Raw genomic sequence first — 111568 nt, forward strand, 5'->3', positions numbered from 1 at the left:
AGAGTTGGTCATGGCCAAATGCGATCGCCGGCCGCTCGATCAGACCATTGAGGCGGCTCAGCACGAACTTTGGATCCAGGAACACGACGACATAGTCGAATGCTGATCCGACCGACCATTCCCCCTCGATCTCGGTGCCAGCGGGAAACAGCGCGAGATTTGCCGCCTCGGAGAACTCGTATTCGACGGGCCGGCCGTTGATTTTGGCTTGCAATCGCGAGCAGCCGTTGCGAAACCAGAACAAGGTCAGCTCGGGCTGACGGAAGTGCCAGTTCATACGCGGCCGAGAGGTTCGGCTGAGCAGCTCGACCCTGATCGGCTTTGACCTCGCGATGACCGAAGACACAAGCTCTCCGCCAACCTGGCGCACAAACCGCTCCGGACGCGCTTCCTCCATGGACATCTCCTCCGCGTTTGGCACGGATGGTCGGTTCCAAAACAGAATTGACGATCGGGCGACGGAAATCCAGCCCTTTATCGGCTGATCGCCGAAATGTTAGCGGGGACAATGCTGGAGTGAGCACGCGATGACCGGCGGCCGATCCTCACACGCCGATGACTTTGGCCATCGTCGCCAGCGTGACGCCGGACGCGGCGAGGCGCTCGCGCAAGCGCTGCGCCATCGCCACCGCACCCGGCGTGTCGCCATGGACGCAGACGCTGTCGATCCGGGTCGGCAGGCGCGTGCCGGACAGGCAGGTGATGGCGCGGTCCTCGATCATGCGAATGACGCGCTCCGCCGCGATCTCGGCATCATGGATCACCGCGCCGGCGAGGCGGCGCGACACCAGATTGCCGTTGTCGGCATAGGCGCGATCGGCATAGATCTCGCGCACCAGCGGCAGGCCGAGCTTTTCTCCTGCCCGCTCGGTCTCCTGCCCCGGCATCACGACGAAGATCAGATTGCGGTCGACGGTGTGGATCGCCCGAGCCACCGCCTCGGCAAGATCGCGGTCCTCGGCAGCGATGTTGCCGAGCGCGCCATGTGTCTTGACGTGACGGATGGGGTGACCGACGTCGGCGGCCAGCGCCATCATCGCACCGATCTGGTAAAGCATGATCTTCTCGATATCGGCCGGACGTTCGCCCTGGATCGGGCGGCGGCCGAACCCCCAGAGATCGAGGAAGCCGGGATGCGCACCGGCCTGAACGCCGTTGGCCTTCGCCTCCGTGAGCGTGCGATGCATCACGAGGGGATCGCCGGCGTGAAAGCCGCAGGCGATATTGGCCGACGTCACGGTCCGCAACATCTCCGCATCATCGCCGAGCGTGTAGACACCGAAGCCTTCACCCATGTCGCAGTTCATGTCGATCAGCGCCATCGTCTTCCCTCTCTTGATAGTACTGGTCCGATATACACATCGCGCCCACTGCATGCCACGAGGAATTTTGGCGCGGGGATTGCAGAGAGGGTCTTGCACGAGAGAGAGTCTCGCACGAGAGATGGTCTCTCACGAGAGAGGCTCTCGCGCGATCGCGTCTACGTATCGCGGCACTATTGGAAGATGAGCGCACCGGATGAATGAAGCTCTCTATGCGCAGCCGCGCTTTCGCAGGTCAGGCGATGCCGCATTGACCATCGAACTCGGCGACGGCATCGATGCAACGGTGAACGCCCGGGTCGTCGATCTCGACCAGGCGCTGACCGCACGCGCGCTGCCCGGCGTGGTGGAGATCGTGCCGACCTATCGCACCGTGCTGGTCTGCTTCGACCCGACCGTGGTGACACGGCGCGAGATCGAAGCCGAAGTGATGGCGCTGTGGCCACCGGCACCGACCGGCCAGCTGCGCCATCGCTGGACGGTTCCCGTCACCTATGGCGGCGAATACGGGATGGATCTTGACTGGGTCGCGCAACGCCTCGACACCACGACGGACGATATCGTCGCGCGGCACGGCGCGGCGGAATACCGCGTTTACATGATCGGCTTCATGCCCGGGCTGACCTATCTCGGCGGGCTCGATCCCCTGCTCCACATCGATCGGCGTCCCTCGCCGCGGTTGACGACACCGCCCGGCAGCGTCTCGGTCGGAGGCCAGCAGGCCGCGATCTCACCGCCGATCGCAGCGCCGAGCGGCTGGCACATGCTGGGACGCACGCCGGTGCGCTCCTACGATCCCCGTCGCGAGCGCGCGCCGTTTTTGTTCGGTGCCGGCGACCTCATCCGATTCCGACCGATCGCGGCCGCCGAATTCGCCGCGCTCGAGCGCGCCGCTGAGGCCGGCGAAATCATCGCCGACAAAGAAGAGCTGCGGACGTGAGCGGCACGATGTCGGCACATCTCGAAGTCATCGCGCCCGGTCTCGCCACGACCATCCAGGACCTCGGCCGTCACGGCTGGCAGCGGTTCGGCATCTCCGCGTCCGGCGCGATGGATACGGTCGCGCTGGCAACCGCCAACGCGCTGGTCGGCAATCCGGCGAATACCGCGGCGCTCGAGATCACGCTGACCGGCCCGGTACTGGCCTGCACCGGCGGCGACATCCGCTTCGCGTTGGCCGGTACCGACTTCGCCATGACGATCGACGGCCGGGAGGTCGCCGCGCACGAGACCCACGATTTGAAAGCAGGCCAGCGTCTGTCGATCGGCTCGGCGCGCGACGGGGCGCGCGGCATTCTCGCGGTCAGCGGCGGCTTTGCGATCAAGCCGATGCTCGGCAGCGTCGCGACGCATGCGCGCAGCCAGCTCGGCGGCCTCAACGGCGGGCCGCTGCGCAACGGCGATCTGTTGCCGCTGGCAACGCCGGGCCTGCTGGACCAGCCGCATCGGATGCTGTCGCCTGCGCATCGTATCCGGCATGACGGCCCGATCCGCGTGCTGCTCGGTCCGCAGGACGATGCGTTCAGCGCCGAGGGCATCACGACATTCCTGACCTCCGACTATGAGGTGACCACGCTGTCCGATCGGATGGGCTACCGGCTCGATGGGCCGCCGGTGGCCCATGCCGGCGCCGTCGGCATCGTGTCCGACGGCATCGTGTTCGGCAGCATCCAGATTCCGGGCAACGGCCAGCCGATCATCCTGCTCGCGGACCGCCAGACCACCGGCGGCTATCCGAAGATCGCAACCGTCATCTCGGCGGACTTTCCGCGGCTGGCCCAGCTTCGCCCCGGCGAACGCATTCGCTTCCAGGCGATCGAGGAAGACGCCGCTATCGCGCTCGCGCGCGAATTGCGGCGGCGGCTCGATCGCATTGCCGATGCATTGATCGAGATCCATCGCAATGTCGAGCCGACCTCAGAGCACCTGCTCGCCAGCAATCTGATCAGCGGCATGATCTCCGCGCTCGAGTAACACCGACCACACCAACCACGACAGGAATCCCAGTCATGACCTTGCTCAACGAAACCGCGAAGGGCGTCTATGTGATCGCGGTGACGCCGTTCACCGACACCGGGGCGCTCGACCTCGACAGCGCCGACCGCATGGTCGATTTCTATCTCGAGAAAGGCGCGACCGGCCTCACCCTGCTCGGCATGATGGGCGAGGCGCCAAAACTCACCGCCGCGGAATCCCGCACGCTCGTCCGCCGCGTGCTGGCGCGCACCGCAGGGCGCGTGCCGGTCGTGGTCGGTGTTTCCGCGCCGGGCTTCGCCGCCATGACCGAGCTCAGCCGCGCGGTGATGGACGACGGCGCCGCCGGCGTCATGGTCGCCCCGCCATCGTCGCTGCGCACCGACGACCAGATCGTCGGCTATTACGACATGGTGGCCGAGGCGATCGCCGGCGCGCCGCTGGTTCTGCAGGATTTCCCGCTGTCGACACAGGTCCAGTTCACGCCGAAGGTGATTCTGGCGATCGCCGAGCGGCTGTCCAACATGGTGATGCTCAAGCACGAGGATTGGCCCGGCCTTGCCAAGCTGTCGGCGTTGCGCACGGCGAGCGATGCCGGCCGCGCCCGGCGGATCTCGATCCTGGTCGGCAATGGCGGCGTGTTCCTGCCGGAGGAGCTCAGCCGCGGCGCCGACGGCGCGATGACCGGCTTCGCCTATCCGGAGATGATGGTCGATGTCTGGCGCGCTCATGCCGCCGGCAACATCGAGCGCGCCCATGATCTGTTCGATGCCTATCTGCCACTGGCGCGTTACGAGCAGCAGCCCGGCCCGGGCCTTGCGATCCGCAAATATGTGCTGGCCAAGCGCGGCGTGATCGCTTCATCCACCCTGCGCAAGCCGGGCGCCGCACTCGCACCGGCCGACATTGCCGATGTCGAGCGCCTGATCACGCGTCAGACGCGGCGCCTCGCGGAGCTTGGTTGAGCAGGCGGCGGCGTCAGCCCGCGACGCGCAGCGCGGTCACCGCGACGCAGGCATTGCCGAACGGAATCAGCACCACCTGCGCGCCGTTCGACAGTGCCACCGTCGGGAGCTCGCCGAGCGCGCCGGTCTGCCCGTTGAGCTTGGCGAGCTCGGCGGCCACCGTCGAGCAGTTCTCGGTCCGCGGCGTCACCCGCACCAGATTGCCTTCGCAGGATGATCCGACCGGAGCGGCAAACACGATGCCGGCGGCCTGCTGAACGGCGGTGCCCTGCGGGACCTGATTTCCCTGCGGGGCTTGGTTCGGTGCGAGCGCGACCAGCGACTGCACCGAATGCGAATTGCCGGCCTTGGCGTCCCACTGCGACTGCGCGGTGTAATTGGAGTTCATCGCAAGACCGCGGCCGAGCACTCCGAACAGATTGGCGCAGGTCACGATGTTGGCCTGCCGCGCCTGATCGTCGAACACGGTCGGTTGCTGACGCGGCTGCTGCGGCGGAACGGATGCTGCCGCGGCCGAAGGCGTCTGCGCCTCCTGCGGACGCTTGTGCGACTGCGGCTTCGCAGCCGCGGCGGGCTTCTTGGCCGGCGCCGGCGCGGCCGGCTGCAAAGGTATCGGCTGGGTCTGCTGCGCATAGACCACGACGCCGGCGGCACCGAGCGCGGCCACCACGACCGCAACAAAGATCAAACCAAGGGTGCGCCGCATCGACCATCCGTCCTTTTCACTTCGCGTGTCAGTCTCGAGCCGGATCCCGGAATTCCACATCCGCATCTCCGACCCCACGTCATTTCAATTTCGCCAGCACGCCGGACAGTCCGTCGAGCGGCGCCTCCAGCATGACCGGCCCGGTCTGCGGAAGCTGATAGGACACCAGGCACGGCGTCGCCGCGCGGATATGCCGCCGCAGCACATTGCCGATCGCGATCGTTGCGAAGCAGAAATTGGTATCGCAGCGATCGGTCTGCGCGACGATGCGATCCGGACTGTCGCCCATCGCGAGCTCGATCTGCGCGCCGACACCGGCGGCCGCGGGAATCCGCATCGCCATCAGCGGCTTGCCGTCGGCGGTCGCAATCAGCGACCAATTGAAGGCGACCGCACCCTGCGAATTGACGATCGACTGCGTGACGTTGCAGACCCGGCGCTTCGATCTGAGGCTCTCGTCGCAGATCAACGTCCAGTTCTTGAACGGCTGGATCATCCGCCTGAACTCGCCGAGCGTCTCGCCTTCCGGGACCACGACATCAGACGGCTTCACGGCATAGACGGGCGGCGACGCGGGCTGCGCACCCGCACTCGCCGCCGTCACGAGCCAGACCACCCAGGCCAGACACGCCAGCCGCCTCTTCGACGTCAGGGTCAATTGAGCGTCAGGCTCATGCCGGCGCTGACGCCCCAGTCGCTGCCGGCGGTGGTCGCCGCCAGGTTGCTGCGCAGCCGGCTGTTCTCGCTGGTGTAGCCGATGCCGAAGGCGAGCGCGCCCTGGCTGCGCCAGACGCCGCCGCCGGCCGATGCGCTGATCTTGCCAGGCCGGTCGTCATAGCGCAGCGATGCGGCGGCCATGCCGATCGCGGCCGCACGCCAGGCGTCCTGCCGCACTTCGCCGATCTGGCCGTTGAGCTGCTGGAACGCACTGTTGAGCTGGTTGACGTTGACCGCATCAGTGCCGGCGACGCCGGCCGCGACATTGCTGATGGTCACCGGTCCGCCATTGCCGCTGTTCAACGTCACCTTGTTGGTGGTGTTGCCGGAGGCATCGGTGTCGTAGCGGATCGAGGTGGACGCAACCGCTTGCAGCTGGCTGACATTGACCGCGTCGGTCGCGGCCGAGCCGGCGGCGACATTGGTGACGCGGCGCTCGGCCCCGGACGAGCCGACCGACACTTCGCCGGTCGCAACCCCCGCGACGCTCTTGCCGACGACGGGCGTATAGGCCGCATCGCTCAGATTGGCCGTGGTGGTGGAGTTGGCGCCGAGCGCCAGCGAGTTGGCCGAAGTCGCCTTGGCGCCGGCGCCGATCGCGACCGAATTGTCGGCCGACGCGGCCGAGCCGTTGCCCATCGAGATCGCATTGGCGCCGCTCGCGACCGATTGCGGTCCGATCGCGACGCTCTCCGATCCGGTTGCGATGGAATCCGCCGCGGTCGAATTGGCGTGGAAATATTTGATGCCGCCGCTGCCGGTCGAGATGTTGTTGACCGTGGTGTAGAGAGCGGCGAGCGAGGTGTTGGTGGCCCAGAGCTGCGAGCCGTTGATCGCATCCGTCGAGGTCGAATTGATCTGGCCCGCGGCGACATTGGTGATGGTGCGCTCGGCACCGGCGCTGCCGACGCTGACGGTCGAGGTCGGCGCGGTACCGGCAAAGTCGTAGGTAGTGCCGGCGATCGTGGTGCTCTTGGTCGCGACCACGGTCGAGGTGGTTGAATTGGCACCGAGCGCGACGTCGCCGGCCTGCGCCGTCGCCTTGGCGTTCGGACCGAGCGCGACGCTGGTCGGGTTGGTGGTCTGGGATCCCGCGCCGATCGAGACTGACTGGATACCGTTGGCCGTCGCATTGGTGCCGAACGCGATCGAATCGGCGAAATTGGACACCGAATTCTGGCCGATCGCGATGCCGCCGGGCGCGGTCTGCGCCACGGTCGCGCCATTGCCCATGCCGATGCCGTTGTCGCCGTTGACCACGGTCTGCGGTCCGACCGCGACCGAATCGGTACCGACTGCGAGTGAGTCGGCGAGCGTCGAGTTGGCGTGGAAGTATTTCGTCGTCGTGGTCGCGAATGACGACAGCGCACCAGTCAGCTGCCGCACGGTCACGGCGTCGCTCGACTGGGTGCCGTCGGCCACATTGGTGATCTGCCGATAGCTCGTCGCATTACCGACCGACACCGCACCGAGCAGCGTCAGATCGGTGGTGTTGTAGGGGATGATGGTGCCGCCGATGATGCCGGACGCCGGCGCCAGCGCGCGGTTGGAGACCGACCCCGAGCCGATCGCGACGCCGCCATCCACCGTGGCCTGGGTGTTGAAGCCGAGCGCGGTGGAATTCGTGGCGGTCGCCGACGCGGCGACGCCGGCCGCCATCGAGTTGGTCCCGGTGGCGCCGTTGTTGGCGTAGTTGGCCTGCTGGGTGCCGCCGTCGTTGACGCTATAATAGTGTGAGAGACCGTTGGTGACGACGGTCGAGAGGCTGTCGATCGCCTGCGTCGCGGCGAACAGCTGGGAGCCGTTGATCGCATCGGTCGAGGTGTTGCTGACCCGTCCTGCAGCGACATTGGTGATGGTGCGCTCGTTGCCGACCGAGCCAACGCTGACCGTTGAGGTCGGGGTCACGCCGGCGAAAGTGTAGCTCGTCCCGGCTATCGTCATGCTGCCGGTCCCGACCGCGGCAGCGGTGACGCTGCCGGAGCCGAGCGCGACCGCATTTGCGTTCGCGGCGTTGGCATTGGCGCCGAGCGCGAGCCCATTCGCGGCACCGGCACTCGAATTGACACCGAGAGAGGTCGCCTGAACATCGGAAGCCGCCGCATTCTGGCCGATCGCGGTGCTGGACGTGGCCGAGGCCTGGGCATTGGGGCCGACCGCAGTGCTGAACTGGCCCGTCGCCTTGGAGATATAGCCCAAGGCGACAGAGTCGAGCGCCGACGCGCTCGAGGCAAAGCCGACCGCGACGGCATTGTCGGCACCGGTGGCCGAGGAATTGCCGACGGCAATGGCATTGGTGCCGGTCGCGGTCGCCAGCGGACCGACCGCGATCGAGTCGGTCCCCACAGCGGAGGAATCGGCCAGCGTCGAATTGGCGTGGAAATACTTGATGCCGCCGGTGCCGATGTTGTTGACGGTGGTGGCCAGGCTATCGACCGCCTGGTTGGTGGCGAACAGCTGCGAGCCGTTGATCGCGTCGGTCGACGAGTTGCTGAGCCGTCCCGCGGCGACATTGGTGATGGTGCGCTCGGCGCCGACCGCACCGATGCTGACCGTCGAGGCCGGCGTGGTGCCGGCAAAGGTATAGGCTTTTCCGGCGATGGTGACGCCGCTGGTAGCGACCGCGGCGGCGGTCACGCTGCCGGAGCCGAGCGCGACATCGCCGGCGCTTGTCGCCGCCGTCGCGCCGTTACCCAATGCGACGTTGCCCACGAGACCGGCGGCGCCCGCGGTCGAGCCGTTGCCGAGCGCCACGGAGCCCTGCCCGATCGCCTTGTTGTTGTTGCCGATCGCGACCGCGCCGTTGGCCTGGTTGGCCGCGGTGGCGCTGGCCGTGCCGTCACTGTTGGCGATGTTGTTCGCGCCGCCGGTGAAGGCGCCGGTGCCGCTGGCATAGCTGGGATCGCCGATCGCCACGGCGCCGTTGCCGAAGGCAACGTTGTTCGCGCCGATCGAAACGGCCTGCCCGCCGGCCGCGGTCGCGTTGGTGCCGACCGCGACGGCATTGGTCGAACTGGCCGCGGCATTGGTGCCGAGCGCAATCGCGCTGACGGCGCTGGCAGCCGCCTGCCCGCCGATCGCGATGGCGTTGTCGGCCGATGCATTGGCTCCGGCGGTGGCGTTGCCGCCGAGCGCCAGCGATCCGGCGCCGGAGGCGGTCACCCGCGTCGCGGTGGTTGTCCCGCCCGAGCCAAGCGCGGTCGAAAACGTGCCGGTTGCTTGCGACTGGGTGCCGACCGCGGTCGCTTGCTCCTGCGTCGCAGTGGCCTGGGTGCCGACCGCGATCGCATTGAGGTGATCGCCGACGGCGCTGGTGCCGAACACGACCGAGTTGACGCCCGACGCGGTCGAATTGTTGCCGAACACCAGCGCGCCGTTGGCCGAAGCGGTCGAGCTCACGCCAAGCGCGGCCGAGTTGTTGCTGGAAGCCTGGTTCTGGAAGCCGACCGCCACCGAATTGACCGCGCTGGCGTTGCTGCCCGTGCCAAGGGCGGTCGCACCTCCTCCGGATGCCTGAGTCTGCATGCCGAGCGCGACCGAGTTCGTGCCACTGGCGACGGATGACCAGCCTCCGGCAAACGCAGAGTTGGCACTCGCAGTGGAGCTGACGCCGACCGCGGTGGAGTTACCTCCGGTGGCGCTGGCGAAGGTGCCGAGTGCACTGTCGCCGGCTTTGGTCGCATTTGCATTGACGCCGAGTGCGATCGAATTGATGCCGCCCGAAACGGTGCCGGCGCCCAGCGCCATCGCGCCGTCGCCGGTGGCGCTCGCGTTTCGGCTCAGCGCCACCGAATATTGTCCCGAAGCGCTGGCGAGATAGCCTTGGGCGACCGCATACACATTGCTGGCGCTCGCTCCATTTCCAATCGCCGTGGACTGATCCCCCGTCGCGCTCGCGGAGGTGCCGAACGCGCTCGATCCGGTCCCGCTCGCGGTGGCCGTGGTGCCGACGGCGGTCGACCATGGTCCGGTCGAGTTGGTGCCGGTGCCAATCGCAATCGCCTCGAAGCTGAACCCGGCGGGAGCGGTGCCGCTGGCATTCGCGGCGGCGCCGATCGCGATCGGAGAACCCTGGCCCGTCGCGTTCGCCTTGGCGTTCGCGCCCATCGCCACCGCGGAGCCTGACGAGGACGTCGCGGATGCATTGGTGCCGACCGCGGTTGCACCGCCGCCGGAGGCCACGCTTCCGGTTCCGGCATTGTAGTTCTGGGCGCTGGCGGCCGAGGTGGCGGCGATCATGATCGCGAGCGCACCGAGCGATGCGGCGACCGTCGATGCAACGCCGCCGGCGCCCAGCGGCCCGAGCCCCAGACGGTCGCGCTTCACCCCGAGCGTCCGATGCGCCTCACGCAGCACGGCCAGCAGCCGGCGCCGCAGCGAGCGGCTGCCCGCATCGCGCGACGCGATCCAGCAACGGACGAAGCCGCTGCGGCCCTGCGTCTTCAGAGATGTGGTTGAATTGCGTGCGACAGCCATGGTGCGCCCCTTTCGCGACATCTGGTCCAGACGCCGGAGGCGACGCGCCATGAACCGGTCCGACGCGTTGGCCCCGAGGCCACACACGCGGAGAGATGAAGACGATCGCACGATGCGCGATGAACTTCCGGTCCTGGCCGACGATGTGTCGAACTCATCGAGCGCATCTTGCCACCCCGCGCTCGCTCGACTGCCCCATCAATGTGCCCCGAGTCGTCATATGAAAAAGGATAGACACATATTTGACAACGTCACTCAGCAGGCCGTCCAAATAACGCGCAGATCGTCTCACAAGTTGAATGATTGACTCATTTCACCGTGAGTTGTTTTGCACATCTTCAACCGATAGTTGATCGACGACGCACTCGTTCGCGCATTTCGCGCGGGCTGACGCCGAACTCGCGGCGAAACGCGCGCGTGAAATCCGACGCCAGCTTGAAGCCGTTGCGATAGGCGATCTCCTGCACCTGCCTGTCGTTGAACGCGACGAGTTCGGCGTGCGCGGCGCGCAACCGCTTGCGCAGGATATAGCCGGCGACACCGCCGACGCTCTCGAATGCACGGTAGAGGGCGGAGCGCGAGATGCGCAATTGCTGCGCGATGCGATCCGGCGTGAGATCGAAGTCGCCGAGATGCGTCTCTATATATAGGCGCGCACGCTCGAACAGCACCGACTCGATCGCGCCGCGCGCCTGCTCCAGCCGGTCCACCGAAAGCTGAATGCATGCGGCAATCATCTGCGCCGTCGCGCGACCCGCCTGTCGCAATTCCTCCGAGGACATCAGGACCAGGCGGGTTTCCAGTCTGTCGAGATAGTCGGTCAGCAGCTCGATCAGATTGCCCGACAACAGGGTGTTGCAGACCTCATTGAGTTGGTCGGCCACATCGACGAACGCCCGGCGCGGCAGCGCGAGCACCAGCCCGTCATAGCCGGTGATGCTGCCGCGAAAATCATCGTCGAGCGAGATCAGGAACATCGCGCCCGGCCCGCCGTGAATCCGCCGCTCCGCGGTTTCGAAGCGGGCCTCGCCGGAGCGCACGCGGAACAGCCACCAGATATCGACCGGCGTGCCCTGCGATGGCTCGGCGGCGCGCGCGAATGTTTGATCGGCAAACCGCCCGGACGTGAAGACGACATCGGCCATGTTGCAGGTCAGGTATTCCACCTCGAACCCCTGCGCGGGGCTGTGGCCGTCCGGTGGCGCGACGTCGATCAGCGAGGCCATCCGCGTCTTCCAGACCTCGAGCTGCTCCGACGGCGGATAAAGCCGTGTCGTGAACAGCCGCGGCACCGCCGGGGCAATATCCCTGATGTTCCGAGGTTCGCGCGGTAACGGAACTTGCTCCAGGAGCTTCGTTGCGCTCACTGGCGGGTTGTCGTCTTGTTGCATGTACTTTCGTCCCCCGCTGTTGCAAACGACGAACGTCGTCTCAACGGAGGCGCATTCCCAAGGTTGCGTCGCCGGCCGCTGGCGGGCAGGCGAATGTCAGGCGGACAGAGAGGCAGCATTTTCTGGATGCGGACATCATCCGCTTAGGCCGGCCGCTCCTGATAGGGCCGACGGTTCCTGCGGCAGTCGTGCTCACACATGGCATTCATCATTGTCGCGTCATTGACGAATCCGGCCCGGCAGCTCCGTCACCGAGTCGGCTTGACTGATCTAGAGAACAATCTGCGCAAGAACCAGAGGTGCGACAACGCACGCCGTGCAGAAACCCAAGATTGCTTTCGCAGCGATGCGATCCGGCAACGCATGAGCGAAGACTCTTCGGAAAATTTTCTCGATTGCGCCGGGACGAAACGGATGCCGCGATATTGCAGCGACCTAAGCACGGTACATGACACATCGATAATCCGGCGGATCGGTTCTCGTCCGCCCGCGCCTGCGGACGCTTGCCTATTCATGCGGCAATCCACCACGGTGCAGTGTGAATGCGATCGGGATGCGATCGACACGAACGGCGCACGCGAGCTGCACGAGGCACACGTGTCACCGCACGTTGCGGCATTCTCAGCGCAACGTCGAGGTGACGAACGTCATGATGCTCATCGGATGCTGCGACCAACATGACGAATTCGCCGATAGATCGCGGCGCCGCGTCGTCATCGACGGAGACCGGTTCTGAAGTCAGGCTGCGCCCGACGATGCGTTGCCTTGCCCGATCTGGTCGAGCCAGGCCGCAAAGCGCGGATGCCTCGCGAACCGGCCTTGCACGTCAGCCAGCTCTTGCTGGAAGACGGGCAGCAAGAGCACCCTCTCGATATCGGGCTCCCTGATCTTCCAGATCCCCGCCGGAACGAAACCGTGCACCTTGAGCTCATAGAGCTCAAAGATCGAGAAGATGACTCCATGGACGATGCGGCGCTCCTCCGGCGTCAACTCGATGGCGCCGGCGGCGCCCTCGTCGCGGAACGCCGCGGTTGGCAGGCGGCGGCGGTCACGAGAGGAGCCGTCTGCGACCGGTGTTCCCCGCCCTTCTATTGCCTGAGACGCGACGGTCGTCGAGATGCGCATTGCTGCTTTTCCGTACGGAGCGGCTTCCCGTCGGCGAAGCGTGACATGACCGGCTCCAGGGTGCCTGCCGGGCCGGTATCCGCTGCACGACTTCTCCAGCGCGGGCGGGGTTCCGAACAGCAACCAATGCCACCCTGCCCCGTTGATCGGCTGGGCAGTCACGTTGGAGGAGGATCTCATGCGGAAGACAGCACTCGTTCTTGCGACGGTCGGCGGACTCGGGGTCAGCGCGGTCGCGGCCCCGGCACCCGCCGAAGCACGCGGTGGATTCGGCCCGGCGCTCGCAGGTGGCCTGATCGCCAGCGCGGTGGTCGGCGGCATCGCCTCATCGGCCTACGGTTGGGGCCCCGGTTACGGCTATGGTTATGGCTACCCGGGCTACGGTTACGGCTACGCGCCCGCCTACTATGGGCCCGGCTACGGCTCCTACACCTATGATGACGATTACGGCTACGCGCCATATCGTTGGGGCGGCGGATACACCACGACATATTATAGCGGATACAGGCCGGCCTATTACGGCTACCGCTATCGTCACGTGGTGCGGCCGGCATACGCCTATTATCGCGGCGGCTACCCGCGCTGGCATCATCGCTGGCATCACTGGTGAGATCGATTGGAAGCCTGCCGAATTGACCGCGCGCGTTACCCATGCGCGGTCAATTCGCGCGATCACGCTGATGGCACCGCCGACGGTGACATCGCTACAGCGTTGTGAGCCTGCTCGACATCCGCGCCGGCCATCTCGCGCCCGGAACCATTGCGCTATCGATCACTCGATGAACCGCAGTTCCAAAATAGCGATGCATCGGAACCTCGGTACTTGTACCGTCGACGAAAGTCGCAACAAATGGACCACGCGCCCGTCGTAGATTTGTAACCATCTTGCAAATCGTTATCGCGCATAAGTCGCGAACGCCCTTCACGCAACTTTTTGCAAACTCCAGACTGCCTACCGTCGCCGGATATTTTAATGGTGATTGGGGACTGGAAATGCGCGGACTGCGGCCGAATACTTCAATACCGCTCGGGGCCGCGATCAGGGAACAGCGTTCGGGCGCTGAGAATGACATCGTCGCTCCTTCGGCTGGAACAAGCTCGGAAGTTGAGCGCCTGCGCGGCGTCATTGCGCGCCTCATGCACACGGCGGCTCATGATCAATTGACCGGGCTGCCGACGCGCAGCCTCCTGCTCGAACGGCTGGATCGTGAACTCGCGCGCAAGGCCGATGACGCTGCACGGGTCGCGGTTCTGTTCGTCGATCTCGACAACTTCAAGCTGGTCAATGATTCACTCGGTCATAGCAGCGGCGACAAGGTGTTGTCCGAAATGGCGCGGCGCATCCTCGGCTGTCTTGGACCGGAAGATACCGCGAGCCGGTTCGGCGGCGACGAGATGGTCGTGCTGCATCCGCGTGCGTCGGCCGCCTCCGGAGCAGAGCTCGGCCGGCGGATTCTTGCCGCCTTCGCCGAGCCGATCCTGCTCTCCGGCAAGGAAGTCGTGGTGTCGGCAAGCGTCGGGCTCGCGCATTGCAAGCCCGGCACGAAGTCCGCCGAACAATTGCTGCGCGAGGCGGACACTGCGCTCTACGCGGCAAAAGTCCGTGGCCGAGCGCGATTGGCGGAGTTCAACGACGAGCTGCATGCCCGCGCCGAGAAGCGCGTTCAAATCGAGTCCGATCTGCGCGCGGCGCTGCGGGAATCGCAGCTGTTCGTCGAGTATCAGCCGCAGGTCCGCTTGAAAGATGGGTGCGTCGTCGGCGTCGAGGCGCTGGTGCGCTGGCGACATCCCGAACGCGGCATCATCTCGCCCGCCGACTTCATTCCGGTCGCCGAGGAATGCGGGCTGATCGTCAAGATCGGCCGGCAGGTGCTGCAGGAATCCTGCCGCCAGCTCGCCGAGTGGACCAGGTTGATGCCGAGCTGCCCGCTGGCCATGACTGTGAACGTATCGCCGCGCGAGCTTGCGGAGCCGACCTTCATCCAGGAGCTGCGCCAGGTTCTCGCCGACACCAATGTCGATCCGACCGCCCTGTGCCTCGAGATCACCGAAAGCGTCATGATGAGCGCCCCGGACGAGGTCGTCCAGATCCTCGATCAAATCCGGCAGCTTGGTGTGTTCGTCGCGATCGACGATTTCGGCACCGAACACTCATCGCTCTCGCGGCTGCGCGACATGCCGGCCGAAGTCCTGAAGATCGACCGCAGCTTCATCGATGGTCTGAGCAGCGAACCTGGCGATACCGCGATCGTATCGTCGATCCTGAGCCTCGCCTACGCGATGGGCAAACACACCATCGCCGAGGGCGTCGAAAGAAGCGAGCAGGCCGCAATGCTGCTGCGCATGGGTTGCGACGTCGCTCAGGGCTATTTTTTCTCGCGGCCCGTTGCCGCCGAACAGATCGCACCGATGCTGACCAAGGCGCTCTGGCATCCGAGTTCAGGACGCGCGCTGCACGCCGCGCAGCCCGTGGAAGGACCGGTGCGGCGCGGCCATCACTACTTCATCGACGAATTCCTCGATCACATCGGCGCTCCGATGGGCACCAAGGCAACGGTCTCGCGATGATGTACCTCGTCATTGGTCTCAGCAATCTGGCGATCGGATTGGCCTACGCGGGCCTCGGGGTCTTGTCAGCCTGGGAAACGGTCAGCCTGCATCGTTACCGGGGCTGGTCCCGCTTCGGCATCGGATTTTCGATGATGGCTGCAAGCTGCGGCCCGCATCATCTGGTGCACGGCTTCCAGGTGCTGCAGGGCGAAAGCGTGTCCTGGTCGATGCTCGCCGTCACCCTGCTTGGGCTGCCGGCAGGACTCACCTTTGTGTTCCTGCGGTTCGAGACGATATTGGGCGGCCAGGGCGAACGACTGATCGTGCTCTCGCCGCATCGCGTAATGTTGCTGGTCAGCGGCTTCGCCATTACGGCAGGCTGGTTGGCGGCCTGGGCGATGGCCCAGCCCGGTGCCAACGTCCCGTTCGTTTGCACGTCGGCCGATCTCGCCGCGCGCGTGACTGCCCCGAGCAGCTGGATCGACGTTGCCTCGGCCACGTTCTTTGCCAATGTGTTCGTGACCGTGACCTACGGCCTGGTCGGCTGGTATCTGGCTGACCATCAGGTGCGCCGCTATCTGGCGACCGGTGTCTGGTCGCTGTCGGGGACTGCGCTGGCGGGGGTATTCTTCAGCTGCGGCTTGATCCATCTGATCGATGCCACGACGCACGGCAGCGGCTCGATGCTGGTCTTCGACCTGATCGGCATTCCCGCCTCGGTCTATTTCCTGTGGGTCGTCGAGCAGCTGCACAGCGACTCGGTGCTGGACTGGAACCGGCGTCCGCTGGTCGGCGCCGCGGCCGCGCCCGCGCGACCTTCACCCTGGAGCGGCAGAAACCTGCAGCACTGACCGGCCTTTCCAACGAGCCGGACGTCGTCGCCTCCTTTGGGTGATGATCAGTCGTTTGCGCTTGGTTCAGTGCGATGCGAGTCGTCCGGAGGCGTCATCACCACGACGAACAGCATGTTGATCAGCACCCAAATCGAAACCAGGCTCAGAGCGGTGTGCACAGCGAATCCAATGGCGCGGGAGACGTCGGTCAATCGACGAGGTGCCAAGGGAGTATCAGCACCAAAGCCGAAATGCGACGCGTAGTACTCCGGGGGCGTGCTTCTACGGGGCCTCTCGGGATAGCGGGCCAGCTCCATGAGGAGCGGCACTGCAAGTCCGCCGGCAGATTGTTGGTGCAGGGCTAACGCGAAAGGCAAACACCTTATTCATTTTGCGTCGATTGCCATGCCCCAAATAGGTCATGCAGCGATCGATAATCACGCTCTGCAACGACTGGGCCCATGCGCCGCGCGTGGGTTGTTAGAGCACCACTACACGGTAGCGTGCGGATGCGGTCCATTCGCGTGGTGCCGCATTCAAGGGCGCTGCTGATCACAGCGCCAAAAATTCCAAGTGAAAACTCGACCCCAGCGCGTCCTGCTCTGGGGTCTTTCTTTTGAGCGCCTGAGCCTTCCGCGAACCGAGTGTGCCTGCGTCACGCCCCGATTGGTCGCGAGGCCCAGGAGATTGCGCAGCATTCAAACATGAGGCTTCCCGGCCTTGTCACCGAGTGCGCTGTCGGTTGCGCGGCCTTCAGCCATTGTCTCGACAGCCTCGACAACGCGCCCACGCATCGTTCGGTCCTTGATCGAGCGAAATGCCCGCAGCAGCCGGAAAATCTCCGCCGCGTCTCGGGCGAGCTGCTCCTTCGTCAAACCGAATCCCCGTGATCAGTCGCGCGGAGTGCTCATTCGCATCCCGCTGCAAAATGCCGCCGGCGGTCCTGGAAATTAAGGCATGGCCGAGCGCAAGAGCCCGCTGCGCGAACGGCTTAGATCACGCCCGCGATAAGCAGGGCGTTGTTGATGACGGGCGTGGAGCAGAACGCCGCGACAAGAGCGATATTGAACACGTTCTTGCTGCGCCAGAGCAGCGCCATGATGACAAACGTCAGTCCCAGCTTGGGGATCATCCACCAGACTCCGAACCAGGTCTGAGTCATGTGCATGAACGGATTCGCTTCACCGAACCCGAGTTCCAAAATCTTGTTGGTGGTCGCCAGATCGGCGCAGCCGAACACGAGCACGAGAAGTACGAGCAATGCCTTCACTAAATTCATTTCAGCCTCTCGGGACGGACCGCGGACTGCTAAAGACCCCTGTTTGAGGCCAATTCCTTAATTCTTGGTTCCGTCAGCAGACTGCAACGGGGAATGGTGCGGCAGGTTCCAGGCTGTATCCTCATCCTCAAATGTCGTCGCCCGGCTCGACCGGGCGGTCCAGTACGCCGCGGCCTCTCGGCTCAAGCCCTGCTGCCTCTGGAATACTGGATCGCCCGCTTTCGCGGGCGATGACATCGCGTGCTTGGCTGTTTGACGGGTTGAATGAGAAACCACGACTTCGTCGTTCCGAAGCGTGGCTTGCCGAGCCGGAGCTCGCGGCCAGGGGCCCGCCTTCGCCCGTTGGGCTTTGGCGTGGCATCCTTCTCTCGCTGCGCGATAGGACCAGTTTGTTTGCGGCGATAGTCTGTCTTCGCTTTCGCAAGCTCGGGCTACGCCGGACACGCTTCGACCTGAAGGTCTCCGCGTGGCTGCGCCACGCGAAGCCCGTCAGGGCGAAGCGTGGTGGGTGCGACAGGGATCGAACCTGTGACCCCTACCATGTCAAGGTAGTGCTCTCCCGCTGAGCTACGCACCCAAAGCCATGTTTGGATCGGGTCCCTATAACGGACGCCGGCGGGGCAGGCAAGGACGCAAAGTGAAGGTTTTTTGGCGAATCAGGCCGCCAACAACTTATTCACTTCGCTAACCAATTCCCTGAGGTGCACGGGCTTGGCCAGCACCTTGGCGTTTTTCGGCGCCTCCGAATCGGAATTGAGGGCCACCGCGGCGAAGCCGGTGATGAACATGATCTTGATGTCGGGGTCGAGTTCCGAGGCCCGGCGGGCCAACTCAATGCCGTCCATCTCGGGCATCACGATGTCGGTGAGCAGCATTTCGAACGGCTCCTCGCGCAGCCGCTGGTAGGCCGACATGCCGTTGTCATGCGGCGAGACCTTGAAACCCGCGTTTTCGAGCGCCTTGACCAGGAAGCGGCGCATATCGGTATCGTCTTCGGCGAGGAGAATTTTCGGCATGGCAGGAATCGTCGAATCCGGCTGGAGGATCAGTCCGAACAGTAAGCCCGACAGACGGTAAATTTCGGGTGAAATTTGCGTCAAGTCCGAGGCGTCGGGCACCGACTATTTGTGGACCGAACCGCGCGTCGAAGCAACCTGGTGCGGCATTTGCTGCCTTTCAGACGCGTTCCAGCGGATACCGCACTCTTTTCACTTGGCAGAATGATCGTGATTACCGACAATGCCCGCCCATAAATCTCCGCTTTTCCGGCAGAATCAATTCTTGCGGGGCGAGGCGGACGCAAGGGACGGCGCCAAGGGAATGAGCGAATTTGCTGGCGAGTTGTCGCCCCCGTTCGAGATCGTTGAGCCGCAGGCCTGGCGCGCGCCGATCATCTTCAATTCCCCGCATTCAGGCTCGGTCTATCCGGCCGAGTTCCTCGAGGCGTCGCGAATCGACGTGACGTCGTTGCGCCGCTCCGAAGACAGCTTCATGGACGAGCTGATCGCGGGCTTGAGCGATCGCGGCTTTCCGATCGTCCGGGTCAACTTCCCGCGCTCCTATGTCGACGTGAACCGCGAGCCCTACGAGCTCGACCCGCGGATGTTCACCGGGCGGCTGCCGAGCTTTGCCAACACGCGCTCGATGCGGGTGGCCGGCGGGCTGGGCACCATCCCGCGGGTGGTCGGCGACGGCCAGGAGATCTATCGCGAGCGGCTCGAAGTCGACGAAGCGCTGCGGCGGATCGAGCTGCTCTACAAGCCTTATCACCGCGCACTGCGCCGGCTGATCAACAAGGCGCATCAGGCCTTCGGCGCCGTGGTCCTGGTCGACTGCCATTCGATGCCGTCGGTCGGCGTCTCGCGCGACGAGCCGCGGCGGCCCGACGTCGTAATCGGCGACCGCTACGGCACGAGCTGCGCGCCGCTGCTGCCCGATCTGGTCGAGGAGATCATGGGTTCGCTCGGCCATTCGATCGGCCGCAACAAGCCCTATGCCGGCGGCTTCATCACCGAGCATTACGGGAACCCGGCGAGCGGCCTGCACACCGTGCAGATCGAGCTCAACCGCGCGGTCTATATGGATGAGCGCCGCCGCGAGCGCGGACCGCGCTTCGCCCAGATGGCGGCCGACTTTGCAACGCTTGCGGATGCGCTCGCGAAAATTCCGTTCGGGGATCTCGGCCCGTTCCAGGCGGCGGCGGAGTAGAGGGTCGTTCGTCGAGCCGTTGTGCCGATGAAGTCATGAACTCGGAATTCAAATTGGCGATGCGACAAGCGCCGAATTAGATTCTCAATTCACTTGCGAAACCTTGGCTCAAGAAAAAGGCCGGGCCCAAGAAAAAAGGGCCGCTTGAATGAACAAGCGGCCCAAGTCTAGGGAGGAAACGCCCAAGGAGGGCAGCGATAGCGCGAGGCGCTACCGCACCGCAACAATATGCGGCCGCGCTGCACAAAACGCAAGAACTTTCGAAACATTTCCTTGGAAAGGTTGGAAGCTCTGACAGATCTGCAACAGGCCAGCAGGAGCGGATTTCCGTATGTAGGATCAATATCTTACGAGGGAAGTCTTGGGCGACCAGCGCGCGGCGCATAGCTTGTATACCAGAACTCGCAACTTCGTGATCCATCCTGGGGCCGGCGAGACTTTCGAATCCGAAGCCAAATCGAAAGTCGAAGCAAGGTCATCAGGCTGGGATAACACTCCGTTAATCGTGCGCGCCGCATTGGATTGAGCTAGGCAAGAGTGGGATTCGAACTTCTATCGCCTCGTTTGCGCATTTCAGGGACATGCCGTGACGGTCATCGACTTTACCGCCTTCATCGGCCGCCTCGCGACCGCATCCGGCGAAACCATCCTGCCGTTCTTCCGCACGTCGCTCTCGGTCGACAACAAGAGCTCGAACGATTTCGATCCGGTCACCGAGGCTGATCGCGCCGCGGAAGCGGTGATGCGGCGGCTAATCAAGGCGAACTTCCCCCAGCACGGCATCGTCGGCGAGGAATTCGGCAATGAGGGCGAGGACGCAGACTATGTCTGGGTGCTCGATCCGATCGACGGCACCAAATCCTTCATCGCCGGCTTTCCGATCTGGGGCACACTGATCGCGCTACTGCACAAAGGTACGCCGGTATTCGGCATGATGCACCAGCCCTATATCGGCGAGCGCTTCTCGGGCGACAACGGTTCGGCGAATTATTCCGGGCCGTCGGGCGAACGGCGGCTTTCGGTGCGGCGCTGCACGTCGCTGAAGGAAGCGACTGTGTTCACCACCAGTCCGCTGCTGATGAATCCGGATGACCGCGAACGCTTCGGCCGCGTCGAGAATGCGGCGCGGCTATCGCGCTATGGCGGCGACTGCTACTCCTATTGCATGCTCGCGGCCGGCCATCTCGACCTCGTGATCGAGACCGGCCTGAAGCCCTACGACATCGCCGGACTGATCCCGATCGTCACCGGCGCCGGCGGCGTCGTCACCACCTGGGACGGCAAGCCGGCGCAAGGCGGCGGCCGCATCATCGCCGCCGGTGACCCGCGCGTGCACGAAGCCGCGATGAAGCTGCTCAACGCCTAAGTTCTCTTGGCCTGATTCTCGAGTTGCCGCGCAATTGATCTGCGCCCATCCTGACGGCAACGAGAAAAGCCAGGGATGGGCGATATGACGATGCGCGGCAGGCTGATGGCAGCCTTCTTCCTCCTTCTCGTGCCCGTCACGGCCAGTGCCCAGGAGTTCCCGAGCAAGCCGATCCGACTGATCGTGCCGTTCCCGCCGGGCGGGCCGAACGACATCATTGCGCGGGTGATCGGGCAGAAGATGTCGGAACTGGTGAAGCAGCCGATCATCGTCGACAACCGCGCCGGCCAGGGCGGCGTGCTCGGCACCGACGCCGCCGCGAAGTCCGCCCCCGATGGCTACACGGTTGCGATCGCGAGCGCCGGGGCGCTGGCGATCAGTCCGAGCATGGAGAAGGTCGCCTACGACACGCTGAAGGATCTCGCGCCGGTGACGCTGGTTGCGACCGTGCCGGAGATGCTGGTGGTCGCCACCGACGTGCCGGCGAAGAACATGAGCGAGCTGGTCGCCCTCGCCAAGGCACAGCCGGGCAAGCTCAACTTCGCCTCCTCCGGCCCCGGCAGCCTGCCTCATCTGGCCTGCGAATTGTTCAAGCTGACGGCGAAGATCGACATCGTGCACGTGCCGTATCGCGGCGCTGCGCCGGCGGTGAACGATCTCTTGGGTCAGCAGGTGCAGATGACTTTTCTGGACCTGCCGGTGATCCTGCCGCAGATCAAGGCGGGCACGCTGCGGCCCATCGCGCTCGGCGGCCGCGAGCGCGCCCCGACTGCACCCGACGTGCCGACCACGGCGGAAGCCGGCATGCCCGACCTGATCATCGAGAACTGGTACGGCATGGTCGCGCCAGCGGCGACGCCGCCGGCGATCGTTGCGAAACTGAACAGCATTGCCACCGAGGCGATGGCCGACCCGGCGGTCAAAGCAAAGCTCGCCGAGCAAGGCCTGACACTGGTCGGCGACACGCCGGAGCATTTCCGCGACTTCATCGCCGCCGACATCAAGAAATGGGCGAAGGTGATCCAGGACGCCGGCGTCGTGACCACGAAGTAGCTAAGACTCGCCCGCAGCGATTTTGGAGAACCGCGCACAACTTTCCCGCGAATCGTGCACATCGATTTAACCGATGTGTCAGGAATGCCGCCTAGCTTCCCTTTCGCGGCCGGGGGTGGCCAAGAGCATTTCCGTAGCACTTCCGTTTGGAGTTCATGATGGCGCTGCTGACCGATCGGCTCGATCCCACGGCGCTAGCCGCGGAGCTTGACCAGAAGGGCTTCGTCTGCATCGAGAATGCGATCGATCCGGCCTGGATCGATCGCGCGCAGGGCTACGTCCACGACCTGGTCGAGCAAAAGGGCAAGCGCTATTTCGCGCTGAACTGGCTGTCGCGCAACGAGGGCACGCCGCCGCAGGAACTGACCAGCGATCCACAGATGCGCCGGCTCCTCACGAGGCTCGCGCAAATCGGCTGCCCGAAGGCGAAGCTGGACGAGGAAATCTATACCGGCCTGCGCGTCGTCGCCGGTCGCACGGGCGACGAGCGATCGCTGCTCTACCACTACGACAAGCATGTGATCACGGCGCTGGCGCCTATCCTGATCCCGGAAGGGCCGAAGCGGCGCGCCGGCGAGCTGATCGTGTTTCCGAACCGCCGTGGCTATCGCCGGTTCACCCTCTTCAACATCGTCGAGAAGGCGATCACGCAGAGCAATTGGTACCGCAATCGCGTCACGCGCGAGCTGGCGGCGGGCCACCTGCCGAACATCAAATATCTGAAGCCCGGCAACCTCTACCTGTTCTGGGGCTACCGGACCTATCATGCCAATTTCCCGGTCGCCAACGACATGGTCCGGGCGACAATGCTGCTCCATTACGGCGATCCGCATCCGGGTAGCCTGATCCTCAAGGCCAACACGGTGCGGCAAAACCGCGACGAGCGCCGCATCGCGCAGGAAGCCTCGTAAGATTCTCAGCGCTGCGCTTCGGCCCGCAAATATTCCACGAGCTGCTTGGCGGCGCGCGGCAGCGCCTTGAAGCTGCGCGCGCAGATCGTCAACCGGCGGTTGGCCCAGCCATCGCGGATCCGGATCGTCGTGATCGGCATCGAAGCCGCGCAGCGCCGCGCCGCGGTTTCCGGGATCACCGCGATGCCGACATCGGCGGCGACCATCTGGCAAATGGCGTCGAAGCCGCGCAGGCGGGCGCGGAAACGCAGCCGCGCGCCGAGCTTGGCCGCATGCCGGGAAATATGCACCTGCAGCGCCGAGGTCGCCGTCAGCCCGACGAAATCGCGCCCGACCACTTCCTGGAAATCGATCTGGCGGCGGCTGCCGAGATCGCTGCGCCGCGACGCCACCAGCATCAGACGATCCTCGCTGAACAGGAAGCGTTCGACGCTATCGGGCAGCGCGTGCTCGGCGGCAAAGCCGAGATCGGCGGCGCCGCTGGCGATCGCGGTCGCGATATCGGTGCTCTCGCGCTCCTCGACATCGACGCTGATATCGGGATGCTCGTGCAGGAACGCCGCGAGCGCCCGCGGCAGATGCTCCGACAGGCCCGAAGTGTTGGCGAGCAGCAGCACATTGGCGCGGACGCCGCTGGCATAGGCGGCAAGGTCGCTCTGCAGCGCCTCGACATTGTGGATCACGATACGGGCGTGGCCGAGCAGGCTCTCGCCCGCAGCGGTCAATTCGACGCCGCGGCGGCCACGCTTGAGCAGCGCGACGCCGAGCGCCTCCTCGAGACCCTTGATCCGCTCGCTGGCCGAGGCCAGCGCCATGTTCGCACGCACCGCACCCTGGGTGATGCTGTGCGCATCGGACACCGCGATGAACAATTGCAAGTCGATCAAGTCGAACCGCATGGCATTTCCCGCCCCACACCTTCGGGCTGCCCGAAGGCTAACTCCGTAACCTCCAGATTGTGCCGATCGCGCCGATCGGTCAATGTGCAGCCATGGTCGACCATCTCCTGATCTTCATCGCCTTCGCCTTTCTGCTCGCCGGTTTCGTCAAGGGCACACTCGGTCTCGGTCTGCCGACGGTCGCGATGGGACTGTTGGCAACCACGATGGCGCCGGGACAGGCGATCGCGATCGCGATCGTGCCGGCGATCGTCACCAATATCTGGCAGACCTTCGTCGGCCCCTATCTGCGCGACATCCTCAAACGGCTGTGGCCGCTGATGCTCGGCACCGTCGTCGGCATCTGGATCAATGCCGGGCTGTTGACCGGGCCTTACGCGGCCTACGGCACCGTGGTGCTCGGCGTGCTGCTGGTGATCTACGCGATCGTTGGCCTCAGCAGGTTCAACTTCAAGGTCAGGCGGCGCGACGAGAAATGGATCGGCGGCATCGTCGGCGTCGTCACCGGGCTGATCTCGGCGGCGACCGGCGTACAGGTCATCCCCTCGATGCCGTTCATGCAGGCGATCGGCATGGAGAGGGACGAGCTGGTGCAGGCGCTTGGCGTCTTCTTCACCACCGCAACGATCGCACTCGCCTTCAACCTCACGGCCTCGGGCCTGCTGACGGCGGCCACCGCGCTACCGGGTGCGGTCGCGATGGCGGCGTCGTTCATCGGCATGTTCATCGGCCAGGCGGTCCGCACGCGGATGCAGCCTGAGGTGTTCCGGCGCTGGTTCCTGATCTCGATGATCCTGCTCGGCATCTATCTCGCCGGCAGCGCGCTGCTCAAGATCCACGGCTAAAGCATGATCCGGAGAAGTGTGAAGCGGTTTTCCGAAGAGGCCATGCGCCAGTGATGGCTAGCGCGCCTCCAGCATGGCGACGCGAATGCCGAGATAGATGAAGAGCGCGCCGAGCGAACGGTTGATCCACGCGATTACGCCGGCCGACTGCCGGATGCGGCCGGCGGCCCTCGCCGCAAAGGCCGCGAGACCGAAGCACCACAGCGTGCCGCCGGTGATGAAGATCAGCCCGAGCACCAGGAAGGCGAGCGTCTTGTGGGCTGAGTCCGCCGCCACGAATTGCGGCAGGAACGCCAGGAAGAACAGCGCGACCTTGGGGTTGAGGATGTTGGTCAGCGCCCCCTGCCAGAACACCCGCGAGATCGAGGTCTCGCCGCCCTGCCCGGTGATGTCAGCGATCGGCTTGGCGCGCGACAGCAGCATCTGCAGGCCGGTCAGGACCAGATAGGCCGCCCCGATCAGCTTGACCGCCAGGAACGCGGTCGACGACGCCATCAGCAGCGCCGAGAGCCCGATCGCCGCGCCCAGCACGTGGACCAGGCAGCCGCAACTGATACCGATCGCGGCAGCCGCGCCGCCCCGCCACCCGAGTTGAATCGTGCGCCCAATGATATAGGCGGTATCCGGACCCGGCGTGATGTTGAGCAGCAGCCCGGACAGGACGAAGAGCCAGAGTTCGTGAATTCCCAGCATGCCTGCGTTAACCTATGTAAGTAGCGGTCCGGAAAGGGCGATCGGCCTTCTGCACTGTCCCGGCGACACACGAATTCAGTAGAGAAACGGTGGTACGATCCGTTGGTCGCATGCCAATTCCTGCTACTATGCATTATAGGTGCCCGTAAACCGAGCTTCCGCCGGGCCCGGCCTGTCTTGTAAGTATCGGATTCGGTCACCTCGGCTAAGTGGCCATTCCAGGACACAGGAGACATGGAAAGACGGCTCGCTGCCATTCTTTGCGCCGACATCGCCGGCTATTCCCGCATGATGGGTGCCGACGAGGCGGGGACGCATGCCTCGTTCAAGGCGCATCGCAGCGCGATCTACCCGATCATCCTCAACCATGGCGGCCGGATCGTCAAAAACACCGGCGACGGCTTCCTGCTGGAATTTCCGAGCATCATCGGCGCGATCGAGGCCGCCGTCGCGATGCAAACGCTGATGGCCGAGCGCAACGAGCATCTGCCGGCCGACCGCGCCATGCACTTCCGGATGGGCGTCCACATGGGCGACGTCATGGCCGACGAGGACGAGGTCTTCGGCGACGACGTCAACATCGCCGTCCGTCTCGAGACGGTTGCAAAGCCCGGCGGTATCGCAGTTTCGGACAAGGCCCGCACCGAATCGGGGCGGCGGCTTGCCGTCATCCTGGTGGATGCCGGCCCGCACCGCTTCAAGAACATCGCCGAACCGATCCATGTCTGGACCTGGGCGCCGGCCGGATCCGATCTGCAGGAAAAGACCCCGGACGACGGCCCGCATCTGCCGGGCCAATACCGGACCGCGATCGTCGGCGTACTGCCGTTCGACAATCTCAGCGGCGGCGCCGACGAATATTTCTCGGACGGCCTGACCGAGGATCTGATCCACGCGCTGTCGCTGCAATCCTTCTATCGGGTGCTGAGCCGCAACTCGACCTTCGCCTACAAGGGCAAGAACGTCTCGACCCGCCTGATCGCACGCGAGATCGACGCCACCTATCTGATCCAGGGTTCGGTGCGTCGCGCCGGCAACAAGATCCGCGTCTCCGCCGAACTGATCGCGCCCGAGAAGGGCGAGCAGTTGTGGACCGGCCGCTACGATCGCGACATGGGTGATCTGTTCGCGATGCAGGACGAGATCACCGCCAATCTCTCTGCAGCTGTTGCCCAGGAGATCTACCGCGCCGAGGCTTCGGCACCGGCGCGCTCGCCCAACGCCGAAATCACGGCATGGGATCGCTTCCTGAAGGGTTTGTCGCACTACTACCACCAGACCAAGGACGATTGCGAAACCGCGATCGCGCTGTTCAAAGAGGCGATCCAGCTCGATCCCGCGCTGTCGATCGCGCGCGCCTATCTGGCGCTGATCCAGATCCAGAGCGTCCAGTTCGGCTGGATTCCGAGCACGCGCGAATTATGGGCCTCGTCGGTCAGCCTGGCCGAGAGCAGCGTCCGGCTCGACCCGCGCTCCTCATTCGCGTTTTCGCTGCTGGCCTATCTGCACGCGATGCAGGGCCACTACGAAGCCGCGATGGACGCGATCAAGCGGGCGATCGAGCTCAACCCCTACGACATGGGTGCGCGCGGCGTGCTCGGCATTTGCCACATGGTGATCGGCGACCACCGCAAGGCGGTCGATCTGTTCTCGACGGCGGTCCAGCGCGGCAACAGCGACCCGCGCTACCAGTGGGCGGCGCTGAACGCGTTCAGCCATTACCTGCTCGGGCAATATGACGCCTCGCTGTCGTGGTCGCGCGAGGGGCTCTATCTCAACCCGAACCATCTGCAATGCCTTGCGGTGCGCGCCGCAGCGCTTGCCCAGCTCGGACGTAAGGACGAAGCCGGCCAGGCCGCGGAGGCGCTGCTCGCCAACTATCCCGACCTGACCGTCAAACGCCATCTGCGCAATTTCCACTGGAAGAACCCGGACGATATCGCGCTTTATCGCGACGGCCTCTTGAAAGCCGGCATCCCCTTCGGCAAACTCGTTCTGGTTGCATCCGGATCGAAATTCGCCGTCGACTCCTGAGCGAGTTCATTCACCGGTAATGGATGCTTTTTAAGCTGAAGCTTTTCAGGATGTGGTTTGATGTCCGATCCAGCTGCAAGCGCGGCACCCGCCCCGCAAGTTTCCCCTGACAATCCCTGCCCGTTCCTGCGCGCGCTGGTCGCCGGCAACTATGTCGGCGGCCATCTCGTGCCGCTGCCGAAGCTGACCGAAACCATCGACCGCGCCACCGGCAAGACCGGCCTTCCGGCGCTCAGTGCCGGCGCCAAGATCTTCATGGTCGCGCAGATGGCCAATGGCATCGGCCCGTTCAGCCAGATGCGCAGCCTGTTGCAGGGCGCCATCCTCGACGAGTTGCGCAACGGCCCGCTCGACAAGCACGGCGCCGGGTCGCGCATCCTCGACCAGCACGCGGTGGTGCATGAGGACGAGATCGCGCGGCTCGCGACCTTCGGCAGCGATTACAAGTCACCCGACGGCAGCGTCGAGCGTGGATTGTCGGCCGCCGAGATCAAGACCTTCATGGCGGCGAACTTCCAGCGCGCCAAGGATGAGCATCCGCCGTCCTACGGCATCCTGCGCTGCTACTATCCGCTCTTGATGCTCGGCGAGTGGCCGGTGCTGCTCGACATCATGGGCAAGGGCGAAGGCAACGACCGCTATCTCAGCGTGGCCGAGGTCAGGACCCTGTTCGTGGAGAAGCGCTTTCCCGACCGGATCGTCGCCCTGCTCAACGGCTGAGCCGTCGTAAGCAACTGCTTCACTTGAACAGCGGTGTGCCCGGCACGAAGGCGTCGAACGCCGCCCAGAATTGCCCGCGGTAGCGATCCTGCTCTTGCAGGATCTCGTGTTTGGCGCCGGCAATCACGAGATGCGAGCCGGCGCGCAGATGATAGGCGAACTCCTCGATCGCCGCCGTCGACACCACCTCGTCGTTGCTCGCAGCCAGCATCAGGATCGGCTGGCGGATTTCCGACGGATAGGACATGCCGCGGAAGGTGCGCATCGCGGTGAATGCGGTGTCGGCCCAGGCGATCGTCGGCGCCGCGATGCCGAGCGTCGGATCCTCTTCCAGGATCGCGGCGTTGCGGGCGTGGCGCACCGGATCGCTGGTCACGGGATTGCCGATGAACGGCGCGAGGCCGACCAGTTCATCGTTGCCGCCCGGCACGTAGCGGCCGCCCTGCCCGGCCAACCGCATAAGCCTGAGCAGCGTACTCGGCAACAACGACACGCGGCCGCGCGGCAAGTCGATCATCGGCGCCGACAGCACCATGCGGTCGAACCAGCGCTTGCCGGCATGCGCCACGCGCAGCATCACCGCGCCGCCCATCGAATGCGCCAGCGCGAAATAGGGCGGCGGGCAATCCGGCAGCACCACCTGCTGCACGAAGGTCTCGACGTCGACCTCGTAGTCGGCGAAGTCGCGCACATAACCCTTGCGCGGATCGCGCAGCCGCCGCGACGAGTGGCCCTGCCCGCGCCAGTCGATCATCGCCACCGCAAAGCCGCGGTCGCGCAGGTCACGCACCGTCTCGAAATACTTCTCGATCATCTCGCCGCGCCCGGCGAACACGCAGACCGTGCCCTTGCGACCGGGCGGCGGCGCCCAGCGCGCAAAGCGCAGCTCGGCTCCATCAGGTGTCTTGATGGTGCCACTGACAACGTCGTCCGGAACCGGGTTGGCGGGGATCGAGACGAGCGTCATGCAGGAGACCGGAGTGCTGAGACAGGGTGGAGATCAAGGACGCCGGCGCCAAAAAATGCGACGCGGTTTCCGCCTCTTGAACGCGACGTGACCCCTCCCATATCACCGGAGTGCAGGCCGCTACCAGTGTTTCGGACCCGAAACATCAGGCTGCACACATCTAAGCCCGGCCCGATGGCGGGCGGGTAATTGAAACAGTCGCTCACTGGAGGACTAATTCTATGCGTAGCTACGACCTCACTCCGTTCTATCGTTCCACCGTCGGCTTCGACCGCCTCTTCAACCTGCTCGATCAGGTGACCTCGGACGGCAGCCCCGGCTATCCCCCCTACAACATCGAGCGCACCGGCGAGAATGCTTACCGGATCAGCGTTGCGGTCTCAGGCTTCTCGCAGGCCGAGCTTTCGATCGTCGCGAAGGAGAACACGCTGACGATCAAGGGCGAGAAAACCGCCAACGAAAACTCCGGCAACGCCTCCGAAGTGCTCTATCGCGGCATCGCCTCCCGCGCCTTCGAGCGCGTCTTCCAGCTTGCCGACTTCGTGCAGGTGAAGAACGCCTCGCTCGAGAACGGCCTGCTCCATGTCGATCTGGTTCGCGAGATTCCCGAGGCCAAGAAGCCCCGCAGCATTCCGATCGGCAGCGGCGAGAAGGCCCCGCAGGTCGTCGACGGCTCGGCCAAGGCCGCCGCCTAAGCAACACCTCCCGCGTCAGCAGATATTGGCTGCACGCGAAAACGCCCCGGGAAACCGGGGCGTTTTTGTTGCCGGTTAAGCGCTATTCCAACCCCTTACTCCAACCCCTGCACCTTCGGCATTTCCTGGGTCGGCAGGATCGCGGGCGGGGGCGCTGCCGGGGATGCAGCTGCCTGACCGACGGTCGGGACCTCGGCCCGCGGGGCGGCCTGCTGCGCCGCCGCCTGGGTCTCGGCCGGCTTCGATGGTGCCGCCGCCTGCTCGGCCGGCGCGGGTGCGGCTGCCTCGGCGGGCGCCGGCTGCGGCGCGGCGGTCTGCGGGACGGCGGCCTGGGCGGCTGGCGCGGGAGCCTGGGCCTTGGCCGAGAGCGGGCTCCGCTTTGGCACCGGCACGCGGCTCGCGACATGGGGGATCGGGAGCGGTGGCCGCGGCACCCTCGCCTGGATCGGCCGCGGCATCGGGCCGACCGGGCCGTAGGTCGCGCTCATCTCCTCCTCGTAATTGTCGCCGAGCCGATAGGCCGGGGTGAAGCGGATGATGTGCCCGTCGCGGGCGTCGATCACCAGCCGGCCGTCATCGCCGCCCTGGTCGATCACCGAGATGGTGTAGACGAAGCCCCGCTGCTGGGGCGCACCGAGCGGCAGATAGCCGTTCTCGCGCAGCACGGTGTAGACCTCGACCGGCGGCAGCAGGCTCGGGACCCGGCCATAGCGCGGCGGCGGCGGAACTTCAGGCATGGCGGCGTAGGGCTCGCCCATGTCGGAGACCCTGACCAGCAACGGGCTGCCGATCCGGGCGGATGTCGCCAGCTGGGCCTGAGCCGAGGCTGCGCTGAGCGCGAGGGCGGCGGCTGCAACCGAACCTGTGAACAACTTCATCGCCGTAACTCCTGTCTGCCCCGCCCGGAGCGTTTCCGCTCTCTTGCCGGCTTGCCCGGGAGCAAAATTTCGGTTTGAAATTCGGCGGTCCTTGGTCGCTGCTTGGGCCAGATCACGGCGTGTTTGCTTCGAATCGGGGGCGCCAGGTGGCTGCCGAGCCCTCCGATCCGAGCATGCAAGCGGGGACTTCCTCGCGCTTGTGTGATAGACAAAAATTTGGCAAGGTCGAGGTTAGGACAGCAAGGCTGTCTCAATTTCGAGGCCATCCCGGCATGGGGATTGCAACGAGAACCTTCGTAAGGAGGGTCTCGGCGCCCCGGGCTCCGAGAATGGTGCAGGCAGGGTCGTCCCTCAGGGGACGTTGAAACGCCCGTCGTCTGAATTTAGGAAAATGCGGCTCGCGGCGGACGAGCGGTGGCCCGGTGGGTGCCGCAACGTCCAAGGTGCGCCAAATAGGGTGAGGCCCCTTACGAAAGGGAGAGGACACATGAGCGGGTCGGAATTCGAGCGCGAAATCATCGTGGCAGGTACGCTGTCGGCGACCGCGGACTCGAAAGCCGCCGAACCCGCGCGTGATGCGTCTTTTGGGCCGCACACCCCCGAACTGCACACCTGGCGTCCTGAAGCCGAGGGCCTGTACGACCTCAGCCTGGAAAAGGATTCCTGCGGCGTCGGCTTCATCGCCAACATCAAGGGCCAGAAGTCGCATCAGATCGTCTCCGACGCGCTGAGCATCCTGTGCAACCTCGAGCATCGCGGCGCCGTCGGCGCCGACCCGCGCGCCGGTGACGGCGCCGGCATCCTGGTGCAGATCCCGCACACCTTCTTCGCGCGCAAGACCGCAGAGCTCGGCTTCAAGCTGCCGCAGCCCGGCGAATACGCCATCGGCGCGCTGTTCATGCCGCGCGATGCGGCGTGGCGCAACGTGATCAAGAGCATCATCGCCGACGAGATCAAGAACGAGGGCTTCAAGCTGCTCGGCTGGCGCGACGTGCCGTCAGACAATTCCTCGCTCGGCGTCACCGTGAAGCCGACCGAGCCCTACCACATGCAGGTCTTCATCGGCCGCAATGGCGCCGCCAAGACCGAGGACGATTTCGAGCGCCGGCTCTACATCCTGCGCAAGTCGATCTCGCAGGCGATCTATCAGCGTCGCGACCGCGGCATGGCGGGCTATTACCCGTGCTCGCTGTCGTGCCGCACCGTGATCTACAAGGGCATGTTCCTCGCCGACCAGCTCGGCAAGTACTATCCCGACCTGCATGAAGCCGACTTCGACAGCGCGCTGGCGCTGGTGCATCAACGCTTCTCGACCAACACCTTCCCGACCTGGTCGCTGGCGCATCCCTACCGGATGATCGCCCACAACGGCGAAATCAACACGCTGCGCGGCAACGTCAACTGGATGGCGGCGCGGCAGGCCTCGGTGCATTCGGAAGCTTACGGCAAGGACATCAGCCGCCTGTGGCCGATCTCCTATGAAGGCCAGAGCGACACCGCCTGCTTCGACAACGCGCTCGAATTCCTGGTGCAGGGCGGCTACTCGCTGCCGCACGCTGTGATGATGATGATTCCGGAAGCGTGGGCCGGCAATCCGCTGATGGATGAGCAGCGCCGCGCCTTCTACGAATATCACGCCGCGCTGATGGAGCCGTGGGACGGCCCCGCCGCGATCGCCTTCACCGACGGCCGCAAGATCGGCGCCACGCTCGACCGCAACGGCCTGCGGCCGGCGCGCTACCTCGTCACCAAGGACGACCGCATCGTGATGGCGTCCGAAATGGGCGTGCTGAAGATTCCGGAGGACCAGATCGTCACCAAGTGGCGGCTGCAGCCCGGCAAGATGCTGCTCGTCGATCTCGAGCAGGGCCGCCTGATTCCCGACGACGAGATCAAGGCTGATCTGGCCAAGAGCCATCCCTACAGCGACTGGCTGCATCGCACCCAGATCCAGCTCGAGGAGCTGCCGGATGCGCCGGCCAAGGGCGTGCGCTCCAACCTGCCGCTCTTGGATCGCCAGCAGGCGTTCGGCTACAGCCAGGAAGACATCAACATCCTGATGACGCCGATGGCGTCCACCGGCGAGGAAGCCGCCGGCTCGATGGGCAACGACACGCCGATCTCGGCGCTGTCGGACAAGCCGAAGCAGCTGTTCACCTACTTCAAGCAGAACTTCGCCCAAGTGACGAACCCGCCGATCGATCCGATCCGCGAGGAAATCGTGATGAGCCTGGTCTCGATCATCGGGCCGCGGCCGAACCTGTTCGACCTGCAGGGCGTCGCCTCGACCAAGCGCCTCGAAGTGCGGCAGCCGATCCTGACCGACGCCGATCTCGAGAAGATCCGCTCGATCTCCGACGTCGCCGAGACCCACTTCAAGTCGCGTACGCTCGACACCACCTTCCACGCCGGCTTCGGCGCGGCGGGCATGGAGCAGGTGCTCGACGAGCTCTGCGCGCGCGCCGAGGGCGCGGTGCGCGAGGGCATCAACATCATCATCCTGTCGGACCGCATGACCGGCACCGATCGGATCCCGATCCCGTCGCTCCTGGCCTGCGCCGCCGTGCATCATCATTTGATCCGCACCGGCCTGCGTACTTCGGTCGGCCTGGTGGTCGAATCCGGTGAGCCGCGCGAAGTGCATCACTTCGCGTGCCTCGCCGGCTACGGCGCCGAAGCGATCAACCCCTATCTCGCGTTTGAGACCATCCTCGCGATGAAGGACCGGCTTCCCGGCGCGCTCGACGACTACGAGATCGTCAAGCGCTACATCAAGTCGATCGGCAAGGGCCTGCTCAAGGTGATGTCCAAGATGGGCATCTCGACCTACCAGTCCTATTGCGGCGCGCAGATCTTCGACGCGGTCGGCCTCAAGGCGGATTTCGTCGCCAAGTATTTCGCCGGCACCCACACTCGCATCGAGGGCGTCGGCCTCGGCGAGATCGCCGAGGAGACCGTGCGGCGCCACAACGACGCGTTCGGTGAGGGCCAGATCTACAAGAGCGCGCTCGATGTCGGCGGCGAGTATGCCTACCGCACCCGCGGCGAGGACCATGCCTGGACCGCGGAATCGGTCTCGACCCTGCAGCATGCCGTCCGCGGCAACTCGCTGGAGCGCTACCGTGCGTTCGCCAAGATCCTCAACGAGCAGTCCGAGCGTCTGTTGACGCTGCGCGGCCTGTTCCGGATCAAGAGCGCCGAGGACGACAAGCGCAAGCCGGTCAAGCTCGAGGACGTCGAGCCGGCCAAGGAACTGGTCAAGCGGTTCTCGACCGGCGCGATGTCGTTCGGCTCGATCTCGCGCGAGGCGCACACCACGCTCGCGATCGCGATGAACCGGATCGGCGGCAAGTCGAACACCGGCGAAGGCGGCGAGGAATCCGACCGCTTCAAGCCGTTGCCCAACGGCGACAGCATGCGCTCGGCGATCAAGCAGGTCGCCTCGGGCCGGTTCGGCGTGACGACGGAATACCTCGTCAACTCCGACATGATGCAGATCAAGATGGCGCAGGGTGCCAAGCCCGGCGAAGGCGGCCAGTTGCCCGGCCACAAGGTCGACGCGACGATCGCGCGCGTGCGGCACTCGACGCCGGGCGTCGGCCTGATCTCGCCGCCGCCGCATCACGACATCTACTCGATCGAAGACCTCGCCCAGCTGATCTACGACCTGAAGAACGTCAATCCCGACGGCCAGGTCTCGGTGAAGCTGGTGTCCGAGGTCGGCGTCGGCACGGTTGCCGCCGGCGTCGCCAAGGCGCGCGCCGACCATGTGACCATCGCGGGCTTCGAGGGCGGCACCGGTGCCTCGCCCCTGACCTCGATCAAGCATGCCGGCTCGCCGTGGGAGATCGGTCTGGCCGAAACCCATCAGACGCTGGTGCGCCAGCGGCTGCGCAGCCGTATCGCGGTGCAGGTCGACGGCGGTTTCCGCACCGGCCGTGACGTCGTGATCGGTGCGTTGCTCGGGGCCGACGAGTTCGGCTTCGCCACCGCGCCGCTGATCGCGGCGGGCTGCATCATGATGCGCAAGTGCCACCTCAACACTTGCCCGGTCGGCGTCGCGACCCAGGATCCGGTGCTGCGCAAGCGCTTCACCGGCCAGCCCGAGCACGTCATCAACTACTTCTTCTTCGTCGCCGAGGAAGTCCGCGAGATCATGGCGCAGCTCGGCTACAAGAAGTTCGACGACATGGTCGGCCAGGTCCAGATGCTGGACCAGACCGCTTTGGTCTCGCACTGGAAGGCCAAGGGCCTCGACTTCTCCAAGCTGTTCGTGCGGCAGAAGGAGGAAAAGGGCCAGACGATCTATCACTCGGAAAACCAGGACCATCACCTGGATGCCGTGCTCGACCGCAGGCTGATCGCGCAGGCGCAGGCCGCGCTCGATCGTGGTGCGCCGGTCAAGATCGAGGAAGAGATCAACAACACCGACCGTTCCGCCGGCGCGATGCTGTCGGGCGCGGTGGCCAAGATCTACGGCCATGCCGGCCTGCCGCTCGACACCATCCATGTCGGCCTGAAGGGCACCGCCGGACAGGCGTTCGGCGCCTGGCTCGCCAAGGGCGTCACCTTCGAGCTCGAGGGTGAAGGCAACGACTATGTCGGCAAGGGCCTCTCGGGCGGCTGCATCATCGTCAAGCCGCCGAAGATCTCCGGCATCGTGCCGGAAGAGTCGATCATCGTCGGCAACACCGTGATGTACGGCGCGATCGCGGGCGAGTGCTACTTCCGCGGCATCGCCGGTGAGCGCTTCGCGGTGCGCAACTCCGGCGCGGTCGCAGTCGTCGAAGGCGCCGGCGATCATTGCTGCGAATACATGACCGGCGGCATCGTGGTGGTGCTCGGCAAGACCGGGCGCAACTTCGCGGCCGGCATGTCCGGCGGCATCGCCTATGTGCTGGACGAGACCGGCGACTTCAACAAGCTCTGCAACCTGTCGATGGTCGAGCTGGAGCCGGTGCTGTCGGAAGAGATGATCAACGCCGATACCTACCATCACTCCGGCGATCTCGAGGCGCATGGCCGGGTCGACGTGTTCCAGAACCTGCTCGACTCCGACGTGGAGCGACTGCATGTGCTGATCACCCGTCACGCCAAGCTGACCGGTTCGAAGAAGGCGGCGGAGATCCTCGCCAACTGGAAGACCTGGCTGCCCAAGTTCCGCAAAGTGATGCCGGTGGAGTACCGCCGCGCGCTGAAGGAAATGAAGGCCAACGCCGACGCCGAGCCGAAAATCGCGATCGGCGCGTAATATCACCAGGCGTCATTCCGGGGCGCGCGAAGCGCGAACCCGGAGTCTCGCCAAGCACCTTCGAGAGTCCGGGTCTGCGCCTCACGGCGCATCCCGGAATGACCAACACCACGAACGCATGATGCAGGGGCATCGGGTTTAAATGGGCAAGATCACAGGTTTCCTCGAGATCGAGCGGCATGACCGCAAGTACGAGCCGGTCGCCGATCGGCTCAAGAACTTCAAGGAATTCGTCGTTCCGCTAAGCGAGAAGGACACCCGCGACCAGGCGGCGCGCTGCATGAATTGCGGCATCCCCTACTGCCACGGCACCGGCTCGACCGTGCCGGGCACGCCGGGCTGCCCGGTCAACAACCAGATCCCCGATTTCAACGACCTCGTCTATCAGGGCAACTGGGAAGAGGCCTCGCGCAATCTGCACTCGACCAACAACTTCCCCGAATTCACCGGCCGGATCTGCCCGGCGCCGTGCGAGGCGTCCTGCACGCTGAACATCGACGACAACCCGGTCACCATCAAGACCATCGAATGCGCGATCGTCGACCGCGCCTGGGACAATGGCTGGCTGAAGCCGGAGATTGCGGCCGAGAAGACCGGCAAGAAGGTCGCCGTGATCGGCTCCGGTCCCGCCGGCATGGCGGCGGCCCAGCAGCTCGCGCGCGCCGGCCACGAAGTGCATGTCTACGAGAAGTTCGCCAAGGCCGGCGGCCTGCTGCGCTACGGTATTCCCGACTTCAAGATGGAGAAGGACGTCATCGACCGCCGCGTGGCGCAGATGGAAGCCGAAGGCGTCACCTTCCACTACGGCAAGGCCGTCGGCGGAAGCACCCCCGGCGCGATCGATCCGCAGGAGCTCGCCAAGCAGTACGACGCGGTGGCGCTGACCGGCGGTGCGGAAGCCCCGCGCGACCTGCCGATCCCGGGCCGCGATCTTTCCGGCATCCACTTCGCGATGGACTTCCTGCCGCAGCAGAATCGCCGCGTCTCCGGTGAATCGCTGAACGGCGCCGTCGACATCCTCGCCGGCGGCAAGCATGTCGTCGTGATCGGCGGCGGCGACACCGGTTCGGACTGCATCGGCACCTCGTTCCGGCAGGGCGCCAAGTCGGTGACCCAGCTCGAGATCATGCCGGCGCCGCCCGAGCACGAGAACAAGGGCGTGACCTGGCCGAACTGGCCGCTGAAGATGCGGACTTCGTCGAGCCAGGCCGAAGGCGCGGCGCGCGAATTCGCCGTGCTGACGACCAAGTTCGAAGGCAAGGATGGCAAGGTCAGCAAGCTGCATTGCGTCAAGGTCGACGACAAGTTCAAGCCGCTGCCCGGCACCGAGTTCACGCTCGACGCCGAGCTGGTGCTGCTGGCGATGGGCTTCGTCCATCCCGTGCACGAGGGCCTACTCAAGACCTTGGGCGTCGACCTCGACCAGCGCGGCAATGTCCGCGCCTCGCTGCACGACTACCAGACCTCCCGCGCAAAGATCTTCTCCGCCGGCGACATGCGCCGCGGCCAGTCGCTCGTGGTCTGGGCGATCCGCGAAGGCCGCCAGTGCGCGCGCTCGATCGATACGTTCCTGATGGGGAAGACCGACCTGCCGGGGTAAGTACCCCGGCGGTCACGCCGAACTGGATCCCACAAACTCGACTGTCATCGCCCGCGAAAGCGGGCGATCTGTTTTTCGACAGGCATCTACTTCTTCTTCCAGGTTTGCGTCCGACAGAACACGCTCATCGCGCAGCCGGTCAGTTCCAGCGAAGAGCCGACGAGCTTGGCCGTACCTGAATAGGTCTTGTCGTCCTGCGGATCTGTGATCGTGCCCGCATACTTTCCGTCACCTGCTGGCTTCATCGAACCGATGGTTTTGCCGGCATACTTGCCGGTCTTCAGCGTGATCGTGCCGCCGGAGATCACAGCAGTGTCGCCGCGCGCGGTAATCCAGGCGCCATCGATAGGCTCGGCATGAGCAGCGCTTGCAGTCATCACCAGCGCTGCGACAGCCAGAGAGAGTTTGCGCATAATCCGGGTTCCTTCCAATGGATGAGGGCGTCATTCTCGTCGTGCGGGCCTCTCGCACGAACTCCGCCATATTGCCTGAGAACGCCCGTGAGGCGGCGAGGCCATGTCGTCTAGTTCTGCACCCGCACGCCCAGCATCACGACCGTCGATGCCGAGCTCTGTCCGGCGAGGTTCGAATCCAGCCAGTCGCGGCGCACGGTGCCCTTGATCCAGAGGCTGCGGGTCATCTTGTAGATCAGGTCGGCGGACACCGAATAGATCGTGTCGTTGCGGTTGTCGCCCTGGTACTCGAGCGTGCCGTAGGTGAACTTGCCGATGCCGGTCAGCCAGCGGCGGAAGTCGTGGTCGACCTCGATGGTGTAGGTGCGCGACAGCACGCCCGAGGTGCCGGGCAGCGTGGTCTCGCCGATCTGGGTGTCGGAATAGAATTTCGCCGTGGTCAGCGGGGTCGCGGTCCAGGTCAGCGAGGCCGTGGTGAGCAGGCCCTCGAGCCGGTTGAGCCTTGTGTCGGCATAGTCGCGCATCGCGTAGCCGATCGAGACTTCGCCGAACAGCATCCGCGTGAACTCGAACGAGGTACCGGCCTTGACATAGCCGCCCGATGAATCGCGCGCGTAGCCGGCGCGGTCGAGATAGAGATCGTGGACGCGGCTGTCGCCCTGCACTTCGACGAACGGCTTCACGGCCGGATTGAGCTCATAGCTCACGCGGCCGATGCCGCCATATTGCGAGAAGTTGCGGTCGTCGTTCGACGACGAGGTGCCGTCGGTCAGCTTCGACCATTGATAGTCGGTGCGGTCGACGGTGGCGCCGAGCGAGACCTGCATGCGGTTGAAATGCTGGTCGATGCCGAAGGTGCCGCCGACCGTGCTGTAGAGCGGATATTTGGCGAGGCCGGCCTGCACGTTCGGGCTGCCGGGATTGTCGGTCGAGACCAGCAGGCGGGCCTGCGCCGTCAGATGCGTGTCCCTCGACACATCGAGACGGCCGTCAATATGGCCGGTGAAGTTTGGACGGTCGACGTCGAGCGGCGCCGACAGCGGCGTGCCGTCGATCGGCGTGAGCTGCGAGCCGTAACCTGTGAACGAGCCGCGCAGGTCGGCGACGACAGCGTGACGCTCCCAGTCCGACATCGCGACGAATTCCGGCGCGACCATGTAGAACGCCTTGCCTTGCGGCGAATTCAGGCGGCCCGGATTGGTGTCGTAGCCCGCCATCACCTCGACCGCGGTCTTGACCATGAACGAGCCGGCGTAATCGCCGACCGCGCCGAACGGATCGTCGTCGAGCTTGAGCCGCCTGCGCGGCGGCTGACCGACGATGGTGCCGGCCATCGCCGGCGGCAGCGGCGCCTTGGCGGCAGCCTCCGACGGCGGGATCGACAGCCGCAACTGCCCGGCCGCGTTCAGCGGCGGCGGCGTCGGCACCGGCGAGCCCGGTCCCGGCGGCGGCTTCGGCTTGGCCTGGCCCGGATAATATTTCGGCTTCAGGCGTTTGCGGTTGAGCGAGTCATAGCCCGACGTCGCCGCGCCGTTCGCAGGAGGCAGACCATAGGTCGGGACTTGCCCGAGGCGCTCTGTGGTCGACGTCGAAGACGACGAACGCCGGGTGGGGTCGGCATCCGGCAGCTTCAGGCCGTTGAGCGGGTCCATGGCGTCGAGCTGGGTCCGGCGCAGCGGTGAATCCTGGGTGATCACCTGACTCTGCCGGTTCGGGCTGAACAAATCCGGCGTCACGGTCTGGGCGGTGGCGAGGCCGCTGGTCGCAGTCAGCAAAAGAGCGGTTAGCAAAAGGCACGGCAAAACCACGCGAACGAGGCGTCCGCGCCGATTTGGGCCGCTTGCTGGCCGCCGCACCACGATGGAAATACCCCAACGAATTCATGCACTTGACGTACGCACTCCACCGGGAGGCGGAAAACGTCGTTAATGGAGTTAAAACAATTATGGTTAATGAGCCGTTGAGGATCGGCGCTCGCGCGTCGCATCGCGGAATCGAACGTGCTAAGGGAGACGCCCGGGTGCAAAACCCCTCCCCTGGAATCCGAAATGGCCAAACCGAAACCGCTGATGACCAAATCATCCGGCCACGATGATGGCGCCGTTCAGTCGGCGCTCCGCACCCTCGATGCCGAAGCCAGCGGCGTCGCTGCGCTCTCCGCGGCACTCAAGTCGGACCTCGGCGCGGCGTTCACGGCGGCGGCCGAACTGATCCGCAAGGCCAAGGGACGGCTGATCGTGACCGGGCTCGGCAAATCAGGCCATATCGGCCGCAAGATCGCCGCGACCTTCGCCTCGACCGGCACGCCGGCGTTCTTCGTGCACTCGGCGGAAGCAAGCCATGGCGATCTCGGCATGATCACCGCCGACGACGTGATGCTGGCGCTGTCCTGGTCCGGCGAGCAGGCGGAGATGCGCAACCTGATCGCTTATGCCGCTCGCTTCGGCATTCCGCTGATCGCGATGACCGCCGACAAGGATTCGACGCTCAGCAAGGCCGCCGACGTGCAGCTGACGCTGCCGAAGGCCCGCGAGGCCTGCCCGCACAATCTGGCGCCGACCACGTCCTCGCTGATGATGCTGGCGCTCGGCGACGCGCTGGCGATCGCGCTGCTCGAAGGCCGCGGCTTCACCTCGACCGATTTCAGCGTGCTGCATCCGGGCGGTAAGCTCGGCGCGCTGCTGAAATACGCCCGCGACCTGATGCATAGCGGCGACGCGCTGCCGCTGAAGCCGCTCGGCACCAAGATGTCGGACGCGCTGGTCGAGATGACCTCCAAGGGCTTCGGCTGCGTCGGCATCGTCGACCGCAACGGCCATCTCGTCGGCATCGTTACCGACGGCGATCTGCGCCGGCAGCTGACGCGCCTCGACCTGCTGACCCTGTCAGTCGACGAGGTGATGACCAAGACGCCGAAAACAATCAGCCGCGACACCCTGGCGGGCGAAGCGCTGGAGCTGCTCAACGCCTCCAAGATCACGACGCTGATCGTGACCGATGCGAAGAAGCCGGTCGGCATCATCCATCTGCACGATCTGCTGCGCGCGGGCGTAGCGTAGGCCCGTGTTCGTAGGGTGGGCAAAGCGAAGCGTGCCCACCATCGCGAGCAGTGCAAGAACGGTGGGCACGCTGCGCTTTGCCCACCCTACGCCTATTGCGGAAATCTTGCCGCGGTCGCCTCGAGCGGCAGGGCCAGCGCATTTGCGAGAGTGGAGACCGTGCGGTAGAAGCCGCACAGCAGGATGATCTCCAGGATCTGATCCTCGTCGTAATGCGCCGACAGCGCGGCGAACTCGGCGTCATCGAGCGTCGCGTGGGCATGCAGCGCATCGACCGCCGCGATCATCGCCTGTTCCGGCTTTGACCAGCAATCGGCGTCGGCCGCACCACGCACGGTGGCGTGGACCTGCGTCTCCGACAATCCGGCGGCGGCGCCGAACGCCGTGACGTGCACGCCCCATTCATATTCGCATCTGTTCAGTGCACAGGTGCGGTCGATCACGATCTCCCGCTCTCGCAGCGACAGCGGCCCGCGGTCGAGCAGGCTGCCGCCGCGGAATTTCTCCCAGGCGCGCGGATGGCCCGCCATCATGCGGAACAGCAGCAGCGGCGGCTTGCCGCGCATGATGCGGTCGAAATGCTGTTGAACGTCCGCCGCATAGGGCGGATCGAGCGGCGCGATGCGTGACATGGCCTGATCTCTTTGCTACATTTAATGTAGCAACACGCTACAATATCTGTAGCGAACGATGCAAGCGGGATTCGAAAGGGATTTGCGACATGCCGAAGCAGGGCCTAGTCACCAAGCCAGGCGTCCGCGGCTCGCGGTCCGGCCGCCCGATTATGGCGCTGCTCGATCTACTCGGACGGCGCTGGACCTTGCGCATCCTCTGGGAGCTGCGCGACGGTGCGCTGACCTCGCGCGCGCTGCGCACCGCCTGCGACGAGGCCTCGCCAACGATCCTGCAGACGCGATTGACCGAGCTGCGCGAGGCAGGATTCGTCGAATTAACGGAAGACGGTTACGGCCTGACCGCACTCGGAAGGGAGCTATTTGCGACCTTCACGCCGCTCAACCGCTTCGCCGAGCGCTGGAGCAAGCGTTGATTCCTCCCTCCTCCCCGTTCTTACCGGGAGAGGGTTGGGGCGAGGGGCTCCATCCGCGAACGAGCCGAGCATTGGGACCTGTACCCCCTCACCCGCCGCGTAAGAGCGCGGCGACCTCTCCCCGCAAGCGGGGAGAGGTGAAGCGAAGAGCGCCGGCTAGACCGCCGCCACCGTCAGGCTGGCACCGTCGGCGCGGACCACCTTGACCCGGCTGCCGGCCGGCGCATCGGGGCCGGCGACGCGCCACACCGTGTCGTCGATCCGCACCGTGCCTGATCCATCGATGATCGGCTTCTCCAGCGTGAACTCGCGGCCGACCAGGGCTTCGTTGCGGCGGTTGAGGAACGGGTTGCTCTTGCTCGCCGCGGTCGCGCCTTTGGCAAAATGCCGCCATGCCGGCACCGCCAGCGCGGCGAACACCGCGAACATCAAAAGCTGCGTCTGCCAGGACGGCGTAAAGACGAACGACAGCAGGCCGACCAGCAGCGCCGCGAGCCCGAGCCAGAACAGGAATACCCCGGGCGCCGCGAGCTCCAGCGCCATCAGGATGACGCCGAAGATCAGCCAGTTCCAGGTACCCAATGTCGAAAACATCTCGGCCATGACGTGACCTCTACCATTGCGGACGTGACGCCGTCACGCCCTCACCGCTGGGTCGGCACCGGCGGTGGCGGCGTCGGACCGGCCGGCGGCACCGAGCCGCCGCGGCGCGCGGCTGCCGCAGCGGATGCGGCGCTCTCGCCGAAGGTGGCCTTGGCGATCTCGCCGATACCGGCGAGCGAGCCCAAGATGCTGGTCGCCTCGATCGGCAGCATCAGCACCTTCTGGTTCGGTGAATCGGCCAGTTGCCCGAACGCCTTGATGTACTTGTCGGCGATGAAATAGTTCAGTGCCGCGACGTCGCCCTTGGCAATCGATTCAGAGACCATCTGCGTCGCCTTGGCCTCGGCCTCCGCGGACCGCTCGCGCGCCTCGGCGTCGCGGAAGGCAGCCTCCTTGCGGCCTTCGGCCTGCAGGATCTGGCCCTGCTTGGCGCCCTCGGCGCGCAGGATCTCCGACTGCCGCTGGCCTTCCGCCTGCAGGATGTCGGCACGCTTGACGCGCTCCGCCTTCATCTGCCGGCCCATCGCCTCGACGAGGTCGGCCGGCGGCACGATGTCCTTGATCTCGATGCGGTTGACCTTGACGCCCCAGGGCGACACCGCGGCGTCGACCACGCGCAGCAGCCGCTCATTGATCTCGTCGCGATGCGACAGCACCTGGTCGAGATCCATCGAGCCCATCACCGAGCGGATGTTGGTCATGGTCAGGACGGTGATCGCCTGGTTGAGATTGGCGACCTCGTAGCTCGCCTTTGCCGCATCGAACACCTGGTAGAAAGCGACGCCATCCACCGTCACGGTGGCGTTGTCCTTGGTGATTACCTCCTGCTCGGGGATGTCGATCACCTGCTCCATCATGTTGATCTTGCGCCCGATGCGATCGAAATAGGGAACGATCAGATTGAGGCCGGGCGACAGCGTGCGGGTGTATTTGCCGAACCGCTCGATGGTCCAGTCGTAACCCTGCGGGACCGTCTTGATCCCGGCGAACAGCGTGATGATGACGAGAAGAACGAACGCGATCGCGAAAACGTCGAAGCCAGTCATAAAGCCCTCCAAGGCCCGCGCGATGCCGGCGAGACCGTCGCACGGTCGTGCATTGGTCGGCAGGACCGCTCCGCCGGTTCAGCCGGCCGTTGTTCTACCTAGCACATAGAAAGCGATTGTCGGACTGCCAGATGCGGGACGGATGCAGGAACGCCCATGTCCGGTGTCACGGATCGTTAACAATCAGGTCCAGCCTCGTTGGATCCAGCCTAGTTAAATCCAGCCTTGGAGCTCGCGCAGCACGAGCTGGCGGATCACGTCCATGCCGCCGTCGCTGTCGTTGAGACAGGGGATGGCCGCAAACTGCTCCCCACCATTGTGCCGGAAGATCTCGGCGTTCTCCTGCGCGATCTCCTCCAGCGTCTCCAGGCAATCGGCGGAGAAGCCGGGCGTGACCACGGCCATTCGCCGCACGCCGTCCCTGGCCAGCTTCTCGACCGTCTTGTCGGTATAAGGCTGCAGCCACTCGGCATTGCCGAAGCGCGACTGGAAGGTGAGGATCAGCCTTGAGGTATCCAGCCCGAGCCGCTTGCGCAGCGCGTTGGTGGTGGCAATGCACTGCGCCTGATAGGGATCGCCCTTGTCGACATATGCTTTCGGCATGCCGTGGAATGAGGCCAGGATCACCTCGGGCTGGAACGTCAGTGTCGCAAGATGGTCATTGATCGAGACCGCCAGCGCCTCGATGTAATCGGGATCGTCGTAGTAAGGCGGCGTCACCCGCAGGATCGGCTGTGCGCGCATGGCGGCCAGCACGCGAAACGCTTCGTCACAGACGGTCGCCGACGTTGCCGCGGAATATTGCGGATAGAGCGGCACCACCAGCAGCCGGCCGCAGCCCTGCGCCGCCAGCGCCTCGATCCGCTCCTTGATCGAGGGATTGCCGTAGCGCATCGCCCAGTCGACCACGACGTGATCGTGATCGGCGATCGCCTCCGCCAGCTTGTCGGCCTGCGACCGCGTGATGGTCTTCAGCGGCGACTCGTTCTTCTCGGTGTTCCAGATCTTCAGATAGTCGCGCGCCTTGCGGGCCGGGCGGACGCGCAGGATGATGCCATTGAGGATCAGTTTCCAGACGAGGCCCTGGTCCTCGATCACCCGCGGATCGGACAGGAATTCCCTGAGATAGACCCGCACGCCCGCGGCATCCGCCGTATCCGGCGTGCCGAGATTGACCAGCAGCACCCCGACGCGTTCTGGCTTCGGCGCCGCGGCGGGCTTCGCGCTCTCGAACGGGATCACCGTGCTCATGATGGTCTTGCGCTTGGTCCTTCGCCTGGGGGCTTTGGGCTTCGCGCGTTGCTCCAACCTTGTCAAGCCGAGTGCGGGTTAGCTACGTTCCGCTCCGTGAATGAGGGGGAACCATGACGATCGCCGAATGGTGCGTCTTTGGGACGCTGATGCTCTCGCTGCTGACGGTCGTATCGGTGAAATGGATCGGCTTCCGCGGTTTCGACAATTCAAGACCGCGCGATCCAGACTTCTACGACGACCCGATCCGCTCGCGGGCCCTCGGCGCCCATCAGAACGGCCTCGAGGCGTTCCCGTTCTTCGCCTTCGCCGTTCTGCTCGCCGAATTCCGCGTCGGCCCGCTGCGGCTGATCGACGAGCTCGCGGTGCTGTTCCTGATCGTGCGGATCGCCTACGTCTTCACCTATATCGGCAACCGCCCGACCCTGCGCTCGATCCTCTGGAGCATCGGCTTTGCGATCAACATCGCGATCTTCTTCCTGCCGGCGATACGGGGGTATCTGACGCGGTGAGCCCTGTCATCCGTCATCCCCGCGCAAAGGCTTCGCCTTTGCGCGGGGATGACGGATGACTTAGAGTTAGGACCTCACAGACACGTCGCCCGTTCGGCCGCGACATAGCCGAACAGCAGCCCGAGCCCGAACAGCAGCACGAGACCCGCGGCGGCGAATTCGAGGCCGCGCATGATCAGCATGCCGCCGCCGTCACGCGCCGCGCTCAGCCGTTCGGCGACGCCGCGCGCGGAGACGGCGACCAGCGCGATCGCCGCCACCGTGATAGCGGTGCCGAGCCCCATCACGAAGGTCGCGGCGATGCCGGCCCAGAACAGGCCCTGCGCCAATGCGAACACCAGCACCAGGATGGCGCCCGAGCACGGCCGGATCCCGACCGTGAGGATTGCGCCGAGACCGCGTCGCCAGCCGCCGGGCCCTTCAAGCTCGGCCGGGGTCGGCCCGTGCGAATGGCCGCAATGCTCGTCATGGACGTGGCTCGCGTCATGCCCGTGATCGTGGCCATGGTGATGATCGTGATCGTCATGCGCGTGATGATGATGGTGATCATGGCCGTGGTCGTGGTGGTCGTGACCATGATGATCGTGGTCGTGATGCTGCGCGCCGGCCAGCGCCAGCGCCGGACGCGGCACCTGCAGCGCGCGGACAAAGCCGCCACCCTTGACCCAGACCAGCCGGGCACCGAATGCCGCGATCAGCGCGTAGCTTGCGATCTCGATCGCCTTCTCTGCCCCGCACATCGTCTTCGCGGTCGCATTGAGCAGCCAGGCGCAGATCCCGACGATCAGAACGGCGACCAGCGACTGCATCAGTGCCGAGGCGAACGACAGCACGATGCCCCGCCGCGCCGTCTCCCGATTGGCAACCATGTAGGATGAGATCACCGCCTTGCCGTGGCCGGGACCGGCGGCATGGAAAATCCCGTAGGCGAACGAGATCGCGAGCAGCGTCCAGACCGCCGAGCCGTCGGATTTCGCAGCACGGATGGTCTGCGACATCTCGCGATAGAACTCCGACTGCTTTGCCAATAGCCAGCCGACCAGCCCGCCTTGCGGCTCGGCTGCGCGCGGCGCGCCGAACGGATTTTGCGCCAGCAGCGCATGGACCGTGCCGTCGAGCAGTGCGAATGCCGCCAGCAGGGCGGCCGATACGGCGAGGCCGCGCATCGCGCGTGAGACGATCGGCGTCATGGGCAATCCACCGTGATCTTGTTGGCGAACATCATGCCGAAATTGCCGTTGCCGCCGTCGAGGAAGTTCTGCTCGCCGAGCTTCTGCGCGGTGGCGGTGCCGTCACTGTTCGGCCGCTCGAACTGCATCTTGCAGTCGGCGGCGGCGCCGACCAGCTTGACCGGCTCCTTCTCGGCGAACTGGAAGTCGATGAAATAGGTCGGGTCGAACACTTCGAGCGAGAGCTGTTTGGCCTTGAACGGCGTCTTCACCGGCAGAGTGAAGTGCAGCGTCAGCGCCGAATCCTTGTATTCGAGGAAGTAGTCGACCGGCTCGGTGAACTTCTGCTTCTTGCCGTCGCCCTTGGCAAAGGTGAAGTAAGCGTATTCCTTCAGCGACTCGACATTGGTCTGGGCCAGCGGCGCCAGCTCCTCGCGGCTATAGGCGCCCTTCACCTTGGTCTCGATGCCCTGCAGCGCGTAGGTCGAGAACATGTCGTCGAAGGTCCAGGCGTGGCGAACACCGGTGATGGTGCCGTCGGGCGCATAGATCAGCTCGCTCCTGGCGACGATCCAGACATGCGGATGGGCCTCGGCGGCCGCCGTGCCGAGCACGACGGACACCGCAAGCACGACCCCGGCGATCAGCCGGTTCAGTGACGGCCGCACCGTCACGCCGCCTCAGGCGTCTCGAGCAGGCCGCGACGGCGCAGCAGCGCGTCCGGCTCGGGTTCGCGGCCGCGGAAGGCGACATAGGCCTCCTCCGGATCGCGCGAGCCGCCCGACGAGTAGATGTCGTCATGCAGCCGCTTGGCGGTCGCGGGATCGAAGATGTCGCCGGCCTCCTCGAACGCGCCGAACGCGTCGGCGTCCATCACCTCCGACCACATGTAGCTGTAATAGCCGGAGGCATAATGGTCGCCGGAGAAGATGTGGCCGAACTGGGTCGGCCGGTGCCGCAGCGAGATTTCTGCGGGCATGCCGATCTTCTCGAGCTCCTTCTGCTCGAAGGCGCGGACGTCCCAGCTCGCCGCCGCCGGCTGGGTGTGGAATTCGAGGTCGACCAGCGCCGAGGAAACGAACTCCACGGTGGCAAAGCCCTGGTTGAACTTGCGCGCGGCAAGGAAGCGCTTGAGCAGGTCGTCCGGCAGCGCCTCTCCGGTCTGGTAGTGCCGGGCGAAGCGCTGCAGCACCTCGGGCCGCTCCTGCCAGTGCTCGTAGAGCTGCGAGGGCAGCTCGACGAAATCGGTGAACACCGAGGTCCCCGACAGTGACGGATAGGTCACATTGGAGAGCATGCCGTGCAGGCCGTGGCCGAATTCGTGGAACAGGGTCCGCGCGTCGTCGGGCGACAGCAGCGACGGCGCGCCGTCGGCGCCCTTGGCAAAGTTGCAGACATTGATGACCAGCGGCGCGACGCCGCCGTCGAGCTTCTGCTGGTCGCGCAGCGAGGTCATCCAGGCGCCGGAGCGCTTCGAGGGCCTCGCGAAGTAGTCGCCGTAGAACAGCGCCTTGTGCTTGCCGTCGCGCCCCTTGACCTCCCAGACCCGGACATCCGGGTGCCAAACCGGGACGTCCTTGCGCTCCTCGAAGGTGACGCCGAACAGGCGGGTGGCGCAGTCGAAGGCAGCCTCGATCATGTGATCGAGCACCAGAAAGGGCTTGATCGCGGAATCGTCGAAATTGGCGCGGCGCTGGCGCAGCTTCTCGGCGTAGTAGCGCCAGTCCCAGGACGCCAAGGCGAAATTGCCGCCCTCCTCGGTGATCAGCGCCTGCAGCGCGTCGCGGTCGGCGAGCGCCCGGGCCCGCGCCGGCTTCCAGACCCGCTCCAGGAGGCCGCGCACGGCCTCCGGCGTCTTGGCCATCGAATCCTCGAGGCGATAGGCGGCGTAGGTCGGGAAGCCCAGGATCTTCGCGGTCTCCTCGCGGAGCCTGAGGATCTCGACGATGGTCGCGTTGTTGTCGTTGGCGTTGCCATTGTCGCCGCGGGCCGTGAAGGCCTTGTAGACCTTCTCGCGCAGGTCGCGCCGCGACGAGCTCTGCAGGAACGGCTCGACCGAGGAGCGCGACAGCGTCACGATCGCCTTGCCGGGCATGCCGCGCTCTTCCGCCGCAGCCTTGGCGGCCGCCACAAACGTGTCGGAGAGGCCGGCGCGGTCGTCCTCGCCGAGCTCCATGAACCACTCCTGCTCGTCGCCGAGGAGATGATGGCTGAACGTGGTGCCGAGATGGGCGAGCCGCTCGTTGATCTCCGCCATCCGTGCTTTCGCGGCCTCGTCGAGTCCGGCGCCGGAGCGGTGGAAGCGGGTGTAGGTGCGCTCCAGGAGCCGCATCTGCTCGCCGGTCAGGCCGAGCGAGGCGCGCTTCTCGTGCAGCATGGCGATGCGGCCAAACAGCACAGCGTTCATCATGATCGGATTCCAGTGCCGCGCCATCCGGGGCGAGACCTCCTTGTCGATCTCCAGGATCGCCGGGTTGGAATGGGCCGAGACCAGATCGTAGAACACCGCCGAGACCTTCGACAGCAGCTTGCCGGAGCGCTCCAGCGCCGTGATGGTGTTGTCGAAATCGGGCAGCGCCGGATCATGGGTAATAGCAGCCACTTCCGCCGAATGGTCGGCGAAGGCCTGCTCGAAGGCGGGCAGGAAATGCTCCGGCTTGATCTCGGCGAAGGGCGGCGTCTCGAGCGGCGTCTGCCACGCCTTCAGGAGGGGGTTGGCGAGAGCTTCTGCGCTGGTTTCTGACATCGAATATCCCGTTTTTCGCCTTGAAAATGCGGCCCAATCTATATCACGCGATACGGCATTTTTGGGCCTTTTGCGCTTGATAGATGGGCCCTTTTCGGAGAGATTGCGCCCCTGAACAGGACCTATTTCATGAGCATGCAGCCCACCGCCTCGAGCAACAGCCGGATCTACTGGCCGAGCGTCATCACCGTGATCTCGGCGGCGATCCTGATCGGCGCGGAAGTGTTCGGTGCGGCGTTCGCCGGCGGCTGGGCGCTCGCGATCCTGTTCGGGCTCGACGACACCGGCGCGCACATCCTTCAGGCCGTGCTGTTCGGCATCGGCGTACTGATCATGATCGCCTTCATCCGCGCAGCTCAACGCGTCGAGCCGTTCACGCGGCGCGCGTGAAGTTTGTGCGATTCAAGAAAGCGCTGCGGCACAGGGCTAAAACGCACACGCTTCGTTAGTCATTCTTAACAGCCGTTCATCTTCAACACGTGCGGTGCGCGAGATCGCAAGCACGCGTTAGGGAAATTTGTCGCTATCGCAAAAAAATTCTTGCGCCGCGAAGTCAAAAGACTTATTTCCTGCCTTGCCCAATTTCGCACGTGCCTGTGGTCGTGTGTCAGTCGGTAGGTATCCGGACAAGAGGCCGGACAGCCGCCAAGGGGTGGAAGAACCGAGGGTCGTTTACGTCCGAGAGGACACGAGGCGGCCAGCATCTCTCTCCAGGGATGCCGTTGAAGGTCTCACCACTCTTTGCAACCGTGACTGGCAGCCGGAGGCGAACCGGCGCACCCCGCTCTCAACGGGGGACGCGACTTAAAGCAACGACGGATCGGGCTTTTTTGGTCTCTACCGGCATTCCAACGCCGGCGCGGGCTACTGAAAAGGCTTGTCCTTCATTGCCAGGTGTGCGGGCGGGAAGCTCTCCCAACCAATCCACGGCAGCACAGTCTGGTTTGAGTTTTTCGGCTTCGTTGCGCCTCCATCGCGCGATGTGGCCGGAGCGCTCTTATCCGACGTCACGTTGATACGGATCCCGTCGCTGGGGCCGTTGGAGAGTGCCATGACTGAACGTATCCAGGAATTCCTGCGCAACCGCCGCAGCGAAGGTCTCGACACCGAGCCGTGCCTCGTCGTCGACCTCGAAGTCGTGCGCGACAACTACCAGACCTTCGCGAAGGCGCTGCCGGACAGCCGCGTGTTCTACGCTGTCAAAGCCAACCCGGCGCCCGAAGTGCTCTCCCTGCTCGCCTCGCTCGGCTCCTGCTTCGACACAGCGACGGTTGCGGAAATCGAAATGGCGCTGGCCGCTGGTGCGACGCCGGACCGCATCTCCTATGGCAACACGATCAAGAAGGAGCGCGACATCGCGCGTGCCTTCGCGCTCGGCATTCGTCTGTTCGCGGTCGATTGCGCCGCCGAGGTCGAGAAGGTCGCGCGCGCCGCGCCCGGCGCCAAGGTGTTCTGCCGCATCCTCTATGATTGCGCCGGCGCCGAGTGGCCGCTGTCGCGCAAGTTCGGCTGCGACCCGGAGATGGCGGTCGAGGTGCTCGACCTCGCCAAGCGCCTCGGGCTGGAGCCGTGCGGCATCTCGTTCCATGTCGGCTCGCAGCAGCGCAAGGTGAAGGCGTGGGACCGCGCGCTCGCGATGGCGTCGACCGTTTTCCGTGACTGCGCCGAGCGCGGCATCAACCTCACCATGGTCAACATGGGCGGTGGCTTCCCGACCAAGTATCTCAAGGACGTTCCGCCGGTCCTGCAATATGGCCGGTCGATCTTCCGCGCGCTGCGCAAGCATTTCGGCAACCAGATCCCGGAGACGATCATCGAGCCGGGCCGCGGCATGGTCGGCAATGCCGGGATCATCGAGACCGAAGTCGTTCTGATCTCGAAGAAGAGCGACGAGGACGAGGTTCGCTGGGTCTATCTCGACATCGGCAAGTTCGGCGGTCTCGCCGAGACGATGGACGAGTCGATCCGCTACGCCATCCGCACCCCGCATGACGGGGCGGACATGACGCCGTGCGTGCTCGCGGGCCCGACCTGCGACAGCGCCGACGTGCTGTACGAGAAGCTGCCGTATCCGCTCCCGGTGACGCTCGAGATCGGTGACAAGCTGCTGATCGAAGGCACCGGCGCGTATACGTCGACCTACTCGTCGGTGGCATTCAACGGCATTCCGCCGCTGAGAACCTACCACATCTGACCTAGCCTCCGATTCGAGGCCTGAACCGGGAGCCGGCTCCGCCGGCTCCTCTCCGAACCATTTTTGAATCTTCGAACGACGCTTGCCGCGGCCTACGACCAGCCGTTGCGAGCGAGGACTGACGTGCCATGACTGCAAAACGGAACAGCCCCGTTGCCCTCATCCGAAAAACCACTCCGTTCGCGATCCGTGCGGAGCGGGCTTCGGACGTCGTCGCGCGCGAAGCGCTGCTGGATGCCTGCTTTGGCGACAACCGCCATACGCGCACCTGCCAGCGCCTGCGCGACGGACGCGCGCCCGCCGCAGGCCTGAGCCTGTCGGCCATGCGCAATGACGGCCGGCTGGTTGGAACCGTGCGGCTGTGGCACGTCAGCGCGGGGGGCCGCAGCGCGCTGATGCTGGGGCCGCTGGCTGTCGATGACGACTGCCGCGGCCTCGGCGTCGGCGCCGCGCTGATGCAGCGCGCGCTGGCGGTGGCGAAGGCCCGTGGCCATGGCGCGGTGATCCTGCTTGGCGATGCGCCCTACTATGCTCGTTATGGCTTCACCGCCGCCAGGACCGGCGAGCTATCACTGCCCGGCGCGTTCGAACGCGAGCGGCTGCTCGGCCTCGAGCTGGTCGAGGGCGCGCTGGACGGCGCCTGGGGCATGATCACGCCGACCGGCGCGGCGCTGCCCGAGAGCCTGCCCAAGAGCAAGGCATCGGAGCGCAAGGCGGCCCGGACCCGGAAGGCACCACTCGCCGTGCCGCACGCGGCGTAAGGCGGGCGCCATGGCAGAGAACCTTCCCGCAATCGATGGCGCGCGTCCGCGTTGGCGCGGCCTCGTCACCACTGTCATGCTGATCCTGATCTCGGTCATGATCGTCAGGGACATCCTGATCCGGCGCTGGACCGGCACAGCGCCGTCGCCGCCGGACGCCACGCAGCAGTCCCACTAGCCACCGGCCGCAGGGCCGAAATCCAAGAACCGAATCCAAGGTCCGAATCCAAGGGGTTGCGCGGGCGCCAAAAATGCCCGTAAACCCCGCGCAAAGCCATTTTTCAGTCGAGGTCCCGCATGCCCCGCCGCCTGATTTCCACCGGCTCGCCTTTTGAAAAGACCGCCGGCTACAGCCGCGCCGTGATCGACGGCGACTTCGCCTTCGTCGCCGGAACCACCGGCTACGACTACACCACGATGACCATGCCAGCGGATGTCACGAGCCAGTCACGGAACTGCTTCAAGACCATCGAAGCTGCCCTCAACGAGGGCGGCTTCGCGATGGCCGACATCGTGCGTGCGACCTACTATCTCACCGACGTCAACGATGCGGACGCCCATTTCGCGGTCTGCGGCGAAGTCCTCGGCAACATCCGCCCGGCCGCAACGATGCTGATCGTCGCGGGGCTCTTGAAGCCCGAGATGAAGGTCGAGATCGAAGTCACCGCAAAGCGACGTAACCCCTGATCCACCCTACCCGCCGCTCGGCGCTCTCCTGGAGAAAATGATGAGCCCCTCCTCGCAGATCTACGCGAAAATCACCGGCCCCATTGTCATGATCGGCTTCGGCTCGATCGGCAAAGGCACGCTGCCGATGATCGAGCGGCATCTCGATTACGACAAGTCGCGCGTCACCGTGATCGACCCCAAGGACGAGGGCCGCAAGGCGCATTGCGAGAAGCAGAACGTCAAGTTCATCCAGAAGGCCGTGACCAAGGACAACTACCGCGAGCTGCTGACGCCGCTGCTCACCGAAGGCGGCGGCCAGGGCTTCTGCGTCAATCTCTCGGTCGATACCGGCTCGACCGACATCATGGAGCTCTGCAACGAGCTCGGCGCGCTCTATATCGACACCGTCAACGAGCCCTGGCTCGGCTTCTATTTCGATTCCTCGAAGGGCCCGGAAGCGCGCTCCAACTACGCGCTGCGCGAAGTGACACTGGCCGCCAAGAAGGCGCGCCCGGCGGGCTCGACCACGGCGGTGTCCTGCTGCGGCGCCAATCCCGGCATGGTCTCGTTTTTCGTCAAGCAGGCGCTGCTCAATGTCGCCGCCGACCTGAAGCTCAACGCTCCCCGGCCGAAGACCAAGGCCGAATGGGCCGACCTGATGCGGCAGGCAGGCATCAAGGGCATCCACATCGCCGAACGCGACACCCAGCGGTCCAAGACCCCGAAGGAGCCTGATGTCTTCGTCAACACCTGGTCGGTGGAAGGCTTCCTGTCGGAAGGCGTGCAGCCGTCCGAACTCGGCTGGGGCACCCACGAAAAATGGATGCCCGAGAACGCGCACACCCACGAGGCCGGCTGCGGCGCTGCGATCTATCTGATGCAGCCCGGCGCCAACACCCGCGTGCGGACCTGGTGCCCGACTCGCGGCGCGCAGTATGGCTTCCTCGTCACCCACAACGAGTCGATCTCGATCGCCGATTACTTCACGGTGCGTGACGCATCGGGCAAGGCGGTCTATCGGCCGACCTGCCACTATGCCTATCATCCGGCCGACGATGCCGTGCTGTCGCTGCATGAAATGTTCGGCCGCGCCGCGAAGATGCAGGAGAAGCACCACATCCTCGACGAGAACGAGATCGTCGACGGCATCGACGAGCTCGGCGTGTTGCTGTTCGGCCACGACAACAATGCCTACTGGTACGGCTCGCAGCTCTCGATCGAAGAGACCCGCGCCCTCGCGCCCTATCAGAACGCCACTGGCCTGCAGGTGACCTCGGCAGTGCTCGGCGGCATGGTGTGGGCGCTGGAGAACCCGAACGAAGGCATCGTCGAGGCCGACGAGATGGATTTCGATCGTTTGCTGGAGATCCAGCTGCCCTATCTCGGCCCGGTGAAGGGCTTTTACACCGACTGGACCCCGCTGACCGATCGTCCCGGACTGTTCCCGGAAGACATCGACACCAGCGATCCCTGGCAGTTCAAGAACATCCTGGTGCGCTGACAAGCGCACCTTTCGCCTCCCACGATTGCCTTTCGGCGTATGGCCTTCGGCCGGCCGCGGTGCTAGCGAACCGGCCGGCCGCAAGCCATCTGGGAGGATCGCATGAAAAACCTTGCCTGCATCGCGGGGGCCGCTGGCCTCCTGATCGCGTCCAGCGCTCTGGCGGCGGACACCGGGCAGCTGCCCTGCAAGACCACGCAGGAATGCAACGAGAACGCCGCCAAGATCGGCGCCAATGCGCCGAGCAGCGCGCTGCCCTCGACCAGCAAGGCGGACGCCGCCGAGGACCAGTTCTACTGGCTCAACAAGATCAACAAGGCCTCCACCGTCATGCTGGTGGAGGAAAACATCTTCCCGAAGGACGTCGGCCAGCTGATCGCCAAGGGCGTGGATTTCGCGATCCGTCAGGCCCAGCAGCCGGACGGCAAACGCCCGAGCGACGTGCTCCAGATCGAGAAGATCATGACCGACAAGGTCGGCGAGGAAGCGTCCGTCATCCATGCCGGGCGCAGCCGCCAGGACATGTACGCGACCTTCCGCGCCGCCAAGCTAAGGAACCAGACGCTGGATTTTGCCGAAGCGTTGCTCGGCTTGCGTGCCAAGCTGCTCGCCAAGGCGGCCGACAATCTCGATGCGCTGATGCCTGGCTATACCAACGGCGTGCAGGCGGTGCCGATCACCTATGGTCACTACCTGCTGGCCTATGAGGAATCCTTCGAGCGGGACCAGCAGCGTATCAGCGAGGCCTATCGCCGGCTCAACCTCAGCCCGATGGGCGTCGGAGTCATGTCCGACTCGATATGGCCGCTGAACCGCGCACGCCTCGCCCAGCTGCTCGGCTTTGACGGTATCGTCGAGAACTCGATGGACGCCAACCAGGTGATCCCCTTCGACAACCAGCTCGAGGCCACCGCGATCGCCAATTCGGCCGCCATCCGCGTCGGCGTGATGATGCAGGACCTGCATACGCAATACGCCGAGGTACGGCCGTGGCTATTGCTGCAGGAGGGTTCGACCTACACCAGCAGCTCGATGCCGCAGAAGCGTAATCCAGGCCTGATCATGCAGGCGAGGATCGCAGCTTCCGACGTGGTCGGGTTGTCGGGGGCGGTGTCGATCCGCGCGCACAACGTGATGTCGGGCATGGTCGACTCCAAGGCCGAGTCCGAGGATATCGGCCTGTTCCCGCGTGCGATCAAAATGGTGACCGCCACCGACCGGGTGTTCGATGCGATCGTGGTCAACAAGGCGCGCGCCAAGGAAGAGCTGGAGAGCGACTGGACCTCGACCATGAACCTCGCCGAGCTGCTGCTCGAAGCGCACAAGATTCCGTTCCGCGTCGGGCACGGCTTTGCATCGCAGATGGTCAGCTATGCACGGCCACTCGACCTGACGCCGAAGACGATTCCGTTCGACGTGGTGACCGACCTGTTCGCCAAGACGCTCGCCAAATTCAACATGCCGGCGCAGCCATTCCCGATGAGCGAGGCAGAATTCCGAGAGGTGATGTCGCCGGAATGGATCGTGACGCACACCAAGGGCGTGGGCGGTCCGCAGCCTGACGAGACCGCGCGCATGCTCAAACAAGCCCGGCAGCGCCTCGATGCCGACAAGGCCTGGCTTGCCGCGCAGCGCGACAAGCTCGCGAAAGCCGACGTCGCGCTCGACCAGAGCTTTGCGGCGCTATTGCCAAAGGACAACGCGCAATAGCCGCGACGGATTGGGGCGCGCCATGGCGCGCCCCGCAACCTCGTCACCTCGCCATGTAGTCGAACGCCACCGAGCCGAGGCCTAGCGTCAGATCCGCCTTGTAATGCAGCGCCGAGATCACCTCGCGCACCGGCAGGCGGGCGACGTCGCACAGCGCGTGCGGAAACAGCCCGAGCGCAGCGGGACCGGTCCAGGCCTCCTTCAAGGTGATGTCGTCGAGGTGAAAGCGCACCAGCTCGCAGATCCGCGGGCTGCCGTCGACATGCGGGATGATCTTCAGGATGAAGTTCGGCGCCTTCATCGAATTCACGACCGTGTCGTGATCGACCTTGCGGTACTTGTAGCCCATCGTGGCGGAGGCGCAGAGCACCGAGCCGTAATGTAGCGAGCCGACCAGGACGTCGCTCTCGACGGAGATCTTGGGCCGCGCCAGCTTCTTCGGAAATCCCCACAGCTCGCGGCCGCCGGCGATCGGAGCCTCGTCGTCGAGATACATCGCGTGGGTATAGGCGCCGAGCTCACCCTTGAAGCGGACCGGGATCACCTGCCCGGTCTCGGTGTAGTCGCCGAAGCCGGTCGAGTCCGGCATGCGGATGAATTCATACTTCACGACGGGCTCGGCGACCTCGAGCGGCTCTGGCACCACGGCCGCAAGCGCCTCGGGGTCGGTCCTGTAGGTGATGATGAAATATTCGCGATCGAAGAACCGGTACGGCCCCGGCGGAAACGACGGGTTGGTGAGCGGCATCGAATAGGCAGTGCGCCTGATATCCTCGATCTTCATGGATAGCCCCATCTGTCGTTGGCAAGACGACAGATTATGGCTGGCGGGGATGACGGAGGCGAGACCGTATAATCGGCAGCATCAGTCAAATGCGCGTCACACGAAGGGGCCGCGGCACGGCTATTTCTTGTCGATCGGCGGCGCGGTCTTCTCGGCGGGCGCCGGCGGCAGCACCGGCTTGGCGCCCGCCTTTTGCGCCTCATCATCGGGACGAGCCGGCTGCGGCGCCGGGGTGGTCGGCCGCTCGCCGCCCGGCTTCGACTCGGCCGGCGGCGCGGTCTTCTGCGGCTCCGGCGTCGGCGAGGCCTGCAACGGCTGGGTGGCCTGCGCCACCTCTTGCGGCGGGGCGGCGTTGATGGCGTGCAGCGACAGCGCCGCAATCGCAACGCCCGCCGCGACCAACGCCGAGGCGATCAGCACATCCTTCCGCAGTTTGCTCCGATCCTCAGCCATCCCGTTCACCCGCATCATGTCAGCGAGGTCAACGATCCGGCTACCGCATGGTTCCTGAGCCCGAGCCAGCGGGAACCTGGGCTCAATCCGTGGTGCTGATTTCCCAGGTCGCGTGCCGGACGCCGGGCTGATGCTGCAGGTCGACCACCACGGCATTCAGCTCGTTGGGTTCGACCGCGGTCGAGACCAGCGTTGCCACGATCTCCAGGAAGTCGTCGCCGGCCTCGACCACGTCGACATCGGCAACCGGATAGTTCGCAGCCTCGAGCTTCTCGACCAGTTGGTCGCGCATGTCAGGCAATGCCTCGGGGGTGACAGCGAGCTTGAAGTAATAGGTCGCCTCCGAGGCCTTCTCGTTCAGCGGGATGCGGTTGATGGCGTTGACCAACGGACGCAGCAGCGTGTTGCCGGCGATCACGAACACGGTCAGTGCCGCGGCCTGCGCCACCAGGTCGGCGCCGGCGCAGGAGCCGACCGCGGCCGAGGCCCACAGCGTCGCCGCCGTGTTGAGGCCGCGCACGTCCATGCCCTGCTTCATGATGACGCCGGCACCGAGGAAGCCGATCCCCGACACCACATAGGCAATCACCCGCACCGCGCCGTCGGCGCCGGCCAGATGCATCGCGAGATCGACGAAGGCGGCAGCTCCAACCGCGACCAGCACATTGGTGCGCAGGCCCGCGGTGCGCTGCCGGTACTGCCGCTCGGCGCCGATCAGCGTGCCGAGCACGAAGGCTGACGTCAGGCTGACCAGCGTGTCGAGGAAGTCGGCGAGCTGGAATGTCGTGAGGAATCGCATGGCGCTGCCCCGGCGCGAGCTTCAGATGCAGCGATCTCTTACATTTCCAGGATGCCCGCGTCACCATCTTCCGTGCCGAAGGCGAGCAGCGTGCCCTTGGCATTCCATCCCAGCGCCGACACCGCCGCTCCGGTATTCCGGCGCACCAGGATCTCGGCGCCGTCCTCGAGCCGGACCATCAGCACGGTGCCGTCGGCATAGCCGACCGCCATGATGTCGTTCTTCGGATGGCAGGCGACCACGGCGACCCGCGCCGGCATCGGCGCCAGCATCGCGGGCTCCTTGCCCATCGGGCCGTCCTTGCTGGTGAACGGCCAAACGATCACGGTATCGGCGCCCGAGGTCGCGAGCCCCTTGCCGCCGACGCTCCACGACATCGAGCGCACCCGGCCGGGATAGCCGCTCATCCGCATGTGCCGGTTGTCGGCGAGCCGCCAGCCATGCATCGCGGCCTCGTGCATCGCCGTGACCAGAAACTTGTTGTCCGGGCTGAAGGAGACGGCGAGATGCGAGCCGGCCCATTCCAGGAATTCCGGATTGGCGGCCATGTTGGGAAACCACAACGTCACGCCGTTGTAATGCGCGATCGCCAGCCGCAGGCCCTTCGGCGCGAATGCAAGCCCGCCGACGGTCGACGGCACCTCGAAGGTTTTCTCCTCGCCCTTGGGATTGCGCACGAAGGCAGTCTTGCCCGCCGACCACGCCACGGTGCCGTCGCTGTGGAGGGCGACATTGTCGATCCAGCGCCGCTTGGCGTCGGTCGCGATCGTTGCGGTCTCGCCCTTGGCGTCGATTGAGATCAGCTTGCCGTCGTCACCGCCGGTGACGAGCCGCTTGCCGTCGGAGACCGCGCACAGGATGGCGCCGAAATGCGTCTCCGCGCGCGTGATCTCGCCATCAAGGGTCGCGATCGCAACACTCTCCTCGGCGCCGACGAAGAACGCGCGGTCGCCGAGGAAATGCACCGAGCCGACGGCCGCGCCAAGCGGCAGCGGCTTGACGCGATCGGTGATCGAAACAATGGAGGAAGCGGCCTCGCCCGGATCGAACTCTTTCATCACGTGGTGATGCACTGCTCGAAGCCGTCGCGGATCGCCTGCTCCGGCAATTCGCGACCGATGAACACGACGCGGCTCTCGCGCTTCTCGCCGTCCTTCCATTTCCGCTGGTGGTCGCCCTCCAGCATCATGTGGACGCCCTGGAACACATAGCGGTCGTCGTCGCCGGTGAAGGCGAGGATGCCCTTCGAGCGCAGGATCTTCTGGCCCTCGGTGGCGACGAGGTTCTGCAGCCAGGGCATGAACTTGGTCGGATCGAGCGGCTTCTCCGAGCGCAGCGACAGCGATTGCATGTCCTCGTCGTGGTAGTGCTTCAACCCGTGGCCGTGATCATGATGGTGGTGGTGATGATCATGGTCATGATGGTGATGATCGTGGTCATGGTCGTGATCGTCGCCGGCTTCGAGGAAATCGGGCTCGATCTCCAGGATGCGGTCGAGGTCGAATGCGCCGCGCTCCAGCACATCCGTGATCCCGACCTGGCAACGCTCGGTACGGTGCAGCTTGGCATAGGGATTGATGCCGCGGATGCGCGCCTCGACCTCGGCGAGCTCGGGCTTGGAGACCAGATCGGTCTTGTTCAGCACGATGACGTCGGCGAACGCGATCTGGTTCTTGGCTTCCGGCGCGTCCTTGAGGCGGTCGCTCAGCCATTTGGCATCGGCAACGGTCACGACCGCGTCGAGCCGGGCGTTCTTCTGCACGTCCTCGTCGACGAAGAAGGTCTGCGCGACCGGCGCCGGATCGGCAAGGCCGGTGGTCTCGACGATGATGGCGTCGAACTTGCCCTTGCGCTTCATCAAACCGTCCATGATGCGGACGAGGTCGCCGCGCACCGTGCAGCAGACGCAGCCATTGTTCATCTCGAACACTTCCTCATCGGCGCCGATGATGAGGTCGTTGTCGATGCCGATCTCGCCGAATTCGTTGACGATGACGGCGTATTTCTTGCCGTGGTTTTCCGACAGGATGCGGTTCAACAGCGTGGTCTTGCCGGCGCCGAGATAGCCCGTCAGCACGGTCACAGGAATTTTTTGCGAAGCTTCAGCCATAACAACTCCGGGAACTTGGGTCTGCGCTCAATCCCCGGCAGGGAGGCCCCTGCCCCTAGTTGGCGAGCGCGCTGGTCAGGGCCTTTATATTGTGCCTGACCATATCAATGTAAGTGGGTGCATCGCCCTTTTCGCCCGTCAAACTGTCCGAACACAGCGTCCCGCCGACCCGGGCGCCGGTCTCGGCCGCGATCCGCTCAATCAGGCGGGGATCGCTGATATTTTCGAGAAAAACTGCCGGAATTTTCGCGACCTTGATCTGGGCGATGATGGCGGCAATATCCCGCGCGCTGGGCTCGGAATCGGTAGAGACCGAGAGCGGCGAAAAGAACGTGACCCCGTAGGCATCGGCGAAATAGCCGAAGGCACCATGGGTCGAGATCACCTTGCGCCGGGCCTCCGGCACCCGCGCCACCGCATCGTGTACCTCGCGGTCGAGCGCCTCCAGTTTGGCCAGATAGGCGTCCGCATTGGCCTTGAAGACGGCAGCCTGGTCAGGGGCCACGGCGATCAGCCCGTCGCGAATATTGACCACGTAGATCTTGGCATTGGCCACGGATTGCCAGGCATGCGGATCGTCATGGCCACCCATCTTCCGGGGCATGATCCCCTTGGTTGCCACCACGACCGGCGCCTTGCTGCCGGAGGCCTGCAACAGCCGCGGCATCCAGCCCTCGAAGCCGAGGCCGTTGATGACCAGGAGCCTGGCATCGGCAACCTTCTTGGCGTCTGCCGGCGTCGGCGCATAGACATGCGCATCGCCATCGGGCCCGACCAGCGCCGTCACATCGACGCTGTTGCCGCCGACATTGCGCACCATGTCGGCGAGGATCGAGAAGCTCGCCACGACATTGATGCGATCGGCGGCACGTGCCGGTCCGCTCGCCAGCACCAGCGCCAGACAGATCAATCCAAGAAACCGCCGCATCGTCCTCATGCCTCGAGATGGCGGCCGGGAAACAGTTGCCGCACCAGGCCGCTGACATTGCCGAACAATAGCGACACAATATACAGCCCCGCCGCAACCAGGATGATGGCAGGGCCGGAGGGAATCCGGGTCTGGTACGACAGCACCAGCCCGGCATAGCCCGACAGCATGGCGCTCGCGACCGCGATGCAGATCATGGTGGTGATGTCGCGCGACCAGAACCGCGCGATGCCGGCGGGCAGGATCATCAGCCCGACGCCGAGCAGCGTGCCGAGCGCATGGAAGCCGTTGACGAGATTGACCACGACCAGCGCGAGGAAGGCCAGATGCGCCGGCGCGCCGGCCCGGCTCACAGTGCGCAGGAAGACCGGATCGACGCATTCGATCACCAGCGGCCGATAGATCACCGCGAGCACCAGGAGCGTGATGGTGGCGTTGAACGCGATCACCAGCAGGGTCTGGTCGTCCATTGCCAGGATATTTCCGAACAGCACGTGCAGCAGGTCGATATTGGTGCCTTTAATGGAGACGATGGTGACGCCGAGCGCCAGCGAGACCAGATAGAAGGTCGCGAGCGACGCGTCCTCCTTCAATTCGGTGGTGCGGGCGACGAGGCCCGCGAGCAGTGCCACGGCAAAGCCCGCGATCAGGCCGCCGGTGGTCATTGCGAACAGGTTGAGCCCGGAGATCAGGAAGCCGATCGCGGCCCCCGGCAGGATCGCATGCGCCATGGCGTCGCCGACCAGGCTCATCCGCCGCAGCATCAGGAATACGCCGATCGGCGCGCCGCCGAGCGACAGCGCGATCACGGCCGCCAGCGCGCGGCGCATGAACTCGAATTCGGTGAAGGGCGTGATCAGCGCGTCGGTCAGCATCGGCGTCAGGCAGCCCTCGAGCGCGGATCGACGGCGCAGGCGCCGGCCGAGTCATCGAACGCCTCGCACATCCGCATCGCGACCATCAGGTTATCAGCCGTCAGCGCCTCGGCGGTCGGGCCCCATTCCACCGGTCCGCGCGCCAACAGCAGCGTCTCCGGGAAATTGTTGCGCACCATGTCGAGGTCGTGCAGCGCCGCCAACACCGTGCGCCCCTCGCCGTTCCAGCGCTTCACCAGCGCCAAGAGATCGGCGGTGGTCTTGGCGTCGATGGCGTTGAACGGCTCGTCGAGAACGATCAGGCGAGCGTCCTGCAGCAGCACGCGCGCAAACAGCATGCGCTGGGTCTGGCCGCCGGACAGCGTGCCGATCGGGCGGTTCTCGAAGCCGTTGAGGCCGACGGCGGCGAGCGCCGCCAAAATCTTGTCGCGCGCGGCCCTGCCGATGCCGCCGAAGAAGCCGGTGGTGCGCCACAGCCCGGTGCCGACGAAGTCGAACACCGAGATCGGGAAAGTTCGGTCGATGTCGGCGGATTGCGGCAAATAGGCGATGTCACGATGGTCCAGCCCATCGAGATCGATCACGCCCGACAACGGCTTGAGCACGCCGGCGATGCCGCGCAGCAGCGTCGACTTGCCGGCGCCGTTCGGGCCGATTACGGCGAGAAGCGCGCCAGCCTCGACCGCGCCATTGAGATGATGCACGGCCGGATGGCGGTCGTAGCCGAGGGTGACGTCGCGGAAGGTGACGAGAGCTGCCACGGGTTTCACCTCATCGCCAGCCAGATGACGACCCACAGGCAGGCAGAGACCGCCAGTGCCGCGGACAGCCTGGCCGGCACCGGCATGCGCAGGATCGACCAGTGCGCGGTCTGGGCCGGATGCGCGTGCGGACCGTGGCTGTGCCCGTGGGGATGGGCGTGGCCGTGATGGTGGTGGTCATGGGTGTGCGTATGCGCCATAAGGAAACTGTTATATTATAACATAACGCGAGTCCACAAACGAGGAACTCATGGCCGATCCGCAAAACCGGGAGAGATTTGAGCTGCGTAGGCAGAGCGATACGCTGGTCTACAGCTTCGTCCGGAAAACCCGCCCGGATGGAGCCATCGGGTACCAGCGCCAGGACCAGGATTTCTGGATCGAGCACCGGCCGGGCTGGGGCTGGGTGGCCTGGGATCCGGTCAGCCAGTCCTGCGCCGGCCGCCCCTGGAACGTGCTGCCGGCCGACCAGGGCGACCATCCGCCGGAAGGCGACTGGGTGAGCCGCAAGGGGGCCAAGTCGTATGTCTATAGCCTTGTCTATGTCACGTCCTCGTAGTGCTTGAAGGCGCAGTCTCTCTTTACGTCGCCCCGGCGAAGGCTGGGACCCACAGCCACCGCATTCGGTGATGAACGGAACCGCGGCCCCAGCAGCGCACAACAATCGAGATTTGGGGTAATGGGTTCAGGCTTTCGCCAGGACGACGATGAGGATAGTTCTCGATTCAAGATGCCGCAAAACGCGGTGTCATCACCCGCGAAGGCGGGTGATCTAGTATTCCAGAGACGTCCGTGCTCGAATTGAGAGGCCGCGGCATACTGAATTGCCTGGTCGAGCCGGGCGATGACTTGAGGATGAGGACGCAGCTTCGCACTCCCGCGACATGAATCGTCCGAGGTCTTCGCAACAGCAACAGCGCCGATCCGGCCTCTCACTGCGCCTTCGTTACCGCATCCGTGTCGTAGACCACGCCGCAGACTCGGTGAGTGTAGCAGGAGCGCAGATGGCAATGTTGATCCAGCGCGCAGCCGCCGTAGATCAGGGCGAAATAACCGAGAACGGCGACGGCCGTCGCGCCAAGCAGACATCTGGTCCAGAGGTCCATCGACGACGACCTTAATCCATTCACCAGCGAGACCGCCAAGGGCGCGGCTCCTTTTTGTGCATCCGAACCGCAAACAGGTTCGAGCGACCGATTCCTGCTGACACCATGCTGTCAGCAGGAATGCCGTAGGCAGCCCCGTGCGGACACCGTCCGAGCAGCGTTGGAAGGAAGCGCGGCATGCACGATCGCCCGTCTGAGATCGCACAAGGTCGGTCGAACGCCATCACGTTTGTGCTCGGCCTTGGCGTATTCCTGATCCCGTTCGATGTGACCGCGGTCGTGGTTGCGATGCCCGGCATTGCCAGGGATCTCGGGTTTGCTGTAGCCGGCTCCGCCTGGGTCATCGACGCCTACAGCCTCGCCCTCACCGGCGCGCTGCTGGCATCGGGCGCACTGGCGGATCGTTACGGCCGCCGGCGTGCGATGCTGGGTGGCAACATCGTTTTTCTGCTGGCTTCGATTGGCTGCGGCGCGGCGACGAGCGGTCCACTGCTCCTCGCCGCGCGAGTCCTGCAAGGCATCGGCGCCGCCTTCCTGATCACGGGCGCGATTGCGCTGGTCGCCGGGGCGTTTCCACATCAGGATCAACGGGCACGGGCATTCGGCACCATCGGGGTGATCTCGGGCGTGGCCATGGCGCTCGGCCCCACGCTGGGCGGCCTGCTGGCCGCCTGGGTCGGCTGGCGCTGGATCTTCTATGCCAACATCCCGGTTTGCCTCGCGCTCGCTCTCGCAGTGCCGCGGGTCGTTGCCGAAACGCATGAGCCCGGCGGACGCCCGCTCGACCCTGCGGGGATCGTGCTGCTGACATTGTCGCTGGGTCTCGCAATCGACGCGCTGTTAAGGCACGACGCCGCGCCGGTCGTGCGCGCGGCCGGCCTGATCGCAAGCGCTGTGGCAGCATTCACCTTCGTCCGGCAGCAATGGCGCAGTGCCCATCCGGTGCTCGACCCGCGCGTATTCGCGACAGCGCCGATGATCGGGGTCGGCACATCGCTGACGTCCATCCAGTTCGGCTACTGGGCAGTGCTGGTCTATCTGCCGCTGTTCCTGAGTACCGGCCTGCATGTGAGCATGGAAGTGGCGGGTGTGGCGCTGCTGGCGGCGACGCTGCCGATGCTGCTGGTGCCTTTGCTGGGCGGTCGCTTCGTCACCCAATGGGGCTGGCGGCGCTTCTTCATCGTGGCCCTCGGCATCATCGCGTCAGGGGATGTGGTGCTCGTGGTAGCGGCGCTGTCGGCCGACGCTGCGATGCGCGGCGTCGCAACGGCGGCCGGCATGCTGACGATCGGCATTGGCGCTGCGCTGGCCAACCCGCAATTGGGGAGCGTCGCGTTGGCGCTGGCTCCGCCCGCGCAGGCCGGCATGACCTCCGCGATGACCGTGATCGTCCGTCAGGCCGGCTTTGCCATCAGCATTGCCGCGCTGGGGGCGATGCTCAGGACCACGGAGTCGGCAACGGCATTCGCGGACCCTTTCGTCCTCGCAACGTTCGGCGCCGGCGCCGGCGCGGTCGCTGCGGCGGTCCTGTTTCCCGCTGCGGAGAGCGAGGCGATGGAAAGCCGGGCAGAACAGCGCTAGCGAGCGCCTCACTCTCCCTCGTCATTCCCCGGTGCGCAATTGCGCACCGGGGAATGACGACGAGGAGACATGGTCACGCCTCCCTTGCGTAACTCTTCAACTTCGCCTCCAGCACCGCGATCACCTGGTCGCGGACCGGATCGCGGGAGCCTTTCAGCCAGGCGGCGGCGAGCGGCAGCCGGCCTGCCCCGCTGCCGCGCTTGAGCCGGAGCGGCACGAAGCGGACGCCCGGGATCGCCATCCGCGCGGTCCAGCGCGGCACGATGGCAACGCCGAGCCTGGCTGCGACCATGTTGACGATGGTCTGCTTCTCGTCGGCGATCTCCTGGATGCGCGGCATCAGCCCGGCCTCGTCGAACAGCTTCGTCGTGAGATCGTGGCTGTGCGGCCGCGAGCGGCGCTCCGGCACGATCAAGGGCTGATCGGCGATATCGGGCAGCACGATCTGCTTGCGACGCGCCAGCGCGTGCTTGTGTGACAATGCCACCACGGCGGTCTCCTGCAGCAGCGGGACGAACTCGATGCGACGGTCGGGTCGCTCCGGCGGACGCACAAAGGCAAGATCGAGCGCGCCCGACAACAGCTTCGGCAGCAGCCGGATGGTCTTCTCCTCGAGCAGCTGCACCGCAACGTCAGGATGGGCGGCACGAAGGTCGCGCAGCAGCGGCGGCAGCAGGCCGGCCGCGGCACTGTCGATCGCGCCGATCCGGAAGCGCCGCGCCTGTGGCTTGCGTAGCCGGCGGCGAAAGCCGTTCTCGATTGCTTCGGCGCGGTCGAGCAACGCGCGTCCCTCGCGCAGCAGGGTCGCGCCGTCCTCGGTCAGCGACACCGCACGCGTGGTGCGCACGAACAGCCGCACCCCGAGATCCTCCTCCAGCAGCTTGATGTGACGGCCGAGCGCCGACGGCATCATCTGCAGCCGCTGCGCGGCGCGGCCGAAATGCAGTTCCTCGGCGGCCGCCACGAAGCAGCGAAGCTGGTGCAGTTCCAAGACGGGTTCCTGTGCGTTCAGATCGGACGTTTGACGGCCGCGGCGATTATATCATTTTTTTGTATAAACCGGCGCGGATTGAACCGGAAGGGCGCGGCCCTCTAGGCTTCCCGGTGGCGCGCGATATGCGCCGTCCCAACAAACAAAGACGAACCCGGGAGAGCCCATGGAAAGCGAGCTTGGCACGCGCGTGTTGCGCAAGATCACCCTGCGCATCGTGCCGTTCATCATGCTGCTGTACTTCGTGGCCTTCATCGACCGCGTCAATATCGGCTTCGCCTCGCTGACCATGAACAAGGACATCGGCCTGTCGCCGACGGTCTATGGCTTCGGCGCCGGTATCTTCTTCTGGGGCTACTTCCTGTTCGAAGTGCCCTCCAACATCATCCTGCACAAGATCGGCGCGCGGATCTGGATCGCGCGGGTGATGATCACCTGGGGCCTGGTCTCGGCGGCGATGGCGCTGGTGCAGGGCGCGACCAGCTTCTATGTGCTGCGCTTCCTGCTCGGCGCGGCGGAAGCCGGCTTCTTCCCCGGCATCATCCTCTATCTGTCCTACTGGTTCCCGGCGCGGCAGCGCGCCGCCGTGACCGCGCTGTTCATGGCCGCCGCCCCGCTCTCGACCGTGCTCGGCTCGCCGGTCTCGGGCGCCCTGCTGGAGATGGATGGACTGCTCGGCTTCAAGGGCTGGCAATGGCTGTTCGTTCTGGAGGCGGTGCCCGCCGTGCTGCTCGGCTTCGTCGTGCTCGGCTTCCTGACCGACCGGCCCGAGCAGGCAAAATGGCTCGCCGATGATGAGCGCGCCTGGCTGGTCAAGACCATGAAGGCGGAGACCGACGGCAAGGCCTCGACCGCGAGCCACAGCATCTGGCGCGGCCTCGCCGATCCGCGCGTGCTGGCGCTGGCGCTGGTCTATTTCGGCACCTCGGCCGGGCTCTATACGCTCGGTGTGTGGGCGCCGCAGATCATCAAGGCATTCGGCCTGTCGTCGATCCAGGTCGGCTTCCTCAACGCGGTGCCCGCGACCGTCGCCGTGATCGCGATGGTGTTGTGGGCGCGGCATTCCGATCGCACCGGCGAACGCACCTGGCACGTGGTGATCGCCTGCCTGATCGCAGCCGCGGGACTTGCACTTGCGGGCCTGTGGACCGGCCTTGCCGCCGTGATCGCGGCGCTGACCTTGGTCAATATCGGCATCTCCTCCTCGAAGCCGCCGCTGTGGAGCATGCCGACCATGTTCCTGTCCGGCTCGGCCGCCGCGGCCGGGATCGCCACCATCAACTCGATCGGCAATCTCGGCGGCTTCGTCGGACCTGCAATGATCGGCTGGATCAAGGAACGCACCGGCAGCTTCGACGGCGGCCTCTACTTCGTCGCCGGCCTGCTGGTGCTGTCGGCCGTGCTCACCTTGCTGCTGTCGCGCGCGCAGAGCGCGCAGGCTGAAACCGAACCACACCACAATCCCATGCGAACCCGCTAACACTCATCCGGAGACAACCCATGCGTACCCATTCCATCGCCGCCATTCCCGCCGACGGCATCGGCCCCGAAGTGATCTCCGCGGGCGTCCGCGTGCTCGAGGCGCTGGCGAAGCGTTCGGGCGACATCAGCTTCAACGTCAAGACCTTCGACTGGGGCTCGGACTATTACAAGAAGCACGGCGTGATGATGCCGGCCGACGGACTCGCTGAGCTGAAGAAGTTCGACGCGATCTATTTCGGCGCGGTCGGTGCGCCCGACGTGCCCGACCACATCACGCTGTGGGGCCTGCGTTTGCCGATCTGCCAGGGCTTCGACCAATACGCCAATGTGCGGCCGACCAAGATCCTGCCCGGCGTCGCCTCGCCGCTGCGCAATGTCGGCGTCGGCGATCTCGACTGGGTGATCGTGCGCGAGAATTCCGAGGGCGAATATGCCGGGATGGGCGGCCGCGCCCACAAGGGCCTGCCGGAAGAGGTCGGCACTGAAGTCGCCGTCTTCACTCGCGTCGGCGTGACGCGGATCATGCGCTACGCGTTCCAGCTGGCGCAGTCGCGGCCGCGCAAATTGCTCACCGTGGTGACCAAGTCGAACGCGCAGCGCCACGGCATGGTGATGTGGGACGAGATCGCCGCCGAAGTGGCGAAGGAATTCCCCGACGTGACCTGGGACAAGATGCTCGTCGACGCCATGACGGTGCGGATGACGCTGCACCCGAAGAGCCTCGACACCATCGTCGCGACCAATCTGCACGCCGACATTCTCTCCGATCTCGCCGGCGCGCTGGCCGGCAGCCTCGGCGTGGCGCCGACCGGCAACATCGACCCGCAGCGCCGCTACCCCTCGATGTTCGAGCCGATCCACGGCTCGGCCTTCGACATCACCGGCAAGGGCATCGCCAACCCGGTGGCGACCTTCTGGACCGGCGCGCAGATGCTGGAGCATCTCGGCGAGAAGGACGCCGCCGTCCGCCTGATGGCTGCGGTCGAGAAAGTCTGCGCGGCCGGCGTGCTGACGCCCGACGTCGGCGGCAAGGCGACGACGAAGGAAGTCACGGACGCGGTGATCGACGCGATCCATGGGTCGAATGTGTGAGGCGGCGAGTGCTTCGCCACATCACGCAGTGAGGTGAGCACGCAGCTCGGGCTCCCTCCCCCCTTGCGGGAGAGGGAGCCCGACTAGCTAGCTCACCTGACCGGCGCCCGCTTCCAATCCAAGCAACCGGGGACAGAACCGTGCTACCCGATCTGACCAGACGAAGCTTTGTGACCGCCGGAGGACTATCGATCATGGCCGCGATGACGGGGATGCAGACGGCAAAGGCCGCGACATGGCGCGATGAGATCCGCGCCATCGCGTTCGACGTGCAGGGCACATGCGTCGACTTCTATCAGCCGATCCTGCGGGCCGGGCAGGCCATCAATGCGGCGAAGGGACTCACGCTCGATTGGGCCAAACTATCGAGCGAATGGCGCGATCTCTATCGTGCAGCGCTCGACGACGTGATCGCCGGCAAGCGCCCGTGGATCCGGGTCGACCGCATCTATCGCGAGGCGCTGGATGTGCTGCTCGATCGCCACGGCCTCGCGGAGGCCTTCTCCACGGACGAGCGCGACGAATTGAACACGGTGTGGACCAGGCTCGACGCCTGGCCCGACAGCGTCGAAGGGCTGACGCGCCTGCGCAGCCGGTTCGTGACCTCGACATTGTCGAATGCCGGCATGGCCGCGGTGGTGGCGGTGGTCAAGCACGCGAGGCTGCCGTTCGACGCTGTGCTGACCGCGGAGCTTGCGCGCAGCTACAAGCCTTCACCGGCGGTGTACCAACTCGCCGTCGACTACCTTGGTTATCCCGCTCACCAGATCCTGATGGTGGCCTGCCACAAATACGATCTGAAGGCGGCCCGCGCCTTCGGCATGCGCACCGCGTTCGTCGCCCGTCCGCTGGAGTTCGGGCCGGTCGCGAAGGTCGACGTGGCGGCGGAATCCTGGATCGACCTCCACGCCGAGAGCTTTACGCAGCTCGCCGACGCACTCGTCCCGGCGTAACGACGCGAGGGGTCGCTCGCGCTACGGCCGCGCCGCCGCTTCCGCGCAATTGGTCAGCCGTGCCGGCACGCCAACGGCGGTGCAGCCGGCGGGCACGTCCGACGTCACCAGCGCGCCGGCGCCGATCTTGGCGAAGTCGCCGATCGAGAGATTTCCGATCACGGTGGCGCCGGCGGCGAGCAGCACGCCATGGCCGATCTTCGGTGCGTGCCGTGGATCGTCCTGATGCCGCGCGATGGTGACGTTCTGCAGGATCGTGACCTCGTCGCCGACAGAGGCCAGCGCGCCGATGATGATGCCGGTGCCGTGATCGAGGAACACGGCGGTTCCGATTTGGGCCGAAGGGTGAATGCTGATCTGCAACTGGTCCGCCGCCGCGCTTTGCATCAACAGCGCAAGGTCAGGACGGTCCTCGCGCCACAGCCAGTTCGACACCCGCCAGGCTTGCAGCGCGGCGTAGCCCTTGAAGTTCAGCAGCGGCGGCAGCAGGCCCGTGATCGCCGGGTCGCGGCGCACGATCGCGGTGAGATCGGTCGCCGCGGCATCGACCAGCGCGGGCTCGGCGGCGAATGCCTCGCGCGCCGTCCGCATGAACTGCGCCCGGTCGCTATCTTCGCGGCCGATGCGCCGACCGATCAGGAAAGCGAGCGCGCCGCCGAAATCGCCCTGGTCGAGGATGAAGGCAGCGGATGCTTCGAGAAAACGATCGGCGACAACAGCGGCTTCCGCTTCGCGCCGGATCGCAAGCCAGAGATCGTCAGAACGCACCGTCGCTGCTGCCGCCATGATCTTCGCCTCACCGTCCGGATTCTCGATACAGTGGGCATCACCGCGCCAAAATGCAAACCGCCCGCTTGCTCATCGCAAACGGGCGGCTCAGGGCCATCAGGTTCTATGGGGGCACATCGCCTGAAGGCTAGCTCATGCCTCGCGTGATCAGCCTCTTTAGATCAGCCCTGCGGCGGCTGGTCGTTCGGCGGGGTCGGACGGGTCTTGTGCTGCGCCATGAAGGCGTCGAACTCTTCCTTGTCCTTGGCGTGGCGCAGGCGATCGAGGAAGTTCTTGAACTCGACCTGTTCTTCCTCGAGACGGCGCAGCGTGTCCTGGCGATACTCGTCGAAGGCGCGGTTGCCGCTGGAGGGCGGGCCGAAGCCGCCGAACGGGAAGCCGCGGCGCTCCATGCGGCTCTTCATCCGCTCCATCTTGTCCTGCATGCGCTCCATCTTGTTCTGCCAGCGATCCATGTCGTTGTGACTCCAACAGGCCATTTTTCTGCTCCCGAGTGTGAAAAAGAGAAGGGCGAGGCCGATCGGCCACCAGATCATGAAGCCGAGGATGATCCCGGCGATCTTCAGGGGATGCCAGGGCGTCGCGTAGAAGTGCGGACGGTAGGGCTCTTCGACGGGGCCGCGCCAGCGATTGACATCAGCGGTGTAGGCCATTTCCTTCTCCATCACGGCATCACGCCGTTGTGAATGTAAATAACATTTACATAGGTAGCCGATCCCCCGGGAAAGTCAAGCAGCGCGGATGACGCACCCGGCCGATTATTTTTGACTCAGTCGTTGAACCTTATTTCGCCTTGCCCCACGGACCAGACCTTTCGCCCGCCGGCTTTTCGTCGGCCGTGCCGGTTCCAGGCCTGCGGTCGGTCGCGAAACCGAGGCCGCGCAGATAGATCAGCACTTCGGCCTCCAGCAGTTCCTCCGGCGACATCGGCAGCTTGCGCCGCGCAGCATCGCCGCGGCCGAACAGCGAGGCGACGCCATGCGACATCGACCAGATGTGCAGCGCCATCATCATCGCGGGCGGACGCGGCATGCCCGGCGGTGCCAGTGCGGCGAGCCGCTCGGCAGCGGCGCGGATGATCGCGAACGCCCGCTCGCTGGCGGCCATCAGTGTTGGATTCGCATCGGGAGGCAGGCCGGATTCGAACATCGCGGAATAGAACGCGGGCTCCTCGCGGGCGAAGGCGAGATAGGCCTTGCCGACCCGCTCGAACGCCGTGACGGTGTCGGGGCGGCCGTCGTCCCAGGCCTGCGTCAGCAGCGACTCGAACTGTTCGAAGCCGCGCTGGGCGATGCTGGCGATCAATTCGTCACGGTCGCGAAAGTGGCGGTACGGCGCGGCGGGGCTGACGCCGGCCATCCGCGCGGCATCGGCGAAGGTGAAGCCGGCCGGCCCCTTCTTCGAGATCAGGTCGAGCGCAGCCTGCAGCAACGCCTCTTTGAGATTGCCGTGATGATAGCCGCGCTCGGCGCGGCCTTGGTCCTTGCGCCAGCTCATGTGAACGGCTTTTACATGAGCCGGCGGTAAAGGTCACTACCGGGGCGTCGGCACGTTAATCAAGATTAACGGATCAGTCGGCCGGGCGCCGGTGCGGGCCGCTGCGCTAAGTCGCACGTCTAGGCGGGGACGTAGGTCAACCTGATCGTGTTGTCGCCGATCCGGTCGCTCGCCACCAGGCGGAGCGGCGTGCGGCGCTTGGCGAAGAACGGCTTGCCGCCACCAAGCACGATAGGCCGGAGATAGAGCCGATACTCGTCAATCAGGCCGAGTTCGGTCAGGCTCCCCGCGAGCTCCGGCCCCGCGACTTCAATCTCCCCGTCGAGCCGGGCCTTCAGCCCGCGCACCGCCGCCTCGAGCTCCCCTTCGACGAGTGTCGCGTTGGGTCCGACGGATTTCAGCGAGCGCGACACGACCCACTTTGGCTGTCTCCGCCACACTGCCGCATAGTCGCGCTCCTCTGCATCCCAATCGGGCAGGTCTTCGTCCCAATAGCGCATCACCTCGTACATGCGGCGGCCGTACAACATGCCGGTCAGGCCACGCACCTGTTCGATGAAATGACGAAACAGCCCGGTCTCCGGCACCATTGCCTTGTGATCGACATAGCCGTCGAGCGACTGGTTCAATCCGAAGACGAGCTTCGCCATTGTGCACGACCTCCGCCCGGGAATGTCAGAGAGCCCTCTCCCGCCGCAAGCGGGAGAGGTGCGACGAGTCTGCGGGACTAACGTCCGAGGACTAGCGGCCCGGGATCGGCAGCACCGGCATGATCTCCACGGCTTCGCCCGGGAAGATCGCGAAATGCGGGTGGTTCTCGAACAGCTTTGCCGCCGCCTCATGCGAGGGCGCGCGGACCACGGTGAAGCCGGTGAGCTGATTGGTGATGTCGGCGGTGCCGCCGGCGCCGACCTTCTTGGTCTTGCCGAGCGGTCCGCCCATCTCGACGATCACGTCGTGATGCTTCTCGACCCAGGCGCCCCATGCGGCCATGCCCTGCTGCTCCTTGGCACGCCGTTCGGCCTCGGGCATCGCGTTCCAGGCTGCCATGCGCGCGCCATCCTTGCTGCCGAGATAGACGGCGAGGAAAGTATTGGTGCTCATCGTACTTCTCCGTTGTGCTCGTAGGTGGTTTGACGATCGGTAATGGTGTGCGGCCCCCGTGCGGCGGCTGCGCTTGTTGCGAAATTTAGCGCAGCGCCTTGCCCCAGCCGCCCTGCGGATGCTCGAAGGTGGCCGCTGCCTGCTGCACCTCCTCGGAGAAATCGCCCATCTCCTGCACCTGGCGGATCTCGATCATCTCGTTGGCGGTGGCCGGGCACTTGCTCGCCCATTCGATCGCCTCGGCGCGCGAGGCGACGTCGATCATCCAGAAGCCACCAATCACTTCCTTGGCCTCGGTGAACGGACCGTCGATTACGACCGGCACGCCGGTGTCGAACTTGACGCGCGCGCCGGCAGCCGGCGGATGCAGGCCCTCCAGCGTGATCAGCACGCCGGCGTCCTTCAGCGCCTGATTGTATCGCATCATTGCCGCGACCCGTTCGGGGTCGAGCTCGAGTTTGGCCGGCGCGGACTCATAGCCGAGCGGGATCATCAGCATCATGAAACGCATTGGTCGGATTTCCTCATCGGTTGACACACTCGCAATCTTCACCCTCGTCATTCCGGGAAGCCCTACACGGCGCCGGCCCGCAATCCAGGACCCGCGGCGGCTGCTTGGTATTCCGGGTAGATCGCCCCGGCGATATCGCAGAATGACCTCGGGTGTCACGTCTTGCTCACCTGCTCGCGCAAGCGCTCTCCCCGCTCGCGCAACTCGGGCGTCAACGCCGCGCCGAAATCATCAGGTGTAAATACCTGGCGGATCTCGATCTCGGCGCCACCATCGAACGGCGCGCGCTTCATCCAGTCGATCGCCTCATCGAGCGATTTGGTCTCGATCAGCCAGAAGCCGGCGACGAGATCACTGGTCACGCTGAACGGCCCGCGGCTCACGGTGCCCTGCCCGCCGGCATATTTGACGCGGGCGCCCTTGCTGGTCGGATGCAGGCCCTCGCCGGCCTGCATCACGCCGGCCTTGACCATCTCCTCGTTGAACTTGCCCATCGCGGCGAGCAGCTCGGTGCTCGGCATCACGCCGGCCTCGGTATCCTTGTTCGCCTTCACGATCACCATGAACTTCATCGTCCTGCTCCGTTGTCTCGTTGTTTCGCCGGCATCGCCGGTGCTCGTCTCAAGGACGACGCAGGTCGTGCCACGCCGACAGGTCCAGCGAAACTATTCCAGAGGTCATTGCATTGCGCGCCACGACCGTCAGCGTTCCTGCCTGACGAGCTCGCCGTCCTGGTGCGACGGGCCGAAATAGACGTCGATCCGCGACACCTTGTCGCCGTCGAACACGAAGAATTCGGTGTTGCGAAAACTCTTGCCGTCGCGGGCGACGCAGCGATAGGTGACGAAGGCCTCGACGCCGTCGACCATGATGCGCTCGATCTCGTGGCGGCCGATCCAGCCGGAGTCGCGCCAGCATTCGGCGAAATAGCGCGGCTTGTCGATGTTCTCGCCATAGGGTGTCGAGAAGCGGAAATCCTCCGCGAACGCCGCTTCCACGCTCGCGCGGTCGTTGGCGAGATAGGCGGCGAAGAGCGAGCGGATGATCTCCGCCCTGTTGCCAGCTGCAGCCATGTCGTCTCCACATCATTCGCCCGGGCCACCGGAGCACGACTTGCTCCAGAACCCGGGCTTCAGGGAGATGACGAATGGGACGGCGCGAACGCGACATCGCGCCGAAGTTTATTTTCGGGAACCGCCGGCGGTCAGGTTCCGACCAGAGTCCGGCCCGGTTCAGCTTTCTTTTCAGCTCTCCTGGGGGAACATGCCGAAATAGGGTTCGGCCTCCTTGAGGACACGCGCGAAGGACGGCCGCGCCTGCAGCCGCGCAAGGTAGGCCGCCAGGTGCCGGTGGCCCTCGGCGAACGGCTCAACCTTGTTGCCGTAGAACAGCGCCGGCGCGGCGGCGCAATCGGCCAGCGAGAATTGCTCGCCCATCATCCAGCCGCCATGCGCGAGCTGCTGGTCGAGGATACCGTAGGAGGTGCGGAGCTGCGCCCGCGCCTCGGCGACGCCGTGCGGGTCCTTGCTGTCGGCTGGCCGCAACCGGTCGCCGACGATCTTCTGCGTCGGCAGATGGACATAGAGATCGAGGAAGCGGTCGCGCAGCCGGGTCTGCAGCGCGAGTTCGGCGTCGTCAGGGATCAACCTGACGGTGCCGGGATAGTGCCGGTCGAGATATTCGATGACGATACTCGATTCAGGCACCGTCTCGCCGCGCGTCTCGTCCCGGAGCACGGGGAAACGACCGATCGGCCACAGCGCGAGCAGCGCTGCGCGCTGGGCAGGATCGCCGAGATTGACCATGTTCGGCGTGAACGGCGCGCCGTTCTCGTAAAGCGCGACCAGCGCCTTCCAGCAGAACGAGGACAGCGGGTGGTAATGCAGAGTGAGGGACATCAGAACTCCATCATGTAGCGAGTGCTCGGAGGACGAAGCAGGGACCGCCCTTCCGACATCTCGTGCGGCGATATTTTTTCGTAAGTCGATACTTTTTTGCCGTCGCACGGGCGTGGATATTCGAGCACCCAACACGGCGTGCATTCGTCGGGGACGCGAATCGACTTGCGAAATCGATCCGAGAAGCGGTCAGCAATATCAGGGTTCGTAATAGACCTATCAGTGATGCTGAAGTGCACGCGTTCCGATCGTCTGCATCAGACCAAAGTTGTCATCGATTTTCGTCCGTAAGATTACGGTGAACATCGCATGTCGGCTCTGGATGATAACGTGCACATCGAAAAAATAAGTCGCAAGTTGAGATAGATGCGCGGGTGCGTGATCGCTCTATGCAGTTCGTGCCACGTGTCTGCGAGCCGCAGGCTTTACCGATGCTAAACGGCTCACTGCAACCTTTCCGTGAGTTGCAACGATCCGCTTTTTCTCATCCCCTTTCAATGTTTGAACCTTCACGGAGCCCTGATGTTCAGTTTCAGCAACAAGGCCAAGATCGACAACGCGCTGGCGCAGGCCGCAGCGATCGGCAAGTCGCAGGCGGTGATCGAGTTCAAGCTCGACGGCACCATCGTCGATGCCAACGAGAACTTCCTGAACGCGATGGGCTACACGCTCGACGAGATCAGGGGCAAGCACCACAGCATGTTCGTCGATGCTGCCACGCGCGACAGCCAAGACTATCGCCAATTCTGGGCGAGCCTGAACCGTGGTGAGTACCAGGCCTCGCAGTACAAGCGCGTCGCCAAGGGCGGTCGCGAGATCTGGATCCAGGCCTCCTACAACCCGATCCTGGACAAGAACGGCAAGCCGGTCGGCGTCGTCAAATTCGCCACCGACATCACCGCGCAGAAGATCCACAGCATGGAAGATGCCGGCAAGATCGCCGCGATCGGACGTGCCCAGGCGGTGATCGAGTTCAACATGGACGGCACTATCGTCAACGCCAACGAGAACTTCCTCGGCGCGATGGGCTATTCACTGGCCGAGATCCAGGGCAAGCACCACAGCATCTTCATGCCGCCGGCCGGCCGCGACAGCCCGGCCTATCGCGATTTCTGGGCGCGGCTGAACCGCGGCGAGTTCGAGAGCGGTGAGTTCAAGCGGCTCGCCAAGGGCGGCAAGGAAATCTGGATCCTCGCCAGCTACAACCCGATCCTCGACGAGCGCGGCAAGCCGTTCAAGGTCGTCAAGTTCGCGACCGACGTCACGCAGCAGAAAGTCAAGGCCGCCGACAATGACGGCCAGATCGACGCGATCGGCAAGTCGCAGGCGGTGATCGAGTTCAACATGGACGGCACGATCCGAACCGCGAACCCGAACTTCTGCTCCGCGATCGGCTATTCGCTGGCCGAGATCCAGGGCAAACATCACAGCATGTTCGTCGAACCGGTCGAGGCGAGCTCGTCGGGCTACCGCGAGTTCTGGGGAGCGCTGAACCGCGGCGAGTTCCAGGCCGCCGAATACAAGCGCATCGCCAAGGGCGGCCGCGAGATCTGGATCCAGGCCTCCTACAACCCGATCCTCGATCTCAACGGCAAGCCCTACAAGGTGGTGAAATACGCCACCGACATCACCGCGCAGGCGATCGGCCGCAAGAAAGCCGACAGCGCGCGCGGCCTGATCGAGGCGGTCGCCGCCGGCAGTGAGGAGATGAGCGCCTCGATCCGCGAAATCTCGGAAACCATGACCAAGTCGAAGCAGAACGCCGCGGTCGCCACCGGCCGCGTCGAGGCCGCCGACGGCCAGGCGCAGAAGCTCAATGCCGCAGCGCAGGCGATGAGCGGCATCGTCGAGATGATCTCGAGCATCACCGGGCAGATCAATCTGCTCGCCCTCAACGCCACGATCGAGTCCGCCCGCGCGGGCGAGGCCGGCCGCGGCTTCGCGGTGGTGGCCTCCGAAGTGAAGAGCCTGGCCAACCAGGCGAAGCAAGCGACCGACACGATCTCCTCGGAAATCGACGCGCTGAACTCGATCGCGGCCGACGTGGTCACCTCGCTGTCCGAGATCAAGGCGGCGATCGCCGGCGTCAACGAGTACATCACCTCCACGGCCGCTGCGGTCGAGGAGCAGAGCATCGTGACGCAGGATATGTCGACCAACATGCAGCGCGCTTCCGCCGAGCTCGCGGCGTAAGGCGCGGTGCGATCCTCGAAGGGTGTGCGGCCCGGGCTGGGGGCTGTGCATCCTTCGAGACGCCCGCCTTCCGTCATCTCGGGACGAAGAACCTCCAACGGGTTGACACGCTAGTGTAAAGGTCGCAGACGGTCGGGGCTTCCTGCCCGAACCGATGGACCGCCCGATGACTCCCTCTGCACAAAAAGTCGCACTCGTGACCGGCGCCGCGCGCGGCATCGGGCTTGCGGCGGCGAAACGCTTTCTCGCCGACGGCTGGCGCGTCGCGCTGCTCGACATCGAGGGCGCGCTGCTGGAGAGCGCGGTCGCGGCCTTGAAGCAGCCCAACGACACGCTGGCGCTGACCTGCGACGTGTCCGACGCCGCCGGCGTGGCCGCCGCGATCGCTGCGATCGCAAACCGCTTCGGCCGGCTCGACGCGCTGGTCAACAACGCCGGCACCGCGGTGTTCGCGCCGGTGCTGGAAACCTCGGACGCCGACTGGACCCGGATCATGGCGGTCAACCTCACCGGCCCGTTCCTGTGCACCAAGGCGGCGGCGCCCCTGATGCGCGAGAATGGCGGCGCGATCGTCAACATCACCTCGATCTCGGCAGTGCGCGCCTCGACGCTGCGCTCGGCCTACGGCACCAGCAAGGCCGGCCTCGCACATCTCACCAAGCAGCTCGCGGTCGAGCTCGCCTCGCTCGGCATCCGCGTCAACGGCGTGGCGCCGGGCCCGGTCGAGACCGCGATGGCCAAGGCTGTCCACACGCCGGAGATCCGCGCCGACTATCACGACGCGATCCCGCTCAATCGTTACGGGCTGGAGGAAGAGCTGGCGGAAGCGATCTTCTTCCTGTGCTCGGATCGCTCAAGCTACATCACCGGCCAGATTCTCGCCGTCGACGGCGGGTTCGATGCCGCCGGCATCGGCCTGCCGACCCTGCGCGGCCAGCGGCGGAACGGGTGAGCCCTAGCAGCGCATTCGTCCCATCCCCGTCACCCTGAGGTGGCCGATTCTTCAGCGGCCCTCGAAGGGTCGACGGCCCGGCTGTTGGCCGATTCATCCTTCGAGGCTCGCCCAGCGGCGCAATTGCGCCGCAAGGCTCGCACCTCAGGATGACGGAATTGCTGGTGCGGCAGAGCCGCTAGCGCCCGTTCACGGCAACAACGCGCCAGGTGTTCGCCAGCCGGTCGATCCGCGTCAGCGACAGCGGATCGATGACGAAGCGCAACGCAAGCTGCGGTGCTAGCTCGAGTGCGATCGCAAGCACCGCACGGATAGTGCCGGAGTGCACGACGAGCACGACATCGCCTGCGGGCAGGCGGGCGAGCCCGGCCCGCGCACGCGCGATCTGGTCGGCAAAACTTTCACCGCCGGGCGGGCGGTTGGTGCCCGGCGATTGCCAGAAGGCGCGATAGGCCGCCTCGCCGAGCTCGGCTTCGATCTCGCTGTGGCGGCGGCCGGTCCAGTCGCCGAAATCCTGCTCGCGAAAGGCATCGTCTTCCGTAGCCGTGAGGCCGAGCCGCGCGGCGGTCTCGCTTGTGCGCCGCGCCGGACTGCAAACCGCAACCGCGTCGGCCGGAAGCCTCACCCGCAACGCCGCGAACGCGGAGGCATCGCCGAGATCCGCCGGCGCATCGGGCGCATGGATCACGCCGCGCGGCCCGTCGACCGGCGCGTGACGGATCAGCCAAAGATGCGTTTCGCCACCCATCTTGCTCACCCGAACCTCGCCGCAAGCAGCACCAGGATCGCGGTCTCCGCAACCTGCTCGGCGCCGCCAAGCACATCGCCGGTCTGGCCGCCGATCTGCCGCCTTGCCAACTGCGCCATGATCAGCGCGCTCACACCGGCCGCGATCGCCGCCAGCAGCGCGCTGCTGAACGGCAGCGCGAGGATTGCGATCACCAGTGCGAGACCAGCTGCGACCACGGCAATCATGCCATCAGGCCGGCCGGCATTGGCCGCAAGCCCATCTGCGCGCGCATAGGGCAGACTGATCGCGATCCACGGCAACACACCGCGACCGAGCGCATGCGCCACGATCAGGCTCTGCACCACCATGCCGTCGGGAATGGCCGCAAGCGCTGCGAGCTTGGTGGCAAAGCTCACCACCAGCGCCAGCGCGCCATAGGTACCGAGCCGGCTGTCGCGCATGATCTCAAGCTTGGCTGCGATATCGCGGCCGCCGCCGAACCCGTCGGCGACGTCGGCGAGCCCGTCCTCATGCAGCGCGCCGGTCAGCAGCGCGCCACCGCCGAGCGCGAGCGCGGCCGCGGCAAGGTCCGGCACGCCGACGGCCCGCAGCAGCAGGCAGAACAGGCCGATCGCAGCGCCGATGCCGGCCCCGACCAGCGGGAACAGCCGCTGCGCCCGCGCAAAGCTCTCCGGCCGTGTGCCGTCCGGATGAGGCATCGGCAGACGGGTCAGAAAGGCGGTCGCGGTCCTGAGATCGTCGAGCCATTGATTCATGGTGAAGGCCTGAAAATTGGGCTAAAGCGCGATGAGATCGGACGCAATCTCATCGCGCTTTAGCTTCTTGTTTGAGCATGATCCATTCGGAAAACCGCTTCACACTTTTCCGGATCATGCTTTAGCTTGCGCCCCGCTCGACGAGGGAATCGCATGCAGTTCAGTACTCTAGACGACATCCGCAGCTTTTGTCGCGACCTGCCCCAGGGCGATGAGGCGAGTGCCGCGGCCGCTACGGTTCGCCAGCAGAACCTGACCAAGCCGCCGGGCAGCCTCGGCCGGCTGGAAGAAGTTGCGATCTGGCTGGCGCGCTGGCAGCAGCGCGAGATCCCGCGGCTCGATAAGGTCACGATCGCGGTGTTCGCCGGCAATCACGGCATCGCCGAGCGCGGCGTCTCCGCCTTCCCCGCCGAAGTCACCGCGCAGATGGTCGCGAACTTCGCCGCGGGCGGTGCTGCGATCAACCAGATCGCAAAGCTAGCCGGCGCCGAGCTGCGCGTCGAACCGCTCGAGCTGGCGCGCCCGACCCGCGATTTCACGATGGCGCCGGCGATGGACGGCGCCGATTTCCTCGTCGCGTTCGATACCGGCTGGCGCACGGTGCCGGAGCAATGCGACCTGCTGGTGGTCGGCGAGATGGGGATCGCCAACACCACAGTCGCCGCAACGCTGTGCGCGGCGTTGATGGGCGGGCGCGGCGCGCGCTGGGCCGGCCGCGGCACCGGCGTCGACGATGCCGGCCTGCTGCGCAAACGCACCACGATCGATACCGCGCTCAAGATCCATCGCAACCTGCTCGACGATCCCCTCGCCGTCGCGGTCGCGCTCGGCGGGCGCGAGCTCGCGGCCATCGCCGGCGCCGTGCTGGCGGCGCGTGCGCGATCCATCCCGGTGCTGCTCGACGGCTTCGTGGCGACATCGGCGGTGCTGCCGCTGGCGCGGCTTGCGCCCGGCGGCCTCGCGCATTGCCGCGCCGGGCATGTGTCGGCCGAACTCGGCCACCGCGAATTGCTGCGCGAACTCGCCCTCGCCCCCCTGCTCGATCTCGAGATGCGGCTCGGCGAAGCCTCCGGCGCAGGAATCGCGATTCTGCTGCTGCGCGCCGCGCTCGCCTGTCACGGCGGCATGGCGACCTTTGCCGAGGCCGGCGTCTCCGGCGCAGGCTGAGGTCGGGATCGCCGGAACCGCTCCCAAAAAGCCGGTGGACAAGTGGCCGGCGGCGGCGTTGCCGGTGCGGTGCTCATGGCAATCGTGGGCGCGCTCAAGAACCGGGCAGCCTGAAACTCGTTTCATCGCGACAGGGGCATCGGTCTTGACGATGCCCCATTCCGGCGCGAGCCTTGCGACACCGGATGCGGCGAGACCTCGATCGCATCGTCGGCAGGATTGCGCTGATGAAAGTACTTGTCGCGGCCGCAGCACTCTGCGCAACGGTTTGCTGCGCACAGGCCGATGTTCGTATCCTCGCCAGCCCCGGCGGGCAGGTCGGCCCGTTCATCGACCTGTTCGACAAGGTGCGCGAGTCCGGCGAGCGCGTGGTGATCGACGGACCATGCCTGTCGGCCTGCACGCTGGTGCTCTCGATGGTGCCGAACGACCGCATCTGCGTGACGCGGCGCGCCGTGCTCGGCTTCCACGCCGCGCGCTCGATCGACCGGCGCGGCCGAACCTATGCCGAGCCGGAAGCGTCAGAGGCGGTGCTGGCGGCCTATCCTCCGCCGGTGCGCGGCTGGATCGTGCGCCGCGGCGGCCTGACCTCACGCCTGCTGCTGCTGCGCGGCCGCGAGCTCGCGGCGATCTATCCGCGGTGCAGGTGAGAGCCCGGCTTCGTCGGGTGGGTTAGCGAAGCGTAACCCACCGTCTTTGGTCCACGTGACCGGCGGCGGGTTACGGCTTCGCCTAACCCGCCCTACGATTCTGACGTTGGTCTTCGGCCTACATCTGCTGCGGGCAGTTCACCATCCAGGGAATGCCGAACTGGTCGACGCACATGCCAAACCCGTTGGAGAAGAAGGTCTTGCCGAACGGCATGGTGACGGTGCCGCCTTCCGACAGCGCCTTGAAGCGGCGCTCGCCCTCGGCCGGATCCTCGACCTGCAACGCGACGTGAAAACCCTGCGGCTTCTGGAAGTGGCCGGGTGGGGCGTCTGAGGCCATGATGATCTCGCCGTCGATCGTGAGGCGAGCGTGCATGATCTTGTCCTTCCAGCCGGGCGGCGTCTGCATCTCCGCATTGCCCTCGCCATAGGGGAAGGATTCCTCAATCCGCGCACCGAGAACCTTCTGGTAGAAGTTCAGCGCCGCGCCGCAATTGCCGTCGTAGGACAGATAGGGGTTGACCTGCATCACATGCTCCCTTGGGTAGATTCTCGTTTTGACGCGTTTTCTTCACGCGAACGGGTAACCACTTCGCTCGAAAACGCTCGCTATTTTTCCGTCAGCTTCTTCAGATTGGCGAGACCGGCCTCGAAATCCCTGCCGATCATGTGATCCAGGTTGATGAACACCTGCATCACCTTCGACATGAAGACGGCCGGACCATACATGGTCCATGTGACGCTGGTCGCATCTCCCTGCGGCAGCATTGTGAACTCGGCAGTGTTGTGGCCCTCGAACGGCTTGAGGAAGTCGAGCTTGATGACGACCTTCGACGGCGCCGCGGATTGCAGGATCTCCATGCGGCCGGCGCCGACATTCTTGTTGCCGTCCCAGGCATAGGCCGCGCCCGGCCCGCGCCCGGCGCCGCTATAAATCCGCTTCATGGCCGGGTCCCGGTTCTCGTAAGGCGACCAGACCGTCCACTGACGGAAATCGTCGATCAACGGAAAGATCCGATCGGCCGGGGCGTTGATGCTGATCGCACGCGTCACCCGCAACGTGCCCGGCTTGGTCGCCGCAAGGACGAGAATGACGGCGATCGCGACCGCGAGGATGACAGCGATAATGGCGATGGTTTCGAACATGACCTTCTCCGGGGGAATGAACTGAGGAATAGCTTAGCGACGGAACGGCAGCAGCGCGCGCAGATTGCCGTCGCGCAGATAAAGCCCGCCCCACACCATCAGGCCGAGATAGAGCCCGAACAGCGTGTGGGTGAACAGCGGGCTGCCGATCCGCACATGCGATGCGATCGCGCCGCCGAGATAGCCGGTGAGCAGGATGGCGCCGAGGATCGAGGTCGGCGGCACCGAGTACAGCAGCGTGCAGACGATGGTGATGATGCCGAGGCTGCGCGCCAGCGTGTCGCTCGCCCCCCAGCCCATCTTGTCCATGGTCTCGGTGACGACCGCCAACGGCACCAGCTTGATCGCGCCGTCGAACAGCAGGAACAGGACGACCACGCCGCTCATGACACGGCCGGTGATGCGGGCGGGCTTTGAGATTTCGGTGTCGACGATCGTCGGCATGACAGGCTCCGTAACGCTTGGTGATGCTCTCTGCCTTCATGACGAACGGGGGAATGCGGGACCGACAGTGCGCGGCAAGAATTTTTCGCAAGCGCAACCCGAGTTGCGGGAGCAACGCACACATTGGTCAGCTCGCCCCGGGCTTACCCCTCTCCCCACCCTCCCCCGCAAGGGGGGAGGGAGCCTGACCCACGTGCTCACCTGACACGATCTACTGGCGACGTTCGTGGACTGACGTGAGGAAGCCACCGGCGGAAGGGTTCCCTCCCCCCTTGCGGGGGAGGGTTAGGGAGAGGGGTACCGCACGGGAAGTTTCTCAGCACGGACACGAACGACGCGCGACAAAGCGCGCCGCTACTTCACCTTCGCATTGCGCGGCTGGCTGTCGCGCATCAGGCGGTCGATATGCATGCGGATGTGGGCGGCCTCAGCCGTGGTGTTGGCGAGCGCGATGGCGCGGTCGAAGGCGACGTGGGCTTCCTCGTTGCGGCCGAGCTGCATCAGGAAGGCGCCGCGCACGCCGAAGTAATGAAAATAGTTCGCAAGCCGCGGCGCCAGCGGCTCGATCATCTCGAGCGCGGCTTCCGGCCCCTTCACCTTGGAGACCGCAACCGCGCGATTGAGCGTGATCACCGGCGACGGCTGCATGATCTCGAGCGCGCCGTAGAGCAGGTCGATCTGGGTCCAGTCGGTATCCTCGGGCTTTTCCGCGCGAGCGTGCAGGGCTGCGATCGCAGCCTGCACCTGATAGGGCCCGCTGCGACGGTGACGCATCGCCTTGTCGATCAGCGCGAGGCCCTCCGCGATCAGCTTCTGATTCCAGAGCGTGCGATCCTGGTCGTCGAGCAGGATCACCTGCCCGTCGGCGTCGAAGCGCGCCTCGGCGCGGGCGTGCTGCAACAGCAATAGCGCCGTCAGCCCCATGATCTCCGGCTCGCTCTGGAACAGCCGCAGCAGCAGGCGGGCGAGCCGGATCGCCTCCTCGCACAGCGGCGCGCGGATTTCGGCGGTGTCGCCGCTCGCCGAATAGCCCTCGTTGAAGATCAGGTAGATCATCGCCGCGACCGAGGCGAGCCGCTCGCTGCGCTCGACCGCGCCCGGCGTCTCGAACGGCACGTTGGCGTCGGCAACGCGGGCCTTGGCGCGCGTGATGCGCTGCTCCATCGCGGCTTCCGTGACCAGGAAGGCGCGCGCGATCTGCTTCACCGAGAGGCCCGAGACGATGCGCAGCGCCAGCGCGATCTGCTGGGTCGCCGGCAGGTCCTTGTGACAGCAGATGAACAGCAGCCGCAGGATGTCGTCGCGGTAGTGCGAGCCGTCGAGCCGCTCGGCGATCTCGTCCTCGGCGTCGTCAAGATCGGAGATCGCCTGGTCGTCGTCGGGCAGCGGCTCCTGCTTCTTGCTGCGCCTGATGTCGTCGATCGCGACATTACGGCCGACCATGATCAGCCACGCCGCGGGATCGCGCGGCGGGCCGTTCTGCGGCCAGCTCTTCAGCGCCCGCAGGCAGGCGTTCTGGAACGCCTCCTCGGCGGTATCGAGATTGCGGAAGTAGCGCAGCAGCGCGCCAACCGCCTGGGGACGCGCCGACGTCAGCGCGGCATCGATCCAGGCGGTGTCGGTCACGCTCACGCTTTCGTACCCCCTTGATTGAAGTAGCCGACCGGGCGGATCTCATAGGTGCCGCCGGGGTTGGCCTCGCCGAGGTCGCGCGCGATATCGAGCACCTCGTCGAGGTTCTTGCCCTCGACCAGGTAGAAGCCGAGCAGCTGCTCCTTGGTCTCGGCGAACGGGCCGTCCAGCACCAGCGGCGGGTTTTCCTTGCGCAGCGTGGTCGCCGCGGTGGTCGGCAGCAGCCGCGCCACCGGGCCGAGCTTGCCCTGCTTGGCCAGCTTGTCCTGCACGGCGGACAATTTCTGCATGACCGAGGCGTCGTGCTCCTTGCTCCAGGAACCGACCATGTCTTCGTCATGATAGCAGAGGATGGCGTACAGCATCGAAAAGGCATCTCCGTTCATTGCAAGAACGAACGATTATGCCCGCAGCCGACAGGACGCGCGAAAGAAATTTAGGTTCCGGATGCCGGCGATGGATTCGATCGAAGGCTCATCGCGCCGGGACGGTGGACGCGGCGATGACGCGTCACGCCATCACCGCGACGATCATGGCGCGGTTACCAATAGACCCCGTAACGCGCGGCGATCCGGCGTGCCTTGGCCTCGTCGCTCTCTCGGCGGACGTGGCTCTTCTGCACGGGCCGGGACGCCTGCTGCCGTGGAGCCTCCGTCGGCTGGGCCTGCGTCTCCGCCGGCTGCGCTTCAGCCTGTGCCGGAGCAACGGCCGGTTGCGCCTGGACGGGCGTATCGGCATTTGCGAGCACCAGGCCGCGGCTCTGGCCGGCGTGCGCGGTGGTGGCGATGGCGAGGATGAAAGCCGAGCTCAGGATCAGTTTGCGCATGGAAGTTCTCCCCGGTTGATGGCAGGAGACTATGCGGCGGGTCGAGCCCGCTCTGTGACATGAGTCACATTGACTTTGGAGGTATCTGGATGGGTAAGGGCGCACTCGCGCTGCTGATCAATGGCGGCTCGGAAAACTGGTCGCCGGCACGCTGGAAGACGCGGTTCGACACCGTCTGCGCGGACCGCCCGGTCGTGTTGCTGCCGGACGGCGCGCTTGATCCCGCCGACGTGCACTACGCCGCGGTATGGAAGCCGAAGCCGGGCGAGCTCGCAGCGTTCAAGAACCTGCGCGTCATCTTCAATCTCGGCGCCGGCGTCGATGCGCTGATGGCCGACCGTTCGCTGCCCGACGTGCCGCTGGTGCGGGTCTCGGTCTCCGATCTGACCGACCGCATGACCGAATATGTCGTGCTGCACGTGCTGATGCATCACCGCCAGGAGCTTTATCTGCGCGAGTCGCAGCGAAAGAAGTACTGGGCACCGAACTATCAATGGGCGGCGAACGCGATCACCATCGGCGTGATGGGGCTCGGCACGCTGGGCGCGGCCTCGGCGCAGGCGCTGCGCGCGCTCGGCTTCCGCGTCGTCGGCTGGAGCCGCAGCGAGAAGCGGATCGACGGTATCGCCTGCTATCACGGCACCGACGGCCTCGACGCCTTTCTGCGCGAGACCAACATCCTGGTTTGCCTGCTGCCGCTGACGCCGGATACGCGCTATGTGCTGAACCGCGATACATTCGCCAAGCTGAACCGCAACAGCCCGCTGGGCGCGCCCGTCATCATCAATGCCGGCCGCGGCGGCTTGCAGAACGAGGCGGATATTTTGCGCGCGCTCGATGACGGCACGCTGGGCGCCGCCTCGCTCGACGTATTCGAGACCGAGCCGCTCCCGGAGGCGAGCCCGTTCTGGAACCACCCGAAAGTGGTGCTGACCCCGCACAATGCCGCCGACACTGACGCCGACGAGATCTCGAAATACGTCGCACAGCAGATCGCGCGCTTCGAGCAAGGTGGGGAGCTGGAGAACGTGGTCGATCGCAAGCGGGGGTATTAGGGCAAGCGGTGGGATATTTAAGGCAGTGTCGTCCCGGGCAAGCGAAGCGCGACCCGGGACCCATAACCACCGCCGTTCGTGATCAAGAGAGCTGTGGCCCCAGCTTGCCGCAACAACGACAAGCTGTGGTTATGGGTCCCGGCTTTCGCCGGAACGACAAGCGGAAAGGCCGCCGCCTCACCCCATTTCCGCAACGACCTCAGCCAGCCGGTCGTAAGCCGGCTCGACGCCTTTCTCGATGCCGGAATTGAGATGGCCGTCGCGCGCCTCCTTGGTGGGATGGCGGATCGTGGTCGTCAGCGTGGTCTTGCCGCCCTCCTCGACGAAGGTCGAGATCACTAGATACTCGTCGCTGGTGAAGCCCGGCATCGAGAAGGTTTCGCCGAACGCGAGCCGCTCTGGACGCACCACTTCGCGATAGGTGCCGGCGAGTTCGTGCTCGATGCCCTCGGACGAGCGAAACACGAACCGATAGGCGCCACCGACGCGCAGGTCGACTTCGCACACCGGCATGGCGAGCGTCTCGCAGCCGAGCCAGCGCACCAGAAATTCCGGCTTGGTCATCGCATCGAACACAAAGCGCCGCGGCGCGTCGAACTGGCGCGTCATGGCGAATTCGAAATCCGACGGGGTCGTGATCCTCAGCGTCTTATCCACGCGTGCGTCCACGTTGCTTCTCCTTCGTTACTCTGACTTTACGGTTGTTGACTTTGCGGGTGGTACGCGGCGGGGCCTCTGCGGCCTCCTCCGCCTTCATCTCCTCGAGCAGGCCGTCGAGGCGGTTGAAGCTCTCGTCCCAGAAGCGGCGGAAATTCCCGAGCCAGCCATCGACCTGCTGGAACGAGGCGGGCGCAATGCGGCACGGCCGCCACTGCGCCTCGCGCCCGCGCGAGATCAGCCCGGCATGCTCCAGCACCTTCAGGTGTTTCGAGATCGCCGGCAGGCTCATGTCGAACGGCTTTGCCAGCTCCATCACCGAGGTCTCGCCCAGCGCGAGCCGCGCCAGGATCGCGCGCCGGGTCGGATCGGCCAGCGCCGCGAAGGTCGAACTGAGGGGATCGGGCGGCATTACTTAGCTCATCGGTTAAATAACCTTTCGGTTAAGTACGCCCGAACGACGCGCGCGTCAACCGCCGATTTTGGCCGCTGACGCGCGAGACGGCCCTTCACTCCCTCTCCCCGTTCTTACGGGGAGAGGGTTGGGGTGAGGGGCTGCCTCCGCGTATCCGATAGTCACTGTGCTCGCGGAGACTCCCCCTCACCCGGATCGCATCTTCGATGCGATCCGACCTCTCCCCGCACGCGGGGCGAGGTGAAGCCGAGTCTGTCGCTCTACGATTTGCGCGCGAAGGTGACGTGCGTGGCGTTCGGGCTCGCGACATGCGACACGACGGCATAGCCGAGCGCAGGCAAGTCGAGCCCTGCGAACAGATTTTCGCCGCCGCCGAGCAGCACCGGCGACAGCGCCAGTTGCAATTCGTCGAGCAACCGCGCCTCAAGAAATTGACGGACCAGCGACACGCCGCCGCCGATCCGGATGTCCTTGTCTCCTGCAACGGCGCGTGCCCGCTCGAGTGCGGCGTGGATGCCGTCGGTCACGAAGTGAAACGTGGTGCCGCCTTCCATCTCGATGTCGGGGCGTGCGTGATGGGTCAGCACATAGGTCGGCGTGTGATACGGCGGATTGGGCCCCCACCAGCCTTTCCAGGCATGATCCGGCCACGGCCCGCGGATCGGGCCGAACATGTTTCGCCCGAGGATCCAGGCACCGATATTCTCCATCGCCTTGCGTGCGATCTCGTCGTCGAGCCCGGTGCTGCCGCCGTCCTGGCCGAAGGTCTGGCGGAACGTCCGCGTCTGGAGGAACCAGCCGGGCAGCACCATGCCGCCTTCGCCGAATGGATTTTCAAGGCTCTGACGCGGCGCCGCGCCAAATCCATCGATCGAGACCGAGAACGCTGAAGTCCTGACTTTTCCCATGAGATTCCACTTCCGTGAGTGAGGAGACCTGACGGAGGACGGCCGGGAAAAACAGCGCCCGACATTTGCCGCGGAGAAAATTCGCGGCGGCTATTTCGGCCCGCACATCACGTCGATGGCGCCCTTCACGATTGCCTCGAGTTCCCGGCGCGGCACGCGGGCACGGGCGCGGATCGCGATGGTGTGGATGGTGGCGGAGGCAAGATGCGCCAGCGACGCCGGATCGGCACCGTCAGGCAGCTCACCGCGCTCCTTGGCATGGCGGAAGCAGATGCCGAACGCCTTGTCGAGCTCGGTCAGGCCCTCCAGCACCATGGTCCGGATGTCCGGATCCGACACCGCTTCGGACGCAGCTGTCATCACCGTGAAGCAGCCGCGCGGACCGGACTCGCCGGAGAGATAGATGTCGAGCGCGATGCGATAGATGCGTTCGAGCCGCTCGCGCAGCGGTGCATCGGCGCGGAAGATGTCGACCATCGCGGCGCGCGCCTCGCTGCGATAACGCTGGTAGCTCTTGATGTAGAGCTCGCGCTTGTCGCCGAACGCACCGTAGAGGCTCGGCCGGTTCATGCCGGTCGCTGCACTGAGATCATCGAGCGAGGTCGCGGCAAAGCCGTCGCGCCGGAACAGATCGAGCGCCTTGCCGAGCGCGACATCGGGCTCATAGGCGCGCGGCCGCCCGCGGCGCTTCGGTGCGACCGGCGCCTCGATTTTGGCAGCAGATGGCGGCTTCTTACTTTTTTGTACCATTTCGCATTAAATTCCTTGACCGGACTAATATTATCCAGGACAGTACAAAAATCAACAACGGCCGGAACACCCGTGCCAGACGCCCCAAGGAGGCACCAATGGACCTTTATTTCTCGCCGCTCGCCTGCTCGATGGCGACCCGCGTCGCGCTCTATGAAGCCGGCCAGCCGGCCAACTATCTCGAGGTCGATCCGAAGACCAAGCAGGTGCGCAACGACGGCACAGACTTCAACAAGGTCAACCCGCTCGGCCTCGTGCCGACGCTGCGCACCGACGACGGCGTGGTGCTGACCGAGAACGCCGCGATCCTGCAATATGTCGCCGACCAGTTTCCGCGGTCCGGCCTCGGCTCCGCGTCGAACGCCGAGCGTTCAAAGCTGCATCAATGGCTGTGCTTCATCGGCACCGAGCTGCACAAGGGCCTGTTCCTGCCGCTGCTCGACAAGAAGGCGCCGCCGGAAGCCAAGACCTATGCGCTGGAGAAATACGTCTCGCGGCTCGACTATGTCGAAAATCATTTGAAGGGGCGCGAGTATCTGCTCGACCATTTCAGCGTTGCCGACGCCTATCTCGTCACGGTCATCAACTGGACCATGGCAACGCCGCCGATCGAGCTCGCGAAATGGCCGGCGCTGAAGGCCTATCACGAACGTCTGCGCACCCGTCCTTCGATCGCGAAGGCGATCGCGGAAGAGTTCGAACTCTACAAGGCCGAGATCGCGCGGCACAAGGCAGCGGCGTAAATTGATGCATAAGGTGAACGGCCTCCGAACGGGGCCGTTCACCCTTCGAGGCTCGCTGCGCTCGCACCTCAGGATGACGGGGCGGGGTTACGCGAGCTGGTTGAAGGAAGCCGCGGGCTAACCTCTATCACCGTCATGCTGAGGAGCGCGGAACGCGCGTCTCGAAGCATGACGGCCCAGCTCTCACCGTCAGAACGGCTCCTGCCCCAAGCCCGGCACATCGGCCGGACGCGGGCCCGGCGCGGGCCAGTGGAAGCGGCGATCTTTCTCCGAGATCGCGATGTCGTTGATCGAAGCTTCGCGGCGGCGCATCAGGCCGTGCTCGTCGAACTCCCACTGCTCGTTGCCGTAGGAGCGAAACCAGTTACCAGCGGCATCGTGCCATTCGTACTGAAAGCGCACCGCGATGCGGTTGCCGTCGAACGCCCAGAGATCCTTGATCAGGCGATACTCCAGCTCCTTTTCCCATTTGCGGGTCAGGAAGGCGACAATCGCCTCGCGTCCCGCGAACACCTCTGAGCGGTTGCGCCAGCGGCTGTCCTCGGTATAGGCGCCGGCAACCCGAACGGGGTCGCGCGAATTCCAGGCATCTTCCGCCATGCGCGCTTTCTGCGCGGCGGTCTCGCGGGTGAAGGGCGGCAGTGGCGGGCGTGACATTGGCGATCCCTCGCGGTTGTTTTGTCGCGCAAATCTATCCCCGCGCCACGCAGAGTCGATGGGGCGTTTCCTATCGGCCCATAGCTAGACCAGATCAGCCTTCATCAGCGCGCGGATGGACTTCGGAATCGGCTGCGCGCGGCCGCCGCTGACGAAGGCAACGCGCACCTGCGCCTTCACAAGCACGTCATCGCCGCGCCTGACCTCCTGCGCCAGCATGATAGAGGCGCCCTTCACCGCGATCGGCCAGGTCACGACGTCGAGCATGTCGTCCATCCGCGCAGGCTTGAGGAAGTCGAGCGTCATCGAGCGCACCACAAAGGCGAAGCCGCCGGTCTCCTCTTGCGCTTCCTCGAACAGCGCATTCTGTTCGGCGCCCATCAGGCGGAGGTGATTGGTGCGGCCACGTTCCATGAACCGCAGATAGTTGGCGTGGTAGACGATGCCGGAAAAGTCAGTGTCTTCGTAGTAGACGCGGACCTGCATATGGTGGCGGCCGTCGCGGATCGCGCCGTCGATATGGGGTAAGGTCAATTGCGGCCCCTCGATTGAGGTCGTTTGAGCATGGTCTCTTCGGAAAACCGCTGCGCACTTTTCCGGATCATGCTCTGGAACAACAATCGTGTTGCGCAAATTGCGCGATCACGCAAGCGCGGTCAGGACACCACCGGCCCTTTTGCGCCGAGTGTCACCTGCACGATCTCGGGCGGCACGCCGAGGCGGAACGGCATGATGCTGCAGCCGAGGCCGCCGGAGACGACGACGTCGCATTTCAGCTTGATATGGCCATAGGCGAGCCGCATGCCGTGCTTGACCGGCACCGCCGGCGACCAGCCGAGCAGCCGGATCTGGCCGCCATGGGTGTGGCCGGAGAGTTGCAGCGCGACGCGCGAGGGCACGCGGAGCGCAACGTCGGGCTCGTGCGCGAGCAGGATCACCGGCGCGTCGTCGGTGACCTTCGCGAGTGTCCCGTTGAGATCATCGACGCCGATCCGCTTGATCTCGCGATAGCGCCGCGCCGCCATGAAGGCGAGCTGGTCGCCAAGGCCGGCGAGCCAGAACGGGCGGCCGTCCTTGGTGAGCCGCACCGCGTCGTTCTCGTAGACCGGGATGCCCGCGCGCTCCAGCGCACGGCGCGCGACCGGGGTGCCCTGCCCTTGCCGCTGCACCGTCTTGTCGTCCCAATAATCGTGATTGCCGAGCACGGCATGCACGCCGAGCGGCGCCTTCAGGCCCTTCAGCACTGCGGCCCATTCGGAGGCCGGAATGAAGCGCGTGACATGGCGCAGCCCCGCGACATAGTCGCCGAGCAGCACGATGATGTCGGGGTTCAGCGCGTTGGTGCGTTCGACGATCTCGGCGATGCGATCGAGCGACATCCAGGGATCGCAGGCATGAATGTCGGCGAGCGCGACAATCTTGAGCGGGAAATCCGACGGCCATTGCCGCGGCGACAGATCGTAGCGCGTCAGCGTGAGCCGGACGACCGGCTCGCTCAGGCCATAGGCCGCGGTCGAGGCGGTGGCGGCGGTCAATCCGCCGGCGGTGCGCAGAAAGTTTCGACGTGAAATCATGGGCGTGTGATCGGTGATGCCTGAACGACCATAGGCCCTTTGATTGGAGCGAAATTGGGCCCCGTTTGTGCAGACGGCCTGCAGACGCTTCGCAATGGTTACTGCGAATGGTTACCTGCAGCGCTACGCGCCGCATCAACACGTCTTTTCACGTCTTCGAGAGCGGAGGCTCAGTCCTCGTCGCCATTGCCGCCGAACAGGCCGAACTGCGATGGGTCGCGGTTCGGTTCGGCGAGGCCGAGATGGCGGAACGCGTGCGAGGTCAGCAGCCGGCCGCGCGGGGTGCGCTGCAAATAGCCGCACTGGATCAGATAGGGCTCGATGATGTCCTCGATCGCATCGCGCGGCTCCGACAACGCCGCCGCCATGGTCTCGACGCCGACCGGCCCGCCGCCATAGTTCAAGGCGATGGTGGTGAGATAACGCCGGTCCATCGCATCGAGGCCGGCGCTGTCGACCTCGAGCGCGCTCAGTGCGCGGTCGGCGATGCCGCGGTCGATGGCGTCGGAGTCCGCAGCAGAGGCAAAGTCGCGCACCCGGCGCAACAGGCGGCCGGCGATGCGAGGTGTGCCGCGGGCACGGCGTGCGATCTCGTTGGCGCCATCGGGGCTCATGCCGATGTTGAGCACGCGGGCGCCACGGGTGACGATCTTCTCCAATTCCTCCACGGTGTAGAAGTTGAGCCGGATCGGAATGCCGAAGCGGTCGCGCAACGGGTTGGTGAGCAGGCCTGCGCGCGTCGTCGCGCCGACCAGTGTGAACTTCGACAGCTCGATCTTCACCGAGCGCGCCGCAGGACCTTCGCCGATGATCAAATCGAGCTGAAAGTCCTCCATCGCGGGATAGAGCACTTCCTCGACCGCCGGGCTGAGACGATGGATCTCGTCGATGAACAGCACGTCGCGCTCTTCAAGATTGGTCAGCAGCGCCGCCAGGTCGCCGGCCTTCGCAATCACAGGGCCCGAGGTGGCGCGGAAACCGACGCCGAGCTCGCGCGCGACGATCTGCGCCAGCGTGGTCTTGCCGAGGCCGGGAGGACCGACGAACAGCACGTGATCCAGCGCCTCGCCGCGCTTCTTCGCCGCCTCGATGAAGATCGAGAGATTCTTGCGCGCCTGCGCCTGGCCGACGAACTCCGTCAGCGACTGCGGACGCAGCGCGGTGTCGCCGACATCGTCGGAGCGGCGTTCGGGCGAGACCATGCGCGAGGGCGTGTTCACTTCGACAATTCCTTAAGCCCCAGCCGGATCAGCTGCGCGGTCTCGGCGCTCTCACCGGCGCTGCGCGAGGCGGCGGCGATGGCGGCGGCGGCCTGCGGCTGGCCGTAGCCGAGATTGACCAGGGCGGAGATCGCATCCGTCACCGGACGCGGCGCGCGGTTGTTGTCGATCGCACCTGACAGCTGCACCACCGCGGGATCAACATCGGCAAAGCCCGGCGCCTTGTCCTTCAATTCGCTGACGATGCGCTCGGCGACCTTCGGCCCGACGCCGGGCGTGCGTGCCACCGCCGCCTTGTCGCGCAGCGCGATGGCATTGGCGAGATCGGTCGGCGGCAGCGTGCCGAGCACCGCCAGCGCGACCTTGGCGCCGACGCCCTGCACGGTCTGCAGCAGGCGAAACCATTCGCGCTCATGATCTGAGCGGAAACCGAACAGCTTGATCGCGTCCTCGCGGACATAGGTCTCGATCGATAGCACGGCCGCGCCGCCCGGCGACGGCAACGCCTGCAACGTACGGCTGGCGCAATGCACCTGATAGCCGACGCCGCCGACGTCGAGGATCACGTAATCTTCGCCGTAGGAATCGATCAGGCCCTTGAGCTTGCCGATCATAGGTTCGCCACCCTGAGCCGCAGCGCCGCACTCTGGCGGTGATGCGCGTGGGTGATCGCGATTGCGAGCGCGTCGGCGGCATCGGCGGTCGGCGGCTCGGCTTTCGGCAGCAGGATCTTCAGCATCACCTGGATCTGGTTTTTCTCGGCATGGCCGGCGCCGACCACGGTCTTCTTGACCTGGTTCGGCGCGTATTCGGCGACCGAGATACCGAACATTGCGGGCGCCAGCATGGCGACGCCGCGGGCCTGGCCGAGCTTCAGCGTGGCAACGCCGTCCTTGTTGACGAAGGTCTGCTCGACCGCGGCCTCCGCCGGCCTGTAGTCGCCGAGCACGGCGGCGAGCCCCTCATGGATCGCGAGCAGCCGGCTTGCCAGCGGCAGATCGTCCGGCGGCTCGACCGAACCGCACCCGATATAGACCAAGCGGTTGCCTTCGGTCTCGATCACGCCCCAGCCGGTGCGGCGGAGACCCGGATCGATACCGATGATGCGGACGGGAGAGCGAATCGGCTGGGCTGTCATGGGCTAGTGATACCGCCTGGCCTGCGAGAACGAAACACAAACGGAGGCTCATCCCCTGCCGCGGTCGGCTCGTTATCCGGCCTCTCTCGTCATCCCCCGCGAAAGCGGGAGAGTCCAGTACGCCGCGGCCCCTCGGCTCAATCGCAGGTCTCTGGAATACTGGATCGCCCGCCTTCGCGGGCGATGACAGCGGTGTGTCAGGCGAGGGCGAGGCTCTTACCCGCCCATCTTCGCGATCAGCGCGTCGGACACCTCGAAATTGGCGTACACGTTCTGCACGTCGTCGTGCTCGTTGAGCAGGTCCATCAGCTTCAACAGCTTCTCGCCGGTCTCATCGTCGACCGCGACGGTGTTCTGCGGCTTCCAGGTCAGCGCCGCCTTGCGCGGCTCGCCGAACTTGGCTTCCAGCGCTTTTGCCACTTCACGGAAGGTGTCCTGCGAGGCGTAGACCTCGTGGCCGGCCTCGCTCGAGACCACGTCGTCGGCGCCGGCCTCGATCGCGGCGTCCAGCATGGCGTCGTCGGAGGCGACCTTGGCGTCATATTCGATGATGCCGGTGCGGTCGAACATGAAGGCAACCGAGCCGGTTTCGCCGAGATTACCACCCGACTTGGTGAAGAAGGAGCGGATGTCGGAGGCGGCGCGGTTGCGGTTGTCGGTCAGCGCCTCGACGATCACGGCGACGCCGCCGGGGCCGTAGCCCTCGTAGCGGATTTCGTCATAGTTCTCGCCCTCATTGCCCGCGGCCTTCTTGATGGCGCGGTCGATATTGTCCTTGGGCATGTTCTCGGCGCGGGCCGCCACCACGGCGGCGCGCAGCCGCGGGTTCATCGCCGGGTCCGGGGTGCCGAGCTTGGCCGCCACGGTGATTTCGCGGGCCAGCTTGCCGAAAAGCTTCGACTTCTGGGCATCCTGCCGGCCCTTGCGGTGCATGATGTTCTTGAATTGGGAATGGCCGGCCATGCGACGTCTCTTCGGAGCTTAGGGTCTGAACGGGGATGGAAAACGCGGCCTTATAGGCCCCTGGCGGTCAAAATCAAAGATCGGCGGGGGCCGTCCGGCGGAGGAATACTACCGCAAGCCGGAATATGAGGCACTTGTTAACCATGACTTCATGCCCCGATGCGAGGATCGCACCCGTCCCGCCGTAACTTTCCCAGAGCCCCCCGGAATTCCCATGGCGTTCGGTTTGTTTCGCAAGCAAGTGCCGGAGCCGGCTGCGCCGGCCATCGCGCCGCCGGTTCCAGCCGCGGCCGAAACCACGACCGAGACTGATTCGGCCAAGGAGATCTTGGAGCTGCTGGAACTCGAGCTCGGCGCGATGATCCGCCAGCTCGAGCGCGCCGCGGGCTCGGTCGCCGACGGCGCCGAGGCTACCGCCGCCAAGCTTGCCACCATCCGCGCCCGCACCGACGCGCTGACCGGCCATAGCAGCGATGCGCAGAGCACCGCGACGACATTTTCGGAGGCCGCCAACCGATTCACCCATTCCGCCGAGGGCATCGGCCAACAGGTGCGCAGCGCCAGCCAGCTCGCCGACGACGCCGCGGCCGCGGCGCGCGAGGCCACCGCCAATGTCGATCGGTTGCGCGAATCCTCGGCCGCGATCGGCAATGTCGTCAATCTGATCGCGCAGATCGCACGGCAGACCACGCTGCTGGCGCTGAACTCGACCATCGAAGCGGCGCGCGCCGGCGCCGCCGGCAAAGGCTTTGCGGTCGTCGCCACCGAGGTCAAGGCACTCGCGGTGCAGACCCAGAGCGCGACCGAGGAGATCACCCGGAAGATCGAGGCGCTGCAGAAGGACGCCACCGGGTCGGCCGACGCCGTGCACCGCATCTCGGAAGCGATCGACAAGATCCGTCCGGTATTCGAGAACGTCAACGGCGCGGTCGCCGAGCAGAACCAGATCACCGGCGAGATGGGCCAGAACGCGGCCTCCGCCTCGACCTTCATCGTCTCGGTCGGCACCAGCGCCGGCGAGATCGACAGCGCAACCCGCGAAGCCGCCGCGCATGGCGACGATGTCGCCAAGGCCGGCAAGGCGGTGACCGCCTTCGCGCAAAAGCTCAAGGCGCGCTGCGCGGTGCTGCTGCGCCAGAACGAGCGCGGCGATCCGCGCAAGAACGAGCGGCTGCCCTGTAGCCTCACGATCGAGATTGCCACCGCGCGCGGCACCATCACCGCGCCGGTCTACGAGCTCGCGATGGACGGCGTCTTGATCGGCGGGCCGGACGCCGAGAAGCTGCCGGCTCAGGAGACCCTGAGCGCGACCCTGCAAGATGTCGGCGCATGCCGGATCAGGATCGCCGACCGCTCCAAGGCGGGCGTACAAGCGCGTTTCGAGGCGGCGACCGCGGCGTTGCGCGAGAAGATCGAAGACCGGATGTGGGCGATCCACGAGGAGAACGCCGAACTGGTCGCCCGGGCGATGGAAGCCGGCCACGCGCTGAGCAAGATCTTCGAGAGCGGGCTTGCCGGCGGCGCGCTCACGCTCGACGACGTGTTCGATACCGACTATGTCGAGATCGCAGGCACCAACCCGGTGCAGTACCGCACCAAAATGTTGGACTGGGCGGATCGCTCGCTGCCCGCGCTGCTCGAGGCGTTCCTTGCCAAGGACAAGCGCCTGGCGTTCTGCGCAACCGTCGATCGCAACGGCTACCTGCCGGTCCACAACAAGATCTATTCGCATCCGCAGCGGCCGGGCGACGTCGCCTACAACACCGCCAATTGCCGCAATCGCCGCATCTTCAATGATGCCGCGGGCCTCGCCGCAGCGCAGAACCAGCGCGCCTACCTGGTGCAGAGCTACGCGCGCGACATGGGCAACGGGACCACTGTGATGATGCGCGAGATCGATGTGCCGATCCGGGTTCGCGGCCGACACTGGGGCGGGTTCCGAACCGCCTACAAGCTCTGAGTGCACGCTCAGGCAAGACGGGCTTCGCGAATCACGCTCTGGATCGGATTGGGGAATGCTGCGGCGGCTCGATGGGCCGCTGTGACGGGAGGACGTGCTGATATGTCGGCTGCGCAACTTGCAGTGCTGGATACGTCATCGAACCGGACGCTGGCCGAACGGCTGGTCGACCAACTCGCGGACCGCATCGGCGGGCTCGGGGTCGAGCTTGCCGACATCGCCGGCAACGTCCAGGAGGTCGCGAACCGGGTCAGCAACCAGTCGGAACGGTTCCACCATTTGCAGGAGACCGCCGAGATCATGGTCTCGGCCAATCACGACATCGCCAACGCCTCACAGGCGGTGCAGACGACTGCATCCGCCGCGGTCGGCCAGATCGCGGAATCGCGCGACGTGGTCGAGACCGCGGTCAGCCACATCGCGGAGCTCGTCGCCGCGGTCGGACGGATCGAGGCGCGGCTTGCTGCGGTCGGCTCCGCGCTGAGCCAGGTCGCCAAGGTCTCCGGTTCGATCGAGGCGATCGCCAAGCAGACCAATCTCTTGGCGCTCAACGCCACCATCGAGGCGGCGCGCGCCGGCAATGCCGGCCGCGGCTTCGCGGTGGTCGCGAGCGAGGTGAAGAACCTCGCCGAGGCGACCCGCCAGGCGACGCACCAGATTTCCGATACCGTGCGCGATCTCGACGGCCAGATCGGCAGCCTGATCGGCGAGAGCAGCGATGCCTCGCTGCGCGCCAAGAGCGCCGGCGAAGGCGCCCAGCAGATCTCGGGCATCATCAGCCGCGTCCAGGAAGGCTTCTCATCCGTCGGCGCCGAGATCGGCAACGTGGCGCGCGCCGCGACCTCCAATCTCGGTCATTGCGACACCGTGATCACCGAGCTCAACGAACTCGCCAAGGGCGTCGATCTCTCCTCGCGCGACCTCAAGCACGCCGACAGCCGCGTCGCGAAGCTGCTCGAGCTGTCCGAGAGCCTGATCGTCACGATCGCCGACAGCGGCGTCGAGACCACCGATACGCCGCTGATCCGCGTCGTGATCGATACCGCGAAACAGATCTCCGAGCTGTTCGAGAATGCGATCGCGCGCGGCGAGATCACGCTCGCGCAATTGATGGACGAGAAGTACCGCGAGATCGCCGGCACCAATCCGAAGCAGTATCTGACCGACTATGTCTCCTTCACCGACCGCGTGCTGCCCGCGATCCAGGATCCGATCCAGAAGATCGATCCGCGCATCGTGTTCTGCGTCGCCTGGGCGCGCAGCGGCTATCTGCCGACCCACAATCCGAACTACCGGCTGCCGCAGGGGCCGGACCCGGTGTGGAACAACGCCAATTGCCGCAACCGCCGCTTGTTCAACGACCGCGCGGTGAGCAAGGTCGCGGCGAATACAAAACCGTTCCTGCTGCAGACCTACCGCCGCGACATGGGCGGCGGCAATTTCGTGCTGATGAAGGACCTGTCATCGCCGATCGTCGTGAACGGCCGCCACTGGGGCGCGTTCCGGATGGGTTATCGACAGGGCTAGAGACGAAGCTCACTTCACCCAAAAGCTCGGCACCGCGGGCTCGAGCCGCCCACCGGCGCGGACCGGCGCGACCTTGACCGCAAGCCCGGTCGCATCGTCGGTCTCGACTGCGATGCCGCTCAGCGTCGCGACGCCGCCGGCCGGCTCGAAACGGCCGGAGGGAATGCCGGTGAGGAAACGCTGCAGCGGCTCCTCCTTCTGCATGCCGATCACCGAATCGTAGTCGCCGGTCATGCCGGCGTCGCTCATATAAGCGGTGCCGCCGGGCAGCACCTGATGATCGGCGGTCGGCACATGGGTATGGGTCCCGACCACGAGGCTGACGCGGCCGTCGCAGAAGAAGCCGACGCCCTGCTTCTCGCTGGTCGCCTCGGCGTGGAAATCGACCACGATGGCATCTGCGCCTTCGCGCAGCGGGCAGGCCTCGAGCTCGCGATCAATCGCGCTGAACGGATCGTTCGAGGACGGCTCCATGAAGACTCGGCCGATCGCGTTGAGAACCAGCGCGCGCTTGCCGTTCTTGGTGTCGACCAGCGTGGCGCCGCGGCCCGGCGAATGGCGCGGAAAATTCAAGGGGCGGATCAGACGCGGCGCGCGCTCGATGAAGACCAGCGCCTCCTTCTGATTCCAGGCGTGGTTGCCAAGCGTGATCGCGTCGGCTCCGGCATCGAGCAGCTCCTGGTAGATCGCCTCGGTGATGCCGAAGCCGCCGGCGGAATTCTCGCCATTGACGACGACGAGGTCGAGCGACCAGTCCCTGATCATGCCGGGAAGGTGGTCAGTGATGGCGGTGCGGCCGGTCCTGCCGACGACGTCACCAACGAACAGAATACGCAAGGCTAGCTACTCCGGAAATCGAACGTCTTGCGCTCCGTTAGCACATAATCGAGCGGGACGTCGTGCGACAGCGCCGGGATAGCCTTGGTTTCCTGTGCAGCAAAGGCGACCCCGACCCCGATCACATGCTTGGCCTTGCGCAGATGCGCAAAGGTATAGTCGTAATAGCCGGCGCCATAGCCGATGCGGTGGCCGAGCTTGTCGAATGCGGCGAGCGGCACCAGCATGACGTCGGGCTGCACCTCGGCCGCGGCCGGCGACGGCTCGGGGATACCGAGCGGCCCGAGCATCAGCCGGTCCTGCGGCGACCAGCTGCGGAAGGTCAGCGACTGGCCGCGCGCATTGATGCAGGGCAGCGCAAGCCGCGCGCCCTTCTCGGCCAGCTTCTTCATCAGCGGCGCCGGATCGAGCTCGCTGCGGATCGGAGCGTAGCCGGAGACGATCATGCCTTGCGTGATCTCGAACGGCGCGCCGCGCTTGGCAAGCGCCTCGGCAGCGGCCGCGCGCTGCTCGTCGCTCAGCGCGTCGCGCTTGGCGAGGGCAAGCGCCCGAAGCTCGGCCTTCGATGGAGATGCGTGCATGATCCATCTTCCGCTGTCGTCGTCCGCGACAACGGACGATCCATCATTCAGAGACGCAAGCATTCAAAGGGCCAGGCCGCGGCGCACTGGACGCCCTGCTTCGCAGGGGACAGCGCTGCACCACAATCGAACCGCCGCCGCGCGACGACAAGGCAACAGCAAAAATAGTGCGAAGCCGCAGAGGCCGTTGGAGCGCTCGATCCCGGAGTTCCCTACGAAAGTAGGTGGGCACCATATGTCCGGGTCCACGGACCCGGCCAGGGACAGTTCCCTAAAGGATCGATAAGGCCCCGGGGATATATGGCTCCTGACGCACGACGCAGCTTCGCGGGGGCTAATCTAGCTATCGTTGCCGCAATTCGCCAGCGGTAAGGCAGACGCAGTCCAAGCTCGTATGAGCTTGCTTGCCTTCCCCGGAGGGGCGCATTGCCAAAACATCGAAAACAACCCCATGCAAAGTAGCCGGCGGCGTGCCGGCATTCGACGCGGCAACTTGACATGTCGGGCAAATCCGCGGTATTATTCTATTATTCAGAAATTGTGTGACACGCCGCGCAACGCGGCGGTAGCCATGTGCGATCCCCCTCCCCTTGAGGGGCAGGGCAATCGCATATGGCAAAGAACTTCGTCGTCCCGGACAAGCGCAGCGAAGCGGAGCGCAGATCCGGGACCCATAACCACAGGGCGTGGTGATAAAAGCGAGCTGGGGCCACAGCCTTGTTCAACAACAAGGCCCTGTGGTCATGGGTCCCGGCCTACGCCGGGACGACACCGAGCTTTGCATATGCGATTGCCCTGCCCTCCAGGGGAGGAGCGAGCTAAATCACCCGATCGCGATGCCGCCGCCGATGGTGCGGTTGAGCACCTGCGTGGTGCGCTCGATCCGCTCGGCGGCGGCGTTGAGCGCGTTGGAGACCGCGGTCTGGGTCGCGCGGGCGCGGTCAGTGGCGGCTGTGCGGGCGTTGCGCAGTTGCTCGACCTCTTCCTCGAGGCTGCGGATGCGCGCGCTCGCATCGACCAGTTCGTCGCAGGCGGTCAGCGCCGCCATCACGGTGAGCCTGGCATCGCCGATCTCGCCGAACTTGCCGCGCAGCGATTCGACGCGCTGCTGCAGATTCTCCGCGAGCTTCAACAGCCGCACCTCCTGGCCCTCCTCGCAGGCCATCCGGTATTGCCGGCCATTGATGGTGACGTTGATGTGGCTCATCTACCCTCTCCGCCCTCGAGTACGGCGCGAATGGTGCCGATCGCCGCGTCGAGTTTTTCCGCGATGTCGCGATTGACGCGCTCGAGCTTGCGCGTCTTCACCAGCGATCCGTCGAGTTCGTCGGCAAGGCGGGAGCGATCGGCGCCGAGCGCCTGGATCCGGCTCGCCAATTCGTTCTCGTCGCGGTCAGCCTCGCGGCGCCGCTCCACGGAGCTTTCCAGCGCGTCAAGAGCTGACGTCAGCCGCTTTGTCGCAGCATCGATATCGGCAAGCGGTGCCTCGGTATTGCCAGACCCGTTGGCGAGACGATCACTCATGACACGCGGTGTGGACCCCTCGATTAGGCCTGCTGGAGATGGCTGCCGCACGGCAAAACTGGCGGTTCGGCAAGCGTTTACGGGACGAAATTTACGTGGCGAGCGAGCGAAGCGCAACGGCGGCGCAAAACTATGCACCGTTCAATGAAATAGGGCCATTTCGAGCAACTTTTCCCCGTTTTGGGGCGTTTCATCGCCTTGGACTTGCGGAATTGAGGTGCTAATCCACCCACCAACCCGTAAGGCCATCCACGCACGTATCGCGGCTGCCCGCCCCGATGCGTTCAGCAATCAGCTCCTCATTCCAGGCGGACTTTTCATCATGACGCAGGTCGATCACACCCGTATGGCCAATGCGATCCGTGGCCTTGCCATGGACGCCGTCGAGAAGGCGAATTCCGGCCATCCCGGCCTGCCGATGGGCGCCGCCGACATCGCGACCGTTCTGTTCACGAAATTCCTGAAGTTCGATGCCGCCGACACGGCATGGCCCGATCGCGACCGCTTCGTGCTGTCGGCCGGCCACGGCTCGATGCTGCTCTATGCGTTGCTGTACCTGACCGGCAACAAGGACATGACGCTCGACCAGATCAAGCATTTCCGCCAGTTGGGATCGCTGACGCCGGGCCACCCGGAGAATTTCCACACCAAGGGCATCGAGACCACCACCGGTCCGCTCGGCCAGGGCATCGCGACCGCGGTCGGCATGGCGCTCGCCGAGAAGATGCTTGCCGCCGAGTTCGGCAAGAAGATCGTCAACCACCACACCTATGTGCTCGCCTCCGATGGCGACCTGATGGAAGGCATCTCGCAGGAAGCGATCGCGCTCGCCGGTGTCTGGCGCCTCAACAAGATGATCGTGCTGTACGATGACAACGGCATCTCGATCGACGGCCCGACCTCGATCGCCGATTCCGTCGACCAGGTGAAGCGCTTCAAGTCCGCCGGCTGGGCTGCCGAGCTGATCGACGGCCATGATCAGGAGGCGATCGCGGCTGCGATCACCCGCGCGCAGAAATCGAGCAAGCCCTCGCTGATCGCCTGCAAGACCACGATCGGCTTCGGCGCACCGACCAGGGCCGGCACCGCCAAGGCGCATGGCGAGGCGCTCGGTGCCGCCGAGCTCAAGGGCGCCAAGGAGAAGCTCGGCATCTCGCTCGAGCCGTTCTCGGTGCCCGACGACGTGCTGAAGGCCTGGCGCGAGGCGGGTGCCCGCGGCGCCGCCGAGCACAAGGCATGGGACGAGCAGTTCGCGCAGCTCGGCAACCGCAAGCGCGCCGAATTCGAGCGCCGCATCCGTCACGAGCGGCCGCAATCGCTCGCCAAGGGACTGCGCGCCTTCAAGAAGGGCCTGCTGGAAAATCCGCTCAACATCGCGACCCGCAAATCGTCGGAAGCTGCGATCGAGGTGATCGCGGCCGCGATGCCGATGGAGTTCGTGGCCGGCTCCGCCGACCTCACCGGCTCCAACAACAACAAGGCGAAGTCGGCGACCGCGTTCGGCGCCAAGACGCCGAAGGGCCGCTTCATCCATTACGGCATCCGCGAGCACGGCATGGCGGCGTGCCTCAACGGCATCTTCCTGCATGGCGGCTTTGCGCCGAACGGCGCCACCTTCCTGGTGTTCACCGATTATGCGCGCCCCGCGATGCGCCTGTCGGCGCTGATGGGCACCGGCGTGGTCTACGTCATGACGCATGACTCGATCGGCCTCGGCGAGGACGGCCCGACCCACCAGCCGGTCGAGCATCTCTCGGCGCTGCGCGCGATGCCCAACATGCGCGTGTTCCGTCCCTGCGACGCGGTCGAGACCGCCGAATGCTGGGAACTGGCGCTAAACCGCATCGACGGACCGACGGTGCTGGCGCTGACCCGCCAGAACCTGCCGCAGCTCCGCACCACGGCGCCGAACGACAATCCGTGCAGCCACGGCGCCTACGAGCTGGTCGCGGCCCAAGGTGACGCAAAAGTGTCATTGTTCGCCTCCGGTTCCGAGGTCCAGATCGCGGTCGAGGCGCAGAAGCAGCTCGCCGGACGCGGCATCGCGACGCGGGTCGTCTCGGTGCCGTCGCTGGAATTGCTGCTGGCGCAGCCCGCCGAGCGGCAAAATGCCATTATCGGCAAGGCTCCGGTCAAGATCGCGATCGAGGCTGCGGTGCGCTGGGGCTGGGATGCCGTGATCGGCCATGATGGCGATTTCATCGGCATGCACGGTTTCGGCGCCAGCGCCCCGGCGAAGGACCTTTTCCCGCATTTCGGCATTACCGCTGAAGCCGTCGTTAACGCTGCCACCAAGCGCGTCTGACGCTGGCCTGACACCAGCAGGCCACGGTTGAGCTTGTCGTAAAAAAGGATTACCAAAGCTCCATCTTTTCCGTACGCGCCCGGCTGAACCGGGCGTTCCGCCGTAAGAACCTCGTGGGAGCCCTCCCGCGGGGCTGACAACAGCTTTAGAGGAGACGAGCATGGCAATCCGCGTCGCGATCAACGGGTTTGGGCGTATCGGCCGCAATGTGTTGCGCGCCATCGCCGAGTCCGGCCGCAAGGACATCGAGGTGGTCGGCATCAACGACCTCGGCCCGGTCGAGACCAACGCACATCTGCTGCGCTTCGATTCCGTGCACGGCCGCTTCCCGGGCACCGTGACCGTCGACGGCGACTCGATCAGCCTCGGCGACAACAAGATCAAGGTTTCGGCCGAGCGCGATCCCTCCAAGCTGCCGTGGAAGGCCCTCGGCGTCGACGTCGCGCTGGAATGCACCGGCATCTTCACCGCCAAAGACAAGGCCTCGGCGCATCTCACCGCCGGCGCCAAGCGCGTGCTGGTCTCGGCGCCCGCCGACGGCGCTGACGCCACCATCGTCTACGGCGTCAACCACGACACGCTGACCAGGGATCAACTGGTCGTTTCCAACGGCTCCTGCACCACCAACTGCCTCGCGCCGGTGGCCAAGGTCCTCAACGACACCGTCGGCATCGAAACCGGCTTCATGACCACGATCCACGCCTATACCGGCGACCAGCCGACGCTCGACACCCTGCACAAGGACCTCTATCGCGGCCGCGCCGCTGCGATGTCGATGATCCCGACCTCGACCGGCGCCGCCAAGGCGATCGGCCTGGTGCTGCCGGAGCTGAAGGGCAAACTCGACGGCGTCTCGGTCCGCGTGCCGACCCCGAACGTGTCGGTGATCGACCTCAAGATCGTCGCCAAGCGCGCCACCGATGCCAAGGAGGTCAACGAGGCGATGAAGCGCGCCGCCGAGCAGCAGCTCAAGGGCATCCTCGGCTACACCAACGCGCCGAACGTCTCGATCGACTTCAACCACGATCCGCACTCGGCCACCTTCCACATGGACCAGACCAAGGTGCAGAACGGCACGCTGGTGCGCGTGATGGCCTGGTACGACAATGAGTGGGGCTTCTCGAACCGCATGGCGGACACCGCCGTCGCGATCGGCAAGCTGATCTGAGTTCGACTGTTCGCGATGCCCGGCCCAAAGCCGGGCATTTGCGTCTTTGCCCTCCGCACGCGCGGCCGCAACGGCCGCGATATCGGCAAGTGAAAGCTGCGCCGTCCACCGGACGGCTGCGTCCGGCCGCACAGGAAACGCTCATGACAAAATCGTTCCGTACCCTCGACGACGTCAATGTGAAGGGCAAGCGCGTGCTGCTGCGCGTCGACCTCAATGTCCCCATGGACGGCGGTCGCGTCACCGACACCACCCGGCTCGAGCGCGTTGCGCCCACCATCACCGAGATTTCCGACAAGGGCGGCAAGGTGATCCTGCTCGCCCATTTCGGCCGGCCCAAGGGCCGCGATCCCAAGGAGTCGCTGAAGCCGGTCGCTGAAGCGCTGTCGAAGGTAATCAAGCGCCCGGTCGCCTTTGCCGAGGATTGCATCGGCGAGCCCGCGGCCACGGCGGTTGCAGCCCTCAAGGACGGCGACATCCTCTGCCTGGAAAACACCCGCTTCCACAAGGAAGAGGAGAAGAACGACGCCGGCTTCGTCGCGGAGCTGGCAAAGCTCGGCGACATCTGGGTCAACGACGCCTTCTCCGCCGCGCATCGCGCCCACGCCACGACCGAGGGCCTCGGCCACAAGCTGCCGGCCTATGCCGGCCGCACCATGCAGGCCGAGCTCGACGCGCTCGGCAAGGCGCTGGAAGCCCCGACCAAGCCGGTCATCGCGATCATCGGTGGCGCCAAGGTCTCGACCAAGATCGATCTCTTGGAAAACCTCGTGAACAAGGTCGACGCGCTGGTGATCGGCGGCGGCATGGCCAACACCTTCCTGCACGCGCAGGGCGTCGCGGTCGGCAAATCGCTCGCCGAGAAGGATCTCGCTGCGACCGCGCTGCGGATCATGGAAAAGGCCAACGCCGCCAATTGCGCGATCATCCTCCCCGTCGATGCCGTCGTCGCCAACCAGTTTGCCGCCAACGCGCCGTCGCACGCCTATGGCCTCGACGCGATCCCGGCCGACGGCATGATCCTCGACGTCGGCCCGCAATCGATCGCACGCATCCATGCCGCGATCGACGATGCGGCGACGCTGGTCTGGAACGGGCCGCTCGGCGCCTTCGAGCTGACGCCGTTCGACCGCGGTACCGTGGTATCGGCCAAGCACGCCGCCGAGCGCACCAAGGCGAAGAAGCTGATCTCGGTCGCCGGTGGCGGCGACACCGTCGCGGCGCTGAACCAGGCGGGCGTCGCCGGTGATTTTTCCTACGTCTCGACCGCGGGCGGCGCGTTTCTTGAATGGATGGAAGGCAAGCCGCTGCCGGGCGTCGAAGTTTTGAAAAACGGTTGAATTAGTTCAATCCGAACGCGCTTTAGAGGGAGAAATGGAATGGCTCGCATAACGTTGCGGCAACTGCTCGATCACGCGGCCGAGCACGATTACGGCGTACCTGCCTTCAATATCAACAACATGGAGCAGGCGCTGTCGATCATGGCGGCGGCCTCCGAGGTCGACGCGCCGGTCATCATCCAGGCTTCGCGCGGCGCGCGCTCCTATGCCAACGACGTCATGCTCAAGCACATGATGGACGCCGTCACCGAGATCTACCCGCAGATCCCGGTCTGCGTGCATCTCGACCACGGCAACGAGCCCGCCACCTGCATGACCGCGATCCAGGCCGGCTTCACCTCGGTCATGATGGACGGCTCGCTGAAGGCCGACGGCAAGACCCCCGGCGACTGGGACTACAATGTCGGCGTCACCCGGACGGTGACCGGCATGGCCCATCTCGGCGGCATCTCGGTGGAAGGCGAGCTCGGCGTGCTCGGCTCGCTCGAGACCGGCATGGGCGACAAGGAAGACGGCCACGGCGCCGAGGGCAAGCTGTCGCATGACCAGCTGCTGACCAATCCCGACGAAGCCGTGAAGTTCGTCCAGGAGACCAAGGTCGACGCGCTCGCGATCGCGATGGGCACCTCGCACGGCGCCTACAAGTTCACCCGCAAGCCCGACGGCGACATCCTCGCCATGAACGTGATTGAGGAAATCCATCGCAAGCTGCCGAACACGCATCTCGTGATGCACGGCTCCTCGTCGGTGCCGCAGGAATTGCAGGAGATCATCAACGCCAATGGCGGCAAGATGAAGCCGACCTGGGGCGTGCCGGTCGCCGAGATCCAGCGCGGCATCAAGAACGGCGTGCGCAAGATCAACATCGACACCGACAACCGGATGGCGATGACCGGCCAGATCCGCAAGGTGCTGAAGGACAATCCGGAAGAGTTCGATCCGCGCAAGTACCTGAAGCCCGCGATGGACGCGATGACCAAGCTTTGCAAGCAGCGCCTGCAGGAGTTCAACACCGCGGGCCAGGCCAGCAAGATCAAGAAGGTGCTGACCACGGCGGAGATGGCCAAGCGCTACGCCGCGGGCCAGCTCGACCCCAAGGTTGCGTAACAAGGTCGCCTGACAACTTCTTGCCTGAATCATTAAGGCGGGACACCGGCTCCGACGCGGTGTCCCGAAGGCTTGATCGCCGGCCGCGGCAAACGCTGGCCGCGACGAACGTTTTCTAGGCATTTGCCCGAGAACCGCCTATTTTGGTTTGCAAAGGCAATGGCTCTGGAGGACGCTTCCGATGAACCTCGCTGACCTCAACAAAATTGCACTTGCCATGGTCACCCCGGGCAAGGGCCTGCTCGCTGCCGACGAATCCTCCGGCACCATCAAGAAGCGTTTCGACGCCATCAAGGTCGATTCCACCGAAGACAATCGCCGCGACTATCGCGAGATGCTGTTCCGCTCGCAGGAGGCGATGAGCAAGTACATCTCCGGCGTCATCCTCTACGACGAGACGATCTGGCAGAATGCCAAGGACGGCACGCCGCTGGTCAAGCTGATCGAGCAGGCGGGCGCGATCCCCGGCATCAAGGTCGACGAAGGCACCCAGGCGCTGCCCAACTGCCCCGGCGAACTCGTCACCGTCGGCCTCGACAAGCTCGCCGAGCGGCTGAAGAAATATTACGAGCGCGGTGCGCGCTTTGCGAAATGGCGCGCCGTGATCGATATCGGTTCCGGCGCCGGCAGCCGCGGTATCCCGACCATGACCGCGATCCGCGTCAACGCCCATGCGCTGGCGCGCTATGCCGCGCTGTGCCAGGCCGCGCAGATCGTGCCGATCGTCGAGCCTGAGGTACTGATGGACGGCGATCACGACATCGACCGCTGCTATGAAGTAACGCAGCGTGTGCTGAACCGCACCTTCCAAGAATTGCGGGTACAGCGTGTCGCGCTCGAAGGCATGATCCTGAAGCCGAACATGGCGATCTCGGGCAAAAAATGCCCGAAGCAGGCGTCGGTGCAGGAAGTCGCCGAGAAGACCATCCGCCTGCTCAAGAGCTGCGTGCCGGCCGCGGTGCCCGGCATCGCCTTCCTCTCCGGCGGCCAGAGCGACGAGGAAGCGACCGCGCATCTCGACGCCATGAACAAGATCGGCCATTTGCCCTGGCAGCTGACCTTCTCCTATGGCCGCGCATTGCAGGCGGCGCCGCAAAAGGCGTGGTCCGGCAAGTCCGACAACGTCCCCGCCGGCCAGCGCGCCTTTTCGCATCGCGCCCGGATGAACGGGTTGGCGAGCACCGGCAATTGGGAAGCCGGCCTCGAAAAGCAGGCGGCATAATTGGCCAGCAAGCCCGTTCCGCCGCGGCCGGCGCCGCGCCTCTATCTGGCAACCCCGCCGGTCGACGAGCCAGCGCAGCTCGCGGCCGAGCTCACCGCCCTGCTCGCCGCGGCCGATGTCGCGGCCGTGCTGGTGCGGCTGCGCGAGACCGATCCGCGCACCATGATCTCCACGATCAAGGCGCTGGCGCCCGCGATCCAGAACGCCGGTGCCGCGCTGTTGATCGACGGCCATCCCGACATCGTGGCCCGGGCCGGCGCGGACGGCGCGCATCTGACCGGCCTCGCCGCGATGCAAGAGGCTGCGCCCGCGCTGAAGCCCGACCGCATCGTCGGCGTCGGCGGGCTCGCGACGCGCCACGATTCCATGGCCGCGGGCGAAGCCGGCGCCGACTATGTGCTGTTCGGCGAGCCCGACGCCAAGGGACAGCGGCCGTCGCTTGATGCGATCGCCGAGCGGCTGGAATGGTGGGACGAGTTGTTCGAGCCGCCCTGCATCGGCTTTGCGGCCTCACGCGAGGAGGCCGAGGCGTTCGCGGCAGCCGGCGCCGATTTCGTGCTGGTCGGGGATTTCATCTGGGCCGATCCGCGCGGCGCCAAGGCTGCGCTCGCCGAGATCGGTGACGCGATTGCGCAGGCCCATGCCGGCGCATTTGGCAAAGCCAGGGCCGAGGGAAAGGCCGAGGGATGACGCCGGAATGAAATGCCTGCGTCCGATAGCTGTTGCGCTCGGCTGCACGATGCTGGCGAGCGGCGCGATGGCGCAGCTCTCGATCACGCCGCCGGCACAGACGCCGCCGCCTGCGAAGAAGGAAGCGCCGAAAGAGAAGCCGAAGGTGCATTCGCCGGTCGCAAAGAAGCCGACGCCGAAGCCTGCTGCGTCCGCGACGCCAAAGCCCGGCGCATCAGCGACGCCGACCCCGACGCCGTCAGCAACCCCGATGCCGGACGATCCCAATGTCGACATCGTCTACGGCGCCTATCAGCGCGGCATGTACAAGAGCGCGTTCGAGCTCGCCACCATCCGCGCGCAGAACAACAACGATCCCAAGGCCATGACGATGCTGGGCGAGCTCTATGCCAACGGGCTCGGCGTCAAGCGCGACTACGCCAAGGCCGACGACTGGTACAAGCGCGCCTCCGACGCTGGCGACCGCGAAGCGATGTTCGCGCTCGCCATGATGAAGATCGCCGGCCGCGGCGGCACCGTGGACAAGGATGGCGCGGTCAAGCTCCTGGCATCGGCGGCCAAGCTCGGCGAGCCCAAGGCGGCCTATAATCTCGCGCTGCTCTATCTCGACGGCCAGACCCTGCCGCAAGACCTCAAGCGCTCCGCCGAGCTGCTGCGGATGGCCGCCGACGCCGGCAGCCCCGAGGCGCAATACGCGCTGGCGACCTTCTACAAGGAAGGCACCGGCGTGCCGAAGGACCTCGAAAAGGCGGCGCGGCTGCTGCAGGCCGCCTCGCTGGCCGACAATGTCGATGCCGAGGTCGAATACGCCATCGCGCTCTACAACGGCGCCGGAACGCCGCGGAACGTGCCGGCGG

Annotated in this window: 111 protein-coding genes, 1 tRNA gene and 1 other RNA gene (2 of these 113 only partly in view); 46 read left to right on the top strand and 67 right to left on the bottom strand. The window is 65.4% G+C overall.

Annotation, left to right across the window (positions count from 1 at the left end; all coding sequences use genetic code 11):
* Both JQ616_RS02455 and JQ616_RS02460 read right to left on the bottom strand, forming a co-directional pair.
* Positions 1-397, bottom strand: the 5' end (the start) of a protein-coding gene (locus JQ616_RS02455; RefSeq protein WP_212011964.1) for an AraC family transcriptional regulator. Its footprint begins 476 nt before the window's first position; only the first 397 of its 873 coding nucleotides appear in the window; the start codon lies at positions 395-397; its stop codon lies off the left edge, out of view.
* 148 nt (positions 398-545) lie between these two features.
* Entirely contained in the window at positions 546-1322 is a 777-nt protein-coding gene (locus JQ616_RS02460; protein WP_212011965.1) for a LamB/YcsF family protein, read from the bottom strand.
* Positions 1323-1518: 196 nt separating this feature from the next.
* Between JQ616_RS02460 and JQ616_RS02465 the strand changes: the two genes are divergently transcribed.
* Genes JQ616_RS02465 through JQ616_RS02475 form a run of 3 tightly spaced genes read left to right on the top strand, consistent with a single transcriptional unit; the run spans position 1519 to position 4261 of the window.
* Positions 1519-2262, top strand: a complete 744-nt coding sequence (locus tag JQ616_RS02465) for a 5-oxoprolinase subunit B family protein (RefSeq protein WP_212011966.1) — start codon at positions 1519-1521, stop codon at positions 2260-2262.
* Positions 2263-2270: 8 nt separating this feature from the next.
* Complete coding sequence (locus JQ616_RS02470; RefSeq protein ID WP_212011967.1) at positions 2271-3296, top strand: biotin-dependent carboxyltransferase family protein; 1026 nt, start codon at positions 2271-2273, stop codon at positions 3294-3296.
* 35 nt (positions 3297-3331) lie between these two features.
* Positions 3332-4261 carry a dihydrodipicolinate synthase family protein gene (locus JQ616_RS02475; RefSeq protein WP_212011968.1) on the top strand — a complete coding sequence of 310 codons (930 nt, stop codon included), beginning with the start codon at positions 3332-3334 and terminating at the stop codon, positions 4259-4261.
* 13 nt (positions 4262-4274) lie between these two features.
* On the opposite strand, the gene JQ616_RS02480 is transcribed toward JQ616_RS02475, so the two are convergent.
* The 5 genes from JQ616_RS02480 to JQ616_RS02500 form a co-directional block, all read right to left on the bottom strand.
* Positions 4275-4967: a hypothetical protein gene (locus JQ616_RS02480; RefSeq protein WP_212011970.1), complete on the bottom strand. Its 693-nt coding sequence runs from the start codon at positions 4965-4967 to the stop codon at positions 4275-4277.
* Between the two features lie 79 nt (positions 4968-5046).
* On the bottom strand, positions 5047-5625 hold the full coding sequence (locus JQ616_RS02485) for an invasion associated locus B family protein (RefSeq protein ID WP_212011972.1): 579 nt from the start codon (positions 5623-5625) through the stop codon (positions 5047-5049).
* The gene (locus tag JQ616_RS39610) at positions 5622-10160 is read right to left on the bottom strand and encodes a beta strand repeat-containing protein (RefSeq protein WP_212011974.1); all 4539 of its coding nucleotides are present in this window, start codon (positions 10158-10160) and stop codon (positions 5622-5624) included. The genes JQ616_RS02485 and JQ616_RS39610 overlap by 4 nt, the downstream gene beginning before the upstream one ends.
* A gap of 338 nt (positions 10161-10498) precedes the next feature.
* Positions 10499-11551, bottom strand: coding sequence for a helix-turn-helix domain-containing protein (locus tag JQ616_RS02495; protein WP_212011976.1), 1053 nt, complete (start codon positions 11549-11551; stop codon positions 10499-10501).
* A 738-nt stretch (positions 11552-12289) separates the two neighbouring features.
* Positions 12290-12676 carry a hypothetical protein gene (locus JQ616_RS02500; RefSeq protein ID WP_212011978.1) on the bottom strand — a complete coding sequence of 129 codons (387 nt, stop codon included), beginning with the start codon at positions 12674-12676 and terminating at the stop codon, positions 12290-12292.
* 178 nt (positions 12677-12854) lie between these two features.
* Here JQ616_RS02500 and JQ616_RS39755 point away from each other — a divergent pair, with 178 nt between their 5' ends.
* The 3 genes from JQ616_RS39755 (at position 12855) to JQ616_RS02515 (ending at position 16077) form a co-directional block, all read left to right on the top strand.
* Positions 12855-13286, top strand: a complete 432-nt coding sequence (locus JQ616_RS39755; protein ID WP_212011980.1) for a hypothetical protein — start codon at positions 12855-12857, stop codon at positions 13284-13286.
* 527 nt (positions 13287-13813) lie between these two features.
* Positions 13814-15244, top strand: a complete 1431-nt coding sequence (locus JQ616_RS02510) for a putative bifunctional diguanylate cyclase/phosphodiesterase (protein ID WP_212011983.1) — start codon at positions 13814-13816, stop codon at positions 15242-15244.
* Positions 15241-16077, top strand: a complete 837-nt coding sequence (locus JQ616_RS02515; protein WP_212011985.1) for a hypothetical protein — start codon at positions 15241-15243, stop codon at positions 16075-16077. Before JQ616_RS02510 ends, JQ616_RS02515 begins: the two co-directional genes overlap by 4 nt.
* Before the next feature lie 973 nt (positions 16078-17050).
* On the opposite strand, the gene JQ616_RS02520 is transcribed toward JQ616_RS02515, so the two are convergent.
* From JQ616_RS02520 to cpdR, 3 genes are all read right to left on the bottom strand, one after another.
* A complete protein-coding gene (locus tag JQ616_RS02520) occupies positions 17051-17338 on the bottom strand; it encodes a DUF5658 family protein (RefSeq protein WP_212011987.1) in 288 nt (95 codons plus the stop codon).
* Positions 17339-17840: 502 nt separating this feature from the next.
* Positions 17841-17915 (bottom strand) — tRNA-Val (locus JQ616_RS02525).
* A gap of 79 nt (positions 17916-17994) precedes the next feature.
* Positions 17995-18354, bottom strand: a complete 360-nt coding sequence (gene cpdR, locus JQ616_RS02530; RefSeq protein ID WP_016843340.1) for a cell cycle two-component system response regulator CpdR — start codon at positions 18352-18354, stop codon at positions 17995-17997.
* A gap of 304 nt (positions 18355-18658) precedes the next feature.
* Between cpdR and JQ616_RS02535 the strand changes: the two genes are divergently transcribed.
* The 4 genes from JQ616_RS02535 (at position 18659) to JQ616_RS02550 (ending at position 22876) form a co-directional block, all read left to right on the top strand.
* Positions 18659-19546: an N-formylglutamate amidohydrolase gene (locus JQ616_RS02535; RefSeq protein WP_212011989.1), complete on the top strand. Its 888-nt coding sequence runs from the start codon at positions 18659-18661 to the stop codon at positions 19544-19546.
* A 586-nt stretch (positions 19547-20132) separates the two neighbouring features.
* Positions 20133-20912, top strand: a complete 780-nt coding sequence (gene hisN / locus JQ616_RS02540; RefSeq protein WP_212011991.1) for a histidinol-phosphatase — start codon at positions 20133-20135, stop codon at positions 20910-20912.
* Positions 20913-20996: 84 nt separating this feature from the next.
* Complete coding sequence (locus JQ616_RS02545) at positions 20997-21965, top strand: Bug family tripartite tricarboxylate transporter substrate binding protein (protein WP_212013117.1); 969 nt, start codon at positions 20997-20999, stop codon at positions 21963-21965.
* A gap of 158 nt (positions 21966-22123) precedes the next feature.
* Entirely contained in the window at positions 22124-22876 is a 753-nt protein-coding gene (locus JQ616_RS02550) for a hypothetical protein (protein WP_212011993.1), read from the top strand.
* Between the two features lie 5 nt (positions 22877-22881).
* On the opposite strand, the gene JQ616_RS02555 is transcribed toward JQ616_RS02550, so the two are convergent.
* Positions 22882-23775 (bottom strand): LysR substrate-binding domain-containing protein, encoded by an 894-nt coding sequence (locus tag JQ616_RS02555; protein WP_212011994.1) that lies wholly within the window; start codon positions 23773-23775, stop codon positions 22882-22884.
* Between the two features lie 92 nt (positions 23776-23867).
* On the opposite strand from JQ616_RS02555, the gene JQ616_RS02560 reads away from it, so the two are divergent.
* Positions 23868-24620: a sulfite exporter TauE/SafE family protein gene (locus tag JQ616_RS02560; RefSeq protein WP_212011995.1), complete on the top strand. Its 753-nt coding sequence runs from the start codon at positions 23868-23870 to the stop codon at positions 24618-24620.
* Between the two features lie 57 nt (positions 24621-24677).
* Here the strand turns inward: JQ616_RS02560 and JQ616_RS02565 are convergent, their stop codons facing one another.
* On the bottom strand, positions 24678-25313 hold the full coding sequence (locus JQ616_RS02565; RefSeq protein ID WP_212011996.1) for a LysE family translocator: 636 nt from the start codon (positions 25311-25313) through the stop codon (positions 24678-24680).
* Positions 25314-25547: 234 nt separating this feature from the next.
* Here JQ616_RS02565 and JQ616_RS02570 point away from each other — a divergent pair, with 234 nt between their 5' ends.
* On the top strand, positions 25548-27347 hold the full coding sequence (locus tag JQ616_RS02570; protein WP_212011997.1) for an adenylate/guanylate cyclase domain-containing protein: 1800 nt from the start codon (positions 25548-25550) through the stop codon (positions 27345-27347).
* A gap of 60 nt (positions 27348-27407) precedes the next feature.
* Positions 27408-28067, top strand: coding sequence for a hypothetical protein (locus tag JQ616_RS02575; RefSeq protein WP_212011998.1), 660 nt, complete (start codon positions 27408-27410; stop codon positions 28065-28067).
* Positions 28068-28086: 19 nt separating this feature from the next.
* Here the strand turns inward: JQ616_RS02575 and JQ616_RS02580 are convergent, their stop codons facing one another.
* Positions 28087-29034, bottom strand: a complete 948-nt coding sequence (locus JQ616_RS02580; RefSeq protein ID WP_212011999.1) for an alpha/beta fold hydrolase — start codon at positions 29032-29034, stop codon at positions 28087-28089.
* 221 nt (positions 29035-29255) lie between these two features.
* Here JQ616_RS02580 and JQ616_RS02585 point away from each other — a divergent pair, with 221 nt between their 5' ends.
* Positions 29256-29729: an Hsp20 family protein gene (locus JQ616_RS02585; protein ID WP_212012001.1), complete on the top strand. Its 474-nt coding sequence runs from the start codon at positions 29256-29258 to the stop codon at positions 29727-29729.
* A gap of 95 nt (positions 29730-29824) precedes the next feature.
* Here the strand turns inward: JQ616_RS02585 and JQ616_RS02590 are convergent, their stop codons facing one another.
* Positions 29825-30607: a hypothetical protein gene (locus JQ616_RS02590; protein WP_212012003.1), complete on the bottom strand. Its 783-nt coding sequence runs from the start codon at positions 30605-30607 to the stop codon at positions 29825-29827.
* 487 nt (positions 30608-31094) lie between these two features.
* Between JQ616_RS02590 and gltB the strand changes: the two genes are divergently transcribed.
* On the top strand, positions 31095-35858 hold the full coding sequence (gene gltB / locus JQ616_RS02595; protein WP_212012005.1) for a glutamate synthase large subunit: 4764 nt from the start codon (positions 31095-31097) through the stop codon (positions 35856-35858).
* 142 nt (positions 35859-36000) lie between these two features.
* Positions 36001-37458: a glutamate synthase subunit beta gene (locus tag JQ616_RS02600; protein ID WP_212012007.1), complete on the top strand. Its 1458-nt coding sequence runs from the start codon at positions 36001-36003 to the stop codon at positions 37456-37458.
* Positions 37459-37544: 86 nt separating this feature from the next.
* On the opposite strand, the gene JQ616_RS02605 is transcribed toward JQ616_RS02600, so the two are convergent.
* Together JQ616_RS02605 and JQ616_RS02610 are read right to left on the bottom strand one after the other, a co-directional pair.
* Positions 37545-37874 carry a DUF2147 domain-containing protein gene (locus JQ616_RS02605; protein WP_212013119.1) on the bottom strand — a complete coding sequence of 110 codons (330 nt, stop codon included), beginning with the start codon at positions 37872-37874 and terminating at the stop codon, positions 37545-37547.
* A 107-nt stretch (positions 37875-37981) separates the two neighbouring features.
* Entirely contained in the window at positions 37982-39730 is a 1749-nt protein-coding gene (locus JQ616_RS02610) for an outer membrane beta-barrel protein (protein ID WP_212012009.1), read from the bottom strand.
* 189 nt (positions 39731-39919) lie between these two features.
* Here JQ616_RS02610 and JQ616_RS02615 point away from each other — a divergent pair, with 189 nt between their 5' ends.
* The gene (locus JQ616_RS02615; RefSeq protein ID WP_212012010.1) at positions 39920-40930 is read left to right on the top strand and encodes a KpsF/GutQ family sugar-phosphate isomerase; all 1011 of its coding nucleotides are present in this window, start codon (positions 39920-39922) and stop codon (positions 40928-40930) included.
* Between the two features lie 92 nt (positions 40931-41022).
* On the opposite strand, the gene JQ616_RS02620 is transcribed toward JQ616_RS02615, so the two are convergent.
* The gene (locus JQ616_RS02620) at positions 41023-41562 is read right to left on the bottom strand and encodes a carboxymuconolactone decarboxylase family protein (RefSeq protein ID WP_212012011.1); all 540 of its coding nucleotides are present in this window, start codon (positions 41560-41562) and stop codon (positions 41023-41025) included.
* Between the two features lie 89 nt (positions 41563-41651).
* On the opposite strand from JQ616_RS02620, the gene JQ616_RS02625 reads away from it, so the two are divergent.
* Positions 41652-41978: a winged helix-turn-helix transcriptional regulator gene (locus tag JQ616_RS02625; RefSeq protein WP_212012012.1), complete on the top strand. Its 327-nt coding sequence runs from the start codon at positions 41652-41654 to the stop codon at positions 41976-41978.
* 156 nt (positions 41979-42134) lie between these two features.
* Here JQ616_RS02625 and JQ616_RS02630 read toward each other — a convergent pair whose 3' ends face one another.
* The 3 genes from JQ616_RS02630 to hemH form a co-directional block, all read right to left on the bottom strand.
* Positions 42135-42581, bottom strand: coding sequence for an NfeD family protein (locus JQ616_RS02630; RefSeq protein ID WP_212012013.1), 447 nt, complete (start codon positions 42579-42581; stop codon positions 42135-42137).
* A gap of 41 nt (positions 42582-42622) precedes the next feature.
* Positions 42623-43627 (bottom strand): SPFH domain-containing protein, encoded by a 1005-nt coding sequence (locus JQ616_RS02635; protein WP_212012014.1) that lies wholly within the window; start codon positions 43625-43627, stop codon positions 42623-42625.
* A gap of 213 nt (positions 43628-43840) precedes the next feature.
* Positions 43841-44878: a ferrochelatase gene (hemH, locus tag JQ616_RS02640; protein WP_212012015.1), complete on the bottom strand. Its 1038-nt coding sequence runs from the start codon at positions 44876-44878 to the stop codon at positions 43841-43843.
* A gap of 113 nt (positions 44879-44991) precedes the next feature.
* Between hemH and JQ616_RS02645 the strand changes: the two genes are divergently transcribed.
* A complete protein-coding gene (locus tag JQ616_RS02645; protein WP_212012016.1) occupies positions 44992-45390 on the top strand; it encodes an MAPEG family protein in 399 nt (132 codons plus the stop codon).
* A gap of 74 nt (positions 45391-45464) precedes the next feature.
* On the opposite strand, the gene JQ616_RS02650 is transcribed toward JQ616_RS02645, so the two are convergent.
* From JQ616_RS02650 to JQ616_RS02660, 3 genes are read right to left on the bottom strand one after another with little or no spacing between them, the layout of a single operon-like run.
* A complete protein-coding gene (locus JQ616_RS02650) occupies positions 45465-46580 on the bottom strand; it encodes a nickel/cobalt transporter (RefSeq protein WP_433995941.1) in 1116 nt (371 codons plus the stop codon).
* Positions 46577-47215, bottom strand: a complete 639-nt coding sequence (locus JQ616_RS02655) for a DUF1007 family protein (protein WP_212013121.1) — start codon at positions 47213-47215, stop codon at positions 46577-46579. The genes JQ616_RS02650 and JQ616_RS02655 overlap by 4 nt, the downstream gene beginning before the upstream one ends.
* 14 nt (positions 47216-47229) lie before the next feature.
* Positions 47230-49305 carry a M3 family metallopeptidase gene (locus JQ616_RS02660; protein WP_212012019.1) on the bottom strand — a complete coding sequence of 692 codons (2076 nt, stop codon included), beginning with the start codon at positions 49303-49305 and terminating at the stop codon, positions 47230-47232.
* 129 nt (positions 49306-49434) lie between these two features.
* Between JQ616_RS02660 and JQ616_RS02665 the strand changes: the two genes are divergently transcribed.
* Entirely contained in the window at positions 49435-49695 is a 261-nt protein-coding gene (locus JQ616_RS02665; protein ID WP_249136347.1) for a hypothetical protein, read from the top strand.
* A 474-nt stretch (positions 49696-50169) separates the two neighbouring features.
* Here the strand turns inward: JQ616_RS02665 and JQ616_RS02670 are convergent, their stop codons facing one another.
* Positions 50170-50358 carry a hypothetical protein gene (locus JQ616_RS02670; protein ID WP_212012021.1) on the bottom strand — a complete coding sequence of 63 codons (189 nt, stop codon included), beginning with the start codon at positions 50356-50358 and terminating at the stop codon, positions 50170-50172.
* Between JQ616_RS02670 and JQ616_RS02675 the strand changes: the two genes are divergently transcribed.
* The 6 genes from JQ616_RS02675 (at position 50357) to JQ616_RS02700 (ending at position 56140) form a co-directional block, all read left to right on the top strand.
* Positions 50357-51499, top strand: coding sequence for a type III PLP-dependent enzyme (locus JQ616_RS02675; RefSeq protein ID WP_212012023.1), 1143 nt, complete (start codon positions 50357-50359; stop codon positions 51497-51499). The genes JQ616_RS02670 and JQ616_RS02675 overlap by 2 nt on opposite strands.
* A gap of 128 nt (positions 51500-51627) precedes the next feature.
* Positions 51628-52260, top strand: coding sequence for a GNAT family N-acetyltransferase (locus JQ616_RS02680; RefSeq protein ID WP_212012025.1), 633 nt, complete (start codon positions 51628-51630; stop codon positions 52258-52260).
* Positions 52261-52270: 10 nt separating this feature from the next.
* Positions 52271-52438, top strand: coding sequence for a hypothetical protein (locus JQ616_RS02685; RefSeq protein WP_212012026.1), 168 nt, complete (start codon positions 52271-52273; stop codon positions 52436-52438).
* A 119-nt stretch (positions 52439-52557) separates the two neighbouring features.
* A complete protein-coding gene (locus tag JQ616_RS02690; RefSeq protein WP_212012027.1) occupies positions 52558-52947 on the top strand; it encodes a RidA family protein in 390 nt (129 codons plus the stop codon).
* Positions 52948-52987: 40 nt separating this feature from the next.
* Positions 52988-54430 carry a homospermidine synthase gene (locus tag JQ616_RS02695; protein WP_212012028.1) on the top strand — a complete coding sequence of 481 codons (1443 nt, stop codon included), beginning with the start codon at positions 52988-52990 and terminating at the stop codon, positions 54428-54430.
* Between the two features lie 102 nt (positions 54431-54532).
* Positions 54533-56140: a lyase family protein gene (locus JQ616_RS02700; RefSeq protein ID WP_212012029.1), complete on the top strand. Its 1608-nt coding sequence runs from the start codon at positions 54533-54535 to the stop codon at positions 56138-56140.
* A 43-nt stretch (positions 56141-56183) separates the two neighbouring features.
* Here the strand turns inward: JQ616_RS02700 and JQ616_RS02705 are convergent, their stop codons facing one another.
* The 8 genes from JQ616_RS02705 to JQ616_RS02740 form a co-directional block, all read right to left on the bottom strand.
* A complete protein-coding gene (locus JQ616_RS02705; protein WP_212012030.1) occupies positions 56184-56924 on the bottom strand; it encodes an acetoacetate decarboxylase in 741 nt (246 codons plus the stop codon).
* Positions 56925-57044: 120 nt separating this feature from the next.
* The gene (locus JQ616_RS02710) at positions 57045-57377 is read right to left on the bottom strand and encodes a hypothetical protein (RefSeq protein ID WP_212012031.1); all 333 of its coding nucleotides are present in this window, start codon (positions 57375-57377) and stop codon (positions 57045-57047) included.
* A gap of 82 nt (positions 57378-57459) precedes the next feature.
* Positions 57460-58176: an MgtC/SapB family protein gene (locus tag JQ616_RS02715; protein ID WP_212012033.1), complete on the bottom strand. Its 717-nt coding sequence runs from the start codon at positions 58174-58176 to the stop codon at positions 57460-57462.
* A 38-nt stretch (positions 58177-58214) separates the two neighbouring features.
* A complete protein-coding gene (locus JQ616_RS02720) occupies positions 58215-59234 on the bottom strand; it encodes a WD40 repeat domain-containing protein (protein WP_212012035.1) in 1020 nt (339 codons plus the stop codon).
* A complete protein-coding gene (locus tag JQ616_RS02725; RefSeq protein WP_212012037.1) occupies positions 59234-60286 on the bottom strand; it encodes a CobW family GTP-binding protein in 1053 nt (350 codons plus the stop codon). The genes JQ616_RS02720 and JQ616_RS02725 overlap by 1 nt, the downstream gene beginning before the upstream one ends.
* 55 nt (positions 60287-60341) lie before the next feature.
* A complete protein-coding gene (locus JQ616_RS02730) occupies positions 60342-61214 on the bottom strand; it encodes a metal ABC transporter substrate-binding protein (RefSeq protein WP_212012039.1) in 873 nt (290 codons plus the stop codon).
* Positions 61215-61219: 5 nt separating this feature from the next.
* Positions 61220-62089 (bottom strand): metal ABC transporter permease, encoded by an 870-nt coding sequence (locus JQ616_RS02735; protein WP_212012041.1) that lies wholly within the window; start codon positions 62087-62089, stop codon positions 61220-61222.
* Between the two features lie 5 nt (positions 62090-62094).
* Positions 62095-62850: a metal ABC transporter ATP-binding protein gene (locus JQ616_RS02740; protein ID WP_212012042.1), complete on the bottom strand. Its 756-nt coding sequence runs from the start codon at positions 62848-62850 to the stop codon at positions 62095-62097.
* Positions 62851-63100: 250 nt separating this feature from the next.
* On the opposite strand from JQ616_RS02740, the gene JQ616_RS02745 reads away from it, so the two are divergent.
* Positions 63101-63409 carry a hypothetical protein gene (locus JQ616_RS02745; protein ID WP_212012043.1) on the top strand — a complete coding sequence of 103 codons (309 nt, stop codon included), beginning with the start codon at positions 63101-63103 and terminating at the stop codon, positions 63407-63409.
* A gap of 373 nt (positions 63410-63782) precedes the next feature.
* On the opposite strand, the gene JQ616_RS02750 is transcribed toward JQ616_RS02745, so the two are convergent.
* Positions 63783-63995, bottom strand: coding sequence for a hypothetical protein (locus JQ616_RS02750; protein ID WP_212013170.1), 213 nt, complete (start codon positions 63993-63995; stop codon positions 63783-63785).
* Between the two features lie 138 nt (positions 63996-64133).
* On the opposite strand from JQ616_RS02750, the gene JQ616_RS02755 reads away from it, so the two are divergent.
* Positions 64134-65537 (top strand): MFS transporter, encoded by a 1404-nt coding sequence (locus tag JQ616_RS02755; protein ID WP_212012044.1) that lies wholly within the window; start codon positions 64134-64136, stop codon positions 65535-65537.
* 73 nt (positions 65538-65610) lie between these two features.
* Here the strand turns inward: JQ616_RS02755 and JQ616_RS02760 are convergent, their stop codons facing one another.
* On the bottom strand, positions 65611-66528 hold the full coding sequence (locus JQ616_RS02760; protein WP_212012045.1) for a LysR family transcriptional regulator: 918 nt from the start codon (positions 66526-66528) through the stop codon (positions 65611-65613).
* A 166-nt stretch (positions 66529-66694) separates the two neighbouring features.
* Here JQ616_RS02760 and JQ616_RS02765 point away from each other — a divergent pair, with 166 nt between their 5' ends.
* From JQ616_RS02765 to JQ616_RS02775, 3 genes are all read left to right on the top strand, one after another.
* A complete protein-coding gene (locus JQ616_RS02765) occupies positions 66695-68008 on the top strand; it encodes an MFS transporter (protein WP_212012046.1) in 1314 nt (437 codons plus the stop codon).
* Between the two features lie 20 nt (positions 68009-68028).
* Positions 68029-69102 (top strand): tartrate dehydrogenase, encoded by a 1074-nt coding sequence (locus tag JQ616_RS02770; RefSeq protein ID WP_212012047.1) that lies wholly within the window; start codon positions 68029-68031, stop codon positions 69100-69102.
* Between the two features lie 194 nt (positions 69103-69296).
* Entirely contained in the window at positions 69297-70055 is a 759-nt protein-coding gene (locus tag JQ616_RS02775) for a haloacid dehalogenase type II (RefSeq protein WP_249136351.1), read from the top strand.
* Positions 70056-70076: 21 nt separating this feature from the next.
* Here the strand turns inward: JQ616_RS02775 and JQ616_RS02780 are convergent, their stop codons facing one another.
* The 9 genes from JQ616_RS02780 to JQ616_RS02820 all read right to left on the bottom strand — a co-directional run bounded on the left by JQ616_RS02780 (position 70077) and on the right by JQ616_RS02820 (position 75854).
* Entirely contained in the window at positions 70077-70841 is a 765-nt protein-coding gene (locus JQ616_RS02780; protein WP_212012049.1) for a serine O-acetyltransferase, read from the bottom strand.
* A gap of 164 nt (positions 70842-71005) precedes the next feature.
* Positions 71006-71497, bottom strand: coding sequence for a DUF2852 domain-containing protein (locus tag JQ616_RS02785; protein ID WP_050405858.1), 492 nt, complete (start codon positions 71495-71497; stop codon positions 71006-71008).
* Between the two features lie 130 nt (positions 71498-71627).
* On the bottom strand, positions 71628-72341 hold the full coding sequence (locus JQ616_RS02790) for a TetR/AcrR family transcriptional regulator (RefSeq protein ID WP_212012051.1): 714 nt from the start codon (positions 72339-72341) through the stop codon (positions 71628-71630).
* Positions 72342-72460: 119 nt separating this feature from the next.
* Positions 72461-72991 (bottom strand): dihydrofolate reductase family protein, encoded by a 531-nt coding sequence (locus JQ616_RS02795; protein ID WP_212012053.1) that lies wholly within the window; start codon positions 72989-72991, stop codon positions 72461-72463.
* Positions 72992-73082: 91 nt separating this feature from the next.
* Positions 73083-73445, bottom strand: coding sequence for a YciI family protein (locus tag JQ616_RS02800; RefSeq protein WP_212012054.1), 363 nt, complete (start codon positions 73443-73445; stop codon positions 73083-73085).
* A gap of 85 nt (positions 73446-73530) precedes the next feature.
* Positions 73531-73956 carry a YciI family protein gene (locus tag JQ616_RS02805; RefSeq protein ID WP_212012055.1) on the bottom strand — a complete coding sequence of 142 codons (426 nt, stop codon included), beginning with the start codon at positions 73954-73956 and terminating at the stop codon, positions 73531-73533.
* 155 nt (positions 73957-74111) lie between these two features.
* Positions 74112-74528 carry a YciI family protein gene (locus JQ616_RS02810; protein WP_212012056.1) on the bottom strand — a complete coding sequence of 139 codons (417 nt, stop codon included), beginning with the start codon at positions 74526-74528 and terminating at the stop codon, positions 74112-74114.
* A gap of 129 nt (positions 74529-74657) precedes the next feature.
* Positions 74658-75029 carry a nuclear transport factor 2 family protein gene (locus tag JQ616_RS02815; RefSeq protein WP_212012057.1) on the bottom strand — a complete coding sequence of 124 codons (372 nt, stop codon included), beginning with the start codon at positions 75027-75029 and terminating at the stop codon, positions 74658-74660.
* Positions 75030-75200: 171 nt separating this feature from the next.
* Complete coding sequence (locus JQ616_RS02820; protein ID WP_212012058.1) at positions 75201-75854, bottom strand: glutathione S-transferase family protein; 654 nt, start codon at positions 75852-75854, stop codon at positions 75201-75203.
* 522 nt (positions 75855-76376) lie between these two features.
* On the opposite strand from JQ616_RS02820, the gene JQ616_RS02825 reads away from it, so the two are divergent.
* Positions 76377-78047, top strand: coding sequence for a methyl-accepting chemotaxis protein (locus JQ616_RS02825; RefSeq protein WP_212012059.1), 1671 nt, complete (start codon positions 76377-76379; stop codon positions 78045-78047).
* A 166-nt stretch (positions 78048-78213) separates the two neighbouring features.
* Positions 78214-78999 carry an SDR family NAD(P)-dependent oxidoreductase gene (locus tag JQ616_RS02830; RefSeq protein WP_212012060.1) on the top strand — a complete coding sequence of 262 codons (786 nt, stop codon included), beginning with the start codon at positions 78214-78216 and terminating at the stop codon, positions 78997-78999.
* 178 nt (positions 79000-79177) lie between these two features.
* On the opposite strand, the gene JQ616_RS02835 is transcribed toward JQ616_RS02830, so the two are convergent.
* Both JQ616_RS02835 and cobS read right to left on the bottom strand, forming a co-directional pair.
* The gene (locus tag JQ616_RS02835) at positions 79178-79747 is read right to left on the bottom strand and encodes a histidine phosphatase family protein (RefSeq protein ID WP_212013127.1); all 570 of its coding nucleotides are present in this window, start codon (positions 79745-79747) and stop codon (positions 79178-79180) included.
* A gap of 5 nt (positions 79748-79752) precedes the next feature.
* Positions 79753-80505: an adenosylcobinamide-GDP ribazoletransferase gene (gene cobS, locus JQ616_RS02840; protein WP_212012063.1), complete on the bottom strand. Its 753-nt coding sequence runs from the start codon at positions 80503-80505 to the stop codon at positions 79753-79755.
* Between the two features lie 153 nt (positions 80506-80658).
* On the opposite strand from cobS, the gene cobT reads away from it, so the two are divergent.
* Both cobT and JQ616_RS02850 read left to right on the top strand, forming a co-directional pair.
* On the top strand, positions 80659-81672 hold the full coding sequence (gene cobT, locus JQ616_RS02845; protein WP_212012065.1) for a nicotinate-nucleotide--dimethylbenzimidazole phosphoribosyltransferase: 1014 nt from the start codon (positions 80659-80661) through the stop codon (positions 81670-81672).
* A 227-nt stretch (positions 81673-81899) separates the two neighbouring features.
* Positions 81900-82322: a hypothetical protein gene (locus JQ616_RS02850; protein WP_212012068.1), complete on the top strand. Its 423-nt coding sequence runs from the start codon at positions 81900-81902 to the stop codon at positions 82320-82322.
* A 118-nt stretch (positions 82323-82440) separates the two neighbouring features.
* Here JQ616_RS02850 and JQ616_RS02855 read toward each other — a convergent pair whose 3' ends face one another.
* The 6 genes from JQ616_RS02855 to JQ616_RS02880 all read right to left on the bottom strand — a co-directional run bounded on the left by JQ616_RS02855 (position 82441) and on the right by JQ616_RS02880 (position 86370).
* Positions 82441-82851 (bottom strand): VOC family protein, encoded by a 411-nt coding sequence (locus JQ616_RS02855; protein ID WP_212012070.1) that lies wholly within the window; start codon positions 82849-82851, stop codon positions 82441-82443.
* 80 nt (positions 82852-82931) lie between these two features.
* Positions 82932-83468: an SRPBCC family protein gene (locus JQ616_RS02860; protein WP_212012072.1), complete on the bottom strand. Its 537-nt coding sequence runs from the start codon at positions 83466-83468 to the stop codon at positions 82932-82934.
* A 33-nt stretch (positions 83469-83501) separates the two neighbouring features.
* Positions 83502-83912, bottom strand: a complete 411-nt coding sequence (locus JQ616_RS02865; protein WP_212012075.1) for a DoxX family protein — start codon at positions 83910-83912, stop codon at positions 83502-83504.
* Between the two features lie 354 nt (positions 83913-84266).
* Positions 84267-85544, bottom strand: coding sequence for an RNA polymerase sigma factor (locus JQ616_RS02870; RefSeq protein ID WP_212012076.1), 1278 nt, complete (start codon positions 85542-85544; stop codon positions 84267-84269).
* The gene (locus JQ616_RS02875) at positions 85541-85909 is read right to left on the bottom strand and encodes a YciI family protein (protein WP_212012078.1); all 369 of its coding nucleotides are present in this window, start codon (positions 85907-85909) and stop codon (positions 85541-85543) included. The genes JQ616_RS02870 and JQ616_RS02875 overlap by 4 nt, the downstream gene beginning before the upstream one ends.
* 176 nt (positions 85910-86085) lie before the next feature.
* On the bottom strand, positions 86086-86370 hold the full coding sequence (locus JQ616_RS02880; RefSeq protein ID WP_212012080.1) for a hypothetical protein: 285 nt from the start codon (positions 86368-86370) through the stop codon (positions 86086-86088).
* Between the two features lie 89 nt (positions 86371-86459).
* On the opposite strand from JQ616_RS02880, the gene JQ616_RS02885 reads away from it, so the two are divergent.
* A complete protein-coding gene (locus tag JQ616_RS02885; protein ID WP_212012081.1) occupies positions 86460-87425 on the top strand; it encodes a 2-hydroxyacid dehydrogenase in 966 nt (321 codons plus the stop codon).
* Positions 87426-87602: 177 nt separating this feature from the next.
* Here JQ616_RS02885 and JQ616_RS02890 read toward each other — a convergent pair whose 3' ends face one another.
* The 4 genes from JQ616_RS02890 to JQ616_RS02905 all read right to left on the bottom strand — a co-directional run bounded on the left by JQ616_RS02890 (position 87603) and on the right by JQ616_RS02905 (position 90155).
* On the bottom strand, positions 87603-88094 hold the full coding sequence (locus JQ616_RS02890) for an SRPBCC family protein (protein WP_212012082.1): 492 nt from the start codon (positions 88092-88094) through the stop codon (positions 87603-87605).
* Entirely contained in the window at positions 88075-88494 is a 420-nt protein-coding gene (locus JQ616_RS02895; protein WP_212012083.1) for an ArsR/SmtB family transcription factor, read from the bottom strand. Before JQ616_RS02895 ends, JQ616_RS02890 begins: the two co-directional genes overlap by 20 nt.
* A 263-nt stretch (positions 88495-88757) precedes the next feature.
* Entirely contained in the window at positions 88758-89405 is a 648-nt protein-coding gene (locus JQ616_RS02900; protein ID WP_212012084.1) for a dihydrofolate reductase family protein, read from the bottom strand.
* 90 nt (positions 89406-89495) lie between these two features.
* Positions 89496-90155 carry a TetR/AcrR family transcriptional regulator gene (locus tag JQ616_RS02905; RefSeq protein WP_212012085.1) on the bottom strand — a complete coding sequence of 220 codons (660 nt, stop codon included), beginning with the start codon at positions 90153-90155 and terminating at the stop codon, positions 89496-89498.
* A gap of 98 nt (positions 90156-90253) precedes the next feature.
* Between JQ616_RS02905 and JQ616_RS02910 the strand changes: the two genes are divergently transcribed.
* A complete protein-coding gene (locus JQ616_RS02910) occupies positions 90254-90898 on the top strand; it encodes a glutathione binding-like protein (RefSeq protein WP_212012086.1) in 645 nt (214 codons plus the stop codon).
* Positions 90899-91087: 189 nt separating this feature from the next.
* Here JQ616_RS02910 and JQ616_RS02915 read toward each other — a convergent pair whose 3' ends face one another.
* From JQ616_RS02915 to JQ616_RS02945, 7 genes are all read right to left on the bottom strand, one after another.
* Positions 91088-91555 carry a DUF1348 family protein gene (locus JQ616_RS02915; protein ID WP_212012087.1) on the bottom strand — a complete coding sequence of 156 codons (468 nt, stop codon included), beginning with the start codon at positions 91553-91555 and terminating at the stop codon, positions 91088-91090.
* An 84-nt stretch (positions 91556-91639) separates the two neighbouring features.
* Positions 91640-92041 (bottom strand): tol-pal system-associated acyl-CoA thioesterase, encoded by a 402-nt coding sequence (ybgC, locus tag JQ616_RS02920; protein ID WP_212013128.1) that lies wholly within the window; start codon positions 92039-92041, stop codon positions 91640-91642.
* Positions 92042-92211: 170 nt separating this feature from the next.
* The gene (locus JQ616_RS02925; RefSeq protein ID WP_212012088.1) at positions 92212-93129 is read right to left on the bottom strand and encodes a metallophosphoesterase; all 918 of its coding nucleotides are present in this window, start codon (positions 93127-93129) and stop codon (positions 92212-92214) included.
* Positions 93130-93299: 170 nt separating this feature from the next.
* Positions 93300-94349 carry a Holliday junction branch migration DNA helicase RuvB gene (gene ruvB / locus JQ616_RS02930; RefSeq protein WP_212012090.1) on the bottom strand — a complete coding sequence of 350 codons (1050 nt, stop codon included), beginning with the start codon at positions 94347-94349 and terminating at the stop codon, positions 93300-93302.
* A complete protein-coding gene (ruvA, locus tag JQ616_RS02935; RefSeq protein ID WP_146993126.1) occupies positions 94346-94963 on the bottom strand; it encodes a Holliday junction branch migration protein RuvA in 618 nt (205 codons plus the stop codon). Before ruvA ends, ruvB begins: the two co-directional genes overlap by 4 nt.
* Positions 94960-95487 (bottom strand): crossover junction endodeoxyribonuclease RuvC, encoded by a 528-nt coding sequence (gene ruvC, locus JQ616_RS02940; protein ID WP_212012091.1) that lies wholly within the window; start codon positions 95485-95487, stop codon positions 94960-94962. Before ruvC ends, ruvA begins: the two co-directional genes overlap by 4 nt.
* Before the next feature lie 216 nt (positions 95488-95703).
* Positions 95704-96450, bottom strand: a complete 747-nt coding sequence (locus JQ616_RS02945) for a YebC/PmpR family DNA-binding transcriptional regulator (protein ID WP_212012092.1) — start codon at positions 96448-96450, stop codon at positions 95704-95706.
* Positions 96451-96664: 214 nt separating this feature from the next.
* Between JQ616_RS02945 and JQ616_RS02950 the strand changes: the two genes are divergently transcribed.
* Complete coding sequence (locus JQ616_RS02950) at positions 96665-98410, top strand: methyl-accepting chemotaxis protein (RefSeq protein WP_212012093.1); 1746 nt, start codon at positions 96665-96667, stop codon at positions 98408-98410.
* A gap of 102 nt (positions 98411-98512) precedes the next feature.
* Positions 98513-99937: a methyl-accepting chemotaxis protein gene (locus JQ616_RS02955; RefSeq protein ID WP_212012094.1), complete on the top strand. Its 1425-nt coding sequence runs from the start codon at positions 98513-98515 to the stop codon at positions 99935-99937.
* 9 nt (positions 99938-99946) lie between these two features.
* Here JQ616_RS02955 and JQ616_RS02960 read toward each other — a convergent pair whose 3' ends face one another.
* The 5 genes from JQ616_RS02960 to JQ616_RS02980 all read right to left on the bottom strand — a co-directional run bounded on the left by JQ616_RS02960 (position 99947) and on the right by JQ616_RS02980 (position 102879).
* Entirely contained in the window at positions 99947-100774 is an 828-nt protein-coding gene (locus JQ616_RS02960) for a TIGR00282 family metallophosphoesterase (RefSeq protein ID WP_212012095.1), read from the bottom strand.
* A gap of 2 nt (positions 100775-100776) precedes the next feature.
* A complete protein-coding gene (locus JQ616_RS02965) occupies positions 100777-101355 on the bottom strand; it encodes a 5-formyltetrahydrofolate cyclo-ligase (protein WP_212012097.1) in 579 nt (192 codons plus the stop codon).
* 168 nt (positions 101356-101523) lie between these two features.
* Positions 101524-101684: non-coding RNA, 6S RNA (ssrS, locus tag JQ616_RS02970), on the bottom strand.
* 494 nt (positions 101685-102178) lie between these two features.
* Positions 102179-102562 carry a cell division protein ZapA gene (locus JQ616_RS02975; protein ID WP_021076488.1) on the bottom strand — a complete coding sequence of 128 codons (384 nt, stop codon included), beginning with the start codon at positions 102560-102562 and terminating at the stop codon, positions 102179-102181.
* Positions 102559-102879: a DUF4164 domain-containing protein gene (locus tag JQ616_RS02980; RefSeq protein WP_212012099.1), complete on the bottom strand. Its 321-nt coding sequence runs from the start codon at positions 102877-102879 to the stop codon at positions 102559-102561. Before JQ616_RS02980 ends, JQ616_RS02975 begins: the two co-directional genes overlap by 4 nt.
* A 322-nt stretch (positions 102880-103201) precedes the next feature.
* Here JQ616_RS02980 and tkt point away from each other — a divergent pair, with 322 nt between their 5' ends.
* The 7 genes from tkt to JQ616_RS03015 form a co-directional block, all read left to right on the top strand.
* A complete protein-coding gene (gene tkt, locus JQ616_RS02985) occupies positions 103202-105184 on the top strand; it encodes a transketolase (protein WP_212012101.1) in 1983 nt (660 codons plus the stop codon).
* Positions 105185-105344: 160 nt separating this feature from the next.
* Positions 105345-106352 carry a type I glyceraldehyde-3-phosphate dehydrogenase gene (gene gap / locus JQ616_RS02990; RefSeq protein ID WP_212012103.1) on the top strand — a complete coding sequence of 336 codons (1008 nt, stop codon included), beginning with the start codon at positions 105345-105347 and terminating at the stop codon, positions 106350-106352.
* A 143-nt stretch (positions 106353-106495) separates the two neighbouring features.
* Positions 106496-107692 (top strand): phosphoglycerate kinase, encoded by a 1197-nt coding sequence (locus JQ616_RS02995; RefSeq protein ID WP_212012105.1) that lies wholly within the window; start codon positions 106496-106498, stop codon positions 107690-107692.
* Positions 107693-107731: 39 nt separating this feature from the next.
* Complete coding sequence (gene fba, locus JQ616_RS03000) at positions 107732-108799, top strand: class II fructose-bisphosphate aldolase (protein WP_212012107.1); 1068 nt, start codon at positions 107732-107734, stop codon at positions 108797-108799.
* 181 nt (positions 108800-108980) lie between these two features.
* Positions 108981-110021: a class I fructose-bisphosphate aldolase gene (locus JQ616_RS03005; protein WP_212012109.1), complete on the top strand. Its 1041-nt coding sequence runs from the start codon at positions 108981-108983 to the stop codon at positions 110019-110021.
* On the top strand, positions 110022-110711 hold the full coding sequence (locus tag JQ616_RS03010) for a thiamine phosphate synthase (RefSeq protein WP_212012111.1): 690 nt from the start codon (positions 110022-110024) through the stop codon (positions 110709-110711). It abuts the gene before it with no gap.
* 7 nt (positions 110712-110718) lie between these two features.
* Positions 110719-111568, top strand: the 5' portion of a protein-coding gene (locus JQ616_RS03015) for a tetratricopeptide repeat protein (RefSeq protein WP_212012113.1). 248 nt of this gene lie beyond the right edge of the window; 850 of the gene's 1098 nt are visible here — the first part of the coding sequence; it begins with the start codon at positions 110719-110721; its stop codon lies off the right edge, out of view.

It is taken from the genome of Bradyrhizobium tropiciagri (assembly GCF_018130545.1).
In the GTDB taxonomy this organism is placed as follows: domain Bacteria; phylum Pseudomonadota; class Alphaproteobacteria; order Rhizobiales; family Xanthobacteraceae; genus Bradyrhizobium; species Bradyrhizobium tropiciagri_A.

What these genes read in the sequence shown, in the direction of transcription:
- JQ616_RS39610 (WP_212011974.1), bottom strand. Translation starts at nt 10,160, where the DNA reads ATGGCTGTCGCACGCAATTCAACCACATCTCTGAAGACGCAGGGCCGC.
- ruvA (WP_146993126.1), bottom strand. Translation starts at nt 94,963, where the DNA reads ATGATCGGCAAGCTCAAGGGCCTGATCGATTCCTACGGCGAAGATTAC.
- JQ616_RS02900 (WP_212012084.1), bottom strand. Translation starts at nt 89,405, where the DNA reads ATGGGAAAAGTCAGGACTTCAGCGTTCTCGGTCTCGATCGATGGATTT.
- JQ616_RS02615 (WP_212012010.1), top strand. Translation starts at nt 39,920, where the DNA reads ATGGCCAAACCGAAACCGCTGATGACCAAATCATCCGGCCACGATGAT.
- JQ616_RS02600 (WP_212012007.1), top strand. Translation starts at nt 36,001, where the DNA reads ATGGGCAAGATCACAGGTTTCCTCGAGATCGAGCGGCATGACCGCAAG.
- cobT (WP_212012065.1), top strand. Translation starts at nt 80,659, where the DNA reads ATGCAGTTCAGTACTCTAGACGACATCCGCAGCTTTTGTCGCGACCTG.
- JQ616_RS02800 (WP_212012054.1), bottom strand. Translation starts at nt 73,445, where the DNA reads ATGAGCACCAATACTTTCCTCGCCGTCTATCTCGGCAGCAAGGATGGC.
- ruvC (WP_212012091.1), bottom strand. Translation starts at nt 95,487, where the DNA reads ATGACAGCCCAGCCGATTCGCTCTCCCGTCCGCATCATCGGTATCGAT.
- JQ616_RS02995 (WP_212012105.1), top strand. Translation starts at nt 106,496, where the DNA reads ATGACAAAATCGTTCCGTACCCTCGACGACGTCAATGTGAAGGGCAAG.
- JQ616_RS02710 (WP_212012031.1), bottom strand. Translation starts at nt 57,377, where the DNA reads ATGGCTGAGGATCGGAGCAAACTGCGGAAGGATGTGCTGATCGCCTCG.
- JQ616_RS02495 (WP_212011976.1), bottom strand. Translation starts at nt 11,551, where the DNA reads ATGCAACAAGACGACAACCCGCCAGTGAGCGCAACGAAGCTCCTGGAG.
- JQ616_RS02510 (WP_212011983.1), top strand. Translation starts at nt 13,814, where the DNA reads ATGCACACGGCGGCTCATGATCAATTGACCGGGCTGCCGACGCGCAGC.
- JQ616_RS02860 (WP_212012072.1), bottom strand. Translation starts at nt 83,468, where the DNA reads ATGTTCGAAACCATCGCCATTATCGCTGTCATCCTCGCGGTCGCGATC.
- JQ616_RS02945 (WP_212012092.1), bottom strand. Translation starts at nt 96,450, where the DNA reads ATGGCCGGCCATTCCCAATTCAAGAACATCATGCACCGCAAGGGCCGG.
- JQ616_RS02465 (WP_212011966.1), top strand. Translation starts at nt 1,519, where the DNA reads ATGAATGAAGCTCTCTATGCGCAGCCGCGCTTTCGCAGGTCAGGCGAT.
- JQ616_RS02630 (WP_212012013.1), bottom strand. Translation starts at nt 42,581, where the DNA reads ATGGCCGAGATGTTTTCGACATTGGGTACCTGGAACTGGCTGATCTTC.
- JQ616_RS02730 (WP_212012039.1), bottom strand. Translation starts at nt 61,214, where the DNA reads ATGCGGCGGTTTCTTGGATTGATCTGTCTGGCGCTGGTGCTGGCGAGC.
- JQ616_RS02650 (WP_433995941.1), bottom strand. Translation starts at nt 46,580, where the DNA reads ATGACGCCGATCGTCTCACGCGCGATGCGCGGCCTCGCCGTATCGGCC.
- JQ616_RS02575 (WP_212011998.1), top strand. Translation starts at nt 27,408, where the DNA reads ATGTCCGATCCAGCTGCAAGCGCGGCACCCGCCCCGCAAGTTTCCCCT.
- JQ616_RS02580 (WP_212011999.1), bottom strand. Translation starts at nt 29,034, where the DNA reads ATGACGCTCGTCTCGATCCCCGCCAACCCGGTTCCGGACGACGTTGTC.
- JQ616_RS02825 (WP_212012059.1), top strand. Translation starts at nt 76,377, where the DNA reads ATGTTCAGTTTCAGCAACAAGGCCAAGATCGACAACGCGCTGGCGCAG.
- ybgC (WP_212013128.1), bottom strand. Translation starts at nt 92,041, where the DNA reads ATGCAGGTCCGCGTCTACTACGAAGACACTGACTTTTCCGGCATCGTC.
- gap (WP_212012103.1), top strand. Translation starts at nt 105,345, where the DNA reads ATGGCAATCCGCGTCGCGATCAACGGGTTTGGGCGTATCGGCCGCAAT.
- JQ616_RS02925 (WP_212012088.1), bottom strand. Translation starts at nt 93,129, where the DNA reads ATGATTTCACGTCGAAACTTTCTGCGCACCGCCGGCGGATTGACCGCC.
- JQ616_RS02835 (WP_212013127.1), bottom strand. Translation starts at nt 79,747, where the DNA reads ATGGGTGGCGAAACGCATCTTTGGCTGATCCGTCACGCGCCGGTCGAC.
- JQ616_RS02725 (WP_212012037.1), bottom strand. Translation starts at nt 60,286, where the DNA reads ATGGCTGAAGCTTCGCAAAAAATTCCTGTGACCGTGCTGACGGGCTAT.
- JQ616_RS02720 (WP_212012035.1), bottom strand. Translation starts at nt 59,234, where the DNA reads ATGAAAGAGTTCGATCCGGGCGAGGCCGCTTCCTCCATTGTTTCGATC.
- JQ616_RS02975 (WP_021076488.1), bottom strand. Translation starts at nt 102,562, where the DNA reads ATGAGCCACATCAACGTCACCATCAATGGCCGGCAATACCGGATGGCC.
- JQ616_RS02570 (WP_212011997.1), top strand. Translation starts at nt 25,548, where the DNA reads ATGGAAAGACGGCTCGCTGCCATTCTTTGCGCCGACATCGCCGGCTAT.
- JQ616_RS02660 (WP_212012019.1), bottom strand. Translation starts at nt 49,305, where the DNA reads ATGTCAGAAACCAGCGCAGAAGCTCTCGCCAACCCCCTCCTGAAGGCG.
- JQ616_RS02735 (WP_212012041.1), bottom strand. Translation starts at nt 62,089, where the DNA reads ATGCTGACCGACGCGCTGATCACGCCCTTCACCGAATTCGAGTTCATG.
- JQ616_RS02850 (WP_212012068.1), top strand. Translation starts at nt 81,900, where the DNA reads ATGAAAGTACTTGTCGCGGCCGCAGCACTCTGCGCAACGGTTTGCTGC.
- JQ616_RS02700 (WP_212012029.1), top strand. Translation starts at nt 54,533, where the DNA reads ATGAAAAACCTTGCCTGCATCGCGGGGGCCGCTGGCCTCCTGATCGCG.
- JQ616_RS02590 (WP_212012003.1), bottom strand. Translation starts at nt 30,607, where the DNA reads ATGAAGTTGTTCACAGGTTCGGTTGCAGCCGCCGCCCTCGCGCTCAGC.
- JQ616_RS02535 (WP_212011989.1), top strand. Translation starts at nt 18,659, where the DNA reads ATGAGCGAATTTGCTGGCGAGTTGTCGCCCCCGTTCGAGATCGTTGAG.
- JQ616_RS02665 (WP_249136347.1), top strand. Translation starts at nt 49,435, where the DNA reads ATGAGCATGCAGCCCACCGCCTCGAGCAACAGCCGGATCTACTGGCCG.
- JQ616_RS02670 (WP_212012021.1), bottom strand. Translation starts at nt 50,358, where the DNA reads ATGGCACTCTCCAACGGCCCCAGCGACGGGATCCGTATCAACGTGACG.
- JQ616_RS02565 (WP_212011996.1), bottom strand. Translation starts at nt 25,313, where the DNA reads ATGCTGGGAATTCACGAACTCTGGCTCTTCGTCCTGTCCGGGCTGCTG.
- JQ616_RS02865 (WP_212012075.1), bottom strand. Translation starts at nt 83,912, where the DNA reads ATGCCGACGATCGTCGACACCGAAATCTCAAAGCCCGCCCGCATCACC.
- fba (WP_212012107.1), top strand. Translation starts at nt 107,732, where the DNA reads ATGGCTCGCATAACGTTGCGGCAACTGCTCGATCACGCGGCCGAGCAC.
- JQ616_RS02820 (WP_212012058.1), bottom strand. Translation starts at nt 75,854, where the DNA reads ATGTCCCTCACTCTGCATTACCACCCGCTGTCCTCGTTCTGCTGGAAG.
- JQ616_RS02965 (WP_212012097.1), bottom strand. Translation starts at nt 101,355, where the DNA reads ATGCACGCATCTCCATCGAAGGCCGAGCTTCGGGCGCTTGCCCTCGCC.
- JQ616_RS02715 (WP_212012033.1), bottom strand. Translation starts at nt 58,176, where the DNA reads ATGCGATTCCTCACGACATTCCAGCTCGCCGACTTCCTCGACACGCTG.
- JQ616_RS02520 (WP_212011987.1), bottom strand. Translation starts at nt 17,338, where the DNA reads ATGAATTTAGTGAAGGCATTGCTCGTACTTCTCGTGCTCGTGTTCGGC.
- JQ616_RS02475 (WP_212011968.1), top strand. Translation starts at nt 3,332, where the DNA reads ATGACCTTGCTCAACGAAACCGCGAAGGGCGTCTATGTGATCGCGGTG.
- JQ616_RS02755 (WP_212012044.1), top strand. Translation starts at nt 64,134, where the DNA reads ATGCACGATCGCCCGTCTGAGATCGCACAAGGTCGGTCGAACGCCATC.
- JQ616_RS02470 (WP_212011967.1), top strand. Translation starts at nt 2,271, where the DNA reads ATGTCGGCACATCTCGAAGTCATCGCGCCCGGTCTCGCCACGACCATC.
- JQ616_RS02705 (WP_212012030.1), bottom strand. Translation starts at nt 56,924, where the DNA reads ATGAAGATCGAGGATATCAGGCGCACTGCCTATTCGATGCCGCTCACC.
- JQ616_RS02815 (WP_212012057.1), bottom strand. Translation starts at nt 75,029, where the DNA reads ATGGCTGCAGCTGGCAACAGGGCGGAGATCATCCGCTCGCTCTTCGCC.
- JQ616_RS02855 (WP_212012070.1), bottom strand. Translation starts at nt 82,851, where the DNA reads ATGCAGGTCAACCCCTATCTGTCCTACGACGGCAATTGCGGCGCGGCG.
- JQ616_RS02585 (WP_212012001.1), top strand. Translation starts at nt 29,256, where the DNA reads ATGCGTAGCTACGACCTCACTCCGTTCTATCGTTCCACCGTCGGCTTC.
- JQ616_RS02680 (WP_212012025.1), top strand. Translation starts at nt 51,628, where the DNA reads ATGACTGCAAAACGGAACAGCCCCGTTGCCCTCATCCGAAAAACCACT.
- cobS (WP_212012063.1), bottom strand. Translation starts at nt 80,505, where the DNA reads ATGAATCAATGGCTCGACGATCTCAGGACCGCGACCGCCTTTCTGACC.
- tkt (WP_212012101.1), top strand. Translation starts at nt 103,202, where the DNA reads ATGACGCAGGTCGATCACACCCGTATGGCCAATGCGATCCGTGGCCTT.
- JQ616_RS02915 (WP_212012087.1), bottom strand. Translation starts at nt 91,555, where the DNA reads ATGTCACGCCCGCCACTGCCGCCCTTCACCCGCGAGACCGCCGCGCAG.
- JQ616_RS02955 (WP_212012094.1), top strand. Translation starts at nt 98,513, where the DNA reads ATGTCGGCTGCGCAACTTGCAGTGCTGGATACGTCATCGAACCGGACG.
- JQ616_RS02895 (WP_212012083.1), bottom strand. Translation starts at nt 88,494, where the DNA reads ATGCCGCCCGATCCCCTCAGTTCGACCTTCGCGGCGCTGGCCGATCCG.
- JQ616_RS02695 (WP_212012028.1), top strand. Translation starts at nt 52,988, where the DNA reads ATGAGCCCCTCCTCGCAGATCTACGCGAAAATCACCGGCCCCATTGTC.
- JQ616_RS02555 (WP_212011994.1), bottom strand. Translation starts at nt 23,775, where the DNA reads ATGCGGTTCGACTTGATCGACTTGCAATTGTTCATCGCGGTGTCCGAT.
- JQ616_RS02690 (WP_212012027.1), top strand. Translation starts at nt 52,558, where the DNA reads ATGCCCCGCCGCCTGATTTCCACCGGCTCGCCTTTTGAAAAGACCGCC.
- JQ616_RS02560 (WP_212011995.1), top strand. Translation starts at nt 23,868, where the DNA reads ATGGTCGACCATCTCCTGATCTTCATCGCCTTCGCCTTTCTGCTCGCC.
- JQ616_RS02775 (WP_249136351.1), top strand. Translation starts at nt 69,297, where the DNA reads ATGGCCGCGATGACGGGGATGCAGACGGCAAAGGCCGCGACATGGCGC.
- JQ616_RS02685 (WP_212012026.1), top strand. Translation starts at nt 52,271, where the DNA reads ATGGCAGAGAACCTTCCCGCAATCGATGGCGCGCGTCCGCGTTGGCGC.
- JQ616_RS02780 (WP_212012049.1), bottom strand. Translation starts at nt 70,841, where the DNA reads ATGGCGGCAGCAGCGACGGTGCGTTCTGACGATCTCTGGCTTGCGATC.
- JQ616_RS02460 (WP_212011965.1), bottom strand. Translation starts at nt 1,322, where the DNA reads ATGGCGCTGATCGACATGAACTGCGACATGGGTGAAGGCTTCGGTGTC.
- JQ616_RS02620 (WP_212012011.1), bottom strand. Translation starts at nt 41,562, where the DNA reads ATGTCACGCATCGCGCCGCTCGATCCGCCCTATGCGGCGGACGTTCAA.
- JQ616_RS02645 (WP_212012016.1), top strand. Translation starts at nt 44,992, where the DNA reads ATGACGATCGCCGAATGGTGCGTCTTTGGGACGCTGATGCTCTCGCTG.
- JQ616_RS02950 (WP_212012093.1), top strand. Translation starts at nt 96,665, where the DNA reads ATGGCGTTCGGTTTGTTTCGCAAGCAAGTGCCGGAGCCGGCTGCGCCG.
- JQ616_RS02625 (WP_212012012.1), top strand. Translation starts at nt 41,652, where the DNA reads ATGCCGAAGCAGGGCCTAGTCACCAAGCCAGGCGTCCGCGGCTCGCGG.
- JQ616_RS02885 (WP_212012081.1), top strand. Translation starts at nt 86,460, where the DNA reads ATGGGTAAGGGCGCACTCGCGCTGCTGATCAATGGCGGCTCGGAAAAC.
- JQ616_RS02880 (WP_212012080.1), bottom strand. Translation starts at nt 86,370, where the DNA reads ATGCGCAAACTGATCCTGAGCTCGGCTTTCATCCTCGCCATCGCCACC.
- JQ616_RS02905 (WP_212012085.1), bottom strand. Translation starts at nt 90,155, where the DNA reads ATGGTACAAAAAAGTAAGAAGCCGCCATCTGCTGCCAAAATCGAGGCG.
- JQ616_RS02790 (WP_212012051.1), bottom strand. Translation starts at nt 72,341, where the DNA reads ATGAGCTGGCGCAAGGACCAAGGCCGCGCCGAGCGCGGCTATCATCAC.
- JQ616_RS02745 (WP_212012043.1), top strand. Translation starts at nt 63,101, where the DNA reads ATGGCCGATCCGCAAAACCGGGAGAGATTTGAGCTGCGTAGGCAGAGC.
- JQ616_RS02785 (WP_050405858.1), bottom strand. Translation starts at nt 71,497, where the DNA reads ATGGCCTACACCGCTGATGTCAATCGCTGGCGCGGCCCCGTCGAAGAG.
- JQ616_RS02675 (WP_212012023.1), top strand. Translation starts at nt 50,357, where the DNA reads ATGACTGAACGTATCCAGGAATTCCTGCGCAACCGCCGCAGCGAAGGT.
- JQ616_RS02980 (WP_212012099.1), bottom strand. Translation starts at nt 102,879, where the DNA reads ATGAGTGATCGTCTCGCCAACGGGTCTGGCAATACCGAGGCACCGCTT.
- JQ616_RS02545 (WP_212013117.1), top strand. Translation starts at nt 20,997, where the DNA reads ATGACGATGCGCGGCAGGCTGATGGCAGCCTTCTTCCTCCTTCTCGTG.
- cpdR (WP_016843340.1), bottom strand. Translation starts at nt 18,354, where the DNA reads ATGCCGAAAATTCTCCTCGCCGAAGACGATACCGATATGCGCCGCTTC.
- JQ616_RS02500 (WP_212011978.1), bottom strand. Translation starts at nt 12,676, where the DNA reads ATGCGCATCTCGACGACCGTCGCGTCTCAGGCAATAGAAGGGCGGGGA.
- JQ616_RS02795 (WP_212012053.1), bottom strand. Translation starts at nt 72,991, where the DNA reads ATGGCGAAGCTCGTCTTCGGATTGAACCAGTCGCTCGACGGCTATGTC.
- JQ616_RS02805 (WP_212012055.1), bottom strand. Translation starts at nt 73,956, where the DNA reads ATGCGTTTCATGATGCTGATGATCCCGCTCGGCTATGAGTCCGCGCCG.
- JQ616_RS39755 (WP_212011980.1), top strand. Translation starts at nt 12,855, where the DNA reads ATGCGGAAGACAGCACTCGTTCTTGCGACGGTCGGCGGACTCGGGGTC.
- JQ616_RS02765 (WP_212012046.1), top strand. Translation starts at nt 66,695, where the DNA reads ATGGAAAGCGAGCTTGGCACGCGCGTGTTGCGCAAGATCACCCTGCGC.
- JQ616_RS02515 (WP_212011985.1), top strand. Translation starts at nt 15,241, where the DNA reads ATGATGTACCTCGTCATTGGTCTCAGCAATCTGGCGATCGGATTGGCC.
- JQ616_RS02830 (WP_212012060.1), top strand. Translation starts at nt 78,214, where the DNA reads ATGACTCCCTCTGCACAAAAAGTCGCACTCGTGACCGGCGCCGCGCGC.
- hemH (WP_212012015.1), bottom strand. Translation starts at nt 44,878, where the DNA reads ATGAGCACGGTGATCCCGTTCGAGAGCGCGAAGCCCGCCGCGGCGCCG.
- JQ616_RS02550 (WP_212011993.1), top strand. Translation starts at nt 22,124, where the DNA reads ATGGCGCTGCTGACCGATCGGCTCGATCCCACGGCGCTAGCCGCGGAG.
- JQ616_RS03005 (WP_212012109.1), top strand. Translation starts at nt 108,981, where the DNA reads ATGAACCTCGCTGACCTCAACAAAATTGCACTTGCCATGGTCACCCCG.
- JQ616_RS02635 (WP_212012014.1), bottom strand. Translation starts at nt 43,627, where the DNA reads ATGACTGGCTTCGACGTTTTCGCGATCGCGTTCGTTCTTCTCGTCATC.
- JQ616_RS02910 (WP_212012086.1), top strand. Translation starts at nt 90,254, where the DNA reads ATGGACCTTTATTTCTCGCCGCTCGCCTGCTCGATGGCGACCCGCGTC.
- JQ616_RS02810 (WP_212012056.1), bottom strand. Translation starts at nt 74,528, where the DNA reads ATGAAGTTCATGGTGATCGTGAAGGCGAACAAGGATACCGAGGCCGGC.
- JQ616_RS02770 (WP_212012047.1), top strand. Translation starts at nt 68,029, where the DNA reads ATGCGTACCCATTCCATCGCCGCCATTCCCGCCGACGGCATCGGCCCC.
- JQ616_RS02875 (WP_212012078.1), bottom strand. Translation starts at nt 85,909, where the DNA reads ATGCTGTACGCCATCCTCTGCTATCATGACGAAGACATGGTCGGTTCC.
- gltB (WP_212012005.1), top strand. Translation starts at nt 31,095, where the DNA reads ATGAGCGGGTCGGAATTCGAGCGCGAAATCATCGTGGCAGGTACGCTG.
- JQ616_RS02480 (WP_212011970.1), bottom strand. Translation starts at nt 4,967, where the DNA reads ATGCGGCGCACCCTTGGTTTGATCTTTGTTGCGGTCGTGGTGGCCGCG.